The sequence below is a fragment of the Thermoflavimicrobium dichotomicum genome (assembly GCF_900114055.1).
Taxonomy (GTDB): Bacteria; Bacillota; Bacilli; order Thermoactinomycetales; family Thermoactinomycetaceae; genus Thermoflavimicrobium; species Thermoflavimicrobium dichotomicum.
Genome location: NZ_FORR01000005.1, coordinates 1 through 114,843, shown reverse-complemented (window position 1 = coordinate 114,843; position 114,843 = coordinate 1). Strand labels below are relative to the sequence as shown.

Here is a 114,843-nt window from a genome sequence, read left to right as displayed (position 1 = left end):
AATTCGCCATTCATCCTGTTTATGGGATGATTTTTCTGCCTTCAGTTTCCCTTCCTTGATCCACTGGATGATGGTATGTATGCTTTTTGAAATTCCTTCACGTTTCATTCGTTCAAATGCTTCCCAGACGGTTAGCCATGCCATGAAAACATAACCCCTTTGTTTTTTTCGAAATGTTAAATCAGGTTATCAACAAATGATTATAACATGTTTGTCATCTAGCTCTGCAAAACTTTGCATAAACAGCGGAAAATTGGCTACGTGATCCTGAAAAATACAATACAAAAACCATTAAATCAAATAACTCAAAATAAAGCTATTCTCTTTTTTATAACGAGCACAAAATCTGCCTTTTATTGTTTTTTCAAGAACATGAGCGATGCTTGATCTCAAAAAAATTTAATCATGAAATTGAAGAGAAAATAAATCCGATTGCCTATACTATTTTTGTCTCCATGTTTTAATATCGGACTTCATGACTGCTTAATAAATATAGAAAGGAAGATATCTATGTCTGCTACTTTGCCACCAAAAACATGTACCATTGATCGATTAATTACCAATCCGGAAGATATTGAACGTGTATTGAAAGGTGATAAAACAGCTACCAGAAGAAATGGCCGCTATGCAGATCCTGGAGAGATTATGGAATTGCAAGGATATCGATTTGAGGTATACCATGTTTATCAACAATCTTTAGGAGAACTCACCGATCAAGATGCACAATCAGAAGGTTTTTCATCGGTTGACGCATATAAAGACCACATTTTATCACTTCATCCCAAGATGCCCTGGCTTCCACAAATGAAAGTTTGGGTTCATGAGTTTCGCCCTGTTAAGTAAATTCATTTTCCAGAAAATCAATCATTGCACGAAATGACTCCAAGGAAATTTTTGTTAAATAGACAATACTAATATACTTATTTATAATAATACCTAGTCAAAATCATATAGTATGTAGGGGAGCTGGATAATGGCTGGCTGAGAGTGTGTACCTATACACAGACCCTTGAACCTGATCCGGGTAATGCCGGCGTAGGGACGAAGAATGTTTGTGCGAGTTTTTTGCGCGAAACGCCTTCTGACTGGATCAGAAGGCGTTTTTTGGTATGAGTAGAAGAAGGAGGATATTTATGCGCAAATGGTTTGGTCTTTTTCTTGTTTTTTGTCTGATGGTTCTAGCTGCCTGTAGCTCTCCCGGACAAGGGAAAACCACTGAAAAACATAAGAAGGTAACGGTTGTACTGGATTGGACACCAAACACGAATCATACAGGCCTATATGTAGCGAAAGAAAAAAAATACTTCCAAAATGAAGGGCTGGATGTTCAAATCATCCAACCTGGAAAAACGACAGCAGAACAGATGGTTGCTTCGAAAAATGCAGACTTTGGTATCAGCTATCAAGAGATGGTAACGCAAGCTCGTACCCAAAACATTCCTGTTATCTCGATCGCTGCCATTATTCAGCATAATACTTCCGGATTTGCTTCCCCTGTAGCCAAAAATATCAAGCGGCCAAAAGATTTCGAAGGAAAAACATATGGAGCTTTTGGCGCACCTGTTGAACAACAGGTGATTGGCTCTTTAATGGAAAAAGATCATGGAGATGTAAAAAAAGTCAAATTCTCGAATATCGGCAACATGGATTACTTTACAGCAACCAAAAAAGGAATCGATTTTGCCTGGATTTACTACGGATGGACAGGGATTGAAGCAGAACTTCGTGGCGAAAAACTGAATATGCTTTACCTCACCGATTATTCGAAAGATCTGGATTACTATACGCCTGTCATCATTACCAGCGAACATAAAGCCAAACAGGATCCCGAAACCGTTCGTGCCTTTATGCGTGCTGTAGCAAAAGGATATCGTTATGCCATTGAACATCCAAACGAGGCGGCAGATATCCTGATTCATGCTGTACCGAATCTGGATCCCCAATTGGTAAAGAAAAGCCAGGCATGGTTAAGTCCGCGCTACCAAGCCGAAGCCAAAGAATGGGGCTATCAGAAAAAAGAGGTTTGGGAAAATTATGCCCGCTGGATGAAAGAGCACAAATTATTGGAAGGAAACTTTGAAGCCGAAAAAGCATTTACGAACGAATTTTTGCCTGGAGGCGGAAAATAATGCCCAATACCCTTCTTAGCATACAAATCATTCCTCGGACCCCTAATGGAGAAAGCGTCATCCCTTACGTAGACCGTGCGATAGAGATTATCGATCAATCGGGCGTTCCTTACCGGGTAGGCCCTCTTGAAACCACGATGGAAGGAGAGCTGGAAGAACTACTGGCGATCGTCAAACAAATCAACGACGAAATGGTCAAAATGGGTTGTGATTCTGTTTTGGCACAAGTAAAGATTTATCATCACGTTCATGGCACTTCAATAAGTGAGTTGACCAAGAAGTATGATTAGAAAGCTATTCCCTCCCCTCCTGGTATCAGCATTGTTTCTGTTGATCTGGGAAGGAGCCGTACGTTTGTTGGCGATCGAAACATGGATATTGCCAGCTCCAACACAGATATGGAAAACCTTTTGGCAGCAACTTCCCCTGATGCAAGCAGATATTGCTGCAACCATCTGGATTGCTTTGCTGGGTTTATGTATTGGCATTGTATTTGGAGTCATTGTTGCGGTATTTTTGCACCTCTTTCCGATGATGGAGCATGCTTTTTATCCCATCATTGTTCTAACCCAAAATGTCCCGATTATTGCCCTTGCACCTCTGTTGGTTTTATGGTTTGGATTTGGTACGCTACCTAAGGTTCTGATTGTTGTGCTGGTATGCTTTTTCCCCATTACCATTGCGACTCTGGATGGTTTTCGCCAAGTCGATCCCACTTTGCTCCGGTATATGAAAATTGCCGGAGCATCCCGTTTAGAGATCTTTTACAAATTGGAATGGCCATCTGCCCTCCCTTCTTTTTTCTCTGGATGTAAAGTGGCTGCTACCTATAGTGTCATGGGCGCTGTTATTTCCGAATGGCTTGGGGCACAAGCAGGTTTGGGACTCATGATGCAAACGGCCGCATCCGCATTTAGAACAGATCGCGTCTTTGTGGCAATCGGGACCATCGTCATTTTAAGCCTTTCCCTTTTTCTTTTGATTCAACTTTTGGAAGAGTGGTTGATTCGATGGAAAATAAAGAAGGGAGAATAAGATGTTATATTGCGAACAACTTTCTTTTCGATATCAAACCAGACAGATCATTCAACATCTAACATTTCATGTCAATGAAGGGGAATTTGTTTCCCTGATTGGTCCTTCTGGGAGTGGAAAAAGCACCTTATTTTATTTGATCGGTGGATTATATGAACCAGAGGAAGGTACCATTTATCTAGAGGGTGAACGAGTGAATGGAAAAAGAGGATTGATTGGGTACATGCCACAAACCTCTTCTCTTTTTCCTTGGCGAACTGTTGAAGAAAACATTCGTTTAAGTCAGGAACTGGAAGGACAAATCGACCCCAAACAAATCAAACAGCTTTTAGAACGGATCGGACTCAGCTCCTATGCCAATCACTTTCCGCATCAACTCTCAGGAGGGATGCAACAAAGAGTGGCATTTGCCCGCACCTTGGCAAGTAAGAAAAAACTACTCTGTCTTGACGAGCCTTTTGGTGCTTTGGATGCTCTAACCCGTAGTGAAATGCAACGCTGGTTATTATCAATATTGGAAGAAGAAAAACGGACAGTCTTGTTCATCACTCACAGTGTGGAAGAAGCCATTCTGCTTTCAGACCGGATCTATGTCCTTACTCCTGGTCCTATGAAAGTAAAAAAGGAATTTCATGTTCCATTCCCTCGCGAGCATCGCTGGGACCAACGAGGGAATAAGGATTTTCTTGAGCTTAGGGAAGAAATTGAAGCCATGCTATTAGGATAAAAATACCGCCGGGAAGCAACTCGGCGGTTATTTTATATATAAGGTTTAATTTCTTTTATTGACTAAGGAACGACTTTTTGACCAATATAGAGCAAATGTGATGACATCCCAAGAACATATGGATCAGCTGCTGTTTTCTTCAGCAAATCCATCACTTTGGATAATTCACCACGTTTTCGCCAATAATCCAGGTGTTCCTGTTTGAAAGTGGCACCGATATTCGTTGATCCAATTAGATGGAGGCTTTTAAATCCGTGAGCTTCCATAAATGGCTTGATTTCCTCTATTTTAAAAAAATAAGCTCCAGTAAAACGCCCTTGATCGCTATGGTTAAAAATACCTGTTTCCAGAAACTCGTTGATCTCATCCATGTTATCATTGGGTTTCCAATGTTCAGGAAACAGGAGTGATAAGAGCACATGGTTGATTCTTGATCGAAAGGCAACAAAAACCACACCGCCTCTTTTGGTCACACGGTGCAATTCTTTAACGGCCGCGATCCGAACATGTTCCGATTGTAGATGATATAATGGTCCCATCATTAAACAGGCATCAAATTGTTCATCTTCTAATCCGGCTAGATTTGTTGCATTTAATACATGAAAGCCCCGAAATTGATGAACTAGATTTAATTCTTTTGCTTTTTCTCTAGCAATTTCCACCAACTTGGGTGTAAGATCAGTAAGTGTTATATAATATCCAAGTCGTGCCAACTCCATCGAATATTTTCCAGGACCAGCTCCATTATCAAGGATTTCACCTGTTTTTGGAAGTAATTTCATTATATAATGCCAATTCACTTGAAATTCAATGGGTTCACGTTCAAGACGAGACCATTCTTTTTCTCCAAAAAAAGTATAATATTCAATCACGTTATTCAATACAGTCTACCTCTTTCTAATTATAGAGGATGTTTTTAACAGGTCGAGAACAACTCGGTGCATGTAAGCTAGATCCTCCATCCATCACTCAACATCTGATTCACAATCTTTGCTATATTTCTGGCATCGTCAATCCCTCGGTGATGGGTTCCGTCTAAAGATAACCCATGATATTTTAGAGCTGCCTTCATTCCCATTTTTCTTTTCAAATGGTAAAAATCACGATGTGCATGTTTTAAACTGATATGTTGATCCGAAAAGGGATAGGGTACTTTCAATCTGGAGCAAACGGAATGAAACTGTCTTCGATCATAATAACCCCATGAACAAAATAGAGCTTGATATTTAAGAGATAAATGACTTAATTCTCGAACAGCTTCAAATAGAGAGAGTCCTTGGTCTACCTGATCTTGGGAAATCGTGGTCAGCTTTTTACAAAAATCGCTTAATTGTGGAAACAAAACGGGTTTTACAAAACACTGATACTCCTCCACGATTTTTCTCTCTTCTACATCAAAAACGACTGCTCCAACTTCAATGATTTCGGAAAAGAAATGTTTGGGTTCTTGTCCGTTTTCGTAACAGGTCGATTCTACATCCAAGATTAACAAATATCTTATATTTTCTGCCATCATTCATCCCATCCAGAATGCTTATTCGACATAGATTGCAGTTCATTGAGAGATTAAATATTGGGTAAAACCAACCACTTTTCTTCTTGTTGTACCAAACAACCAGAAATTGAGATGGTAACCAGATCTGTTCCAACTTGTTCCCGAAGTTGGGTGACATTTTCTGCATAGACTTGATGGGCTTGTTCATCTCTCCATAGGCTAAAAACCTGATATCGGTTCGGTATATCTATGGCTTGTCCCATGGCTCCTGCCAACATCCCTTCAGCTTGATGCATGGCTGGATTCCAAACGGTTAGTTGGGCTGTCATAAAGGATGTTACCCTTTCAGGCTTAACCAGACAATCAGCCATGTGTAGCCATCGCCCAGACAAGGCTTGATGAATGGACTTTTCTTCTCCCGGAATGGATAGAATCTGTTTGGATAAGGTTATCGAAATGCTTTGATAAGTTTTCGCCTGGTTGCTTCCAAGAAATAGAGTGTCATGGACGTTGGACATAAAGGATTCATAGGAGGACAAATCCCTCCATAAACCAAGGATACAGGCTTCTGTAGATTGGAGAACATTCCATCCGCCCCATTGTCCATAGAAACCATCTACATCTGCAAGCGCACTCCATATCGTTTGAGCTTCGGTAAAAGCGGCTTTTTGTTCCTCGGGAACTTGGCAAACAATCCATTTGATTAACATGATAGACCCCCGTGTTGCAGAGTAACACCATCTGAGAGATGAAAAAGGTGTTCTGTTTTCTATAGCAGAGGGATTGATTCCTTACGGAGTGACTGTGATGGTACAAAAGTCGTCACGGAGAAAGGAACCAATACCGAAGCGTGGGAGTAACGTATCCATATTTTCAGGATAGACCTCTTTTTTGGTTTTGTCATCTGTTCTTTCTTTACTGATTACCACTTGTTTGCATCATCATTATAATGATATAATCTTAAAAATCCTAAAGCTTCTTCTATTTGTTTTCATAGGCAATTTGTCAGGGAGGTACATATGGACAAACATTATCAATTGGAGTTGGCGATCCAGGATCTGAAAAGAGCAGAACATATTCTCCACCAAGTAGCTGGTCGCTTAGAGTTAATTCAGCATGAAAAATCATATACGCTAAATAATTTAATCGCTGATTTTGAGGACTTAATTGAAGAACTCGAAGCAAAAGATGAAGTTTGACTTTTGATATCCCTGGTTGCTTTTGGCTGCTGGGGTTTTTTTGTAAGTTGCCTCCCAAGTTAAAAACATACAGAACTTCATTTTTCTAGTACGCTTTCGATTTAACATAAAAGACAATGAAAATTAAAATTGTATCCGCTTTCACCACATTTCCTTCCCATTGCAAATCATCAAATCCAGAATTATGTTATGTTCAAGGCAAAATTTCCTATCGTAGAATAGAAAGGCTGGGATCAATTCCATTAGCATCATTCCCCAAATCCATTAGCGATTCTCTGTAGGTGGAAATTGGTTTTAACCAGTTTGTATCATGTTTATCACTGCAAGGGTTATACTACCTTTATGGCATTTTGTTATTTATTTTTGATAAAAAATCATTTTGGAGGAAGGTCGATTTCATTTATGAGATTTGGTCAGATCAAACGTTTATTAATCGGCTCGCCACTGCGAACCCGGCAGTTAACTCATGAAAAGTTGCCGAAATGGAAAGCGCTAGCCATTTTCTCTTCAGATGCTCTTTCATCGGTTGCATACGCTACAGAAGAAATATTACTCGTGCTGGCAATTATTGGGGCTAGTGCTTTTTCCTATTCCATTCCGATTGCTGTTAGTATCCTGATATTATTGCTTGTTGTTACCCTCTCATACCGTCAAATCGTTTATACGTTCCCATCTGGTGGGGGAGCTTATATTGTTGCAAGGGAGAACTTGAATGTACCTTTAAGTTTAATTGCTGGAGCAGCCTTGATGATCGATTATATTTTGACGGTTGCAGTTAGCATTAGTTCGGGTGTAGCGGCGCTTGTATCTGCCTTTCCAAGCCTGATTCCATGGAAAGTAGCACTGGCCGTTTTTCTTATTGTCATCCTGATGATGCTGAACTTGCGAGGAATTCGTGAATCAGCCACCATATTCGCTTATCCTACATATCTCTTCATCTTTTCGGTCTTGATTATGATTGGCTTCGGATCGATCCAACTCTGGAAAGAGGGCTGGCATGGTTATCAAGCTCAGATCGGAAACCAGGCTCATGACTTGGGTTCATGGGTGGGCATATTACTATTGCTTCGGGCGTTTGCGTCAGGTTGTTCCGCTTTGACAGGTGTAGAAGCCATTAGTAATGGTGTCCCGGCTTTCCGATCTCCGGCTCCACGCAACGCCGCGATCACCATGATTTGGATGTCTCTGTTGCTGGGGATCATGTTTTTTGGGATTACACTCCTGGCACAGGCTTTTGGTGTCGCTCCAAAAGAACATGAGACGGTTGTATCACAAATTGCAGAACATATATTTGGACGTGGGCCACTTTACTATCTGATACAAATTGCAACCATGCTTATTTTGTTTTTGGCAGCCAATACCAGTTTTGCCGGTTTTCCACAGTTAACTTCCATTATTGCTCAAGACCGTTTTCTTCCTCGAAATCTGGCCATGCGAGGAGATCGTCTTGTATATTCAAATGGAATCATTCTGTTAAGTCTGCTTTCTATCCTTTTAATTATCGGTTTTAAAGGGGATACACACTCCCTGATTCCTCTTTATGCAGTTGGAGTCTTTCTTTCCTTCACCATCGCCCAGTTGGGAATGGTAAAAGTCTTTTTGAACGAAAAAAAGAAAAACATGTTCCGCATTGCCATTACGGGAATTGGCACAATGATTACTGGTATCGTCACGGTAATTACGGTCATTTCCAAGTTTACTGAAGGAGCATGGATGGTAACGGTGGCCATACCTTTACTTGTTTGGTTGTTTTTTGCGATCCGAAAGCATTACAACGATATTGCCAAAGAGTTGCGATTGGTTCACTATACCCAGCCCAAAAAAGTGAAGACGAAAGTAATCATTCCCATATCTGGCATTACCAAAGTTGTATCGCAATCAATCTCCTATGCCAAAGGCATTTCGGATGATATTGTGGTTGTAACCGTTGATTTTGATGATGACCATGCAGGACAAATGCGAGAAAAATGGGAGGAATGGAACCCAGGTGTACCACTGATTATTTTGCGTTCTCCTTACCGAACTTTAATCTCGCCGCTTTTGAAGTATATTGATTCGCTTGAAAAAGAAAAAGAAGAAGGTGAATTCATCACCGTACTTGTCCCTCAATTCATCATCAAGAAATGGTGGCATACATTTTTACACAACCAAACAGCATTGTTACTAAAAGCTCTCCTGATTTTTCGAAAAGACGTGGTTGTTTCAACCATACCGTTTCATTTACATCATTAATTCCCTTCAAACATACATATGGCGGAATGCCGGCCTTCGGAAATCCCAAAAAATAGCCCGTATCGCCATCAGAGTGATACGGGTTCATATTTTTTATAAAAAGCGAGCGAGAAAACCCCTAGCTTCAGCTATGGGGATGAGAGCGAGCGTCGGACGAGGGAGGGCATTAGCCCTTGTGCCAAGTCCGGCATGTTTTCAGAAAAGTATTTACAAACAAATGTTCCACTGTTAAACTACATTTAGTTGCTCCTTGACAAGTGGATAGCATATAGGGTTGTGCAAGCCAATCACCTTGCACGTAAAATGCTATGTGTATGGACTGGCTAGACTGAAAAGCGAAAACCAAGCAGTAGGTCTAGCCTGTGACGTAGCAACTCAAACTGTTTAACCGTGGGGCCCACGGGGTTAGCTTGGTCAACTTCCTGTCAGTGGACGGGATTACCCAAGAATCCCCTGCGTTTACGCATGGGGAGTGGTCAAATCCAAAGTGCAAAGAATTTCTCAACCAAAGGTGCGAGCAAAGGGATAAAGAATACACCAAAAATAGCTGCCAGAATCATCGCCAGGCTGGAAAAAGTCCCTTCTATTTCCCCTATTTCGAAAGCTTTTGATGTTCCGATCCCATGTGCTCCTACTCCAAACATCATTCCTTTGGCGAGAGGCGTTTTTAGACGCAACAGTCGAATCAAAAACTGGCCAAGCATCAAACCTGTAATTCCTGTCAAAATAACAAAAGCAGCAGTCAAACTTGCATTTCCACCAATCTTTTCAGTAATCGTCACGGCAATGGGTGTCGTGATGGATCGTGGGACTAAGCTATGAGTAATGAAACTGGAAAAGCCAAAGAGCAAGGAAAAAAACATCGTAACAAAAACAGAAAATGTAACACCAAATAGGACCCCACTTAGAATCTCCACCATATTTTTCTTCAGTAAATGCCAATGTTTATACATGGGAACTGCAAAGGCTACCGTAGCAGGCTGTAATAGATAGGTAAGCCATTTCGTTCCCTGATGATATTGTTCATAAGGAAAGTCCATGATTATAAGGAGAAAAATAAAAAACAATGGACATATAAATACCGGGATTAAAACTATGACCTTCCACTTGCGATAAATATTTTTGAACAATAGGTAAATCATAATCGTCATAATTAGACTGATCCAGACTTTCATTCAGTTGTTTCCTCCCTTCTGAGCCGATACACTTTTTCCACTAACCAGGCAGTAGCAACCATAATGACGACAGTTCCGATCACAATGACTAACAATAGATGAATTCCGCTAGACAGGATCACTTCTTTAAACTGAATAATTCCTACAACAGGGGGAATAAAGAAAAGAAGCATTTCACCTAGCAAAAAGCTTGCCCCTGCTTCTACCCAACTTATAGAAATCCACTTCCTTTTTAGACAAAAAAATAAAAGAAAAAAACCTATAATACTACCTGGAATAGGTAAATGTAACCAATGGCTAATCATTTTCCCCAGCTCATTGAGAAGAATCAAGATACCAACTTGTACACCGATCCGTATCCATTTCATTTTTTCGCTAGCTCCCCTTATTCTTCTGACTCCTAGTAGGTTTTCTTTTATATTATCACGAAATTTTCATTTGTTTTTATATGAATCATTCGTAATAGAAAAAATAAGGCAAAGGAAAATGTAGCGCTTGACTTTCCTGACTTGTTGTAACTATAATGATTACAACAAAAGAGGGTGAACTTATGAAAATCAGTAGCCGTTTTACCGTAGCTGTTCACATTTTGTCTCTGTTATCCATAGAAAAAAATGCTCATTGTACTTCGGAATGGATCTCCGGAAGTGTCAACACTCATCCAGTCATTATTCGCAGAGTCATTGGAAAGCTGAAAAAAGCAGGATTGGTAAATGTTCGCCCTGGAACAGGCGGAGCATATCTTTTAAAAGACCTAGACGAAATCACCTTGCTTGATATATACAAAGCGGTGGAAGTAGTTGAGGAAGGTCAACTCTTTCAATTTCATGAACATCCCAATCCCAATTGTCCGGTTGGAGCCAGCATCCAATCTGTTCTTGAGTTGATTCTGCATCGTGCTCAAGCTGCTATGGAACAAGTGTTGGCAGAAATTACCATAAAACAATTGGTTACAGAACTGATTCAAAAAAACAAAGCAACTCACAACTAATTTTTTTCGATTAGTTGTAACCATATTTGTTACAACTAATCGAAAAAAGTTCAACAGTTAATGATCACAATCTTTCACCCTTCTTTTATAAATCAGTTGAACGACTCTTGCTAGCAGTTAAAAACTGAAAAGGAAAACCGGCATATAACAGAAATTTTGTCTACAGGCTGGTAACCCGCTCTTATCATCACCATCAAAATTTCAGGAGGAACAAATATGACACTTAAAATGAAAGTTTATTCTGATTATGTTTGTCCCTTTTGCTTTTTGGGTAAAAAGCTGCTCGAAGAAACCATTAAAGGAAAAGATATCGTAGTGGAATGGATGCCATTTGAATTGCAACCTTATCCCACCCCACCTGTAGATCCTTGGAATGACCCTGGCAAATTAGAAGGATGGAAAACCGTAATTCTCCCTTATGCAAAAAAATGGGGGATCGATATGAAACTGCCACCATTCTCCCCTCACCCCTACACTCATTTGGCTTTTGAAGGGTTCCAATACGCCAAAGAACACGGAAAGGCGAATGAGTACAATGATCGGGTATTTACTGCATTTTTTCAAGAAGGACAAAATATTGGTGAAATCGACGTACTCACCAAACTGGCCAGTGAAATTGGCCTGAATGCCGAAGAATTTAAAAACGCTTTAGAAACAAGAAAGTACAAAGATACCCATTTAGCTACCTTGCGTCATGCATATGAAGAGGCAAATATTCACGCCGTTCCTACCTTTGTCATTGGAAAGCAAGTAGTTCAAGGGATACGCAGCAAGAAAGTCTTCGAAAAAATCATCAATCAGGAATTAAAAAATGAAACGTTTAATCCCTCTGCCGGCCTCGCCTGTGATATGGAGAACCATGGGCCGTAGAATTTGATGATTGGTTAATCGATAAAATTCAAAATAGGGATTTGTCTTCCCTATTCTCCTATCAAGAGCTGGCTCCACATGCCAGTCTGGCAGTGCCCAGGCCTGAGCATTTCGTTCCATTGTTTATCGCAATGGGAAGTGGAAATCCTGATAGCAAAGCAAAGATTTTGCATCGGAGCTATGAACTGGGCACTTTGAGCTACCTGTCTTTTGCATTTTAAGCCTTCCTCCGCCAGTTTTTGCTCACCAACTTAGTAAAGTAGACCAGGAAAAATCCACGTTGCCTAAGCAAGCAACATGTCAGCTTGTTGACAAAGTTTCCGTTATATGCCGGTTTTACTTTTCCGTTTCACTCCCGTTGCTTAAAAACGAGCAAGAAGTCGTTCAACTGGAAAAGGAAAACCGGGTTTGTCAACGGCCTCATGTCTCTACTACTTCCCACCTAAGCGATCAGTTTTGGAACATTAACAAATCTAGGTGAATATCCTACTGTGCACATTATTATCCAGGGGGTATCACCTATGATTCCAATGTATCCATATTATGGATTTCAAACCATATGCAAACAAATTCCTGTTACCTTTCCTCCACAGCATCAGGAAAAACAACCTGGTTTAGAATACTTAATGAAACCCTTGCCAATATCCGATAATCCTTATTATGTAGGAAGTGGTAAATTAACGGACAAGGTTGCCATTATCACCGGCGGTGATAGTGGAATCGGTCGTGCAGTTGCAATCAGTTTTGCAAAAGAAGGCGCTGACGTGGCGATAGCTTATTTGTATGAGCACGAAGATGCAAACGAAACTAAGAGGTTGGTTGAACATTACGGTCGAAGTTGCCTGACGATCCCTGGTGACCTGCGTGAAGAATCCTTTTGCCATGAAGTCGTACAAAAGACCATCGAGCATTATGGGAAAATAAATATACTTGTGTTGAATCAAGCTGTACAGTTCCCGCAAAAGAGTATCCTAGATATTTCTAGAGAACAATTAGAAAATACTTTTCGAACTAACATTTACCCGCATTTTTTCATGACCCAGGCGGCGTTGCCCTACCTGCGGAGGGGAAGTTCCATCATTAGTACTACTTCAGTGACAGCTTATGCGGGTGCTCCTTTACTCGTTGATTATTCTTCAACAAAAGGAGCGATCGTCTCTTTTACTCGTTCGTTGTCATTGCAATTGGTTAAAAAAGGAATACGGGTGAATGCTGTGGCTCCGGGACCGGTTTGGACCCCCTTAATTGTATCGAGCTATTCGGCTGAATATGTAAAAACTTTTGGTACGGAAACACCCATGAAACGTGCAGGGCAGCCGTTCGAACTAGCCCCGACATACGTTTATTTGGCGTCTGATGATGCCTCATTTGTTACCGGGCAGGTTTTGCATGTTAATGGAGGTGTTATGACCGAAACTTAAAAGAGTTTTTCGGCATTTTATCATAAACGACAAGTACCTAAGCGGTGCTTTTTCTTTTGCTTTTTGGGGTTCCGACGTTTTTTCACAGATAAGTAAGGTTAAGAACCAATGAAACATAAGATCAGTTAAGTACTATCTAGCCAATGCAATCCGTAATCTATTATTGTTATCGTTTTCCCTTTTGCAACATCCCATTCAATATCCTGAGGGCTACCCAATTTCTTCTCAAGCCTGTCAGCCAATTTATACAGCTCGAATGCGTACCTCTTAAACTCATGTGGACCCTCATATTTTAGTCTTGTAAATGTAAAAGAATAGGCATTGGCTTCTCCGGATACAAGCTGCTCCCCCAATCCATAGACGAAATTCCCTGTCATTTTTGTGCAGCTGCCTGTAATCGAATCAGCCGTAAACAATACTTCCGAAATTTAAGACTGCACCATCAACTGAACGACTACCGCAATCTGGTGAGACTGTTCGATTCCTTGTACAGAGCTATATACTTTCACTCTCTCCGACTGAATTGATTAGGACATCTTGAGATCATTAATCATGACAAAAAAATGACGTATCACCGACGTGACAGTTACGCTAGGAAGCGGAGCAAAAAGTTGCGATTGGAAGAAACTTTTCTAAGCGTTTAGTACTCGAGGTAATATTCGGGGTAGAGGAAGCTCAAGTAAGGATTGTCATCCTAGATGAAGAAACAGTCGACAAAGGAAAATCTTATTGAACAATTTACTTTATTTCTTCAAGAAAGATAATCGAAGGAAGAATATGTGTTAAACTGGAGATGATTAAACTAATAAGCTATATGACTGAATAGCAACCAGTCGTGATCATCTTGATAATTGAAATGAATGGTATTTTTGTTAAAGCTCTGCTTACAGGTAGAAAGTGTTCTAAACAACAATTAAAACATAAATATTTTCAAGCCAAAGAATTCACTTACGAAATTAGAGACCTTCCTAATGTATTTTGCAGGCTTCATAACTTTGAACAAATTCCTTATGACAATGACATAGAAGTTGATTTTGTTATAGACACTGATATAGATAGAATTTATTCACCCTTCTTATTAAGCTAAACAGAACCAAGAGGATGAAGTATTGCATGTAGTTGAAAATGAATTCAGTCTTATCCGTCAATGTCACGTCCTCTGATTCAGCCGTGACGAATATTCCATGATCCATTGTTCGATTCATCAATGCTCGTAACTCATATTGAATTTGGTTGGCTTCCATTGTTCGTTTCCTGCTTGCTCTACTAGTTCGTCTACCTGGGTTTGTAATACTCAACCTGTTCCATAGCAAACTGCCTCGATAATTGCTTGAAATAAGTTTGTAGCAATGAAGAGGATATCTTGTCCTATAAATGGTTCAGTCCGAAAGAGATCAAAAAACTTGATAAAACCAAGCTGTTAAATCCAAATAAACATCGCAAAATATTGGAGGATCTGGAAAGCAATAAAAAATTAGCTTGGACTTTTTAAATGCGATCATTTATGATGATTGATAACATTGATTGAATGATTTACTTCATTTAAGATTCATATAAACAAACTTTTTAAGAGTAGAGCCTATTTCATTTCCTCAGAAAATATCAAATCAGGAGGATCGCCAATGACCAAACGAAAGTTAGACGGAAAACGAATAGTACTAACAGGCACACGAAAATTGGAAGAAATGAGTAAGATAGTAGAAAAACAAGGCGGCATTCCTCTGATCCGCTCTTTAAATGTAACCATTTTTTTTGAAGATGAAAAAATCAAGTCCCAAATCTCTCGTGTCGTCAACGAAAAAAATGATTGGTTTATCTTTACAACAGGCATTGGAGTAGAAAAGCTCTTGGAAACAGCCAGAAACATGGGCGTAGAAAAGCAGTTTGTAGAGAAAATAAAACAAGCAAAAGTAGCTGGACGTGGTATTAAAGTCGTTCAAGCCCTTAAAAAATTAGGCGTGGATCTAACTGTTCGCGATGAAGATGGCACGACGGATGGTCTGATCCGCCCGCTTGAACCTCAACTATCACCAGGAGACCGTATTGCAATCCAATTGTATGGAGATTCATCTTTGAATCTCATACAGATGCTAAAACAGAAGGACGCCCAAATACTAGAGATTCTTCCCTACCAGCAAATTCCTCCAGACACCAGCATACTAGAAACCATATCAAGTGAAATCGTAAACAGAAAAATTGATGCCATCACTTTTACAAGTGGTGCCCCTGTCCCATTCCTGTTTGATTATGTCAAGAAAAAAGGACTTCTATCTCAATTCCTTGATGCTTTTTCAACAGACATTGTGGTTGCAGCCGTTGGAAAATTTACTGCTCAGTGTTTGCGAAATGAAGGGGTTGAACGAATCATCGTTCCCCAAGAAGAACGAATGGGCAGCATGATTATTGAATTAGCGAATTATTTTCAATCAAATTCCAAATAAGCGTTTTCGATTTGGGAGGCAGGTCACCATCTATGTCCTGCCTTTACATTATTGATGTTCTTTTGATCATTTCTTAAACAGAAAGCAAAATACATTTACTATTTTTATATAATCCTTTTATTTAGTCATGGTAATATAAATGTATGTTTATATAGAAATGCGAAAGGAATGGATCACTATTGCCAACCTTAAATTACTCACTGCTGGTTTCGGATTTGGATGGGACATTACTGAACAATAATCAAATTTCTGGCATGAATCAAAAAAGTATTGAACAATTTCAAGCGTTAGGTGGATTATTTACCATTGCATCAGGACGGAACTATCACGAATCAAAGCGTATTATTCAACAATTAAACATCCGTATTCCCGTTATTCTTTGCAACGGTGCCATGTTATATGATCCGAAACAAAATGAAATGATTCCAATCAAATGTTTGGAATATGCATTATCTATTGAAATCGCTCAAGAACTGGATCATATGTTCTCTGACGTTGCTGATATCTTTATTTTTACCATAGATAAAATCTATGCTACGAAAATGAATCCATTTACGATCCAAGCAACTGGTTTCCAACCCCACTTCGTTTCTTCTTTCAAAGAAGTTCCAAAAAAACAGGAAATAATGAAAGTGGCTGCGATTTCCAAACCGGATCAAATCAAACAGATCGCAGAAAAATTATCAACGATGAACTGGCCTGTGGACTTCATTCAAACAGGAGAGACTTTTTTTGAAATCGTGCCTCAAGGAGTGTCCAAGGGAAAAGCAGTCGCTCGTCTCCTCAATGAGCTTCAGATTGCCAGCGAACAAGCTGCTGCCATTGGTGATCATTGTAACGACCTTTCCATGATTGAGCAAGTTGGTTTATTCGCAGCAGTAGCCAATGCTCATCCAAGTGTATTGGAACAGGCAAATGTCGTGGTCCAGGCAAATGTTGAAGATGGAGTCAGCGATTTTATTCACCAATATCTGATTCATAAACCACATGCCGAATGACATGTGGTTTTTTATAATCTTCGTATGCTTAGCCTTTATACCACTTTTCGATTAGACTTTTTATTTCTTCTTTGGATTGATTTTCTTCCAAAATCTTTTCTATTAAATGAATGAATTCTTCTTTGGAGACACCATCTTCAAAGAGGTTTTCAATCTGTTCCTCGATCTCACTATACTTCTTTTGCCGCCATTCCTCATACTTCTTTCTTCTGTTTTCATAGTATATGTTTCCGCGAATACGCCAGCGCATAAGAGATTGCGGGAATAGCTCAGGATCATAATAAGTATAGTAGAACGACGATTCATGAAATCTTCCCAGAGAATCTTGAACACGGATTTTGATTTTCAATAGATCCTCCCATGATTCCGGTTCCTCTTCAATCCATTCCGTTCTTACAACATAGTCATGGTCGGTTTTCTTTATTCCTGTAATCAGATGTTTTAAGTCAACTAGACGGATCGTTAAATAATCCCCTGTTTCCAAACGCTTGGGGAGTATTATTTCGTTGAGATTGGTGTAAGGAGAAGGTATATCATTTAACATCACATAAAGCACTTCTTTGGGTGAAATTAAAGTAAGTTGTACATCGACCTTTTCTACCGTAACAGGAAACGTTTTTGGGTTACTTAAATGAATAATGATGGGGTTGTCACGTTTGTCTTGCCCTGCTGAACCAGATGCCAAACGAATTTTAATCTCTGTAGATTGCATGTGACGCTGTTCCTCTAATTGCCTTTCAAACATTTCTTTTTGTAAATCTTTTGTTTCTTTTGCCACCTGCAATGCCACTTTGGCAGCCCAAAAAGTAAAATAAGCTCCCAAGCACTGCCCGATCGCTCCAACCCATTGTGCAACACTATCCCAATTTAATTTATAGACAAAGAGGATACTTCCCACATTCGATTATCTCCTTTTGATCACTTTTGTTTCAAGCATGAAATTCTCTGACTCTATATTAACATATAAATAATTATTAAAAAAATATAACTATTATCAATTTAGATCCCAAAAATAAAAAGATCCCAAAACCATTCGGGATCTTTTCTCACATGATCTTGATTATATCATGCTTTTTAACTGCTGATTCAAATATTGTGCATCTGACATTGCACGGTCATCCTGGAGAACATCTCCGGGCTTATTTCCTTGACCAATCATATATCCAGCAAAATGCATCGACATAAAATCGAAAATATACTGGAACTGTTGGACCAGGGGTAATCCCTTGATTCGAGCTTGTTCTCCTCCTGCAATGATCACGTATGCTTTCTTCCCTTGCATCTTTTCCTTAAAATTGTAACGATCATCTCGCAAACTATGAGACCATCGGTCAATAAAATTTTTCATGATTCCTGACATGCCGTACCAATATAATGGAGTAGCAAAAATAATGACATCATGTTCCATTACTCGGGTAATGACTTCATGATAATCATCATCGACAGGACTAAAACCTTCCGCTTCATGTCTTTTGTCCACGATCGGAAGTATATTTTTTTCCCGCAGATAGATTCGCTCTGCTGGGATCTCTTTCAGTACCTGCTCTGTTAGCAGTTCAGAATTTCCTTTTTCACGGGAACTTCCATAGATGGCAATCAACTTCATCGGTTTAACCCCTTTTTAATCAAACGTTTTGAACATCGATCATATCTGATTGCAATCGCCATATTTCCTTTTTTATCATATATACTCTTCGCTTGGCAACTTCTTATTTCATACTTCTCCTGCTAAGACCCAGCCCATCACGGCTCTTTCTCCCAACGCTCATCGACATTAAACCAATAAAACCAAGAACTGGGCTGTTCTTTGATGATCCTTTCCAGGATCCGATTCAGCTCATTGGTCGCTTCTTCTCGTTGCTTTTTGTCATATTTCTCATGTAGATAGAGTGACGGATGAAAAACCAGTTCATGCTGATAACCTTGTTTTCTATAACCATAAAAAGGAATGACAGGTACTTGTTGCTCGATGGCTAAAACAGCTGTTCCCTGTGGAGTGCGAGTAATTCGATCAAAAAAATGCGCTTTGGGGAAGTTGGGTCTCCAAAAGTCGCCGAGCAAAAACACAACCCCATTATTTTGCAAGTGATCTCTCAGTTCCCTTAAAAGAGCGAGTGGTGGTGTATGATCATAATCAAGCCCTTTACATCCCATCTCTTGAAATAGCAAATAGATCGGACGCAATTCCGGACTGCCCGCAGTTACTACTGTCAAGCATGGATATCGACGAGACAGATACCAATAGTAGTAAAAGAAATTGCCCAAGTGCAATGTATAAACAATCGCTCCTTTTCCTTCCTGTAACGCTTGACGTAAATATCCTTCACCTTTTACTTCAAATCTTTCTAACTGCTTATCCTGAAGGGTATGAAAAAATATCTCAGATAAAATCACGAATAAGTGAACATAATAGCGTCTACACTCTTGATGTATTTCTTTTTCAGACTTATCTGATAAAATATCCTTCATGTTCCTCTGAATTTGTTTTCTTAACGATGGTATACAAAAATAAAAGAGATGAGCAAGTGCAGTTAAAAAAAACAGAGAAACCGATTTGGGAAGCAGTTCAAATATACGAGCCAGTGTTTTACATATGCGTTCATGAGCCGTAAGCTTGCCAATCCAACTATACATCTATGAATCGCTCCTTAGTTTGTGGACAGAAAACGTCGCTGATATCGCTTGGTGATCTTTGCAGTTTCCAATACTACAAAGAAATCAATCGTTTGAAAGACAGGGTCAAACGCTGGTTGCCCAGCCAGTTTTGCTCCCAGCCACTGGTATCCTTTAATTAATGGCGGAAGTTTTTTCTGCCACTGTTTTTTCAACTTGTGATCGATCTGCAAATAATGAAGCTGTTCCATGCGGTGAGTATTCTGGGGCCGGACTTGAAAGTCGTCTGTAATCATGTTTTCATCTTTTAAGATACTGTAGATTTCATTGATATTTTCTTTGCATTTCCCCTCCATACTGACACACCCGATCAGATATTGATGTCCTGAGCGTTTAATATAATCTGCAATCCCTGCCCACAATAACTGAATCACTCTTCCATTCCGATGTTCTGGTGCTACACAACTTCGCCCCACTTCCAAACATAAAGTCTTATTGACAGAAAAATGGGATAAATCAAATTCTGTTTCAGAATAAAATCCTTTACCAATCACTGCCCGTTCTCCGGGTAATAAACGATAGGTTCCTATCACTTGATTCGTTTCCTGATCCAATACAATCAAATGATCACAATCGTCATCATATACATCTTGTTCGATCCCTTTTTCATTTTGCAAATGCCTGTTATTCGCTTCTTCCACAAACACTTGGTAACGAAGGCGGAATGTTTGCTCCAGTTCATGCTTTGTTTCGGCTATCTTTACTAGTAAAGACTCTTTCTTTTCAAGCGTTGCCATATACTCCCCTCTTTCTATTCACTGCTCTCATTATCCTAACAAATCAATGTTTTATTTTTATGAATTGATTATTAAAGCCAATAAAAAATTTGTTAAAGAAAAAGAGAGCAGCTATCCCATTGTGTCATATGGAACATCCGCTCTCTTTTTCTTACAAGCCTATTTTCAAGCCTCAAAACCAGGAATTACCCCAAATGGAATAGACACTTTGATACAATAGGAGGTTACCTTTCAGTTGGGTCCCAATTTTCAAATTCATCCAATTCTTGTTGCGTAAAAGTACGGGGTTCCACCAAAACAAACTTGTTTCCGTATAAATCAGTAAAAACAGCCTGTGTTCCCCAAGGTGCATAATTTGGCTCCATCAAAATCTGTACCCCTTTTTGTCGGAGTTCTTCCACGGTTTGTTTGCAGTTGTCCGTATCAAAGACCCAACCCGAAGTCATCCCCACCTGTTTCAATGCAGGATCTTTTTCATCCGGTGATGTTTGATATAAGACGATTTCGACATTTTCCTGTCCTTTTGGAGAGACGGTAACCCACCGAAAACCAGAACCATTAGATTCATTCACTTTGATCGTAAGCCCCAGTTTTTCCGTATACCATTGCAATGCTTCATCATAGTCCCTGACTACAATACAAACATGCGACAAGCTTCGAATCATGTTTCAACCTCCTTTTAACATAGGGTGAAACATGAAAAAACAAATTATACGAAGTTGAAAAACGACAAAAGAGCCATCCATCCTGCAACCAAACTTTATAAACTTGCTTCCAAAACAACACTTGAAAAAGTATACTCACTGTGGATGGGATCCCCGAAAACGCCAATAATCCGATTAAACCCGAGTCGAGTCCAAAATCGAAGGGCAGGCCAATTCTTTAAAGCTACACCTAGACGAACTTTTGTATAGTTCGCACCTCTAGCACCATGAAATAATTGTTGAATGACCTCTTGACCATACTTCTGTGCCTGATATTCCTGACTGATAAAAAAGAAAGCAATCCACAAAATATCAGGCGATGGATACCCATGATACAAAAAAATAAGACCCATCATTTCATTCGACTCTTTGTGAAAAATGGGTTGTACTTTAAATAGTTCCTTTCGCCCATTCGGCGGCAAATCTCCCTCTGTCAAACATCGAAATATATACTGATCTTCTACATTTCTCCGATGGTTATCCCATTTTCCGATATAGGCACTTTTGTCGTAAAGAGACTGTAAATATTCCAAATCTTGATCCATGATGGCATCTCTTATATATAATCGTCTTGTTTCCCAATAGTCAGGTATCAGTTGCATTCATATCATCCTTAAAGATATTTGTAAAAAGTAGGAGATCACCTATTTACTCGTATTCCAAAGATCAGGTGGATTTAATTCATAAATTCCTTTATCTCGGTACATAAAGTTGTGAACGACTAATTCACGACGGATGGTAGCATAATCCTCATGAAACTGCTTGATGTACTCGTTGATTTCCTGTTCTGTATATTTTTTTCCGACTTTTAGATCCCGGACCAAATATTCCAGCACCATCAATTTCTTCTTAAGCTTCACTGGAATTTGCTTGAGTTTTCCGTCAGCGGTGAAAAAGTTTTGAATCACAGCCAGTCTTTCACGATCTGATTCCATGGTTTCTTCACTCCGCTCTAATGGTTCTTGGTCTTTCAGGACCAAATCAATAATCGCTTGAGCATCTCTTCTCAATGCTTGATCGTTCAAATGAAAATAAATCGTATTCTTATATCGTCGTTCATACACCAATCCTGCTTCTCGCAGTTTGGTCACATGATGGGTAATGGTTGGCGGAGTTAACCCCAACTTTCCAGCCAGAGCCTGACCATGCAAAGGGCCATTGGCCAATATTCTCAAAATTCGAATACGAGTTGGATCAGCTAACACCTTATGAAACTGAACAATGCGACTCAGTTGCAAAACCATTTCTCCTTTAAATTTGATAACCATCTAATTAGATAATAATCTAATTAGATGGTCTGAGTCAATCCATTTTGGTTTATGTTGCACTCAATGCTCTTCTTACTGCATTGACAAACTTCCAAAAGTCCGGTGTCGTTGTTTTTCTGCGCTGACTTCTGGTATGGTTGGCAAAAAACGACCAACGTAACGAAGTTGTTAATTCTAACTGAACGCCTTTGGCCTGTTTATTGCGATTAATTAAATTTTTCGACGAATGCCCTCTGAGCCTTTTATCTCGGGTGATCCACGCATGAAATCCTTCTTCTGCCAAATGTCTTCTTATTTTTTCCATCAAATCGATATCCCGTCCCCCTATCAAGCACGCTTGGTAACCATCATAACCACCGGTTGGCTGTAAATCTCTGCAGCCATGATAAGCCAGTGTACGCATCGAATTTTCGATTAGCTCCAATGCAATGGGATCATCATAACGCGTACTGGTTACATGAAGTCTCTGATTTTCTCCTCTTTGATTAAGACCATTAAAAATGAAGTAGTCATACACTTCGGCTGTTTCCGTTGTGCCATTGAAATCACTTGTATAGCCTGCTGTAGCCAAAGCCAATTCTGTCGTTCCTATTTCAATCGATCCCCCATGCGGAGCAATAATCACTGTTTCAAATCCAGGATCTGAATATGTACTTTTTTTATGTCTTTTCCATTCTTTCGTATAATTGACTCCTTCTGTTTCATGCTGATAGAGCTCTGTCATGCTACGATAAACATCAGGCATGAATAAGGTCTCACCTCATTACTCTTTCGGGTTACGAAGGCATCGTAAAGCTTCTTCAAATTGACGCTGATTGGCTTTTTCATTGGTGATGTCAGCCATAAAACGTTCATGTTCGTTTCGAATGCGATCCGTTACCTTCATTTCCAAATCATGCAGCCTTAAATAATAGTAATGCCATTTTCCCAACAGGTCAAAATAAGGAATCGATTTTCGAAGTATCTGAAAAAAGCGTTGCCGTTCTTGATAGGTTTCCGTCTGTATTTTTAACTGATCCGCAATACAATACATCATGCGATTGTACACTTGGCGGACTCTATGCTCGAAATCTTCTGTCACGAGATAGTCTGTGCTCAATTCAGCCAATAGCCGCTTCCCTTTTTCAACGATTTCGTTTAACTCATTTTGGGTGCGAAACATCGTATCTGGAATTTGTTTGTATAGGGTATATAAATGTAGCAGTTCATGATTCGCCGATTTTGTTATGTATGGGTGGAGTTTATCTAGCAGTTGATTTATTTTATTCCATTTCCACATGGGTCTTTGGGTTAGTTTGTGGCACTTTGTTAAAATCACATTAATTCTTCCATCTGCATTAAAGATTAAACTCATAGGCTCTATACTTTCGTAAAAAGATGGTACCATCCCATTAGCATTAACTATTAAGATCCCTTTAATATCCTTAGAAATAACCGTTCCTGCTTTTCCATAAAAAAATGTTGCATAATGATAAATATTTCCTGAGCTCAAAGCCCTAATATTGTATATATTATATGTTTCTCTAGGTTGAGCAAACAACCGTACTGCCTCTCTAACTACTTCTGGTGTTGTTGGTGGTGAATTTACCAGTTGAAGATTCAAACTCATATCACTACCTCCATAAAAAACCTATCTAAAAAAACTAAGATGTTGATCCATTCTGTGCCTTGCCTCCGTATGCACTTTTCTTTATGGTAACTGCTCGCATGCGATATCGTCATGATCTCGATCCAGCTTGTATGGATCGCCAGGTTGATAGGATTCAAAGAATCGCTGAGCTTCTTTTTGTGTTTTGAAATCCGTACAATCTAGGTCACCAGTTATGGGTTTCTTCACTGGAGCAGGGAGTATACTTGCACACGTGCTATTCCTCCTGATGTCTTTTTAACCCATTGCACATGCAAATCAACATTAATCTCAACTAATTATTTCCATCGCATCCGCTTCTTTAACCAGGTTTAACATAACGCAATGTCATTTCAATGTTTGGGGTTCCGTCTGCTTTTATATGGCCTGCAAATCCTTGCCCTTTATTTTTTTTTAAATAATATGTTATATATACTCATAACTTAATTACTTTTTTTAGATAGGAGGTATAACCAATTGGATATGAATATAAATATGAATAACCTTAAAATATTTTTGAAAGCCGCGGAAAAAATGAATATTACAGAGGCGGCTAAAGAGCTATTTATTTCACAGCCAGCGGTCAGTAAAGCAGTGAAAAATTTAGAGGAATCCCTGAAAATTAAATTGTTTAATAGGGATAAGCAAAATGGACTAACACTCACTGAAGTGGGAAAAGAAATTCTTATATTGGCGAGACAAATGAAAGTTATCGAGAATAAAATATATCAAGTTGCTAGTCGGGAAAATAATCTTCTAAGTGGTAAGGTTAAGATTGGTTCTTTTCCTGCTGCATCAACAAATATTCTACCTAAGCCCATCGCATTATTCAGGTCGAAATATCCGCTTGTTAATATAGAATTAGCAGAAGGAACCTCAAATCAAATAAAAGAATGGGTGAAGGATCGAACTGTTGATATAGGGATCGTTATATCTCCCTTTGATCCATATGAATTTGAAATACTATACCATGATTATATGGTCGCAATACTTCCTCATAATCATCCATTAAGTCAAGAAAAAATTGTTGACCTGGAAAAATATCGTAATGAAATTATTTTTTGTAAAGGAGGACACGAAACCGTTATATCAAACATGTTTCAAAAAAATAATATTGAATTTAAAGAGAACCTAACAGTCCAAAATGTCGAAACTTTAATTACTATGGTCAAAAATAATTTAGGTATAGGTATTACTTCAAACTTTACACTTTCTTCTGTGTCTCATAATTTACTCGTAAAAGATATTAATCCAAAGATAACTCGTGAGATCGGTATAATTGCACACTCATTTAATGAAGTAACACCTGCTACAAAAGAATTTATTAACATCATGAATCAATTTCATAAATCTGAGCCTTTTTCTGCTTAAGATATTTATTATATTAACAAAAAAGTAATAATACCCCAAATGAGGAGGGATTTTAACGAAGGAAATCAAGTTAAGAAGAAACGCGCGGAAAACCGTGCGTTTCTTCTTTGAAGGCCTCCCCCCACCCCCCGGATTCCCATTTCGACTTTCCTTGTGATCCCGGGGATTAAGCCCGCAAGACCCCGGGAACGGCTCCGGTATTCCACGGTTCGATTGACAGCGAGCCTCCGCCCCCTCACTCTATTCACGCTCGCTTTTCACTTCGAGAAAGTAGTCAAAATCCGTATCACAACTTGATCGGATCGAGGGAATTAGTTTACCGAAGGGCGCACTTATACATTGGCCAATGTTCCATGCGATGACCTCCGGTCGTGGTTTTCGTTTCGCGAAAATTTGTGTTTCCTCCGGCCGCAAAAAACCCGGAGGGTACTTCTGTACCTCCCCGGGTCAATTTTTCTTTCAGCGGGCCTCAGATTCGGTAATGGCTTGTTTGTATGATTCTTTTTGCACCAGAACCTTGGAAAGTTACTCCTGAACTCGAAGTATAATTTTTCCAACATTCCGGTTCTCTTCCATATACGTATGAGCTTTTCCTACCATTTCGATAGGAAACGTCGTGTCAATAATGGGCCTTATTTCTCCCCGTTCTAAATAAGGTGTTACGATTTCAGCAAAGTCTTGGGTTAAAAGAGCTTTGTATTCATCACTTCTTGGGGTTAGTAATGTCCCTGTTAATTGGATGCACTTTGACATCAAGGTAAATAGGTTAATCTTTTCCAATTCACTTCCGCCCAGTATACCAATAAGGACCCATCGACCTTCGACTTTAATACTTGCGAGGTTTTTCTCCCAATAATCAGCACCGATAAAGTCTAAAATCAAGTCTACACCCCTACGATTAGTGGCTTTTAGTACCTCTTCGTCGAATGACTGCTCCTTGTAATTTATAAGAACATCAGCCCCAAGCTCTTGGCAGAAGTCGAGCTTTCTTTTAGAACCAGCAGTAACGATAATCTCCGCGTCGCAAAGTTTTTTTGCCAGTTGAATAGCTGCTGTCCCAACTCCGCTTGCACCTGCATGAATTAAGACGGTTTCTTGTTTTTGAAGCTTACCGATCCAAAATAACGTTTGGTAAGCGGTTAGGAATACTTCAGGAATGGCGGCCGCTTCTTCAAACGATAAAGACTCAGGAATTTTCATAGCCCGATCGGCTGGCATGACTGCATACTCGGCATAACCACCGCCGTTGACGAGACCCATTACCCTATCACCTACAGAAAAGGAACTCTCACCGTTGATTTTGACCACTGTACCAGCAATTTCAACACCTAAGATAGGATTTGTTGCATATCCCATTTTCCCTTCACGCGTTAATATATCTGTGCGATTTACCCCTGCTGCATGAACTCTTATAAGCAATTCTCCCTCTCCAGGTTGGGGAATTGGTAGATCAACAAGTTCAAGTTGATTTGGACCACCTGCTTTTTTTACAATAACACCTTTCATATTAACATCCCCCTATTATTCTTGAATTAAGCGATTTTTAGTTCTTATTTTTACTATATCCACCCATTTCTCTTTCCCATCTTCAATTCCGATAGAAATTTTAAATAAGGAATTTATTTTATATATCGGTAATATCTAATAGTAACTAACATTTTCAAGAAACATCGCGTAGTTTTTTTATTGAAGTGCTTTTAGAAGCGCTTTTAAACCTATAGGCAATCATAAAAATGCTAGCACATATAAAAAATGATCCGATAATAATATTAAATGTTATCTTCTCCCCAAGTTGTAGCCATCCGAATATAAGACCTAAAATAGGAACAAACATTAATGCCATAGATGCTTTCGAAGCATCTATTTTATTTAGTACCCAAAACCAAACTACAAATGTAAAGGCAGTTGAAAATAAACCATTAAATAATGTTGATAAAATTGCTTCATTAGACCACTGGATTGAAGGGTTGGTTTCTAATATTAAAGAGATAATCAATAAAAATATTGCTCCCATAAAACATTGCCAAGCATTCATTTGAATGATGTCTTTATTTTTGAAGTTTAGTTTGCTATAAACATTTGCTGATGCCCAACAAAGAGCCGAAATTAATAATAATAACTCTCCAAATACTACTTTTTTATCAAAATTAATTAATTCTATCCCTAAAATAAATAGAAGGCCGATTAGACCAAATATCAATCCAATCATTTTATACATATTAATTTTTTCGTTTAATTTAAAATGACTAATAATGGTGACAAATATAGGCATTGTGTACACCAAAACAGAAGATTTCCCTGAATCCACAAATTGCATACCATAAGTCGTTACTCCCAAATAGCCTAAAGGCATTAATAAGCTCATTATCAGATAGGGTTTTAAATTCTCTTTACCTATAGAGAGCCTTTTTCTTTGTACTTTGAGAATGATAAATAAAGCAATCGCCCCTATTAATAAACGCAAAGAGGCAAATAAAAATGGGGGGATGTCACGAATGGCTATTTTCATTGTAACCCATGTATACCCCCAAATTAGAATAATAGAAATAATCCCTAACAGAACTCTAATCATAATATAAGCCACCTCTTTATTATTTTTGCTCCTATATATCTTATATCTTATATCCATTCATAACTGAAATACATATTTTACATAATGTATATAACTAATTGGTTATGATTATGAACAACCTTAAATAGGGGTAGAAGGACATCGCCATCAAGATAAGAGAAAGCATTTATAATCTGACTATCTCTATGATCACATATGTGCTTCTTCTGAAGGGGTTTCAGCGTATATAAATAAGGGAGCCACTCTACAAAAGAGTGGTTTTTTCTTGTTTCAAAAACGATCGTTTTTGAGACTTTCCGACGGAGCCCCTTGTGTACCGTCAAACAGGCTTTATTCGAATCCACCTTTGTTACAAAACCGCAACCAGTCGTACAGGTAGTATTTTATCTTTCGTTCTGGTTCCTGTGTCTATTATCCATCCCCATGTCTTACTCAATCCTCTCCGAATACCATTCCGATTCAGATAAATGGCACTTCCTATCCATAAACATGCCCCTATATCTTTCATTTGCACAGGCTCCACTTTGGTTTTTGTTTCGACTTGGGCAGGCTCAATTTTTGGGGTTTCCACATGAAAGTCAGGCATAGCCATGATCCATACCGGAAAAAGAAGAAAATAGAGGATCAATACCAGAAATATGATGGCAAAAGACCGTTGAAACCAACTTTGAATGAGAATCACCTTCTAACCTTATTTGTTCCATTTTTGTATAAATTTGACAAAATACAAAAAATCCCTTTGCTATTCACGACATAATACAGGAAAGAAGGAAATCATCTCGAACCGCCCACAATTTCAATGGCTGATCTTTTCTACGGAGACTGTCGACAAACCTGGTTTTCCTCTTCCAGTTGATCGCCTTCTTGCTCGTTTTTATTGAGCGGGAGCGAAATGGAAAAGGAAAACCAGCATATAACGGATACTTTGTCGACAGGCTGAAGTTTAGCGATAGGGAATTCAATTTCTCCGGGCGGTTATAAGGTAACCTATTTGATTCTTGACTTCTGACAAAATAGGGTCAGTCATGGATTTCACCTGTTTGAACCCGATTTAGACCACAGTTCTTTCAGTTTTGTTTTTATGACTTTTCCACCAGGGTTCCGGGGTAATTCAGAAATGAATTCTACGTAGGCAGGAACTTTATAGTCGGCCAATCGTTCTGCCACGAATCCCCTAATCTCTTCCTCGTTCACCACGGCACCAGCTTTCGGCACGATAAAGGCCGCCACCACTTCTCCATAAATGTCATGAGGAGCTCCTACAACCGCTGCCTCTAGAACTTTAGGGTGATTATATAAAACATTTTCTACTTCTACAGAAAATATTTTTTCTCCCCCGCGGTTGATCATATCTTTCATCCGATCCATGATATAGACAAATCCATCTTCATCCATTTTTGCCATATCTCCGGAACGCCAATAGCCATCGATAAACGATTTTCGATTTGCCTCTTCATTATCCCAGTAACCTTCCACCACCATCGGCCCCTTAATGAGAAGTTCTCCCACTTCTCCGATCCGACAAGGGTTTCCTTCACTATCCACCACTTTGACATCGGCTACGGGAACGGGTAGCCCGACGGAGTGCATTTTGCTTTTGGCATAGACTTGAGGCATCAGCGTAGCCGGAGAAGACGTTTCAGTAGCCCCATAAGCATTATGAAGATAAACGCCAGGAAAAGCCTTTTGTAACGCTGAAATCGTATCCTCAGACATCGGTGCCCCACCGTAGGCAATACAGTTGACGGAATGATAGTTATACTTAGGAAAATCGGGATGCGCTAACATCATGACGTAAATAGCAGGAACATTAAACAAGAAGGTAATGTTCTCTTCGGATATTAAGCGGATAAACAGTTCACTTTTAAATCTTTTCATGATCACCGATGTTCCGCCGACTCTTATCATATGAAGCAGCTGACCGATCAACCCGGTCACGTGAAAGAGCGGAACAGCAATAAGCGTCTTGGTTTGATGAGTTGTCTTCAGCACCATCTCATAGTTCATGGCACTGTGGATGGCGCCTAGATGACTGCCTATCGCCCCTTTGGGAAGGCCTGTCGTACCCGATGTATACATAATGAACAAGGCATCGTCTTCGGATACCTCCGTATCGGGAGCCAGAGCCTTCTGTTCCAAAATTTCAAATGGTAAATAATCTTGGTTTAATGTGGTCTCCCCTGCTGTCAGGAAGAAATGGCTGATGCCAGGAAGAGCCAATTCCTTCCTCAGGTGATCGATTTTTGCAACATTCTCTTCATCTGTAATCAACACTTTTGCACCTGAGTGGTTTAGCATATAGGAAAGTTCATCCTCTTTCAGCCGGGTATTGAGCGTTACGGCAATCGCCCCGAGCCTGGCGCAGGCAAAGATCGCATAAACAAATTCCAGGCTATTGCTCAAGAGGAGAGCAATCCGGTCTCCTTTTCGAACCCCATAGAAAACATATAGATTTCCCGCCATCCTTTCCGCCTTTTCCCACAACTGGAGATAGGTGATACGCCGGCCGTTCATGACCAGTGCTTCCCGCTGAGGATAGGATTCAACAGACTGCCGCAGCATGTCCGTAAGATTTTTCGGCCTATTTTTATATACTTTCACTTGCCGGTTAAAATGGGTTTCATAAACTATTTTCATGTTGATTACCTCTTTTCAAAGCTACTTGGCTGTCCATCCGCCATCGACATGAAGGATTTGTCCCGTTACATAGGCTGATGCATCTGAGGCGAGGAAAACCACGGGTCCATCCAAATCAGACAGTTCTCCCACCCTTTTCTGCATCGTAGCATTGACAATATTTTGATATCTCTCCGCATCATCTAACCACCCCGCTGTCATGGGCGTACGGATGTATCCCGGTGCAATGGCGTTTACCGTGATGTTATACGGCGCCAATTCGTCTGCCCAAACTCGTGTCAGTTGATTGATTCCGCCCTTGCTTGCCGCATAGGAAGTCTGAAAAGCCATCCCGACCGATCCGAAAATGGATGATATATTGATGATCTTCCCATACTTTTGCTTCATCATTTGTTTAGCCGCCGCTTGTCCAACGAGGAAAATTCCTTTTAAATTGACGGACAATACCTGATCCCAATCGCTTTCTTCGACTTCGACCAACGGCTTCCGTATGTTCATTCCGGCATTATTGACCAAGATGTCAAGAGAACCGCACCGATTGACGATGGTTTCAACCAAATCGTCGACTTCTTCCTTATTTGTCACATCGGCGGCAACATAGAAAGCCTTAATGCCCTCTCCATTCAGTTTTTCGACAGCCGCTTTCCCTGCATCCGCACCCCGACTGGCAATTACCACTTGTGCTCCATGCCTCCCCAGGGAACGGGCCATTCCGAATCCGATTCCCTTGCTCCCGCCGGTCACGAGAGCGACTTTGCCTGATAAATCGAAAATTGAAATTTTCATATCAGTCTTCCTTTCCAGATATTTCAAGCGATTCATTGATTATAGATATTTGCTGATTTCTTCGTAATCTTTTCTTTGAGATTTACTCATCCCCATATTCAAGCAAAAAACATGCCAACAACTCTATAACAGTATTAATATTTATAAGTTTTTGATGTTTGGCACAATATTTGCAAATATTTTTATTGGAAAACAATCGAATTTAAAAATTTTAGGAGGGATCATTGCATGGGTAATGCAGCTAAAAAAGTTTGGGGGTATAGGCATATCGTTTTATTGGTTCTCTGGTTGCTCTACATTGTCAATTATTTTGACAGAATTTCCGTATTGACGTTTCTTCCGTATATACAGAGAGATCTGAATTTAACGCCGGTGGAAATCGGACAACTCGCCTCAGTTTTCTTCTTTGCTTACGCCTTGGCCCAGGTCACAGCGGGTTTTCTGGCTGATAAGTTTGGATCGAAAAAAATCATGGGCATAGCCATTATTGTATTTACAGCGGTTACAGCCCTGACCGGTGCGATTCGAAGTTTCGGGCAATTTATCGCCCTTCGTATCGGTTTAGGATTGGGAGAAGGCCATCATTTTGCGCCTGCCTGCCGGACCATTAACCATTGGTTTCCTATACAAGAAAGAGGCAGAGCAACTTCCTTCTTCACCACTTCGTGGGCGATTGCGCCGGCCATTGTCCCCGTCTTGATTACTTCTTTATCGGCTTACGTCTTCAGTGGCGAATGGAGGCCGGTATTTTACTTCTTAGCGATACCAGGAATTATCGCTATCTGGGCGTTGTGGTATTTTGTGTTCGATTCGCCGAAAGAGGCATTAAATAAGGGAAGAATCAGCGAGGAAGAATATCATTTGATTAACCAAGCAAGCACGGCAAAAGAAGAGGAACCTAAAAAGAAGAAAAACTACGGTATTTTCCTGAAAGACGGTTACTTCTACGTTTATGTTATAGCTTTGTTCAGCCAGCTGATGGTCTATTGGGGAATTACAACCTGGCTAACTACTTTTCTTGTCAAGCAGCACGGAATGGATATTAAACAGATGGGCTTTTTTGCATCCGCACCCTATATTGTCGCTTTCTTCGCTATGATGTTGGGCGGATGGCTGATGGACAAAGTATTCGGAAGAATGAAACCGGTTGCATTAATCGCTTACTTGGGAGGAATACCGGTGCTATGGTTCCTCGGAGTCGTTGAAAAAGGTAACAATGGCCTTCTTCTCATGCTGTTACTGCTTGCCGGATTTTTTATCAACCTTAACTTCGGCTCGATCTATGCATTTGTGCAAAAACGGTATCCAAAGGAAATCGTTGGAAGTGCCACAGGTTTAGCCAACGGACTGGGGCAGATGGGGTCTTTCGTTTCTCCGTTGGTAGCTGGTTATTTAGTTCAAACAGGGCCTAATGGAGCACAGGATTTTAGCATGGTATTTTTATTCTTTGCTCTAGGTTCAGCGGTTGCTGCTCTCTGTTCCTTCATCCTGAAAGAAAAACAAATCGAAACCTCTGAATAGTCTATATAAAGAAAAAAGGCGAAAACGCCAACAGTCTTATCACCGGTAATTAAAAAGGGGCTAACCTTAGAGTATATGATACTTTGAGACTTAGTCCCTTTCTTCTTTATAGCCAATTAAGTTTTTCTTTTCAAACTCGCATATTCAGCATGATCTCATCAATTTTTCGGTTATCTTTTACCAGGCTGATTCCAAAAAGAATCAGTTTAAAAACATACCATCGTTGTTTCCCCTTAAATTGTAAGGTTCCACTACTTTCTCATATTGATTCAAAAAGGAATCGTTGATGAAATTTGTAATCGCTTTCATTTCAAACCTATGCGATGCATTTTCTTGACCAAGGCAGATTGGCTGATCCCTAAGATTTTGGCCGTTTTACGTGTGGTTTTATACTTAGCCAGATAATCTCTGATTATTTTTCTTTCAAATTCTTCTACCATGCTCTTGAGAGAGATTGGCTTCCGAACATCCTGGTTCAATAAGGAGAAAGGGAGATCGCTGACTTGGATTTCTTCATGATCCACAGTCACAACAAGCCTTTCGATGAGATTTTCCATCTCTCTGATATTCCCCGGCCAATCATAATGCTCCATCATATAAATAACTTCGGGATGGAACCGCCGATTGAAGCCATAGCGCTTATTCATTTTATTTAAAAAATAATAAGCCAGGGGGGCGATATCCGCTTTTCGCTCGCGAAGCGGCGGAATTTTAATCGGAACAATATTCAATCGGTAGAATAAATCCTGACGGAATTGTCCGTTTTGCACCATCATTTCCAAATTCTTATGTGTAGCGGAAATGACTCGAACGTCAATTTTGATGTTCTTCCTCCCCCCCACTCTTCTGATTTCAAATTCCTGCAACACTCTTAACAGCTTTGCCTGCAGATCCAACGGCATATCCCCGATTTCATCCAAGAAGATGGTTCCTCCGTCGGCCTGCTCAAACAAACCGGGTTTGCCGCGGCTATCTGCTCCCGTAAAGGCTCCTTTTTCATATCCGAACAGTTCAGATTCGAGCAAATGCTGAGGGATGGCTGCACAGTTGACTTTAATGAGAGGGGCTTGGGCACGGTCACTATACTTGTGGATCAAATTGACGATTACTTCTTTTCCTACGCCCGATTCGCCGTGAATCAAGACTGTCGAATCAACCCTCGCAACTTTCTGGGCCAGATGAATGACATCCATGATTTCTTTACTGTGAGCAACCACTCCATCCATCATCATCTGAACGCTTTCCTTTTTCTTAAATTCCTCAATTTCATATAAATACTGATTCGACAGCGCTTTCGTTTTCTGCAGTTCGAGCTTCAATTGATTAAGCTCGGATATGTCCCGCACATTGGTTACAACGTACAAAATTTCTCCGTTTTCATCAAAAACCGGATTTCCTGTAACGAGAACCTCTTTTTCTTTGACTCTTTGAATGATCGTATGAGTCCGTTTTTTATCCAAAACCATCAATGTCACGGATTCTGAGATGATTCCTTCATTGACTAGATCTCTTATATTTTTGTTTAAAAGCTCCTCAGGCTTCACACCCGTAATCCGGGTATAGGCTTCATTGACCATCAACCCATTTCCATCCTTATCAGCTACGTAAATACCGTCATAACTTGATTGAAAGATAAACTCAAACAACTGATTCATGTTTATTCCCCTCCTGTTCGTTCGGAGAATTATTATTCTATTATAACTTAAAATTATTCATAAATCGATGAATTTCCTAATTATTTCGATTACACCTTTGTTCGCTTATCTTTTTTGGCATGAAAATTGCTTTATAAATTTATTAAATAATTTAATAGGAGTGATGAAGGTGTTTGATTTTAGTCCAACTCCCGAGCAACAAGAGATGATAGAAAAGGCAACTGCCTTTATGGAAGAATACGTATACCCGAATGAAAAGCATATGATTCCTCATCGCGGTTTGCCGGATGAGATTTTAAAGACGCTGCAACAAAAAGTAAAAGACTTGGGTCTATGGGCAGGGCATATGCCCAAGGAAGTCGGCGGCATGGGCATTGGATTCGTTTCTCTCGGCCTGCTTTCGGAAATTATAGGAAGGAGTCCGATTGCTCCTTACATTTTTGGTTCGATGGCTCCACATGCAGGAAATGCGGAGATTCTATGGCATGCCGGAACACCTGAGCAAAAAAGAAAATATCTGATTCCTTTGGTGAATGGGGATATCTATTCTTGCTTTGCCATGACCGAGCCCGAGGTATCCGGTTCCGACCCGACCATGCTGCAGTCCCGCGCCGAAAAGGACGGGGATGAGTGGGTCATCAATGCCCATAAATGGTTTACGACCAGCGCAATCGGCGCGTCCTTTTCCATTGTCATGGCCATGACAGATCCGGATGCTCCACCACATGAACGGTACAGCTTGTTCATTGTTGATGCGGATAATCCCGGTTTCGAAATTATCAGGGAGCTGCCTGTCATGGGTGATCATTTTGCCGGCGGTCATTGTGAGGTTCGCTACACCAATTGCCGCGTTCCAGCGGAGAATATGCTTGGAAATCGCGGAGAAGGCTTTAAGTTAGCCCAGCTACGCCTGAGGTCCGGCCGCATCACGCATGCCATGAGATGGATTGGCGTAGCCAAGCGGAGCTTTGATCTGATGGTGGAATACTCTCTCAAAAGGGTTACTCGCGGAAAAACATTGTCCGAGTTTCAAACCATTCAGAACTTCATAGCCGATTCAGCCACGGAAATTGAAGCAGCCCGTTTGATGACCCTGTATACCGCATGGAAGATGGATCAGGGTGATGAAGCCCGCAAAGAGATTTCCATGATCAAATTCTTTGGTGCAAAAATACTGCATGATGTCATTGACCGTGCGATCCAAGTTCATGGTGCGCTAGGGATAACCGCGGATACACCGTTAGAAGGCTTTTACCGGGAAGCCCGTTCGGCACGGATCTACGATGGCGCCGATGAGGTTCACCGCATGGTCGTGGCGAAACAAGTCTTGAAGGCATTTCAAAAGAGGTGATGAGAATGGGTCAAGGAGATCTTCAAACGATGGGTTCCACCCCAGAGATCAAATGGGATCAGATCGAACGCTTTGTTCGATTTCATGTGGAAGGACTTAGTGAGAAACCCATGCAAGTGAAACAATGTTCCGCCGGTTATTCCAACTTAACTTACCTGATCCGCATCGGCGATTGGGAGGGTGTACTCCGCCGCCCGCCTTTTGGGACGATCCCTCCCAAAGCCCATGATATGGAACGGGAATACCGGATCCTGAAAAAGCTCCATCTGGTGTTTCCTTTGGCCCCTAAACCTTATCTCTATTGTGAAGATCCGGAGATCATGGATAAACACTTCTATATTATGGAAAGGAAACAAGGAGTGGTATTGGATGAAGTTATGCCGCCTGAATGGGCGAAACAGGAGGAAATCTGCCGCATCATCTCTGAGACTGTTGTGAATACCCTGGTACAGCTGCACGACATTGATTATCGGGAGGCTGGCTTATCCGATATCGGACGACCGGAGGGATTTTTGGAGAGGCAGGTTCACGGTTGGATTAAACGATATCAAAATGCGAAAACCGATGAAATCAGGGTAACCGGAGAAATCGAAAAATGGCTGCTAGAGCATATACCTGCCTCTCCTTCTCCGACCATCATACACAACGATTTCAAATTAAATAATATGATGCTGTCGCCCAACGATCCCAGCCAAGCGGTGGCTGTCTTGGACTGGGAAATGTGCACGATCGGCGACCCTCTGATGGATCTGGGAGTTACCCTTGCCTATTGGACGGAAGAAGGAGAAGCAGAAACAGGCCTTACCTCGATTACCAAGACCGCCGGTTTCATTAAACGCCGGGAATTCATCGATCTTTACGCACAAAAAAGTGGAAGGGATCTATCTCATATCCATTATTATGTCACGTTTGCTTTCTATAAGATTGCGGCTGTCCTTCAACAGATTTACTTTCGTTGGAAAAAAGGTGAAACGAAAGACCAACGTTTTTCAAAATTAAATGTTGGTATAGGTAATTTAATGGAACAAGCATATCGAACTCTAAGAAAAGAACTGTTCTAAGTGGATCATGCGAAGGATTCACGTCAGAAGATAACCTTGCCATTATTTACGAAACAAGAGGAACTTGCTATAACTAAATTAGCTATAGCGATTCCTTTAGAAAAATAGACTAGGAGCCGATTGCCAAATGAATTTAAGATTGCAAAAAGAATTGCCTGATTGCCAACAATTTTTTGATCTATACCAAACAACCGGATGGAAACATCCTTTTAATGACCAGCAACTATTTCAAGCCATTTCCAATAGCTGGTTCACTCTTAGCGCCTACAAGAATCAGGAACTCATCGGCTTTGGAAGAATTATTTCCGATGGAATATACCAGGCTCTCATCTGTGACTTGATCGTGAAACCAGAATTCCGAAATCATGGAGTTGGAACGACTATATTACGAGCATTATTGGAAGAATGCAGGCAACATAACATCCTGCTTGTTTCACTTTTCAGTGCCCGCGGAAAATCAGACTTTTACAAGAAATTTGGTTTTGTTGAACGGGATGCCAGTGCGCCGGGAATGATATGGGATCAAACCAAATCCCCCTTTTAAACTGTTGCATATTGATCAATGAACAAAAAGCACTCGCCAGAAAACAAACAGCGTGTCTGGTGAGTGCTCCTGTTCATTCATATTTTAAACGCATCATAGACCGCTTCTTTCTCCCAGATCTCTTCCATCTTGGTTAAATGCTCTGAAATCGCATGGTAGTTCTTTTTGGCGATGGCAGTCAACAATGCATTGATCAGGCTAAGAGGTGCTACAAATGAATCGTGAAAAGAAGGCAAATGGCTGGCAGCCAGCAGATGGAGGCTTGAATAATTGACGGCAGGCGAGGTCAGCTGATCGGTGATCGCCAAGGTTTTTACGCCTTTTTCATGAGCAAATTTCAAAGCCTGGATCGTACGGGCCGTATATCGGGAAAAAGTAATTCCCAGCACAAGATCCTCTTCCCCCAACCGAGCCAGATGTTCAAACATGGTATCGGAGTGGGAAAGAAGATGAACTTCTTTCAATAACAATCTCAAATAAAATGCCAGAAAATAACCGAGAGCATGTGAGCTACGGAAAGCCACAATGGTAACCGAGCGTGCGTTGGTGATCAATTCGACTGCTTCATGAAATACTCGACGATCAAGCGTTTGCATCGTTCGCTGGATATTGCGGATATCATCGGATAATATATCAAAAGCCAATTGGTTTTGGACAGCATATGTATCGTCTGCTATTTTCAATCGCTCCACTGTATTCAAACGTTCCCGCAAATAAGACTGGAGGGCCTCCTGCATATCCGCATAACCCTGAAAACCGAGATAGTTGGCAAACCGAACCACTGTCGCTTCACCTACACCCGCCCGCTTCGCCAATTGGGCAACCGTAAGAAACGGGACTTCATCGATATGTTGTTCGATGAAATGGACAATCTTTAGTTGGGATTTGCTCATTTGCCCTTTTTTCTCTTTAATTCGCTCAAAAAAGCTATTCTTCATCTGACTTCACCTGATCCATTTTTTCACACCTTGCTCAAAAAGGTTGAGTGTTTCGTGGATAACAGATAAATCATGTGCGGTCGAAACCGAAAACCGATTGAGCGGCTTCACATAAATTCCTTCACTCAGCAAGAGATAGTCCAGTTGTTTCCGCAGTGATAAATCAGACCTCAATACATCCTGGATATTACGAACTTCATTCTTTGTCAACACAATATTAAATATACTTCCATCTCCTACTGTTGTTCCCTCTATTCCATAATGTTGAAAGATCTCCTCCACTCCCTTTCTCAGTTGGATGGTATGCGATTCAAGCTTTTGGAAAGTGGAGGGATTTTTCAACTCCTGAATCGTCGCTAATCCCGCCGCTAGAACTGTCGGATGGCCATTATATGTTCCGCTATGAAACAGGGTATTCGGTTGTGATGGGGACGAATCATGATCTGCCACTAAAATATTCTTGTCATCCTTACTGGCACAAAGGGATAAAATCTCTTTCTTCCCTCCAACCGCCCCAACCGGGAATCCGCCACCCAACACTTTTCCCAGAGCAGTCAAGTCGGGTTTGACTCCATATTTCCCTTGCGCACCAGCCAAACTGATCCGAAACCCTGTTTTCACTTCATCAAATATCAAAACAATTCCGTAATGCTCAGTAAGTTCACGTAATCCTTTTAGAAAAGCAGGTTCTGGCGGAATATATCCAGCTTGTACAGGTTCTAGAATCACGGCAGCCAACTCTTGGTGGTGTTTTCTTAAAATCGCCTCCGTTTGTTCCAAGTCATTGAAAGGCAAAACAATGGTATTTTCTACATAATAGTCGGGAAGTCCCAGCGAATCGGACTGAACTCGCGGGAGTTCCCCTTGATCACGTAATGTAGGTTGTACACTGATTAAAACCTGGTCATATCCTCCATGATAATGTCCTTCAAACTTGGCGATCTTCTTTCTGCCTGTCCAGGCAAAGGCTAGCCGAATCGCCAATAAGGTGGCTTCAAGCCCTGAATTGGTAAAACGAACGGATTCGATCCCAGGATAAAGGTCAACCAATTCCCTGGCAATCGTTAATTCCAGTTGGTGCGGTGTCCCCAGTACCATCGTCCCCATTTCACTTAGCTGTTTTTCCACTGCCTGAATCACCTTTTGATGCCCATGACCCAAAACCAATGCTCCATAACAAAGGTTATAGTCAATATACCGATTTTCATCAATATCGTATAGATAAGCACCCGCCGCTGATTTCATTGTAATTGGATAAGGCGCAAAAAACTTGATATTCGCATTGACTCCTCCTGGAATCACCTTTTTGGCTTCCTCATGATATTGAAATGAATTGACCGTTTTTTCCTCATAAGCCGTTCGCATATAAAATCCTCCTTATGAAATATATACTCCATTTAATCCTTTATTTTGGAGTATATATTTCATAATAAAAGAAATCAAACACGTATTTGCTGAAAAAAGAAGAAATCAGGCTGTATTTGCCTGATATAACGAATTATCTCTAAGATTTAAGCTTATTCACCTTTTTTCAGATAAAAACTGGGCATATACCTAAAATCATTCTGGGCATTTGCGGAATACAATAACACAAGGATAAAAAAGGCGAGGAGGATTCCATTGTGCAAATTCATGTGGTTCAAAGCGGCGAAACCGTATGGACGATTTCCCGACGCTATGGCGTAAGCGCAAACCAGATCGCCAGAGCCAACCAACTACCCAATCCAAATGTTTTGGTTATTGGCCAATCCCTTGTCATCCCTACACCCGATCGGATTCATGTGGTTCAACCAGGTGAAAGCCTATGGGTAATTGCTCAGCGCTATGGTACCAACGTCCAAACAATCATGCAGGAAAATCGCATTACAAATCCTTCCATGATCGATAGCGGACAGGTTTTGCGCATCCCACAACGCCCCAAAACCAACATTGAAGTCAACGCCTATGTCACAACCATGGGTGAGCAAGGAAGAGCATTGGTTCGTGATACTGGCCAACATCTCACTTATGTGAGTCCATTCAGTTATCAAATGCGGCCCGATGGCAGCTTGACTCCTCTAAATGATTCAGCTGTTTTGGAAGCGGCACGTGCTGAAGATGTGGCCCCTCTCATGGTGGTCACCAATATCGACGGCAAAGGGGCATTCAGCTCCGAGCTCGTTCATGCTGTACTATCCAGTCCAGAAGCACGAGAACGTTTAATAACCAATATACTCGAAACGTTGCGAAACAAGGGATATCGAGGGATCAATTATGATCTCGAGTATGTCCCGGAGATAGATCGTGAATTATATAATCAACTTCTGCGACGAACGGTTGAACGACTGCGTCCTGAAGGGTATCTTACTTCGAGTGCAGTGGCCCCCAAAACCAGAGCTGATCAGGAAGGTTTACTTTATGAAGCGCATGATTATGCCGCTCATGGCCAAATACTTGACTTTGTCATTTTGATGACTTATGAATGGGGATGGGCTGGTGGACCACCGCTGGCCGTCTCTCCGATCTATGAGGTACGTAAGGTGTTGGATTACGCAGTTACAGCCATCCCTCGGAACAAAATCCTGATGAGTATTCCATTATATGGTCGCGATTGGACCCTTCCCTTTGTTAGGGGCGGACGACCGGCTGCCACACTCAGCCCACAAGAAATGATCAGCCGTGCCATTCGCTATCGCGCTTCGATTCAGTATGATTACAGGGCTCAAGCTCCTTTCTTTCATTATTTCGATGAGCAAAGGCGTGAACATGAAGTCTGGTTTGAAGATGCACGTAGTATACAAGCCAAGTTTAATCTCGTAAAAGAATACGGCATTCGTGGGATCAGCTATTGGACTCTTGGTTTCCCATTCCCACAAAATTGGCTATTGCTAGAAGATAATTTTCGAGTACGAAAGCTGTAGTAATGAAAAAGCGGGGTTGAAATAATCTTCCCCGACTCTTCTCATTCCCATTTTTGATCTTCTGTAAGTTCTCCCGTTTCAAAAAAATGTTTGAAAGCTTTAATCATATCACTATATTCAACAAGATATTGCTTGGGTATGTCAGTCCCAACTCTCTCAACTGTAATTGTAATGTATTCTTCATTTTCCCTCGGTACTGAGGGATTGACTAAATTTACTAGAGATCCATCATAGAAATAGGAAACGTGATATAATCGGATCCCATTTTCTTCGTTCCCCCCAGCAACCAGCAAATCCCCAGCTTCTTCGCATTCCAAAAAAACATTGTCAAGATGATCATATCCATCCACTTGATCCAGGACTGATTTAATCTGGTCCCAACTTGGATTAGATATGACTTCTTTTTTTCTAGGCTTTAAAATATGTAGTTTCCACTTGCGCATACTTTTTTTCCTTTACCATGATTTTCTTTTGAAATTTGGATTAGGTTTTATGATTTGCATTTCACTTGGCTTATCACTGTTAGCTCATTAATGGAGCATTTCTGTTTTGCTGAGCTAATGGCCACGCTACCTTCGCCATTCGGACTTGAAATCAGACTACGCCCATGCCAATCGAACAAATAGAACCTTGAAGAAATAATCCTCAAGATTCACTTAAACATCTTAATCATTCAAATCTTTTTTTTCAATAAGTTCTGCTTCATAAAAACCTCAAAATCTCCTTTGAGGCTCCATATTACCATATCACCAACTTTTATCTTATCCCAACCAAAACTTCTCCTTCATGATATATTTCAATTACATATCCTGAAGATGGTGAAAAAATCCAAGTATCAAAACTGACAGCAGTAACATCATCAATACATTCTAGAACCTTTTTTAAATCAGTCTTTATAATAGGTAAAGTCCCCTCATCCCAAATTACATAAACAACTGTATTAAAATTTTCGTAACACTTTTCCAGATAAGCAGTTATGTCATTTACAGTATTTACATCTTCTTTTTTACTAACCTTGTCCCAATCAATACGTCCCCACTCAGTAAATGAAAAAAAGCTTTTAAAGGTATCAAGAATTTTCTCTTTTTCACTATCAGTAAAAATTTCAGTATCTGCACCTAAAACTTCAATACATTCATCTAATAAAGTCATTCAAATTTATCCTTTCCTATAAAAGAAACCTTGAAAAAGTGTTTCACATTTATCCAAGGTGTTTATCATTACTTATATTGTACAGTTCCTAAAAATCTAAACTGATTTGTTTCATTTATATTTCCATTATATAGAAAATTATAAAGTAAGATGACTGAGTTCGCTTCTTGATTTAAACATTCGCCGCAAATCTCGATAAATTTTGGGATTATTTCTTCGTCATAAGAAAAACCTTCAAGTAGAACGCGTAAATCATTTGATGATTTATTATAGCATTTTACTTCTCTAAAATCTTCATCATAGTAATCAATGTTAAAGTCTTTTTCAAATTCGGAAGGTAATGCATCCCCATCTTCTGTATAATTATTCGAAATATAGTCTTGAAGTTCCTTATATGAATGAGAATTGCCAATGAACAATGATACAAATCCTTCTTTCTCCATATACTCCCCCCCTTTTTTGGGTCAACAAACTTTATATCTTCTACAGCAGTCTCCCTACCGTTTAAAAGATAGAAGTTTGAGATACTAAATGCCACTCATGTGTACTACACCCGGACATCCAAGTTTACTTTCAATAGCATTTCTTTAGAGCCAGACCATACTTTGGCAAACTCATGTTGATTTAAGCAAGTCTCTAGCTGGTCATGATTTCTATTTTTTTCCACCAATATATGATATAATAAGTCCACGATCTCGAACGGAAAGGTTGGGCAAAATGGAAGAATTGAAGTCCCTGTTAATGGCTGTATTAGAAGCACAGCAACTAACAAACGCCAAATTGGATGCGCTGACAAAAGAAATGGAAGTAATCAAAACTTCCATTCAGGAAATTCCGGTTCTCAAACAATCCGTTCTTGAAATCATCGAACAAAGAGCGGATTCTTCTACAGAGTTTCTGAATGTTTCAAATGGAAAATTTCTTGTTAATGAGACGATCAGATAATGTCAGATGGATAAAAAAAAGAGAGCAAAAACGGCTCTCTTTCATTCATTCGTCTTGGTTGGTTGTTTCAATATCTCGATCTCTTCTTTAGTAAGCTCCCGATATTCTCCCGGCTCTAATGATGGGTCCAAGCGTAAAGACCCCATGGCCAATCTTTTCAGATAAACCACTTTTTTCCCGATCGCCGCAAACATTCGTTTGACCTGATGGAATTTGCCTTCGTAAATGGTTAACTCTACTTCGGATCGCAAACCCGAGTGAAGAACGTTTAACTCGCTTGGCATCGTCATATATCCATCATCCAATATAATTCCTTGACGAAAAGCGAGCTGATCTGCTTCTGTAACCTCTCCATCTATCACAGCATAATAGAGTTTGGGCACATGTTTTTTGGGAGAAAGAAGCTGATGAGCCAATTTTCCATCATTGGTAAGCAGCAGCAGCCCTTCTGTATCTTTATCCAACCTTCCAACTGGAAAAGGCTCAAAATGTTGATGTTCAGGTTCTAACAAATCAATGACTACTTCAGTAAAGCGGTCTTCGGTAGCAGACAAAACTCCTTGTGGCTTGTTCATCATGAGATATATGTATTCACGATACTCGACAGATTCACCATCCACTTCAATCACATCTTTATTGGGATATACGTGCATACCCGGATCATGGATACTTTCTCCATTTACAGTAACCAACCCGGCTTTTACCAACTTTTTTATCTCTTTCCTCGTTCCAAACCCCATATGCGCAAGGATCTTGTCGAGGCGTTGTCGTTTTTCATTGGACATATTCGTTCCCCCAGCCTTGATTTCATTTCAGATGGTCTATTCTAACATATTCGATCTTTTTCGGGCAAATAGACTGTTCGGTTTGTACCATATTTTTCAGGGAAGCTATATTTTATTGGCTGGAATCGGAATTATGTATTATCTACTCCAGAAGTAGCTTCAGCCAGAATACGATCTCCCTTGCTGGTCGGTTGGGAAATGACCAAAAATTCAACGGGTTCGTCTGAAACATTCATCATTTGATGCGGAACCCGTGGTGGTACCTCTACTCCCTCCTGCTCTTCGAGTTGAATCACTTTTCCATCGATTTCAATCGTTGCTTCTCCTTTCAAAACAAAGAAAAACTGCCTGGCCCATTCATGATAATGCCGGACTTCAGATGTATGCGGAGGCATATGTTCATGAATAATGCTCAAGTCCTGTCGTTTCATCAGATACCAACCATCACAATCATTCCCCCATTTATAATGTTCTGCGATCTTCTTGCTGATCTTCATCTGTATCATCCTCTCCCTTTTCTTTATTCGACAATAATTGTTCGGTTCCAAACACAAAACCTCATCTTTCAAGATGAGACCAGCTTGTTGACAAAGTATCCGTTATATGCCGGTTTTCCTTTTCCGTTTCACTCCCGTTGCTTAAATACAAGCAATAAGTCGTTCAACTGGAAAAGGAAAACCGGGTTTGTCAACAGCCTCACCTCATCTTTCGAGATGAGGCTTTTTTATTCCTTTATCACAAACTCGTTACCTTCTGGATCTTTAAAAATAGCAAATGTCCCCCATCTCATCTTTTTGGGCTCTTCCTTAAACTCTACACCATTTGCCTTTAACTTTTCATAGGTTTGTTGAATATCTTGACAAATAAATACAATGGATGGCTTGAACTCCTGCCAGTTGGGCATCACGGACTTAGGGTAAAGCACCAGACAGGTTTCAGCCCCTGATGGCGCAACTTCCAACCAATTTCCTGCAGGTCCCATGCTTTCATTTCTTCGTACCTCAAAGCCCACCTTGTCTCTCCAAAATGATAACGCTTCTTCCTGATTATCAACATAAACCGCAACAGTCGCAATCTGTTTGATCATTCTTTTCACCCGCATTATAAAAATTTACAGCCATGGTTACTTTTCATAACAATTATTATCTCCTATACTTAAGAAAATATTAAGATTTGAGCTTCGTTGATTTTAAGAATTAAATCGTATTGTATTTGGCAGGATACAAAAAAAGGAGTGATATTGATGCAATCGTTTATTCATAGACTTCAATTTTTTTCACGCTTTATACTATCTCCTCGTACCATCGGGAGTATCACGCCGAGCTCAAAATATTTAGTCAATGCTTTAATCAAACCGGTACCCTGGCACGAAATTGATACCATTGTGGAGCTGGGAGCGGGCACAGGAGTGGTAACCGAACACATCGTGAAAAAGGCAAAACCTGCATGTAAAACCATTATTTTTGAATTGGATGCTCAACTCCGTCAGTCACTTCAGGAAAGATTTCCCCATCATATCCATTGCATGAATGCGGAAAAGATGTCAGATGAATTGAGACAGTTAGGAGTGGACCAAGTCGATTGTATTATCTCGTGCTTGCCTTTTGCCTGTTTTTCACCAGAAGTAAGAAATCAGATTCTGGATGAGGTACAAAAAGTGCTAACACCCGATGGACTATTTATTGCATACCAATACTCTTTACAGATGAAATCTACACTTCAAAACCGTTTTCAACAAGTAGATATCCATTTTGTCCCTTTCAATCTACCACCTGCTTTTGTATACACCTGCCGTTATCTTAAAAATAGATAAGGAGTTTTCATCATGGGAGTGGAGCAACTTTTATCTTGGGTTTCAGCATATGGATATTGGGCCTTATTCTTTTGCTTATGGCTCGGAATTGTCGGCTTGCCGATTCCTGACGAAGTGATTGTGATGACAAGTGGATTGACTTCTTCATTAAATCTATTGAAACCTATTCCTGCTTTTCTTCTTATCTATGTAGGAGTCATTTCTGGCCTAACACTTGGATACATCATCGGAAGAGCGCTGGGTGTCACTGTCCTGGATCGGCTATTCCACAAAGAAAAATGGCAAAAGTACCGTAAACGTTCTGAACAGTTGATCCAACGTTATGGAAGTTATGCTCTTTGTCTCGGTTACTTTCTACCAATCATCCGTCATTTACTACCCTATTTAGTAGGCATCCATCGCATGCCTTATTACCAATATGCCCTTTTCTCCTATACAGCAGGGCTTGTGTGGACTGGCCTTTTTTATTGGCTCGGCTATCAATTCGGTCATTCCATTGACTTTATTGCCCAAATCATTCAAAAATGGGGTATGATCGCACTGGGAATCATTATGCTTCTGGCCATTCTATTTTCGTTCGTACCAAAAACACAAATAAAGAAAGAGGCAAAAAAGGGGTAGGTTTCACATGAATTACCAACCAATTGTTTTAATTGTCGATGATGATGAAGAGATCCGACAGTTGCTTCAACTCTATTTGCGCAATGAAGGTTACAAGATTCTCCAAGGCTCTACTGGAAAAGAGGCTCTCGCTCTTGCCCGGATACATCGTGTTGATCTAATTGTACTCGATCTCATGATGCCGGATATGGATGGCATCGCGGCTTGCATCAAAATTCGTGAAAAATATCAGATGCCGATCATTATGTTAACGGCAAAAGCCAGTGATATGGATAAAATTCATGGATTAAGCATCGGAGCAGATGACTATGTCACCAAACCATTCAATCCATTGGAACTTATTGCCAGAATCAAGGCCCATCTTCGACGGTATCACCACTTCCAACCTGCTGAAGCGAAAAAAGATGTGATCCAAATTCAACATGTTTCGATCCATACTACCACAAGGCAAGTCATGGTGAATCAAAGGGAAGTTCAACTCACCCCAAGGGAATTCGATATCCTGGTTCTGCTTGCACAGCATCCCGGCGTGGTATTCAGTTCGGAACAAATTTACCAGCAAGTTTGGAAGGAACCGATGTTGACCTCCAATAATACCATTATGGTACATATTCGAAAAATTCGAGAAAAAATCGAGTTGGATCCGAGACGGCCAACTATTATCCAAACGGTATGGGGAGTCGGGTATAAGGTACAACCAACACGAGCCCAAGATCCTCATGCTTAAACCATTATTTTCAAAAATCGGAAGTATCGTTCACTATCTCTATGAAAAATTCTCAAGCAGTCTACGATGGCAGTTTATTGGAATCATCCTGATCTGTACACTAATCGCTGCCTTGGCTGGCATGATCGCCAGCAATATTGCACCGACTACTTATCAACGCTATTACTATCCAACCAAAGCAGAATTGGAAATGGAGTTAAAATCACTTGCTTCGATCATTCAAGTCTCATCATCACAAATGATCCATCACCATTTAAACCATTTTGCCCAGCAAGAGAAAAAAGTGCGAATTATCACTCCGAATGGGCTGGTTATCGATCGATCCAACAACACAACCGAATCCCATATGGATTTGAGCCAGATCCTTGTAAAAATCGCACATCAAGACAATTTTCCAACTGATCTGCCAGAATGGAAGGAAATCTACGCTCTATATCCAGTGGAAATTCATAAAAAAACCCATTTTCTGGTGGCTAGTGTCCAATCCAGCGGAGCATTACAGACCTATCAAACAGGCAATCCTTTCTATCCTTTTGTTGTATCTCCATTATCATTTATTTTGACCTATATCTTTCTTACCAGCAAAAAATTAAAACAACTGAAAAACGTGTCTGAAGGGATGCAAGAAATCGCCAATGGCCATTTTCATTTCCGCCTCCCAGCCAAAGGACAGGATGAAATCAGTGTTTTAGCCATGCATATCAATCAAATGGCAGAAAAGCTGGAGCAAAACAGAGCAAAAGAAAAGCGAATCGAACGAGAGCGTACAGAATTGATCACAAGCCTTTCCCATGACCTGCGTACGCCCCTTACATCTATCATCGGCTATTTAAAATACTTGCTGGATCAACCTCATCTATCGAAAGAGGAAATGAGAACCTATGCGGATATTGCTTTGGCAAAATCGGAAAAACTCAAGCAGATGATTGACAATTTGTTTGAGTATACAAAACTGACTCATCATGAAATCAAATTGAATAAAGAGCTCATTTCTGTTAACGAACTGGTCAATCAGTTGATTGAAGAAACATTTTTGCTAAGCGAACTCGATGAATTAAAAGTGGAAAGAAATTTGACGGATGAGCAACTGCTGATCAATGCCGATCCTCTTTTATTGGTAAGAATGCTGGAAAATCTCTTTCAAAATGCGGTCCGTTATGCGAAGAGACCTGGAAAAATCATTATTGTAACTGCAAAAAATGAGAATACAGCACTGATTCAAATCAGTAATTCGGCTGAACCGATTGACCTGGAGGTTTTCAGACATTTATTTGACATGTTCGTCACCGGTGACAAAGTTCGCTCCAAACATGGATCTGGCATTGGTTTGTCCATCGTCAAACGAATTATAGAACTACATCAAGGAACAATCCAGGCCGACCAACAAGAAGGATTCATTACTTTTTCCATTCATTTTCCACTGGCCAAATGAAGCACAACTTGCCTATCTTCGTTGTGCTTCATTTTCTTTTACCACGATTGATTATGGATCGTATTGTATTCTTTATTCAGGCTGTGCATGACTCATCCGAATCATGGAAAAAGATACCGTTGATGAAGCCAAAGCGTAATACAATTTCCACAAAGATGGAGTCAGACGTAATTCTATTTTGGCTTCCACTAGCCGCTGCAATAAGTCTCCTACCGGCTCAACGGTTAAAGGTCGCACTTCTTGATGTGAAACATAATAGCCAGCTGTTTCATCAATGCATTCAAATGTTTCACCAGGTAACTGATACACATACAGTTTGGTTTCACGAATTCGGCTTAACCAGTTACTTTCTACGGCAATAATTTTTGCTGCAGAAGTATGGGAGAAAAAACGTTCCTTGTCATTCGATGATGTTGATGCAGTAGCCCAATAAGCAATTCGCGGACAGTCTCGGGGAAAGAAATAGTGTGGTGCGTGTTCTTCATCGATGGCCCAGACCAGTGGCGGATGACTTGGATTGGAGCGTGGAACACGGGGACGAAAAGTAGAAATAGTGGGATCTTCACTAAAATGATATAAATTCATTCCTCGCACCCCTTTAATCCTTAATAGTGGGAATTATAATATAACTTTTATGTTCAGAAAACGTAAATACCCATCTACCAAGGTGTTAAATATCACCTTTATCCTGTCTGAAAAATAATTTCTCCTTCATCTCCCGGAAATACCAGATTCTCTTTCCTCTTTCATCGTTTTCGATCTCATCACACAGACATGAGCCTACATGCATAAAATGTAGCTGATCCAATCTGCTGTAAGCTTAAATGAAGGAGAAACCTTATGAATGAATATCCACATCAATCATTAACAACTTCACAAATGATTACGATCATCCGATATGGTTTACCCAAAACATCCCATCCGCAAAAGGTAATTGTTGCTGGAGCGGGAATGGCTGGTCTTGTTGCAGCTTCCCTGCTAAAAGACGCAGGGCATGATGTTACCATTCTTGAAGCGAGCAACCGGGTTGGCGGACGAGTTTATACCTTACGCGCCCCCTTTACCAAAGGACATTATCTCAATGCTGGTGCGATGCGCATTCCACACATCCACCCATTAACATGGGAATACATCCTTGACCACTCCCCATGCGTAAACGCTTGGGATTCTTGGGTAATCCCGTCCACTGACAGGAAGTTGACCAAGCTAACCCCGTGGGCCCCACGGTTAAACAGTTTGAGTTGCTACGTCACAGGCTAGACCTACTGCTTGGTTTTCGCTTTTCAGTCTAGCCAGTCCATACACATAGCATTTTACGTGCAAGGTGATTGGCTTGCACAACCCTATATGCTATCCACTTGTCAAGGAGCAACTAACTGTAGTTTAACAGTGGAACATTTAGTTGTAAATACTTTTCTGAAAACATGTCAGACTTGCGAGAGGGCTAATGCCCTCCCTCGTCCGACGCTCGCTCTCATCCCCATAGCTGAAGCTAAGGGGTTTTCTCGCTCGCTTTTTATAAATTCCGCTTGCCTACCAACGTGTTTCAAAATATCACGCCACATGATCAGTTATGCTGGTGCCTTTTCGATGTTTAAACCGGAACAAGAAATAGATCTTTTCCCTTATATTCAGTCCATCGAAGGAAGAGTACACTTTGCTGGAGAACATACTTCAACCGCACGTTCTTGGATTCAGGGAGCCATTGAATCAGGAGTTAGAGCAGCTTATGAAGTCAATCTGACAAAATCTCCATAGATGTATTGAAAAGAAAAAGCCACAGGGGTAACCTGTGGCCAACAGACAATGATTCATTTGATATCCAATCACAATTTAAGAATTTCATCTTTTAGGCGTTCGGATTCCGTACCGAAAACAATTTGAACACTGCCCTGTCCTGGTTTAATAATACCAGCGGCTCCCAGCGATTTTAACCCTTTTTCATCAACCTTATTTGGATCATGTAAGACCAAACGCAGACGGGTAATACAAGCATCAATATCTTTAATATTCTCTTTTCCACCAATATATTCGACTATTTTTGTTGCTTTCTCACTCAAAGGAGAAGTTGCACCATCCACTTTTTCTTCCCTCTCTTCGGCAACATCATCGTCTTCACGTCCAGGCGTTTTGAGGTCGAATTTGATAATAAGAAAACGGAACAAGAAGTAGTATACGATTGCAAACGCCAGACCAATTGGAATCAACCAGAGTGAGTTTTTCCCAATGGGGATACTGAGCACGAAGTCAATCAATCCTGCAGAGAACGTAAACCCACTATGAATATCCAATGCTGTAGTGATAATTCCAGCTACTCCCGTTAAAATCGCATGAATCACATATAATACAGGTGCAACAAACATGAATGCGAATTCAATCGGCTCCGTGACACCCGTTACAAAAGCAGTGATCGCTGCACTAATCAAGATCGATGAAACCAGTTTGCGTTTTTCTGGTTTGGCTGTATGAATCATCGCCAAACATGCAGCAGGTAAAGCAAACATCATAATCGGGAAGAATCCGGTCATAAACATGCCAGCATTTGGATCTCCAGCAAAGAACCGGTTTAAATCTCCTTGAACCAGTTTACCTGTTTCAGGATTGACAAAATCACCAATTTGGAACCAGGCAATGGTATTTAAAACATGATGAAGCCCCAGAGGAATGAGCAAACGGTTAAAGAATCCAAATAATCCGGCTCCAATGGCTCCTTGACTTACGATCCAGTTACCAAACGCACTTAAGGCATCTTGGATCGGGCTCCAAATCATTCCGACCAATAACCCGATAATGACCATATAAATCGACGTAACAATGGGTACAAATCGTTTGCCGCCAAAAAATCCTAACCAATCTGGCAGCTTGATATCGTGATATTTTTTATAGAGATAAGAAGCAACGCCTCCGGCCAAAATCCCACCGAGTACACCCATTTTTAATTCTGCTTTATCGGGAATAAAAGGAAACATGAGTGGAACTTTAGCCAGCATATTGATGAGTACAAAGTGCGCAATCACTGCTGCCAAGGTAGCAACAGCGTCGCGCGCAAATCCAATCGCAATCCCTATCGCAAATAGTAGCGGTAAATTATCAAAAATGGCTCCTCCACCAGCGGCAAGGATCGGTGCAACGTAATGATTAAGGAATCCACCAACGGTTTCTCCCATTTTAAACTGCTCTACATAGTCAATGGCACCAAAACGGATCAAAAGGCCCGCCGCTGGCAGTGCGGCAATGGGTAACATTAAGGACTTACCCACTCTTTGTAAAAAGGCTAACATGAACACAGCCTCCTTGTTTTCTCCCTTTTTAAGGTAAGCGTTGAGACAAATATTGTTGAACCTCTTCTACTGTATTTAGGTTCAACACATGATCCGCCACTTTTTTGGCTTCTGTAAAAGAAGTGGAACGAATGCGCTCTTTAATCTGCAGGATATTTGCAGAAACACTAAACTCATCCAACCCCAGGCCAAGAAGTAGTTCTGTTGCCAATGGATCTCCAGCCATTTCTCCACACATGCCTGTCCAAATCTGATGGCGGTGTGAGGCATCAATCACCATTTTAATGAGTCGCAGGACAGCCGGATGGAAGTAGTTATAAAGGTGTTGGATCCGTTCATTCATCCGATCTACAGCCAAGGTATATTGAACCAGGTCATTGGTTCCGATGCTGAAAAACTGTACTTCTTTGGCAAGAGCATCTGCAATCAGACAAGCACTTGGCACTTCAATCATAATGCCAACTTCAACATTGGGGTCAAAAGCAATCCCGTTCTGTTTCAGTTCTGTTTTTACTTCTTCCAGTATGCTTTTGGCCTGACGAACCTGTTCTACATGCGAGATCATCGGAAACATAATCATTGCTTTACCAAATGCACTGGCCCGTAGAATGGCACGCAGCTGTGTTTTAAATAAATCTTTTCGATCGAGGGAGATACGGATCGCTCTCCATCCCAGGAAGGGATTCATCTCTTCCGGAAGACCCAAATAAGGAAGATGTTTATCTCCACCAATATCCAGCGTACGGATAATGACAGGCTTTCCATCCATTTTTTTCACGACTTCAGCGTAAGCCTCAAATTGTTCCTCCTCAGAAGGCAGATCTTCACGATCCATGAAGAGAAACTCACTGCGAAATAACCCAATTCCATCTGCACCACTGGATACAACTGCATCCACTTCTTGTGGTCTACCCAAGTTGGCCTTTAGTTTTACTTGCCGTCCATCGGTTGTTTCAGCTTTCAGGTCACGCAACTGTTCCAACTGTTTTTTCCGTTTTTTCTCTTGTTCCAATTGTTTTTTATAATTTTCCAATGTTTCTTGGTCAGGAGAAATCCAGATTTCTCCGGTTGTACCATTCATAATCAGTTGGTCTCCCGTTTGGATCCGACCGTCCAGACTTGCTTCAATGCCCATCACAGCCGGGATTCCCAAAGAGCGTGACAAAATGGCAGCGTGGGATGTTTTACCACCTTTTGCCGTAATAATACCTTGAACGAATTCACGTGGTAACTGCACCGTTTCTGATGGAGCCAAATCATCTGCCACGATAATGACAGGTTCATCAAACTGGAAGCGCCCATCATCGGCACGACCGGTTAATAGATGGATGAGCCTTTTTCCGACATCCTGGATGTCAGTCGCTCTCTCCCGCATATATTCGTTATCCATCGCTTCAAAGATTTGAACATAATGCTTGACTACTTGCTGCACAGCCGTTGCCGCATCCACCAGTTCCGTTTCAATTTTTCTTTTCATTTCTCCCACAAAATCAGGATCTTGCAAAAAAGCGAGGTGAGCCATCATGATAGCTGCTTTATCTTCTCCGACGCTTTCTAACATTTGCTGATACAATTCATTAATTTGCTCCGATGCTTTTTCAATGCTTTGATCCAAACGTTGAACTTCTCTTTCTACTTCATCTGCAACGATTTTTACTTCCTCAGAAGATTCGACATTTCCACTCCATACTACTGCTTTGGCAATAGCGATTCCTTGAGAAGCTGGGATTCCTTGTAATTTCAATTCGATTCACCTCTCCATTTCAAATTCCCAATCGATGTTCTTGTAAAACGCTTTCACCCTATATTTCTGGTGAAGGGCAAATCTTTTAACAAATAAGCTACTTCTGAAGTAACCAAAACTGAAACATTTGGATGAAGCTGCAAGATCGACGCAGGAACTCTTGGGTCAACCACGCCGGAAAAAAGTGATTGTACTGCTTCTGCCTTACTCTCGTCATTGGCCAGAAGAAGAATGTGTCTTGCTTTCATAATGTTTCCGATTCCCATCGTAATGGCTTGGCGCGGGACTTCCGATTTATCCTGAAAGAAACGAGCATTTGCTTCAATGGTTCGTTCTGTCAATTGAACAATATGTGTACCCATGACAAAGACATCCGATGGCTCGTTGAAACCAATGTGACCATTTGCTCCAATACCAAGAATCTGTAAATCTATAGCCCCAATTCGTTGTAATTGGATTTCATATTCTTCACAAGCCTGCTTTGCATCCTGAAAAATACCGGAAGGAAAATGGATTTGACTCTCTTGAATGCCCACTTGTCCAAAAAGATGATCCCACATGAACCGATAATAACTTTGTGGATGATCTTTCGCTAACCCCACATATTCATCCAAATTAAATGTTTGAATCCGCTCGAAGCTCACCTCCTTATTATGGTACATGCGTACAAGCTCTTGATATAAGCCTAAAGGCGTACTTCCTGTGGCAAAGCCAATAACCGAATCAGGCTTTTGCTGTATCTGCCTGGCCACAATCTGGGCTGCCTGTCGGCTCATCTCTTCATAATGATCGCATACCATCCATTGAAACAAGGCTCCTATTCCTCCCGATAGACTACTTTTCCATTAATCATGGTTAACTGTGCGTCAAATACATGCGAGAAAACCACTACATCTGCATCTTTACCTACTTCCAAACTTCCTTTTTTCTCTGCCAGTCCAAGTTTTTCTGCTGGAGCTGTAGCGGCCATATAGACTGCATCGGTAATCGGGATCTGCAATTGTTCGACCAAATTTCGAATCGCACGATTTAAGGTTAAGGTACTTCCTGCCAATGTTCCATCTTCAAGGCGAGCGATACACTTGTTCACATAAACTGTCTGCCCACCTAATTCATAAACTCCATCCTCCATCCCAACGGCTTCAATGCCATCACTAATGAGCAGGAGTTTCTCCCGTCCTTTTACTTGATAAGCCAGTTCCACAGCGTTTGGATGGGAATGAATGAAATCAGCGATAATGTCACAGGTCATATCCTTTTTGGTCAGTGCTGCACCAACCACACCGATTTCCCGATGATGCAATCCTCTCATGGCATTATATAAATGGGTAAAATGAGAGGCACCACATTCACAGGCTTGATTGACTTGCTCCAATGTAGCATCAGTATGCCCGATCGAACAAATAACTCCCCGCTGGCTCAAATTGGAAATCACGGGTAAAGCTCCGAAAATCTCTGGGGCAATCGTTACCACCCGCAATTGATCGCCAGCTATTTCCAACAATTTTTCTGCCTGTTCCAGGGAAGGTTCCATGATATCTTCTTCTTTTTGTGCACCTTTATATTTTTTGTTAATCCAAGGGCCTTCGAGATGAATGCCCAAAATTTGCGCATACTCATTCGCTGTCTCTGTAAAATGGACAATATTTTGCACAACCCGATAAATCTTGTGAAGTGGTGCTGTCATCGTCGTCGGCAGAAATCCAGTGACTCCATATCGACACAGGCTTTTACTGATCGCTTCTAATGCCTCAAATGTGGCATCCATTACATCATGGCCTGCATTTCCATGAATATGAAAATCGATCAATCCGGGACAGATCCAGGAATCGGGATAGTGAAAAACAGCTTCATCCCCTGTTCTGGAATACCTGTGTTCTTCACCAACGAATACAATTCGTGCTCCCTCAACAACTACAATCCCTTGAGGAATCACCTTATCCTTTTGTACCACATTTCCTTTGAATAAGGTTTTCATTTTTTCTCACCACTATTTCAGTAGAATGTGTAAAACCTTATCTTCACCCGCCTGTACATTTCCCTCTGCCAAGACCTTCTGTTCGGCGACAACCTCACCATTGGTGATGACAACCGGTGTCGAAGTGGAATAATTCGCATTCCTGATTACTTCCATGTCAAATCCAAGCAATTTCTGCCCTTGTTTGACTTGGTCTCCCAATTGTACAAAAGCTTCAAATCCTTCTCCTTTCAAATTCACCGTATCCAATCCAATGTGAATTAAAATTTCCAGTCCCCCTTTTGTTTGAAGACCAATCGCATGTTTGGTTTCGAACAGATGAGCGACCGTTGCATCGACAGGAGCCACCACAACGCCTTGCTCTGGAACAATCGCCAATCCGTCCCCAGCCATTTTATTCGCAAATACAGGATCCTCTACCTGTTCGAGCGGAATCACTTTTCCTGTGATCGGTGCAACCAATGTAACTTCTTTTTTATTCTTCAACCATTTTTTCAACATCTTGTTCACTCCGTTCCACATGTCCACCTTTTAATTCGTTCAAACGGTATAAATGCATTGCAATGTATCCCAACTCATCTTCTATAACGCTTACATTTAACCGCTCGGAAATCAGCTCACCAATCCCTTTGGCGATGCGAAATTCATGATGCAGATCGGTTTTTATGTGATCCAAAAAGGGGTGTTGGATCGTCTTTTGTTGGCGGATTCTTTCCAATACAAATCGCAAGTGCATAATCAAGCGAATATATTCCATGCTTCCTTTTTGGATTTCAACGGCCATTTCTTTCTCGATCTTGTCCACAATCTCATATATGACAGATGTCAACTGAACCGTTTTGGATACAGGATAATTGCTGATGGCTGAATGAATATGCAATGCTAAAAAGCCCATCTCACTTTCTGGAATCACAATATCAAAAGCACGACTGATCAGTTCAGCCGCTTTTTTAGCTAACGAAAATTCTTTAGAATACAATACTTTGATCAAGAAAAGAAATGGATTCGTGATTTCCAAACCATTGCGCAATCGATCCATGGCAAATTGGATATGTTCAGGCAGGGCGACATGAATATGTTCGTTTATTTCCGCCTTCAATTCCTGACTGATCAAGGCGATAATTTCTTCTGATATACCAATGACAGCTTGGTCAATATGATTCATCAGATTACGATACTTTTTGGCATGCGTTTCATCTTCCAAACGAAATTTTTTTTCAATGCGCGGGTCCGAGAGTGAAATCGTATTTCCGGCTTTTTGTCGAAAGCCTATTCCTTTCCCTAGCAAAACAATTTCGCTGCCTGCAGGTTCTTTCACCCACACGACATTATGGTTTAACACACGAACGATCACATAATCATTCCCGTCCGTCATAAAACATCACCAGATTTCTATATAAATTCCTCTTTCATTATAGTATTTGCCATCCAAAATGAAAAAAAGCCAAAAAAGACCTGTTATACAGATCCTTTTTCGGCTCATGCCTGCATTACCAGTAACACGCCCTACTCATTCTATTGTCGTTTATTAATATAATGTTAAGATCTGTTTCTTGTCAACATGCGCATTTTGTAAAGTAACAAGCGGATATGATAGAATAATTTGTTTAATAGAAAAGTTTATTTACTTGTTATTTTTCACCGAAACAGGCAATTGGGATGATATTTAACTGATGGTTTTATTCATTTGTCTTGCTTCTTCGGCCGCACGAAGAACCTTTTCCAGCGAACTGCCGCAACCAGATTGAACAACAGCTGTATAGGCCCCCTCTACCAGTGGAGCATTGGCTATTTTCACATTTTCGCTATTCTCCATCCACTCCAATGCGATTTCCGTCTGCATGAGAGAACTGCCCAAATCAAATAAAACCACAACACCCTTATCCGAATATACGGATTCAATCGCTTCCTTGATCTTCTGGGCACTTGTCCCCAACCCATCTTCCTCATCGCCACCAGCCACTGCGATGGGAACAGAAGGCTGAATTTGCACCAAGAGTTTTTTTAATCCAGTGACTAGTTCCAAACTATGTGATACTAGTACAATTCCTACAAAACTCATGACATTACTCCTTCATTTCCATTGTTTGGCACAAGGCAGCAAATAGATAATAAGAAGAAACAGCTCCTGGATCCCTATGTCCAATCGAACGAGCACCTAGAAAAGCGGCTCGGCCTTTTTTAGCTTCCATTGATTCCGTCGATTTCATTTGCTGGTAAACAAAACGTTCTACCTCTTTCCACGATACTGTTTCTGTCTCCCTGGCCAAGTAATCAGCCAAAGGCAACCAAACATCCAACATCGTCTTATCCCCAAGTCCTGCTTTTCCTCTTGCCTGAATGCCATTGGCTCCGGCTTCAATCCCTTGGACAAACTCTGGATAAGTAACCGATTGCTTTCCTTTCCAGGCTGTGGCCATCCGAACAAACGCAGTTCCATAAAGGGGTCCAGATGCTCCACCGACTTTCGCGATCAAAGTCATGCCAATCTCTTGGCATAATGCCCCCAGATCTTTTCCTTCATGTGCATCCAGTTTTTGAACGACAGCTTCAAAGCCTCTAGCCAAATTCACGCCATGGTCCCCATCGCCAATCGCCTGATCCAGTTCCGTCAATTCATTTTTATGTTGCTGGATTTTTTCATGAGCGAATCGAATCCACTTGAGGAATTGTTCAACCGATATCACTGATATGCCTCCCCTTTACAAAAATGCCGTCTGAAAGCCCACGGTTTGAATCGGAGGATGAAAGACGGCGTTGCTCGGTAATCCCTTCAGGGGATTGCTTAGAGCAACAATTTTCTATATAATCAAACATACGAGCGGTGCTCATCCTACTGGTAGTAGGTCGAATGTTCCTGTGGACGTCATGGTACGAGGTTCTGGTAGCGAAAGGTCTCCTACCAGGTAAAACCATGAGAGTGAATGAAAGGAACTAGCATACTGGTAACAGGTATGCCGCCCATGTGGGTACATGCGGTCCAGTGCCGTAGAACTGCATGGGACGGGGTGATGACACACCCCTGAACTTGGGCGTTGTCCGAAACAGAAATGGACTGAGGGCGCTAACGACCCAAGAATCCCACGGCTTCAGTCGTGTGGAGTGCAATTATGACCAAGCAATGGTTTGTGCAGGAGCATCAAGCAGCTCCGTCAATTGATCATCCAACTTAAGCAGGGTAACCGAGCAACCAGCCATTTCCAACGAAGTCATGTATTCTCCCACAAATGTTTTATGAACCTGGATCTGTTTCTCCTGAAGAAGCTTGGCTACCTTCCGATTCACAATATACAATTCCATGAGCGGAGTTGCACCCAGTCCATTGATCATGACCGCAACTCTTTCCCCTTCTCGACAAGGCATATCTTCCAATATATAGGAAACCAAGGTACTGGCCACCTCATCCGCACTGGCTATTTTGGTCCGATCAATACCTGGTTCCCCATGAATACCCATGCCCATTTCCATTTCGTCTTCGCCAATCTCAAATCCTGGTTTACCTACAGCCGGGATCGTGCAAGGGCTGAGAGCCATCCCCATACTTCTTACACGACTGATCACTTTTTCCGCCACTTTCTGAACTTCATCGAGAGAAGCTCCCTGTTCAGCGAGTGCTCCTGCAATTTTATGAACAAAAACCGTTCCGGCAATACCCCGCCTTCCTACCGTGTAGGTACTATTTTTTACCGCAACATCATCATCCACTATCACTTTCTTGACCTGGATTCCTTCCGCTTCAGCCAATTCCATAGCCATTTCAAAATTCATGACATCCCCTGAATAATTTTTAATGACAAGAAGCACACCTTTGCCACGGTCCACCGCTTTAATCGCTGCCAGCAACTGATCTGGTGTGGGCGACGTGAATACTTCACCAGCAACGGCCGCATCTAACATGCCTGTACCGACAAAGCCGCCATGAGACGGCTCATGTCCGCTTCCACCCCCACTAACCAGCGCCACTTTTTCTTTTGATAAATCGGCCCGTACCAACACATGAGTATCTGGCAATTTTTTCACTATTTGCGGGTGAGCGAGAGCCATTCCTTCAATCATTTCCTGAACCACATATTCAGGATGATTAATCAGTTTTTTCATCCAAAGCACTCCTTTTCCCATCAAGTATAAACAGCTCTATCATTCGCTATATGATTATTAATTTTTATAATTCAACATATTTAGTATATCATAATCCCAATTGATATTTGACAAACCTTCTTCTCCTATAAAAAGTTTTTGGCGATGATGACTGTAAGTATCGCACTAAATAGAATCTTTCAAGCATAAAATATCCCTTTAACCTATATGTTTTATATTGTTGAGTGACTTGTATGTTTTTAGAACAAAGGGGAGAATCCTCATGAAAAATAAAAATCATTCACAACCAGATCTGTCTGCGATTCAAGGTCACATAGATGAAGTATTGGGAGAGAATTTTTGGAACAATTTATATCGAATGATTCCAAAAAGAGGGCCTAATGTTGATCTGTATCAAACGGATTTGGAAGGTGTCATTATCGCTGAAATACCAGGTCTGCAATCTCCACAAGATATAAAGATTTCCATCGATGCAAATCAATTGGTGCTAGAGGGGCAAATCCCCTACCCCTATCCCATCCCCACAGATCAACTTCTGATCAATGAACGTTTTCTCGGTTCATTTAAGCGAGTCATACAGATCCCTTTTAGCTTCACAACCGAAACGATTACAGCTGATTACAGGTCTGGTTTGTTAGAAATACGTTTACCCAAACTGAACCATCACGTAGATGTCTCGATCCAATTTGATGAAGAATAATAAACTTTGTCAACCACTAAAAACAGGGATGGCAAGATCACTGTTCCTTTTTTATTGCCATATTTTTGATCCACTGCTCCCAAAACCCTCAACTGAAAGGCAACGGATCCGCCATAGAAGAATGGACTTCTGACGGGATGTACAACCGACATACGTGCGAATTTGTGAATACATCGACTGTTATTTATAGATGAAAGGAGAAAGTTTTCATGGAAAGACGACCTAAGAATTGCCCTTCCGATTATGTACCTGTACCACAGCCTATAAGGGATGATGGTGCCGGTGGGATCGATCTCGGTCCGCGGGACGTGATGCGCGATCTTGAGAACCCTGACATGCTAGTTCCACCGGCCACCGACGCCGGATCGATCCCTAACTTGAAGTTCTCTTTCTCCGACACCCATATGCAGTTAAATCACGGCGGCTGGTCGCGGGAAGTGACAGTTAGACAGCTGCCGATCGCAACAACGCTAGCAGCGGTGAACATGTATCTGACGCCGGGCGGTGTGCGTGAGTTACATTGGCATCAGCAAGCGGAATGGGCCTACATGCTTTGGGGCCGCGCACGGATCACTGCAGTCGACCAGGACGGGCGGAACTTCATTGCCGATGTTGGCAGGGGCGATGTGTGGTACTTTCCCCCTGGAATTCCACACTCGATTCAAGGGCTGGATGAAGGCTGCGAGTTTTTGCTCGTCTTCGATGACGGCAGCTTTTCCGATCTCAACACCCTCTCCATCTCCGATTGGTTCGCGCACACACCGAAGGATGTGCTGGCGGCAAATTTTTGCGTACCGGAAAGAGCCTTTGCCCACATCCCGACGAAACAGCGATACATTTTCCAAGCAGAGGTGCCAGGCCCGCTGGAAAGCCAGGAGGTATCGAGTCCTTACGGTACTGTGCCAAAGAGCTTCACACACCGGCTGCTTGCACAGGAGCCGATCATAACACCGGGCGGGACAGTGCGCATCGTCGATTCCACCAACTTCCCCATTTCGACCACAATTGCGGCGGCGCTGGTAGAAGTCAAGCCGGGCGGCATGAGGGAAATGCATTGGCATCCGAATAACGACGAGTGGCAGTATTACCTTGCGGGTACGGCGCGCATGACGGTGTTCGCGGCGAATGGCGTGGCCCGAACTTTCAATTACCGGGCTGGTGATGTAGGATACGTACCGTTCGCCTTCGGGCACTACATCCAGAACACCGGCGATCAAAGCCTGTGGTTTCTGGAAATGTTCAAGAGTGACCGGTTTGCCGACGTCTCACTGAACCAGTGGATGGCGCTGACTCCTCGGGAGCTGGTAGAGGACAACTTGCATGTAGGACCAGAGCTGATAAACGTACTGCGAAAGGAGAAATGGCCAGTCGTCAAATGCAAGCAAAGATGAAAGCGATAGTGGAAAATGAGTCCATACGATCAAGGAGCGACCGTATTATAGGGTAGCTTTCCATCACTTCTCATAAAAGGTATTTCTTCCAATTTGCTTGCAAAGGGTAGTGATTGTTGCATGACTTGTTGAATATATTTTTGTAAATCCATTTCATTCATCTGGAAAAAACTTTGATTCTTCAATTTATCTAATATGTGAGTTGTCTCAATTGATTTAAATGATCCCAAAGGTTATTCATCTTGCTCACTCCTTTTATGAACCTAAGACAGATATTTCGATTGGAAGTGATTGATATGGTTCAAATTCGGTATAAAGAGTTAATTATCAACACCATTACCAGTTCATCCGGCGTATTTTCAGGTGATAATGTCCTGTATCGATTCGTTTCCAAACAGAAAACAAATGAATGGTGACCAAGTTCAGTTTATACATAATAGCGGCATCGTGATCGATACAGATGTATTGGATATGATCGAAGGAATCAAAACAGAATTCATTGGATATTGAAGAGCTCAGTGGTGCACTGAATTTGGGAAATAATTTTGGTGCTTCACCTAGAGATAGCAAAAAAATAATGAAGAAAAATCTGACAACACAAGAAAAAAACAAGGAACTCATAAAATTCAGAAGCAAAATGAGTTAAAAAATCAACAGACTGAAGGATTTACCATGAAAAAAAGTCGTTCTGGCTTTTCCGTTTCAATGAACAATTAACAGAGGGAGGGATAAGATGTCATCTGTTTTCTCCCCCAATTTTGTTATTGGCACCATTCGAATTAGAACGATCGAAGGTGCTTCTTGTTTAAACATGGGAAACAACTGGCCCACTCATTTTGAAAGCTATAAAAAACATAACCAAGGTTTTGGAACCATTACCGGAGACAATTTACGCACATTATTAGATGATAAAGATGCCATTGATATGATAAACTTAGATGATGAAGATGAAGTGCCTGACTGGTTAAAAGAGATGATCCTTTCTCGCTTGAAAGACCATCACGATCTAGATGATAAAGAGATGAGTTCCTCCAGTACGGTATGATCGCTTGTGTGGAGTTCAAAACATAAGCGTCACCTTCTCTGGAGGAATTTTCTCATCTGTTGCCGGCGATTCATTCCCTTTGTTATTGTTTTCATTTTTTATATTAAGCATATCGTAGAGATCATGATCATAAACAACATGGATATTGTGAAGTACAGAAATTTCGTCCCCGCAAATAACCCCACTACCTGAATTTGTTTTTTCGCGCGAACTCCAATTCATCTGTGTATTGGAACCGACAAAAATCCCTGAACAATTCGAAATCAAATGTACATGGATCTGATTAAACTGGATATGAACCATTTTTGTATTACCCATTAGGCACCTCTATATCTGAACATTCGGTTGAGGATTGTTCAACTCTGGTTGAGAGATTTTTGTGTCAATCACATCTTGATCATTAATGATATTCAAGTTGCTGGCAGTGAAAACAACCCCAACATTAATCCCTTGTCCAAATAGGCTTTTCCCTGTCGTTGACCAATCTGACTGATTATTCTGACCCGTTGTAACAGCAGAGTTAAATTCGACGGAGTTGACATTGATTTGGTTAAAAATAATTGTAGCTGGCATACCGTTTCCCACCATCCTTAGGTACAACCTATGCCCAACATTTTATAATAGGATATTCGTCTAGACTGATTTGGTGATTATCGATAAAAATATTGGAAAAGATGATTTCCATCACCAAGTGTTATTGACAAAGCGCCTATGCGCCTACTCGTCGGTTTATGAATTTTGTTTTGCGAATAGTCTCTATAATCCCTTAAAATCGCCGATATTCTACAAGTAAACACCGGGGATTTTAATGGTCAGCTTTAATATCACAAGTTTACGAAGTGACATTGACGCTTGACCATAAAATAATCCCCGACGCCAGCATTAATCATACGCGAACATTCTTGCAAAATAGTCTGCGAATTGGAGCCATAGTTAAGAGTTGCCCAGCTATTATGCTACTTGTAGACGTGGCTTTATCGTACTTCCAGACTTTTCCCATCAAGCATAATCAGGTCTATCATTCGCTATATGATTATTAATCTTTATCATTCAACGTATTTAGTATATGATAATCCCAGTTGATTCTCTATAAAAAGTTTTTGGCGATGAACACTGTAAGTATCGCACCAAATATGACATACATGATGTGTAAACGAAAAAAGGCAAGACAGCCAGCTATCAAGCCTCCAAGCAAGCCAATTAAAGGTTTCCCTTGTTCAATCGACAAAATCCCTGGAAAAATCAAAGCACCTAACGCCGCATACGGAATGTGATTCAACCATTGATTTGCCCAACGTGGCAAACTGACTCGTCCCACAATCCAGATGGGTAACCAGCGGGGAATCAACGTTACAAGGGACATCCCGATAATGACCCAAATGAGATCATTCATCATTTTTCCTCCTCCTGACCAAAGAAAATACCGATGGAGCTGCCAATGATGGTTGCCAGAATAATGGACCAGCCACTACTTAAAAACAGGCTGAACAGGCTGTTCAATCCCATACTGATGACGGCAATCATCCCCAATTTCCATTTGCCACGGATCGCCGGTACCAACAGACCAATAAACATGGCATACAAAGCAATCGACATACTGGTACTAATGCTTGGAGGAATCATATTTGCCAAAAGACCTCCGCACAATGTACCCAATACCCATGTGAAATAAGCAGTAGAAACAAGTCCAGCAATATAAAACGGATGCATTTGACCCTTGGTTAACGAAGCGACTGCAAAAGTTTCGTCCGTAATGCCAGATGAAATAACGATTTTCCATTTCGTTGAAAAGTCTTTCAAACGATTCATCAGTGACAGTCCCATTACAAAATGTCTAAAATTCAGTACAAAAGTAGCGAAGACAATCTCAATCATGCCTGTTCCAGCTGCAATCATGCCAATGGCCATAAATTGACTGGCTCCAGCATATACCAAAGCAGACATACATACGGCTTGCCATACTGAAAGTCCCATTTGTTGTGCCATCACACCAAAAGCAACCGCAATGGGCAGGTAACCAATGACTAATGGCATCGCAGCCATCATCCCTTTTGAAAATTCGTGTTTTTTGGACTGAATGGCTTCCTGCGCATGACTACTCATGTTTCTTCAGCTCCATTCATCAAATGTTCAAATGTATATTAAAATTTACTTTTGGATAATTATAATGTACAATCCAAACAAAATACAACCATGGATTGAATCGAAAGAGGGGAGATCAGGTGAATTCGTATCATCCGTTTGAAGATAAAGCATTGGGAAAAAAGATTGGGGAAAAGTTACGTCAGATCCGAATCAACCGGGGATTGAGTATGGAAGCGCTCGCAAAACAGATTCAGATTAGCAAGCCAACATTGGGACAAATCGAGCGAGGAGAAGCCAATCCTACTTTATCTGTCCTATGGAAAATTGCTCATGGTTTGTCTATTCCGATTACTTCATTATTAGCAGTCGAAAATGATGTAGCCATCGCCAGGAAGAATGAAGGTTTGAAGTTGACCAGCCAGGATCAGGCATTTGTGGTTGAGCCTTTATTTACCCATCCACCCAATTCCTTTGAATTGTATCGTGGTTATCTAAAACCTTATGGCGAATATCAATCCGAAGCACATCCTGCAGGTGTGATTGAAATGGTTACCGTAATGACAGGAAAACTCGTTATTGAACTGGAAGGAAAAAGATATGAGCTAGACGAACATGATTCCATTCGTTTTTATGCTGATTGCCATCATAAGTATATCAATCCTACTTCTCATCCTGCGATTTTACACTTTGTCATTGCCTATCATGGATCCATGGCAAATCAGACATTACTCTTCTCCAAAAATAAATAAAAGACCCAGCTCGTCGCCGGGTAATCATTTATGGTTTTCTTGCGATAAGGACATTTGCGGCATGCTGATGTGGAATTCCACTTGAATGACAATCAAAAATCCATTCATCACAGTCAAGGACTTTCCAGTCTCGGTAATACTCCTGGAGTTCGTCCCTTTGATAAAGATATTCATTCCTCCCCCAATCTGGAGCAATCTCTATATCAGGGTGTTCAATAAAAGCAAATAATACATGCAACCCTCCAGAAACGGTTCGTTCCTTGAAGTGCTGAAACTGTTTGAACCGGTTATGGGGGACTAAATATTGTAACGCCCCAATCGAGTACAAAATATCGATCGAATTTTCCAAACACAGAGAGTTGAGATCTGCTTCCTGTACAGACACCGACACGTTTTTTTGCTCTGCCAATCGTAGCGTTTTCATCAACCCCGCCGACGAGATGTCGACTGCCAATACATCCAGTCCCTGCTCAGCAAAATAAACACTGTCTCTTCCCTCTCCAGCACCCAAATCTACCAGCTTTAACCCCTTTGCTTTATCCTTTGAAATAAACTCAAACACTCTTTTAGCCAAACGATTCGGCTGCTTTCCCCAATAATATTCCTCCTGTTCATAGAGTGCTTGCAACTGTTCACGATCCATCTTTCTTCCTCCCGACCTTTTATCTTGACGTAAACAGAATAATCGTTATCGTAACGGAAAGGTCAAGAAAAGAAAAACAAAAATGCTAACCTTTTCATTCGGCTAGCAAAGACTGGTTTAAAAGCTTGTATCTTTTTGTTCATTTGAGTCCCAAAGTGAAACATCGCGCGCTGTTTCATTCTTCTTTTCCCAATATCTTTTCCAATTTCTTCTTCATCGCCAGGCGTTCATGATCAAATAACCCATTTCTCATTTGATCCATCAATTGCTTTTTGGTAATCTCTCCCATCCGATAGAGGCGATTTAACTCATGTCTTACTTTTTTCGGAACCAAACCCATCCTGAATAACTCCTTTCCTATTGATATCCATTAAAATCAGTGGATACAACAATTTAGAAAACAGGACAACACGTTCAATCTCAATTTTTTCATATGCATCTACCGGTTTTCCGGTTAGAGACAAAACCCCTATACACGTTGATTTATCTTGCCCAATACTTAGTGGTACAGACAATATGCTACGATATTGTTTACTTGAGTTCATTTTTCGATCATACTCAGCCTGTGAATCTTCCACATCTGGAATATAGTAAACTTCATTGTTTCGCCAGGCTCTTCCCGCCGCGCTTCCATATATAGGTGGCTCATATTCCTTAATACGGTGGGAATGACCACCGGAATGAGCATAATGAACAAGTACATCCTCTTTTTCCGGATGTGGAATGTGAATGACAATTCGCGGATTTTTCTCCCGGTAATCTCTTAAGGTGTTGATCAGATAATCCAGTACATTATCATAAATATCGTCTTTATTTACCAAAAAATTTTCTTCATCCACAAGAGCAGCCGCCACCTCTTCAGCTGTATACATAATCTGTGACATTGTATAGGTTTCATCTGCATACTTTTCATCCAACTCTATATATAGCTTTTTAATTTCATTGATTTCCTTATTTAACTTTTGGATCATTCGGTCTTTTTTATTCACTTGTTTCAGAAGCAATTCATTTTCTTGAATCAGTTTGGAAATCTGGCTTTCCAACTCTTCTCTTTCCTTTAGGGACAGCTCGGGAATATTTGGATCTTCGATCTTTTGCCCAAGCCAGTTAATTTCTCCACGCCATAAACGAAGTAAATAAATAATAAAAAGAAACACAAGTCCCACAGCCACAAAATAGCTTAAAAAATCATAAAACCAACCACCACTCGCCTCCAACTGTTCAAAAAACTCCAGGATTCCGGAAAAATCCATCCGATAACCCCTTTCATTATAATACGAGGCAGAATGTTCGCAATAATATCATAATATCTTTTATCTATGATATAATCAACTCTTTTTCTGAAAAAATGTGTAAAGAATATAATAGAGAGAATCCTGAAAATATGGATACGTTTCTCCCGGGCTTCGGGATGGGTTTCTTCCTCCGTGACGACTTCTGTACCATCACAGTCACTCCGAAAGGAACCCATCCCTCTGATGGTGTTGCTCAGTCTTTTTCTACAAGCGGTGTGTAAAGCCATTTACATATATAACTATTTTTTATATGAATACTTTACTCAGCAATTAGCAAAAATAAGCGTTGTAAAAAATATGAAGGAGTGACTTTCTCACATGACAGTCGGTACAAAGATTCAACAAACCATTGCAAACGCAGAAGGCATAGTTGCTAACCTGAAATCCTTTGCTTTGGACACAAATAATCAGCAAGCCAAACAGATGTATAATCAATTGGCACAACAAATGGATGGCATCGTTCAGCAATTGAAATCACGTGAACAACAAGTGATGAGCGAAGAACCTCAATACAATGAATAAACAGCGGGAGCACTCTGCCTCAAAATGGGCAGAGTGTTTTTCAACTTCGGTATTATATGATCAATAGACCAATGAGGAAACCCTGATCTTCATCCCGCTATTAAATGTTAGAATTTTCAATCTCATATCCTCTTTTTATCAAGAGTCACTATAGTAGAAACGGGGTCACCAACTGTTTATCCGCCTATCTATTTGAATGAATAATACTAACTTGTTAAAATAGAATAAAAAGGAGGAACGCCTATGAATTTTTCCAAACTATTAGAAAAATACCGTGAGGATCACCAGCATCCCGTCAATCAAGCGTTGCATTTCATTGGTATCCCGATGATTATTTTCTCCCTCATCTATGTTTTCTTTAACTGGAAAATAGCCCTCATTTTATTTATCGTTGGATGGATTTTCCAATTCGTCGGGCATTGGTTCGAAGGTAAAAAGCCAACCTTTTTCTCTGATCCCAAATTTTTGATTATTGGACCGATTTATTTTGCAAAAAAACTTTTTAAAAAAATCTTTTCCCGGTCTTAAATCAATCTATTTCCAAAGTTAAAATAAAGATAGACATTTGAAAAAGAAGGTGACTGATGATGAAAGCAGCAGTATTAAGAGAAATTGGTGGACCACAGCAAGTAAGGATCGAAGAAGCATCCACTCCCGTCTTAAAACCGGATGAATTGCTCATTCGTATTAAATTTGCCGCTCTCAATCGGAGAGATGTATGGATTACACATGGGTTGTATCCTGGCATGCAGCTGCCTGCCATATTGGGTTCTGATGGTGCTGGAGAAATTGTTGCCATCGGAGAGCAGGTAACAGATCTTCAAATCGGCGATGCTGTTATTATCAACCCTGCTTTAAATTGGGGAGACAATCCTCATTTCAATGGCCCCGACTTCTCCATCTTAGGAATGCCTCAAAATGGAACTTTTGCGCAGTATGTTGCTGTCTCCCATAAACAAGTATATCCTAAACCCAATCATCTTACTTGGGAAGAAGCAGCTGCCCTCCCTCTTGCCGGCCTGACAGCTTATCGTGCCTTAGTGACCCGTGGTCAAATTCAAAAGAATGAAACCGTTTTCATCCCTGGCATCGGAAGCGGTGTTGCATTATTTGCCTTACAGATGGCTGTCACCCTTGGTGCAAAAGTATTTGTAAGCTCCAGTAGTGATGAAAAACTGGAGAAGGCCATCAAACTGGGAGCAACAGGGGGAGTAAACTATCGTTCGGAGAACTGGGCAAAAGAGCTGAAAAAACAAATGGGCGGTGCTGATTTAATCATCGATTGCGTCGGTGGCGATACATTTAACCAACTGCTCAATCTGGCCAAACCAGGCGGACGGATTGTAAATTTCGGGGCAACCACAGGACCTGTTCCAAAACTTTTACTCCCCAAATTGTTCTTCAAGCATTTGGACATTCGAGGAACGACCATGGGAAGTCCGCAAGACTTCGCCGGTATGCTTGAACTTATTACGAATCATCAAATCCACCCTGTTTTAGATCGATCCTTTCTATTAGAAGAGATTCAAGAAGCATTATTCCACATGGAAAAAGGAAACCATTTTGGGAAAATTACAGTGAAAATTCCAGAAGAAAAGTAAATCATTTGAGTTAAAAGGAAGAGAGTGTACTCCTGTTGACAAACCCGGTTTTCCTTTTCCAGTTGAACGACTTCTTGCTCGTATTTATAGAGCGGGAGTGAAACGGAAAAGGAAAACCGGCATATAACGGATACTTCAACAAGCTGAAAAGGAGGAGAATACACTCCTTTTACTTTTTTTCTGACTTGAACAATTTTCACTGGTCAGTGGCATTGACTGTCCAGAACAAGGAAAACTGATTTGCATCTGTATCCAAATTTCAGCCAATCAACACCACTGATCACCCGTAATTACGAGCGTCTAAACAGATTCATCCAAAAATACAGAAATCGTACTTTTTACCTTAACCTGTTCCCCTGGGGACAAAACCTGTACCCCAGTCAGTGATGGAGGCAGATTCAGATTAGGGGCATTGGTAATCCACGTATACGGTTCCGGACACAAAAAGCCCTGTGTGCCATCCCCATTATAAACGACCCAATGCTTGAAATGGGAATCGCATTGGTAAATCACTTGAATGCCTGCCTTTCGGTCACAAATGGTTGCCTGATTTTCTCCGCCTGTATATGCCAAGGATAAAAAAGCATCGTCCAGGCTTTTGTTCTTCAATGAAATCCCTCTTTGGAACTGTTCTTTTTCCTTGATTTCCTCCAGTTCTCCTGTTGGCAACAAGCGTTCATTTAATTTCCATCGCTTATCAACCGTTAAAGCCAGAGTGCAATCATCCAAGGTACTTGTTTGGCCAATCGGAAAGCGAAAAGTGGTATGAAAACCCAATCCCCACGGAAAAGGCTCTTCATCTCGATTTAAAATCGTTGCCTGTTTCGATAATGTAGCCCCCTCCAACCGATAAGCCATCTTCATCGTGAATCGATGCGGAAACTGCTTATACAGCGTCAGATGCTGTTCTGAATGAATTTCGGTTACGATCTCTACCCGTTCTTCGACAATCTCTGCCTGAACCACATCCCATTTCAGTTGATAAAGACAGCCATGGATATGGTTATGGCTTGTCGGTTCATTGATCTCCCATTGATATGTCCGTCCACCAAAGCAAAACACGCCATCCTCTATACGATTGGGAGGAAATAAGACGGGAATGCCATATAGGCAAGGATTGGCTTGATACGCTTCGACTGTCTCTGGCACACGTAACAGCTCACAATGGATATCTTTGCTGATCAGGGAAATAAGATTGCTCCCCCACCCTGGCACTAAAATAAACTCCAGTTTTTCATTCCCGGCTTGCAGGGCCGGTTCTCCCAAAAAAGTGTTTTTTTTGATGTACTTCATGGATGATCTCACCTACTATCGATAAAATCTTCTTTTCACTCTGAAACTCTTCTTTTGCCTGTATCCACTGTCGTAACCGTTTTCCAACCGGTTTACTTAAATAACAGAAAAAAACAAGTATTATATTTTAATATGACAAGTTTCCATTGTGATGTTAGAATGAATATATCATTAATGAGTTTGTTTGTCCATTGTCCTAACTATGTCTCCATAAAGAGAACGATCTTGAGGTGGACATCCTTATGGAAAGTTTTTTTCAGGACTTAAAACAAATTTTTGGATCTGATTTCAACTGTGAACCAAAACATTTTACAGAGCAATACCCCCTCTTTTCCATAGAAAATCAGTCATTCCAAATCTGTCGTAAACTGACTGAATCGGAAATACAACTGATCCATAAAATGATGGACCTGTATCAACAGCTGCAAAAATCCCAAAACAATGAATCCCTTGCCACCTGGCTGAAAAAAGCTTGGCAAAACGAAGAAAGATGTTTCCTCCCTCCACATCTTCAACATGTTCAATGGAATCACTTCCTTTTTTTCTACCTAAAAATCGATGAGCCATTGACAAAAGAAAAATGGAAAGAATGCAACTATTTTCTGGAGTCCTATTTTCCTTCTTCCGAATCAAAGAAAATCCAGCTTTCTTCACAAGAATGGCTCATTCTCCTTGATCGCAAAAAATTATGGGACCTGGAGTGTTCCGAGCCGATGGAACGAAGTCTTTATCTCCAAATTGCTGAAGGGTTTATGGAGACCTTCACTTATGAAACGGGTCTTCGTGGAAAAATGATTGTTCATCCCCCTATTTTACAGGCCGAAGAATTGCAAAACTTGCGACATGCCATTTTAGAAACAGAGCAATTGACAAAAATCTTTCAACCCAATAAATCTGTACAGGCTATATGGAATATTGCATTGGAACAGTTGCTTTCTTCTCTAGATACAACTGCCATCCAACAATATCTGAAAAAAAGCGGTCTAGAACCCTTTTTGCAAAATGAGGACTTTCGAAAAAGCCTGGAAACCTTCTTTCAATTCAATTGCAATATAAGCGAAACTGCTCGGCAACTATATATCCATCGTAACACCTTACTTTATCGGATCGAGCGATTGAAGGAAGAAACCGGATTAGATATACGAAACTTTTTTGATGGCATGATGGTTCAAATCGCTTTAATGCTTTATTATCAATTATCTTCACAAAAATGTATAACAAAGAACGTATCAAAGTAAGCCACTGCTTTGCTAGTCAAAATAGACAAAAATCAATTGCACTTTTCGTATAATGTGTCTAATATCCCTTTTATCATTCAGTTATTAAAATAAAATATAGATAAGGAGGTATAAAAAATGGCAGGAGTAAAATTAAATCATGTTTATAAGCGATATGGCGAGATCACTGCTGTAAAAGACTTTCATTTAGAGATTGCAGATCAAGAGTTTATCGTACTAGTAGGCCCTTCTGGTTGCGGAAAGTCGACAACACTGCGTATGATAGCCGGTTTAGAGGAAATTTCAGAGGGTGAATTATACATAGGTGACCGTCTGGTGAATGATGTACCCCCGAAAGATCGAGACATCGCCATGGTATTCCAAAACTACGCCCTTTATCCACATATGACCTGTTACGAGAATATGGCATTCGGTTTAAAACTTCGAAAATTGGATAAGTCTGAAATTGACCGGCGAGTAAAAGAAGCGGCACAAATCCTCGGTATTGAACATCTATTGGATCGTAAGCCGAAAGCGCTCTCAGGAGGCCAAAGACAACGAGTCGCCTTGGGACGGGCTATTGTTCGTGAGCCCCAAGTATTCCTGATGGACGAGCCTCTTTCCAATCTAGATGCAAAATTACGCGTGCAAATGCGTACAGAAATCAGTAAGTTGCATCAACGTTTGCAAACCACCTTTATCTACGTAACCCATGATCAGGTCGAAGCCATGACGATGGGAAACCGTATCGTTGTCATGAAAGACGGAATCATTCAACAAGCTGATACCCCAACGGAAATCTATCAACGCCCTGCCAATATGTTTGTAGCTGAATTTATTGGTTCACCTGCCATTAATTTTGTAAGCGGTTCCCTTGTTGAAGAAGAGCAAAAAGCCTACTTTGTCACTACAGGTGTAAGGCTCCCTCTGCCTGATGAGCATGCTGCTGTTCTACGCGAGAAAGATTACATCGGGAAAGAAGTCGTATTCGGTATTCGCCCAGAATCCATCCACGATGACTCGCTCTTTCTCGAATCTTCGCCAGACAGTACCTTCCTGGGTAAAGTAGAAGTGGTGGAGAATATGGGATCAGAAATGATTTTATACGTAAGCGGTTTTAGTGATCAATGGCTAACAGCCAAAATTCATGCCAGAACGTTACTTTCACCAGGAGATACGATCAAGCTTGCTCTTGACATGAAAAAAGCGCATATCTTTGATAAGGAATCAGAAATGAGAGTGATTTGATTCTTTTTTGACCGTTGACAAATCCGGTTTTCCTCATTCAGTTAACGACTTTTGCTCGTTTTTATCGAGCGGGAGTAAAACGGAAAAGGAAAACCGGCATATAATGGAAACTTTATCAACAAAGTTAAACCACTCTCCCAAAAACCTGGGAAAGTGGTTTTTGTGCCTTGGACTGGATCAGCAGTCTGTTTACTTTACTCCACCTGAGGTAAGGCCGGAAATGAGATATTTCTGTGCCACAATGAAAAATACAAGCACAGGCAATGTAATGAGCATTGCCGCTGCCGACATATAGTGAAAGTCGGTATTGAATTGATTGACGAATTGTTGCAACCCGATTGGTAAAGTGTACATTTGCTCTTGATTTAATAAGGTAATGGCCACAAGGAATTCATTCCAAGCTGTGATGAAAGAATAAAACGCTGTAACGGCAAGTCCCGGCAAAGCCAGAGGAAGAACAATCCGATAAAACGTACCAAAATGAGACAAGCCATCCACTCGGGCTGCTTCTTCTAATTCATAGGGTATGGTATCAAAATAGTTTTTTAGCATCATCACACAAAAAGGAACAGCTGTGGTCGAATAAGCCAAAATAACCCCGGCATAAGTATTTAGCAAACCGAGCTTATTCACAATCAAATAAAGCGGAATAATCAAGAGAGCTCCTGGAAACATCTGTGTAATCAAAAGCCCCAGTTCAATCCATTTTTTCCCGAAGAACCTGAATCTGGAGATGGCATAGGCCGCAGTTGTCGATAAAACAAGACCGACCACTGTGGTAAACAAGGCAATTAGAGCACTATTCTTAAACCATGTCAAAAAAATGCCATTTGATTTTGTTAACACGGCCTTATAATTATCCAACGTAAATGATTGCGGGATCCATTCAATGGTATTCGAAAAGACCTCGGATTCAGGCTTAAAGCTGGTAGATAAAATCCAAAGAACTGGAAAAACTGCAATAAAGGAAGCGATCGTCAGTAACACATGAACCCACCAATTGGATTTTTGCATCAATAGTTAACCTCCTGGTTTGATTTGAGTACACGTCGGTAGATAAGGGTGAATACGAGCAAGAAACTCAATATAACCACACCATATGTGGAAGCCAAGCCCAAATTCCAATTGCGGAAAGCCTCTCTATAGGCATAGGTGACCAAAATTTCTGTCGAATGGATAGGCCCTCCTGCAGTCACGAGATAAATAATGTTAAACATATTAAAGGTCCAAATGATCCCAAGCGTTGTTGCCGTAACTGCAACCGGTCGCAATAGGGGTAAGGTAATATGTCGAAATTGTTGCCAGCTGGATGCCCCATCAATCCGTGCCGCTTCATATAAAGAATCGGGAATACTTTGCAATCCTCCTAACAGAGTCACAATCATAAAGGGAACGCCAATCCACACATTCACCATGATCACTGAAACCATGGCCCAAAAGCTATCTCCTAACCAAGGAATGGTTGCAAGCCCCATCTGTTTCAGCATCAGGTTAAAAAACCCGTATTTGTCATTGTACATCCACAGCCAGGCAAATGCGCCCACAAACGATGGCACCGCCCACGGTACCATCAACAAAGTCCGATAAATGCCCCGTCCTTTGATTTTTCGGTGAAGAAGAAGGGCCAGGCCCAATCCAATCGTAAAATGAAAAAATACGTTCACAAAAGTCCATATCAATGTCTGGATCAAGACATCACGAAAGACCGATTTGGGTGCAATAAAAGAACGAAACAACTCCTTGTAGTTTTTCAAACCGACCCATTCATAGCTTGGGTCAATAAATTTACTTCCCATATTGTATTGATTCATATTTGTAAAACTGTAAGAGATACCTTTAATCAAGGGATAAAAGACCAATACAGCCATCACTACCAGAACGGGTGTCAGAAATACATAAGCAATCCATGTGTTCTTTGGATAACGCATTGTTGATTAGCCACCTTTCAAACCTTAAATCCCTACTTGAAAAGGGATCGGTTCCTCGCAAAGTCACTTCAAGTTGGTACAAAGGCTGTGACAGAGAAAGGAACCGATTTCAGAACGTAAAGAAAACGAGATCAACGGTATCTGATCAATCTTTATCTCTTCTCATCTTCACTGCTTATGCAACAACTGCTTCCAAGCTTGAGCAACGGCATCCAAGGCTTGTTTCGCATTTTTTTGCTTTTTAAAAGCGGCTTGGATTTCTGGACTGAAAGCAATATAAATTTGTCCGCCTTCAGGTATAACAGGACGGTTGGTAGCTTGATTCAGCACTTTTTTCCAATCTCGAACCAAGCGATTATTCTTGACATCCGGATGATCATATGCTGACTTGCGAGCGGGCAGGAGTCCATTTTTCTTGGCGAATTTTGCCTGGTTTTCAGCACTTGTCAAGTAAGAGATAAATTTAAAACTGGCTTCTTTATGTTTGGATCCTGCATAAATAACCAAACCATGCCCACCGACAGGTGAACCTGTTTTTCCTTCCGGACCAGTCGGAATCGGGGCAATTCCCAGATTATTCGGATCCTTGAATTGCTCTCCTTTCAAAATATCTGAAACAGCCCAAGGTCCCTGTAAAACCATCGCGGCACGTCCTGTTTTAAATGCTTGTTGCAAATTGTTGTAGTCATTTTGGGCATCAAACTCGTCCGGCATTACTTTGTCATCACGCAGCTTCAGCAAAAATTCCAGCCCTTTCACCGAGCCTGGGCTATTGATTTGAATTTCTTTATTGTCAGTAATCAATCCACCACCAAACGACCAGATAAATGGTTGAGCCCAGTATGCATCCGACTGACGATGATAATACCCCCACTGATCTTTGGCCGGGTCAGAAAGTGCCTTGGCCATTTTATAAAATTCATCCCATGTTTTTGGCGGTTCCTTGAACCCTTTCTCTGCTAAAAGTTTCTTGTTATATAAAAGCCCCAAGGTATCCGTTACTTGCGGGACACTCCAAGTCTTGCCATTCCATTTGCTATACTTTAATGCAACTTCCAGGAAATCCGATTGATCTTTTAGATATGAATCCAGTGGCTCAAGAAAGCCTAAAGCAGCAAATTCAGGTGTCCAGGCAATTTCTGAACGTAAAACGTCTGGGGCATTACCGGATTGAGCGGCTTGCTTAAATTTGTTTTGAGCTTCAGCGAAAGGAACATTTTCTACTTTTACCTTGATATTTTTATTTTCTTTTTCAAAGTTTGCAATCATTTCTTTTAGCGTTTCTGTTTCCTCATCATTCATCGTATTCCAGAAAGTAATGGTAACCTGACCGTTACTTGCAGAATCATCAGCAGAGCTACAACCGACAAGCATTGAAACCATTAATGCGAGACTCGCTGCAATCGAGAAAAACTTTTTCATTTCTTTTTACTCCTTTCAAATTATTTGGATCAGCGGTTCGGCTCTTTTAATGAAAACGTTTGCATTAACTCGTGAAAAAAATGAGCATCATTTCGCGTAAATAGTGAATAAAGCAATCGCTTTCATCAACAAAAGAGCGAACAACTGATGGATGCTTATTCATTATCCTACAATAAAAAATAAAACAAAGAAACCGTTTGCACCAATCAAATGAGGTTGAAATCAATTGTTTTATCAGTATTATTCATTCATTTCTCATTATTTCTCTTTAAATTGGTAAATATCTTGCTATTTAATGATTCCCATCTAAAACTGAGTTTACAAGCTGATTCTTTTTCGATAAGATACAAATTGATTAATAAAAAATGCAAACGATTGCATTACGATATGGGAGGTCACTATGTCTTCAGTCACAATAAAAGACGTTGCACGTTTGGCAGGTGTTTCCCCTTCTACTGTATCCCGTGTCATCTCCAATCACCCCAAAATCAGTCCAGCAACCAAGAAAAAAGTGCGTGAAGCGATGGAAGCACTTGGTTATCATCCCAATATCATGGCGCAAAGCCTCGTGTCCAAAAACACGCAAACATTGGGATTGGTATTGCCTCATTCGGCAGAAAAGATCTTTGTCAATCCATTCTTCTCTGAAGTTTTGCGTGGCATGTTGGCTTATGCCAATATCAAGCAATACGATATCCTCATGTCTTCGGCCAACAATCCCAAAGAAGAAATTGAAGCTGTTACACGAATGGTCCTGGGCCGAAGAATTGATGGGATTATTCTGATGGCTCCAAGACAAAAAGATCCCATTGTAGAGAAATTGCTGGAATACCAGTTTCCTTTTGTACTTTTAGGAAGATCGATGGAGCATGATCATGTTCTATCCGTCAATAACGATAACATAAAGGCTGCTTATGATATTACCAACCATTTGATCAAACAAGGGCATAAGCGTATTGGTTTTGTAAGTGGACCGCCAGATTTGGTCGTATCGATCGACCGTCTGGAAGGATACAAAAAAGCATTGCTGGAAGCAGGTTTACCTGTCCATCCCGACTGGATCATTGGCGAAGACGTTTTACAAGGAAACGCTTTTCATGCCCTTACGATGATTATGAATTCACCTGAACCTCCTACAGCATTTGTAGTTACAGATGATGTGGTTGCCTTTGGTTTGATTCGTGAATTATATGCTGCAGGTTTTCACGTTCCCCAAGATGTATCCATTGTCAGTTTTAACAATATTGTTCTCTCAGAATTAAGCAATCCCCCCATCACGACCGTTGATATCGGAATCTATCATTTAGGTTACTTAACCGTTCAGCATTTGATTCGCAAGTTATCAGGGGAAGAGATTGAGAAGCCACAAATGATTGTGCCCCATCGTCTCATTATTCGTGAATCATCCATGAAACTGCAATAGTCTCACGCTCTTTAACTTCTTTTTTATGATTAGAAAGGAGTAGTTGGCAGTGAAGATTTCACCCGTCACACAAAAACCTTATATCAATGATGCCATTGTCGGAAATTCCTCGATGCTTGTTGCTTTAGGAAAAAATGGAGAAATCTATCGCCTCTGGTGGCCCCATATCGATATGCCTCAACACATTGAAGCCATGAAAACAGGGATATACATCGAAGGGTTTACTTCCGAAACGGTATGGCTACATGAGGATCAAAAGTGGAGCTATGAACAACACTATATCCCCAAAACAAATATCCTGAAAACGAAAGCCACTGCTCTACATTTACCGATTGAAATCACATCAACGGATTTTATTGTTCCAGATCAAGACATCTTCATTCGCTATTACCAACTTACCAATACCTCCAAACAGGCGATTTCAATCCGCTTTTTTGTTTATGCTTCTTTTACGATAACAGAAAATCGTTTTTATAACACTGTTATGTATGATTCAAAAATAGATGGTCTTATTTATTTCCGGCATCAATATTGCTTTGCGCTTGCAGGAGAAAACGCTTGCACCGGTTATGATATTGGCAATGCCTTCTCACAAGCTTCGAAAGGAACGTTGTTGGGGAATCAGATCGGGATGGTACCTGATGGAACTCTTGGCTATAATTTCAAGATTGATGCAGGCAAGACGGTTTCATTACCCATTTACCTGACAGCAGGAAGCACTCTGCATGAAGCCAGGCATCAAATGACCCAGGCTAAACGAAATGCTGTGGAGGATTATCTACAAATAACCCAATCTTATTGGCACCAGTATCTAAAAGAAACCAAACCGCTTGTTACCAACCATTCGAAAGTAAAACAAATCTATGAACGTTCCTTACTCGTTTTCAAACTGATGACAGATAAAAAAACAGGAGCTGTTATTGCCGCTCCCGAATTTGATGAAGCATATACCCGTTGTGGTGGTTATGCCTATTGCTGGGGACGCGATGCCGCTTATATCACAACCGCTTTTGATTGCGCAGGACTGCATCAACTGTCACGTGATTTTTACCGCTGGACCATCAAGGCTCAAGATCCTGACGGTTCCTGGCAACAACGCCATTACCACGACGGGCGTCTGGCACCATCCTGGGGATTGCAGATCGATGAAGGTGCTTCGATTCTCTGGGGCATGTATCAGCATTACCTGGCTACACAAGATCTCGCTTTTCTCAAAGAAGTCTGGCCTACTGTCCAAAAAGGGGTTACTTTTTTATTGCACTATCTGGATTCAGAAACCGGGTTACCCCTTCCGAGTAATGATTTATGGGAAGAAAGAAAAGGGGAACACACCTATTCTGCGGCTGCTGTTTATGGTGGAATCAAAGGTGCTGCCGCTATCGCCAAAACATTGGGAGAACTCAAGATTGCCGAAGAATGGGAAAAAGTGGCCGCTCAAATCAAACAAGCCATCGAAACAAAGACTTACAATAAAGAGAAGAATCACTTTTACAGAGGCGTCAAATTATATGTTGATCAAGAAAAGGTTCGACAGGCCGAGAATGAGGGAAAAATAGCCTTCACGGAAACCGATGAAAAAGGATACACCCGGTATTTCCTCCTCTATGATGAAACAATCGATATCAGTTTGCTAGGCTTAACCATTCCTTTTGAGGTGTTGGAGGCAATTGATCCGCGTATGATGGCCACTGCGGATGCCATTGAAAAAAAGTGCACTTCTCCCATCATTGGTGGCATTCTTCGGTATGAAAATGATTCATATATCGGAGGAAATCCATGGATTATTGCTACCCTTTGGCTTGCCCAATTTCGTATCAAACAGGGGCGGTATGAAGAAGCAAAAAAACACTTTTTCTGGGCTGTTAACCATGCCACCCACCTCGATTTATTGCCTGAACAGATCGACAAACAAACAGGAGAAACGGCTTGGGTGGTTCCTCTCACCTGGTCTCATGCCATGTTTGTATTGACAGCCCACATGCTGGCTGAAGTTGGGGAAATTTAAAAATCAACTAAAAGCCCTCTGTCCTCTACATAGAGACAGAGGGACTTATTTTTAAAAAGACCATATAGTACTTCCTATAAACAAATCAGAATTCCTTATTCCATCCAGGACGATAGTGTGGATTTTAAAGCTGTAGATGCGCCATGAGATTGCGGATAGTCGTCAATATAACCGAGGAATCCAGTATTGCTATGGCTCAAGAAGCAATTGCTGAAGATTGCGTATACAACTTTGATCAATACCACAAGCTTCAATAAGATATCCTTCAATTGATCCATACTTTTTCAAAATTTCATCAATAACTTCATCCAGAAATTCACGACGAGCTTGAAGAATGTGCTTCATACGATCAGGCGAAACCTGAAAAAGAGTCATCCATCTCATGTATCTTATGAACTTATTTAAACGTTGCTCGTAAAAACGATTCGTAAGAAGGTAATCATCCAAAACCGTTTCATATGGTACTCCAACGAGCAACTGAATCAAAGCAGAAATATAACCGGTTCGGTCTCTCCCAGCATTACAGTGAATGAGTGCTGGCAGATTCTTTTCTTCTGAAATCAAGGTTATGATTTCATTGATTGGAGCTGTACATTCAAAAGCCATTCTACGATAATATTCTCTATTAAAATGATCAAAATCATCTCCACCAGACTTACCAAACAGAAAACCAAACAGCTTCAGCCGGCTAACCTCTTGGGTTTCATGATGATGGATAGGTACATTTACAATACGTATACCTTCATTATGCGGGATTCGTGCCGGTTTTGATTTACATTCTTTTGGAGTTCGCAGATCACAAATGACTTTAATATTGAATTGCTTCAGTTTTTCCAAATCATTACTGGTTAATCGTGATAACTCATCAGAGCGAAAAAGAACCCCTGATTTCATGGTACGCCCATCGTGTGTCATTAAACCACCTATGTCCCGAAAGTTGGACAATCCATCAAATTGTTTTGCTACATCTCTTTCAACCGTATTCACATTTCTCTCCCTTTCAAATGTTTAGGCGTTTTATCACTTTTCACGGAGCGCAATTCCTTTTTGACAGTACTTGGTCATGATTTCTTTTGGAACCAAACTTCCACCTGTTGCCCAGACAATATGAGTAGCATTCCTTATATATTCGTACAGTTTTTTTTCTCCAGATACAGTTGACGTGGATCTGTTCTTGATTTATTAATGCACTTAACAAAATGAATAATTCATCATCTTCCACCGTATAAATCCCGCTTAACAAACCTTCCATGATTTTGCAACAAATTTGAAGGCCTTCCCACAGCAAGACCATCTGCTTCTGTCCGATTGTCAATCCCAAAATCTTGTATCATTTAAATAAATTTCTATAAAACTTGCGATCTACATTCTTCTTTAAACTATGTATCTCCATCGGAATTTGTATTAAACCAATCTATACAAAGAGTCGCCTAGTTCTGTTGAACTTTAGGGGCAACAGTACATTCCGGCTTTATTGATGGCTTGGCCTAGAACAAACGGAGACATCCCTTACTATAATAACATCGTAAAAAGGAAAGGAGGACAGCATCTTGGATAAAAACAAGAACCCTGAAGGCAAAAAAGAGAAAAAAAGAATGAAAAGAGAACAGAAAAGAGAAAAGAAAAGACTGCGTGAAAATCATAAAGGAAAGGAGGGCAGTATCTTGGATAAAAACAAGAACCCTAAAAGAAAAAAAGAGAAAAAAAGAGTGGAAAAAGAAAAGAAAAGACTGCGTGATTGTGATGATAATATAAAAGATAGCGAAAATAGAGAATTGGATCAGGATATATCATCCGACAGCGACAGTGAAGCCATTAACAAGGGCGACTTAAAAAACAAATCTGGTCTAGATAGCAAAAATAAAGCCAAAGCCGATGCTGATGCTGACTCCGATTCCGATGCGGATTTGGATGCAGACGTAAAAGCAAAAGCTGACGCGGATGCTGATGCGCATGCCGATGCGAAAGCTGACGCGGATGCCGACGCTGACTCCGACGCCGACTCCGACGCCGACGCGAAAGCTGACGCGGATGCCGACGCTGACTCCGATTCCGATTCCGATGCGAAAGCTGACGCGGATGCCGACGCTGACTCCGACGCCGACGCGAAAGCGGACTCGGATGCGGACGCTGACTCCGATTCCGATTCCGATGCGAAAGCTGACGCGGATTCGGATGCGCATGCCGATGCGAAAGCGGATGCCGACGCTGATGCCGATGCTGACGCCGACGCTGACGCTGATGCCGATGCCGACGCCGACGCTGATGCTGACGCTGATGCCGACGCTGACGCCGATGCTGATGCCGATGCGAAAGCTGATGCAAACGCTGACTCTGATGCTGACGCCGACGCTGACGCTGATGCCGATGCCGACGCCGACGCTGATGCCGATGCCGACGCCGACGCTGATGCTGACGCTGACGCCGATGCTGATGCCGATTCAGACGCGAAAGCTGATGCAAACGCTGACTCTGATGCTGACGCCGACGCTGACGCTGATGCCGATGCCGACGCCGACGCTGATGCTGACGCTGATGCCGACGCTGACGCCGATGCTGATGCCGATGCGAAAGCTGATGCAAACGCTGACTCTGATGCTGACGCCGACGCTGACGCTGATGCCGATGCCGACGCCGACGCTGATGCCGATGCCGACGCCGACGCTGATGCTGACGCTGACGCCGATGCTGATGCCGATTCAGACGCGAAAGCTGATGCAAACGCTGACTCTGATGCTGACGCCGACGCTGACGCTGATGCCGATGCCGACGCCGACGCTGATGCTGACGCTGATGCCGATGCTGACGCTGACGCGGATGCTGATGCCGATTCAGACGCGAAAGCTGATGCAAACGCTGACTCTGATGCTGACGCTGATGCCGACGCGGATGCCGATGCTGACGCTGACGCTGATGCTGACGCTGATGCCGACGCGGATGCCGATGCTGACGCTGACTCTGATGCTGACGCTGATGCCGATGCTGACGCTGACGCGGATGCTGATGCCGATTCAGACGCGAAAGCTGATGCAAACGCTGACTCTGATGCTGACGCTGATGCCGACGCGGATGCCGATGCTGACGCTGACGCTGATGCTGACGCTGATGCCGACGCTGACGCCGATGCTGATGCTGACGCCGATGCTGATGCGCATGCTGATGCTGACGCCGATGCTGACGCTGATGCCGACGCGGATGCCGATGCTGATGCTGACGCCGACGCTGATGCCGATGCTGATGCTGATGCCGATGCCGACGCTGATGCCGATGCCGATGCTGATGCTGACGCCGATGCTGATGCTGACGCCGATGCTGATGCTGACGCCGACGCTGATGCTGACGCTGACGCCGATGCCGACGCTGACGCTGATGCTGACGCTGATGCCGATGCTGACGCTGATGCTGACGCTGACGCCGATGCCGACGCTGATGCTGATGCCGACGCTGATGCTGATGCCGACGCTGATGCCGACGCTGACGCCGATGCTGATGCTGACGCCGATGCTGATGCGCATGCTGATGCTGACGCCGATGCTGACGCTGATGCCGATGCTGACGCTGACGCCGATGCCGATGCTGACGCAGATGCCGATGCCGACGCGGATGCTGACGCCGACGCCGACGCTGACGCTGATGCCGACGCTGATGCCGATGCCGACGCGGATGCTGATGCCGACGCTGATGCTGATGCCGACGCTGATGCTGACGCTGATGCCGATGCTGATGCTGACGCCGATGCCGATGCTGATGCCGATGCTGACGCTGATGCTGACGCTGACGCCGATGCCGACGCTGATGCTGATGCCGACGCCGATGCCGACGCTGATGCCGATGCCGATGCTGATGCTGACGCCGATGCCGATGCTGATGCTGACGCTGATGCCGATGCTGATGCTGACGCCGACGCTGATGCCGATGCTGATGCTGATGCCGATGCCGACGCTGATGCCGATGCCGATGCTGATGCTGACGCCGATGCTGATGCTGACGCCGATGCTGATGCTGACGCCGATGCTGACGCTGACGCTGATGCCGATGCTGATGCACATGCCGATGCGAAAGCGGATGCGGATTCGGATGCGGATGCTGACGCCGATGCCGATTCTGATGCTGATGCCGACGCTGATGCAGAAGCGGAGGCCGATTCCGATTCAGACGCGAAAGCTGATGCAAACGCTGGGCACAATACCTTTAAAAACACAAACGGGCACAATACGATCATCAACGTAAACGATAATACTGGTGCATATATTGCTATGGCTTTATCTTCACTTGCTATGTTGCAAGCCTTAAAGGGAAACCAGAATTCAGACCATATAGAAGCCCTAATCTCCAAACTCACTAATGCACTGGATGGATTGTTACAAGGTGAAAGTGTTAATCGTAAAGCCATCCTTGATGCGATTAATTCTCTCAAAAAAGAGTAAAGAATAAAAGAGGAGGATATTGTATGTCAAAAACAAACGTCTCACGCTGTTCGATTCCTACGAAGGAAGCCAACGATAGCCTATTTGTGAAAGTTAAAAACAAGAACGAAACGCATAGTCGTCAATTCAACATCAATGTATATGATAAAGATTCGCCAACAAAAGAATTATTACCCGTTTATGTAGATGACAAACTTACGCATTCAGATACCCTGGAGCCTGGAGCAGAGAAAGTCTATAAAGTAGACGTGTCGAGTGTAGAGAGAAAGGTTGTTTTTGAGATTATTCAAAAATCGGGCGGCTCAGGTATTAAAGTTTCCAGAAACAGCAAAGATCCATCTTCCGTAGAATTAACCATTAAATAAAAAACCTTAAGACTTCAGGAGCTGACCCCCAAAGGTTACTTTAAGTATCCTTTTGGGTCAGCTTCTTTTGCTTTAAACGCTGCTTGAATCAATGAAATTGACTAATGGAACATTTGTATATTTGTGTGCAACCCAAGATCTGTTTAACAACGAAATCATTTCCTGCCATGTTTCCGCTTTTTCTCTGAAATACCACTTAATTTGCGAAGTGCAACCCCTTTCATATAATAAGTATCCATAACATCCTTGGGTACCATACTCCCTCCAGTAGCCCAAGCAATATGGGTTGCATTCACCATCTTGTCTTCAAGTCGCTGCTCTCGAAGATAGCTCAACCCCATTTCTGAGCTCATTAAGCGAGCTGCACCTGAAACACCTGCCAAAGCCGAAGGTTCAAGATAAATCCCTTCTAAATCCGCCAGAGCGCTCAATAACAGATATAGCTCCTCATCGCTTACAGTAAAAGAACCGCTTAAAAGAGGTTCTACCAGCTTTCCTACAAATCTTGATGGACGTCCGACAGCCAATCCGTCTGCATCCGTGATATTATCGATACCAAAATCTTGAACAGATACCCGATCATGCATTCCTGTCACCAATCCAAGCAACATGCAAGGTGAATGCGTTGGTTCTACAAAAAAGCAATGCACATGCGGGCCAAAAATCGACTTGAGCCCAAACGTAACACCACCGGGGGCACCTCCAACGCCACACGGCAGATATACAAACAGCGGATGCTTTTCATCCACAACAATGTTTTGTTGCTCTAGCTGCTGTTGCAATCGGTAAGCAGCAACAGCATAGCCGAGAAATAGGTGTGGTGAATTCTCATCATCTATAAAATAGCAATTTGAATCAGTTTCTGCTTGCTTTCTTCCTTCTTCCACTGCCTTGCTGTAATCAGACTTATACTCAATAACTTCAACACCGTGATTTCTAAGTAATCTTTTTTTCCACTCTTTTGCATCAGCTGACATATGAACTGTTACTTTAAATCCGAGTTTTGAACCTATAATTCCTATACTCATTCCTAAATTACCAGTAGAACCGACAGCTATTGAATAACCAGAAAAAAACTGTCGAAACTCTTCATTTGCCAGAACAGAATAATCATCACCTAACGAAAGTCTGCCATTCGAAAGTGCTAAATCTTCCGCATGCTTTAACACTTCATAAATGCCACCCCGAGCCTTAATGGATCCGGAAATCGGCAGATGGCTATCGCATTTCAGCCAAAGTTGACCAGGTATCTCTACCCTATACAGTGTTTTTAAATAATTTTGCATCTTTGAAATGGGGATGAACGGTGATTCGATAATACCAGATGTACGTTTTGTTTCCGGGAATACAGTAGCGATGTAAGGAGCAAATCTTTGTAATCGTTGTTCCGCATCCTGGATGTTTTCTTCACTGAGCCTTATTTCACTCCAGTTCGGATATGGACAATATTTTGGATTAACCCAAAATACTTCTTTTGTCGCAATGAGTTGTTCCAGTATCGGATATTCTTTTACCCATTGTTCTAGTTTTTTCCCTATGATTCGTTTCACTTTTTCTTCCATCAGACACACCTCGATTTATATTTACAGGAAAATGATTCACTTTCTATAAAGAAACATATTTAAGAATACAGGTATCTCCGCTATTAAAGGAGTGGTTTCGACGTGCCATACTGAGGATTTATCCAAAAAATTTCTTTTGTCGCTATAAGAGAAGATAATAAAGGAAATTCTGTAATCCATTCTCGCTTGTTTTTTCCCTGAATCATCAGTCCTCATGGTCCTTTCATATAAAGTTTAATCCCTTTCATTATATGAGATACAAAAGCATACAGGCAAAAAGAAATGGCAGAGAATAAAAGGATATATCTCTGCCATTAACCTTTGGATTTAAAGATGAGTGAAGCTAAAAATCCGAAAACAATCGCAGCGGAAATACCTGCGCTTGTCACCTCAAATATACCTGTAATCACACCAATAATCCCCATTTTGTTCGCTTCTGCCATCGCTCCGTGAACCAAGGCATTGCCAAAGCTGGTAATGGGAACCGTTGCACCTGCTCCAGCAAATTTGATCAATGGTTCATATAAACCAAATCCATCTAAAATCGCCCCTATCACCACTAGGGTGGATGTTGTATGAGCAGGCGTTAATTTAAACACATCCATCATAATCTGACCAATGACGCAAATCATTCCTCCTACTACAAAAGCCCAAAAAAAGATCATCGTTATGCTCCCTCCTCCGACTCAATGGCGACTGCATGAGCAATACAGGGAATACTTTCTTTTTGCTGGTAACTAATCGGGGACAATAACGCACCTGTAGCAACCACTAAAATCTTGCGGAGTTCTCCCTTTCTCATCCGATTAAAAATATGGCCAAACGTAACACAAGCTGAGCAACCTGCTCCACTTCCCCCAGACAAAACAGGTTGTTCATCGAGGTTGTAAATCATTAATCCACAATCATAAAATCGGCCTTTTGGGAATCGAAGCCCCTGTTTTTCCAGTAGATCATTGGCTGTTTGAAATCCAACACGCCCCAAGTCTCCGGTTACTACCAAGTCATAGTCAGACGCAGATAAATGTAAATCCCGAAAATGTGTTTGGATTGTATCCACGGCTGCTGGAGCCATCGCTGCTCCCATATTGAACGGATCCGAAATCCCCATATCAATAACCCTGCCAATGGTAGCTGCTGTTACTTTTAACCCGGTTCCTTCATCAGCAATCACAACAGCTCCTGCGCCTGTAACCGTCCACTGTGCTGTCGGAGGTTTTTGTGATCCATACTCAGTCGGATAGCGGTACTGCTTTTCGGCTGCTGCGTTGTGGCTGGATGTGGCGGCGAGTACTCGCTTCGCATATCCGCCATCAATGAGTAAAGAGCCTAAAGCGAGACCTTCCATCGAAGTAGAACAAGCACCAAAAATTCCTAAAAATGGAATGCCGAGGGTTCGTGCGGTAAAGCTACTGGAAATAACCTGGTTCATCAAATCGCCAGATAAAAAAAACTGAATATCTTCTTTTTGTAAATCAGCTTTATGAATGGCCTGTTCACATGCATCTTCCTGCAACTTTTTTTCTGCTTTTTCAAAGCTATCTTGCCCGATCCATAAATCCCCATGCAGTAAATCAAAATCGTGAGCCAATGGCCCCTGTGCCTCAAAAGGGCCACCGACTGCTGATGAGGAAATGATCGTGGGTTTATTTTTAAAAATCCAAGTCCTTCCTTGAATCACTTAAAATCCCCCTAAATATTTAGTGACAATCACTTTGACCAGTGCAATGACAAAAGCAGAAAAAACACCAAATACAATGACCGAACCTGCAAGTTTGAACATATTTCCGCCCACCCCAAGGACATATCCTTCACAGCGGTGCTCAATCGCTGCAGAAGCCATGGCATTGGCAAATCCTGTAACGGGAATGATCGTGCCAGCTCCTGCTTTTTGAGCGATGTGATCATAAACACCCAGTCCAGTCATCAAGACTGAAATAAAAACCAGTGTCGCCACAGTAGGATCTCCTGCCGATTTCTCGTCAAAATGAAAAAAGTGGATATAGAAAGCAGAAATCGCCTGTCCGATTAAACAAATCGTTCCGCCAACCAAAAAAGCATATATGCAATTTTTAATCACAGGGCGTTTGGGTTCCCGTTTCTGGACAAAATCCTGATATTGCTGTTGAATAGGGGTAAGCTTTTTCTTCTTTTTGTCTGACATACACATTCACCTTACTTGCTATTTTAGTAAGTGACGAACATCATAAATCACTGAAGACAGCTCTTTAGCACTTTGCCGGTACATCTTTTTGGCACTTTGGTTATCCGTTTCCAAGGAATAGGTTTCCAAGTCCGCCTTGGCTTGCTCCAAGGAATTGAGAAGTAATTGCCTGGTTGAAGGTTGAGGGATTTGAATGGTATCATCAAACAAATCTATGTACAACTCCCCCATCCCATCTACTTGAGCAATAAATACATTTTCAGGTGAAACACCTATTTTTTCGAGTTCCGTTCTGAGCCATCCACGATTCAATCCCATTGTCGTAAGTGGTTCATCCAAAATGTTTCCATCCAAAATCACCGTCTGTACACCTGTCTCTGGAGCTGTTTGAACACCCAGATGTTTGGGGGTAATCGGTTGTCGATTGGATTTTAACAAGGCATTTATTTCTCCGTCTGATTCCATTACAGCAAATTCCACATCAGCCAAATTAAAAATTTGTTTGCTTCTCAACTGTTGCAACAGATCTTCGGGGGTATAGCGCATTTTCTTTAACTGATCTTCCATCACTTTTCCATGCTTAATCACAACAGCTTCACGTCCGTGAACCAAATCACGTACCATCTTGCTTTTAAGAGAAAGATAACTGATCCCCATTCCGATCAAACCCCATGTCAATAGGGCAATCACCCCACTTAAGACATCGATCAGACGAATCGATACAGCCGCAGCAATCATGCCTAAAGCAATCGCAAAAACAATATCAAAATAGGTCATGCGAGAAGCAATCTTACGTCCTAACAATCGAGTTAAGACCATTAGAAATACAATCAAGCTGAAGGAACGAATGATGATTTCTAGCCAGGCTGGCAACATACTTCCTCCCTTCTTTCATTTAGAATCCTTTATACTGTGGCTCTTCCCATTCCATCGTCTGCACGCGTTGGCTCAGTCGATCGATCGTAGATTGTAACTTGTCAACATTGCGTTGAAATGTTTTTCTTGCCTTTTCATCTTGGGCAATTAAGGCATATCGCTCCAAGGTGGCTTGGGCGCTTTTTAGACTCACTAATGTTTGCTGCACTTTTGAATATGTCGTCATTGTTTACCTCCTCACTTGTAAATTGTGAAACGAGAGGATTGTTTATACATAAAACAGGGAATTGGAAGGATATGATTAATGGACATAGTAAATACAGGTGATTGGTATGAAACTTCGTATTTCGATCGCTCAACCAACCGATTCAAGGATCATTCATCAAATTATGAGAAGCCTTTCAGGAATATCGACATGTTCAGCCTCCCTCCCAGTGCATTGGAAGAAACAGTGGATTCCATATTCAACGCACTGCATTCGCAAAAAGAACAAGCAGCACTGGGTTACATCAAAGATCGTGCTGTAGCAATGGTACGTTTTCGATGGCAGGATCACGGACTCTACTTTTATCGGTTATCTGTCTTGCCTGCGTGGCAAGGAAAAGGAATCGCCAAATCACTACTTTTATGGTTAGAAAACCTGGCCCAACAAAATGGGAAAGCTTATTGTTACTGTCGTGTCAGGAAAATGGTTGAACGCAATATCCGCTTATATACATCACTGGGATATCAGGTTTTACATGAGGAGATTATAAAAGGGATTCAAGTGGTGACGATGAAAAAGCAGGTATTGTAAATAGAGGGGAGTAGGAAAATGAAGGAAACTGCCCTGTGAAGACCTCGCTCCATCAGGCTGATCGATTCGGTCAGGAAGTATTTCTGGACAATCGATTCAAACAGCAAAAAAAGATCCGCCTCTTCCAAAGTTGCAGCGGATTCTACAGTAATATAGAACCGTTTCTCATGGGGTATACTAGTAAAGGTGGATGTTAAAACAAAAAAAGCCCGTCTGGCTATTCGGCGGGCCATTTATGTATAAAGATGATTATTTGAATCGATTCATGAACTGATTAAACTTCTCTTTCATCGCAAGACGTTCATGGTCAAATAATCCTTTTTTCATGCGACTCATCAGTTGTTTGCGTGTTATGGTTCCTTCCCGATATAACTTGTTCAGTTCTCTCCGCTCTTGTTGCGGTACCTTTTCAGGCTCACCCATGCATGGAAACCTCCCTTTTTTTGATGTCCAAATAAACCAATGGGTACAGGAGACTGGCAAAAAGGGTGATTCTCTCAATTTCTATTTTTTCATATGCACCAACTGTCTTGCCTGTAACTGATAACACCCCGATCCGGGTCGATATGTCATTACCCGCTTTTAACGGAACACAAAGAATGCTCCGATAATATTTCTTGGAAGCCACTTTTCGATCATATTCATACTGTTCATCCTCGATATCAGGGACATAGTAAATTTCACCTGTCCTCCAGGCACGCCCTGCAGCACTTCCATCGATTAACGGTTCATACTCTCTGACCCGATGAGAATGTCCACTGGAATGAGCAAAGTGAATTAAACGGTCTTTTTTCTCTGGATGTTCAATATGAATGGCCACTCGGGGATTTTTTTCCCGATATCCTCTGATGGTATTGACGAGATAATCCAATAGATTGGTGAAAATATCATCGCGATTGAGGTAAAAATTTTCTTCACTGGCCAGAGCAGAAGCCACTTCTTCTGCTGTATACATCACCTGTACCATCGTGTGTGTTTCATCTTCATAGTTTTCATCCAATTCTTCATAAAGTTGTGTTAATTCCTCAATCATTCCGTCTTTCTCGGTGACCAATCGTTGCATTTCTTGCAGTTTTTCTTCCAATTGTGCCTTCTCTTGCTGTAATTGTTCCACTTGCCGCTCCAGACTCTCCATCGCAGGCTGTAAGCCTGTTAACTGCAAAGGATCTTCAGTGCTTCTTCCCAACCAATCCACTTGCCCTTTCCACAGGCGAACCAAATAAATGATGCAACTAGCCAGAAGAACTCCTGCAATCAAAAAACGCAAAAACTCGGAAAACCAACCTCCACTTATTAGTAATTTTTCAACTAATTTCATTATATCCTCAAACATCCAAAAAATCCCCCTTTCCAAATATAAAAAATCAAATGAAAATAATGACATTTCGGATGCTATTCAGTCATGCGGATGAATTTGCTGACATTTCCTTTGTTCATTGAGTAATTCCTCTACTATAAAATATTCTTTGTACTCTATTTATATGATCCGTTTTTGATAAATAATTAACAAAAAGGTAGTATTTTTTGCTTAAAGCTCGTTATTTATTTGCATGCTTTTCAATGATTGTTTTCTTTTCATTTTTATTTTCATAGATGTTCACATATATTTAACAAAAAACAACAGTAGCATCTTTCTGCCACTGTTGTTTGATTTTTGCATTGGTTTATGGTTCAATGTTAGAATTATAAAGACGATTATATTTTCTGGATAGCCTCGACCAATTCTTTCTCTTTCCTGTCTATCAGTTGGAATAGGAGAAGACAAAATGGATCAAGGAGTTTTTTGATGACTGATGTAACCAAGATCAGAGAAGGTCGAACAGCAGAGATTTACACATGGGAAGATGAAATAATGATCAAAGTATTTCGGGAAAATATCCCGATTGCTGCTATTTATCATGAATTCACCATCCATCAGAAAATAAAAGAACTTTCTCTTCCCATTCCAAAAGTCTACGGAATAAGTGACTTTAAAGGCAAAAAAGGGATTATTTATGAACGAATAGAGGGGTCAACAATAACTCAAGCAATTACCAAAAATCCATTTACAATGAAAAAACATGCCATTCTAATGGCCCGTTTGCACCTTGACATGCATAAAATCGACGGTCAAGAGCTTCCTCTGCAAAAGGAAACACTGAAAGAAAACATAACGCTTGCTCCTCTTCTCGACAAACATACCAAAAACAAAATCATTCGATATGTCGACAGTTTACCTGAGGGATCCCAAGTTTGCCATGGTGATTTCCATCCGGATAATATCCTTCTCTCACCACAAGGCCCTGTGATCATTGATTGGATCACAGCGATCAGTGGCAACCCTTTCGCTGATGTAGCAAGAACATCTCTCATGCTTCAATATGCTTCATTGCCCCTCGAAATCCCGGGATGGGCACAAATAATCATCAAAACATTGCGACAAAAGTTTTGTCAGGATTACATTATGTACTATCTATATCAAGCCAAAGGATCTCTAATGAATGTACGCGAATGGGAACTCCCCATCGCAGCCGCAAGATTATCTGAAAAAATTCCTGATACAGAAAAAGAAAAACTGCTCCTTCATATCCATCAACTGCTTTCAATCCTTTAAATAAAACCACCTCCATCGTAAATCCTTCCTAATGGGGGTGGTTTATCCTTTGCTAATGGTGAATGATTCATTCTCTCCATTTATTTGCATCTTTTGGATGCTCATATTCCCTAAACCGATTGAGTAGCTGAACAGGATCGCTTTCACAAATAAACAGTTCTGCATGGGTTTTTGGAATAAATCCCTCTTCTGCTGCATTTCGTACCATCGTCATCAATGGTTCATAAAAACCATCGATATTCATCAAACCAATCGGCTTCTTATGTATCCCCAAATGTCCCCAGCTTACTACTTCAAAGATCTCCTCAAATGTGCCATATCCTCCTGGAAGCGCTATAAATCCATCAGAAAGCTCATTCATTTTGGCTTTTCGTTCATGCATCCCTTTTACTTGATAAAAATGTGTCAAGCTTTGATGAACAATCTCTCCTCGCAGCAAACCAGAAGGCATCACACCGATTACCTTTCCGTGATTTCGCAATACCGCATCCGCCACAATCCCCATCAATCCAACGCTCGAACCTCCGTATACCAGCTCGATATCCTGATTGGCCAAAATCTCTCCCAATTGTGCTGCTATCTCTTTATATTTGGGATTATTTCCCGTGTTCGAACCTGCAAAGATACAAATACGTTTCATATTCCCACCTAACTTTTTCTTTTTTATTCAATCTTTGATCCAATGAAGACACCAATAATTGGATACTTGCAATCATACATCATATTTATATTATTTTCAACTTTCCTATATTTCAATATTCATCATCTGCCACTGCCACTTTCCCTCTTTCTCTGAAAACCCATAACCAGACACCAAAAGCTGAGCAAAAAAATGGAGCTGATGCATACCACTAGTATACATCAGCCATTAATGAATCAATCCGAATTCAAGGCATGGGGTTGAAAAATCGATCACAATGTCTCCGCTGCCATGTGCTGCATAAGAACCCGTACATGCCAGACCAAATGCCGCTCGTTAAAGCCAGAGGTTATTCAATATAAAATACTTTTCTGCTCGGCAACACTAGACAATTTAAGCGGCCACCATAGACACAGCCTCCATCGATCCCAATAATCCGATTCTCACCAAAATAAACATCATAACAACCGTGTAGCTTCATGGTTGGTGTATGACCAAAAACAACGGTTTTTTCCCCTTTATATCCTTGATGAAATTCATCACGAATCCACATCAATACATTCGGATCTGTAGATTCGAGGGGGGTATTGGGATCTACTCCTCCATGTACAAAGATGTAATCATCCTTCTCATAGTAGCATGGCAAGTTTTTTAAAAAGTCGATATGCTCTTTGATTTTACCCGTTTGCAGTAAGGCTACCACTTCCTCTGAACTTTTTTCATCCACTGCATATCCATAACTCTGCAGTGTTTGCTTACCACCATTTCTTAACCATTTTTCCACGACACTTCCATCTTTTTCAGCCACTTTGATCATATAATCTTCATGATTGCCTTTAAGAGCAATGGCACCTTCTTCGGTCAATTGGATTACTTTTTCAATCACTGCTTTTGAATCTGGTCCCCGATCAATATAATCTCCCAGCAGTATTAATTGATCTTGTGCCGGATCATATTGCGCTTTTTTTAACAGCTCTGTGAATTTACTGGCTTCACCATGGATATCACTAATAACAAGCATTCTGCACATGACTGTCTCATCTCCTGGTACTTTTTGACGTTTGTGGCTTTACACGGAATGAGGGTAATATCTATATTTTATGTAAATTAGTAAACAAAGAGTAGTTCCATTTTGTAAAATGTAATTCTTTTTTTATTTGTGTTGCAAACTAGTTTAATTTATATGAACATTATCGACAAAATGGACCTATTCTTCTTCATAATTCTGCTATTATAGAAGTAAATGAATCATAAACACAGGGAGATGAACATGTTCACACCTCAGAATGAAGAGTATGAGCTGTTAGATGAAGCATTCCAAAGAAGACTCCATCTGTTTTGCAATAGCTTAATGAAAAGGAAAATACTGAAAACATGGAATGAACACAAAACAATCTTATTCTATCAAATGAACATTGATAGTTATGAAGAATTTCAAACTCAATCGATTCGTATATTCAGTAAAATGAAGCCTCTATTCGTTCGTGCTTTTCAGGAAGAATATCCCCATACAAGCCCCAATGTAAAAACTTTTGAAAAATGGCTGAGAAATTGTGTGATATCTGCTAGCATCCTTCAACAAATCGATCAGCGTAATGATTGGATTGAAATATGGGATTGTTATACTTATTTGGTAGAACAAAAAAGAATGGACCAAAAAAAGTAAAAGAATCCAGCCTGTGTTGGTGGCTGGATTCTTTTATGAATTGGATTATATGTTGACAGAAGCTTCCTTGTTCATTTTGCTGGTGAGCCAATCTGAAAACTGTGCCAGCTTTACTTTTTTCTTCGTCAACGTCTTTTGCACTTGCTCTTTGGCTGTTCCGCCTTCACTTTTACGTGCTTCAACAACTGAGATTGGATCTAAATGATCGTAAATATCCTGTTCGATCTCCGGTGCAAAGGATTGGAACTCTTCCAGGCTGCAATCCAACAGAAATTTTTCTTGCTTTAAGCAATATAAGACCAGTTTTCCCACAATTTCATGAGCTTTCCTGAAAGGTATCCCTTTATTCACCAAATAATCGGCTAAATCCGTTGCATTGGCAAAACCCTGTTCTACATTTTGTTTCATCCGCTTTTGGTTCACTTTCATCGTTTTTAAAATCTCAGCCATGAGTTCAAGAGAACCTGTCAACGTTTTGACGGTATCAAAAACCCCTTCCTTATCTTCCTGCATATCCTTGTTGTACGTAAGTGGAAGAGCTTTTAACGTCATCAACAAAGAAACCAAATGCCCACAAACCCTTCCCGTTTTTCCGCGAATCAGTTCGGGAATATCCGGGTTTTTCTTTTGTGGCATCATACTGCTACCTGTGCAAAAAGCATCATCCAGCTCGATGTACTGAAATTCTTCACTGGACCAAAGAATCAATTCTTCGGATAAACGGGATAAGTGCGTCATGATCAAGGAGGATATGGATAAAAACTCCACTAAATAATCCCGATCACTCACTGCATCCATGCTATTATCATAGATCCGGTCAAAACCAAGTTTCTCCGCTACATAACGGCGATCAATCGGAAAGGTGGTTCCAGCTATCGCTCCTGCTCCCAAAGGACATGTATTGACACGTTTATAACTATCCACCAAGCGCTCGATATCTCGCTCAAACATCGAGGCATAAGCCAGCAAATGATGGGAGAATCGAACCGGTTGCGCCCGCTGAAGGTGCGTATAGCCTGGCAAGATGGTATCGATTTGTTGTTCAGCTTGCATGAGTAACACTTCTTGTAATTGAAGCAATAACCGAACGAGCTCCATGGTCTGTCTGCGAATGTACAGATGCATATCCAGAGCCACTTGATCATTCCGGCTCCGGCCGGTATGCAGTTTCCCACCAACAGATCCAATTTCATCCATCAGCAGCTTTTCGATATTCATATGAATATCTTCATGTTCGATCGAAAACTGTACTTCCCCACGACGTACACGCGCCAAGATCTTCTTCAACCCTGCTGAAATCTGTTCGACATCTTCTTTGGGAAGGATTCCACACTTCCCTAACATCGCTACATGAGCCAGACTTCCCTGGATGTCTTCTTCGACCAGTTCCTTGTCAAAGAGAATCGAGGCATTAAATTCCTCTACCAGTTGATTAGTTGGTTTGGTAAACCGGCCCCCCCACAGCTTCATGTTTTTCCCCCTTTTCTGCATGAACAGATGCATATACGGAAGTAGGCAGTCCCCACAGTTTGATAAATCCAACTGCAGCTTGATGGTCAAAGGTATCTTCAGGTGTATAGGTAGCCAGACTCTCATCATAGAGCGAATAAGCCGATTGTCTGCCCGTCACGGTTGCATGTCCTTTAAAGAGTGAAATACGTACTTTTCCTGTCACCATTTTTTGCGTTTCATTAATAAATGCATCCAACGCTTTTTTCAATGGTGAAAACCATAGCCCTTCATAAACAAGTTTTGCCCACTGTTGCTCCACAATTGGTTTAAAATGAGCAATATCACGTGTTTGAGTGAGATATTCCAATTCTCTATGAGCGGTAATCAAAGTCGTCGCGGCTGGGCACTCGTACACTTCCCTCGATTTGATGCCAACCAGACGATTTTCCACATGATCAATTCTTCCAATTCCATGTTCACCTGCGATTTTGTTCAGTTTGCTAATCAGTTCATGTAATGGTAACTTTTCACCATTCAGATGTGTAGGAATCCCCTCTTCAAACGTAATCTCTACTTCTGTGGGGGTATCAGGTGTTTGATCTAAAGGTTTGGTCCATTCATAAGCTCCTTCTGGTGGTGCGACCCATGGATTTTCCAACTCGCCGCATTCACAGCTTCTACCCCATAAATTTTGGTCAATACTGTAAGGATTATCCAAATCAACAGGGATCGGAATATTGTGCTGCTTTGCATAGGCAATTTCTTCATCACGAGACATTGCCCATTCGCGGACAGGTGCTACCACTTTCAGATCAGGAGCCAGCGCAGTTACGGATACTTCAAAACGAACCTGATCATTTCCTTTTCCTGTACAACCATGCGCTACTGCAACAGCGCCCTCTTCTTGTGCCACTTTGACCAATGCTTGTGAAATCAATGGACGTGATAACGCTGAGACGAGCGGATATTTTCCTTCATACATCGCATTTGCTTTTAATGCAGGGGCAAGAAACTCCTGAGCAAACCATTCTTTGGCATCCATGACGACAGATTTTACTGCCCCCACTTGCAGAGCTTTTTGCTTTACAAATTCCAAATCTTTTCCTTCTCCTACATCCAAAGCCAGTGCAATCACATCATAGCCATACTTCTCACTTAACCATTTAATTGCGACTGATGTATCTAAACCGCCCGAATAGGCCAATACCAATTTCTGTTTCGCCATCCTATTCATCCTCCTAACGAATTAAATAAATATACAACAACATGAATAAATATACCAAAAGAAACAAAAAAAATCTACACCTATCCTAACAAAGATAACAGCAAAGCTTTCTGGGCATGTAGACGATTCTCAGCTTGCTGAAAAACAACCGACTGCGGCCCATCAATCACTTCAGCCGTTACCTCCAGACCCCGATACGCTGGTAAACAATGCATGAAAATGGCATCCGCCTTGGCTTGTTTCATCAGTGTTTCATTGACCTGGTACTCAGCAAAATCTTTTTTCCGTTTCTCCTTTTCCTCTTCCTGTCCCATGCTCGCCCACACATCTGTATAAATCGCATCTGCTTCTTTTACAGCTTCCATCGGATCATAGTAAAACTGAATTTGTGCTCCTGTCTGTTTTGCTACCTTCTCTATTTCATCCCATACTTTCGGTAATGGTTCATATCCTTTGGGTGTGGCAATCGTCAATGTCATTCCGACAGCAGCTGCTCCATGCATCAGGGAGTGAAGAACATTATTTCCATCGCCAACATAAGCCAACTTCACCCGGGACAGATCCCCTTTTTCTTCCATTAATGTTAACAGATCAGCCAATGCCTGACAGGGATGATACAGATCGGTTAAACCGTTGATCACCGGAACAGTTGCATGTTTGGCCAGTTCTTCCACCATCTGCTGGCTAAAAGTCCGAATCATAATTGCATCTACATATCCTGACAAGGTTCGAGCGGTATCCTCTAACGATTCTCCTCTTCCATATTGCATCTCTTTGGATGATAACTCCAAAAACTGTCCGCCAAGTTGAGCCATTCCTACCGCAAAGGAAACACGGGTCCGAGTCGATGGCTTGTCAAACATCATCGCCAACACTTTTCCTTGTAACGCTGTGTTTTTTACTCCTGCCTTTTGCTCTTGTTTGAGCTTGACTGCCAATTTGATCAGCGCCTGGATTTCCTCTGGTGTATAATCGGTTAATGTTAAACAATCCTTTCCTTTCAGCCCTTGCAATACTGAATCCAAGGAATATACAGCCATATCAGTTCACCATCCTCTTATGAAATCAGTACATGCTGTTTCTTTTTGCCCAGTACTTGCTGAATGATTTCTACCGCTTCATCGATTTGTTCCATCGTAACAACCAGTGGAGGCAAAAAGCGAATGACTTTTTCCCCTGCCGAAATTGCAATTAACCCTTGCTCCAGTAATTCTTTGATAACAGGAGCCACTGGATGATCCATTTCGATGCCCACCATTAAACCCAAACCTCGAATCTCTTTCACGCCATCCTTCTGACCACATGCTTCATGTAATGCCTGGAGAAAATATTGTCCTTTTTCTTTTACTTTTTGTAAAAAGAGTGGCTGGCTCATCTCTTCCAAAACCGCTTGGGCAGCCGCCATTGCCAATGGATTTCCCCCAAAAGTACTGCCATGACTTCCCGGACCAAAGATCGGTTTCAGTTTTTCTTTGGCCAACATCGCTCCAACCGGCATTCCGTTTCCCAATCCTTTGGCCAGTGTAAAAATATCCGGTTCGATCTCATAAGCCTGAAAAGCAAACAATTCGCCTGTCCGCCCCATTCCGGTTTGTACTTCATCGATCATCAGGAGAATATTTCTCTCTTTACACCATGCCGCCAGCTCCTGGACGAAACTTCGATCACAGGGACGAACGCCACCTTCTCCCTGTACCAGCTCCAAACATACAGCTACTACCTGACTTCCAGTAATTCTTTTGAGTCGTTCGAAATCCTGAAATGGAATGGTGATAAACCCTTCAGGGTAAGGAGCAAATCCTGTTTTTACCTTATTCTGCCCTGTTGCAGTCAATGTCGCCAAAGTCCGTCCATGAAAAGAGCTCTCGAAAGTGATAATTTTGGGTTCTTTGATTAATCGCGCTTCACTTCCCCATTTCCGGGCAAGTTTAAACGCCGCTTCATTCGCTTCTGCTCCGCTGTTGCAAAAGAACACCGCTCCCATCTGGCTCAGCTCACATAATTGCTTTGCAACTTCCTCCTGGATTTGGATCGGAAACAGATTTGACACATGCCACAAGTTTTGGAGCTGTTTTTCTACCTTTTGAGTCACTCGAGGATGACAGTGTCCGAGATTGGTCACACCAATGCCACTGGCAAAATCGAGATATCTTTTTCCATTCACATCATAAAGATACGCGCCTTCCCCTTTGACGGGCGTAATCTCATAACGACTATAGGTGGGAAATAAAGACATGACTCTTCACTTCTCCTTTGATCAAACGTGTTCCATGCGAGTCATCGGTTAAACAACCGGGCTGTTGTCCATTAACAATCACAACTTCCTGCACACTGCCTGTTAAAGAACGAAGTCCAGAACGCACTTTGGGAATCATTCCTCCTGTAATTTCACCGGTACGGATATATGCTTCGATCTCATCAGCTGTCGCCTGTTTCAGCGGCTGATCATTTATCTGGATCCCATCTACATTGCTGACTGAAATCAATTTCTTTGCTTTCAGGGCATCAGCAATGGCCGAGGCCACATCATCGGCATTCACGTTATAATGCTGTCCTTCATGATCCACACCCAGTGAAGCAATGACAGGAATCCATCCTTGATCCAGGATCAACTGAATCACTTCTTTATTCACATGAGTCACTCTTCCAACAAAACCGAGTGAATGGTTTAATGGTTCTACTTGAATCAATCCCAAATCAATCCCGGTCATCCCGATTGCTTTTGCCCCGGCTTGCCGAAACTTCGTAACCAAATGTTTATTAACCGATCCAGCCAATACCATTTCCACAATGGTTAGAGTCTGTTCATCTGTTACACGCAAGCCATCGACAAATTGCGGTTGAAAACCAAGCTGATCCATCCACTGACTGATCACCGGTCCTCCGCCATGCACGATTACCGGAGTCAAGCCTTTTTCCTTTAATTGCAAACATTCCTGAAAGAAAGCAGAGTGCAAATGTTCCAATACACTTCCACCTATTTTGATTACAATTTGCAATGGAATCACCTACTCATTAACTGCGATAACTTCCATTAATTTTCACATAATCGTATGTCAAATCACATCCCCAAGCTGTCGCACGACAGTCCCCCTGGTGGAAATTCACCTGGATGACCACTGTCTCATTGCGTAAGAGTTCGGTCACTTTTTCCTCATCAAAGGGGACAGGCATTCCCTGTTTGGCTACCAAAACGGAGCTGATCGAAATATCGGTATGTTCCGGATCCAGCTCAGGAGCACTGTAACCAGCGGCGCAAAGAATACGTCCCCAGTTGGGATCTGCACCAAAAATAGCTGCCTTGACCAAATTGGACGAAACAATCGCACGCGCTATTTGTTGGGCAAGCTCTTTCCTTGGCGCCCCTTCTACTTGAACCTCAATCAGCCGAGTAGCTCCTTCGCCGTCTTTGGCAATTTGTTTGGCCAATTCCTGACAAACATAATGGAAAGCGGCCTGAAAATGGCTCCAGTCAGGGTGAATTGGGGTTAATGCCTGATTTCCAGCTAATCCGCTGGCCATGACAATGACCATATCATTGGTACTGCAATCGCCATCCACTGAAATCATATTAAAAGTTTCATTTACCGTTGTTTTTAACAAACTCTCAAGCTCCTTGGAATCAATCACCGCATCTGTCGTAATAAATCCGAGCATGGTCGCCATATTGGGATGAATCATTCCTGAACCTTTGGCCACTCCTGCAATTTTGACCGTTTGGCCATTCACCTGTACATGCACTTCTACCTTTTTGGGAAAAGTATCGGTCGTTAAAATGGCTTCAGCAAAGGTATCTTCTGGATCATGGCTCGCTTTTTCCACGATTTGCTCCAAGCCAGCCAATAACTTATCCATCTGCAGATACTCTCCAATCACGCCGGTAGATGCAACCGCTACAAAGTGATCCGGGATCCCCAACAGCTCCGCCATTCGTTGTCTGGTTGCCAATGCATCCTGGTAACCGCGCTTCCCTGTTCCTGCATTTGCTTGCCCGCTATTTACAACAACCGCTTGAAGCTTCCTGTCCGTTTGAATGCTTTCTTTCGTTACTTTCACGGGCGCTGCTTGAAATGCATTTTTTGTATAAACCGCTGCTGCGTTTGCAGGTACATCACAAATAATAGCCCCTAAATCCAATTTTCTCCTTTTCAGTCCTGCATGAATTCCGATCGAACGAAAACCTTGCGGTGAAGTAATGCTCGGTTGACTTGCAATCTCAAATGCCTGCATCTCTCTCTCCCCTTTTTACGGAAATAAAGGTGAAAAAGTTAAGCCGCTCTCTTCTGGCCATCCCAGACGTAAATTGGCATTCTGGATGGCTTGCCCAGCAGCCCCTTTCATTAAATTGTCGATGGCAGATAAAACAATCACTTGATGGGTACGCTCATCAATGTGCCAGGCAATATCACAGTAATTACTTCCTTGCACCTGTTTGGTTTCTGGCCACTCTTGCTGACGTAGCCGAATGAACGAAGCTTTCTGGTAGTGATTTTGGTAGATTTCACTCAAGTCATCGATCGAATAATTATTCATCCGTTTTGCATAAATCGTCACCAAAATCCCACGATTCATGGGAACCAGATGGGGAACAAAATTGACACGAATCTCCTGTCCTGCCACGAAGCTGGCAAAACGCTCAATTTCCGGTATATGTTGATGCCCATCCACTTTATATGGGCGTAAGTTTTCATTTACTTCACCAAAAAGCATGGCCTGTTTCAACCCACGTCCTGCTCCGCTGACTCCCGATTTTGCATCGATAATGATGGTAGAGGGATCAATCGCTTTTGCCTGGAGCAGAGGCAAAAGAGCCAGTAACGTCGCTGTAGGATAACATCCTGGATTGGAGATAATCTGTGCCTCCTTGACTTCTTCTCCAAACCATTCACTCAATCCATAGACGGCTCGCCGCAACCAGTTTGCCGGCGCAGGTTGTTTTCCGTACCATGCTTGATAGACTTCTGGTCGATCCAGACGAAAGTCTCCAGAAAGGTCGATCACGATTTTTCCCCGTTCAGCGAGTAAAGGCGTCCATTCACTACTGACACCAGGTGGCGTTGCAAGAAAGATCAAGTCATTGTTTGCACATAATTCATCGACATGTAACCCTTCGAACGAGCGATCGATATGGGACAAATGAGGATACACTCTGGCTACCGGCCCGGTTTGCGAAGTGGAAACCAATGTCCCAAGCTCCAAATAGGGATGGTGTTGAATCAAACGAATCAGTTCTGCTCCACCATAACCGGTAGCACCTATAATGGCCGCCTTCACAACAAACACTCCTTTCAGTGGTACGAGGAAGAAGTTGTGTATTATTATACATATATATTAATATTTATGCAATGCATTTTAAAAAAAAACAACAACAATATGCACTTTTCTTTCTTCAATCATCTCTCTTGATCCATCAGATGTTGAATTTGCTGCATAATCGATTCATAACATTGGATAAAAGGAATAACCTTTTTCTGTGTCCACTCATCCATGATTAGATCCTTTTGTGATATTAAAAACTGAAACCAGCGATTTGGCTCAGAACCCATCTGTTCTGCCAGATATTGCAACCTCCTTTCCTCCAGTTTTCTATGTTGTTCTCGCTTCTGTGTACACCACTTATCATTGAGGGATGATTTCGATTGGACATTCAACTCCCTTAACAGTTCCTCCTTGCTTCTTTCTTTTATCTTTTCTAGCATCATTCCTTTTATTTCTTGGTCGAATTGATAGAATGAATGAGCCAATTCTTTCATTTGCACCAGATTTTTTTCCAGGAAAATCAACTCTTCCGGGTTTAAAAGCAAGCTCATAACAACCAACTGTCTATAACAACGGAAGAAGTAATCAGCATTTCTCTTTGGTCGCTTCATACTGTATAAAAAATCGTTCTTTATAGCCATAAACCATTCATGAACCAAATGGGATAATTTCATTAGCTCTTTCAAGCGATCAGCCTTCGATGTTTTCATCAGACATCCTTTATCAAACATAGTTGAAGACAAACTGAAGAATCCAAAGATCCCCAATACTATTTCAATTATTTTCCCGAGCAATTCAAGCCCTCCACCCAATAATATTGCAGTTAAATTCATTCTATACAAATCACCGATTGTAGTCTATTTCAATTTAAAAAAATACTATAAATATTCCATATTATTTTCCGAAAAAAATACCTAACCATCATAACCAATGATGTCAGGTCAGGTTAATAAAGAAAAGAAATGGACTTGACGTCCATCCCATGCTTCGGTGCTGTGTTCCTTCCAGCGTGACGACTTATGTACCATCACAGTCACTGGGTAAGGAACCCATCCCTACGCTTTTAACACCATTTTTATCTCTCTGATAGTGTTGAGGGTCTGTTGACAAACATATAACGAAAACCTGGTCAACAAACCAGATCTTTATTGAAAAGGCCATTCGATCTTTCCTTCTTCAATCAGCTCTTTCATCATATGCTTCGCATAACCCGCCATTTGTCCCCATGTAATATGTGCCGGCATGGGTGCTACATTCGCATCTACTACAACATCAATAATACACGGCTTTGTTTGCCGTATGGCTTGTTCAAATGCCGGCATCAATTCCTCAGGCTTTTCAACACGATATCCAATCCCTCCGCTTGCTTCTGCAAACTTTGCAAAGTTGGGATTGGTCAAATCCGTTCCATACTCCAGGTTTCCCATCACTTCCTGTTCAAACTTGATCATTGCAATCTTCTGGTTGTTTAGCACTATGACAATGATGGGTAAATCATATTTCACAGCTGTGACAAAATCAGCCATCGTCATGGCGAAACCGCCATCTCCGCAAATGGCAAATACCTGCCGCTTTGGATAAGCGATTTTTCCAGCTATCGCCCCTGGAAGACCACAACCTAAAGTGGCTAACCAACTTGAGATAATGAACGGTTGATGGGTCATGCGAAAATGACGAGCCATCCAAACTGTCACATTACCGACATCCACGGACAGAACGGCATCATCCTGGGCGACTTTTTGCAATGCCTGAATCACATGGGGTGGTTTTATGGGCAAAGACTCATCTTGTTCTTCTTTTTCCATTTTCGTCCACCAGGCTTCTCGTTCCTGTTGAAGTTCCTCTAAAAATGAAACATCCGTTTGTTTTTGAACATGCTGTACCAGCCAATCCAATGTCGTTTTCGCATCGCCAGCAATCCCTACATCAATCGGATACCTTTTTCCAATCTGGGCAGGATCGGTGTCAATCTGGATCGTTTTGGCCGATTCCGGCAAGAAACCTGTAAAAGGAAATGACGTCCCGACCATAATCAAGGTATCTGCCTTCTTCATCGCATCATAGGAAGGTTTTGTTCCAATCAACCCCAAACCGCCCAAACAATAGGGATGTTCATCGGGCACTACGCCCTTGCCTGGTAATGTCAGAACGATCGGCGCTGCCATATGCTCAGCAAAAGCAAGTAATGACTCTCGTGCATGCTTGGCCCCTTTTCCCGCTAAAATGACTGGGCTTCTGGCTTTGTCCAGGATCGCTTTGGCCTGATTTAAATAGGTAGATGAAGGGGAAATTTCCGGTTCTACAAAGATGGAACTGGTTTTTCTCGCTTCTGCTTTCACTTCAAATTTGGGAATGTCGTCAGGAATGGTTAGAACCGAGACCCCCTTTTTCGCATAAGCGACTCGGATCGCCTGGTTAACTACAGCAGGAAGTTGTTCTGCTGACATGATCCGTTGATTATATACGGCTACATCATCAAACAGCCGCTCCAGCTGCACTTCCTGAAAGTAATCCAGTCCCAATAAATCAGATTCGACTTGCCCAGTAATCGCCAGTACAGGAGCATGGTCCAGTTTGGCATCATATAAACCGTTGAGCAAATGAATAGCACCCGGTCCGGCAATCGCCAAACATACTCCTAACTTTCCTGTTAATTTGGCATAGGAGGCCGCGGCCAAAGCTCCTGTTTCTTCATGCCGTACTTGGATAAACTTGATTTTATCTTGAGCTTTCCGTAATGCTTCTATGATGGAGTTAATCGAATCTCCCGGCATACCATAAACATGATCCACTCCCCATTCAACAAGCAGATCTACCAGCGTTTCACCAGCCGTTTTTCCAAACATAAACATGTCTCTCCTTTAGTCATTCATTCCTCCTTATTTTGTACGGTATTTCCAAAATCAAACGGAGAAACATATTTTTCAGGAATATCAAAGGCGGATCGTTAATGAACGACTGGGAGAACTTTCATGATGCAAACGCTCAACTGCCGTCACTGCATACGTATAAGCATGGTTGGCTGAAATGGCAGTATCCACATACACATGCTCCGGGTCATTTGATTTTCGAATGGTCGCCCATATATTTTGAGGTTTGTCTATGGAAACTGGTTCATCGTCCACAAAACGGTACAGGACAAAATAGGCGGTATTTCCTGGATCTGTGTCTTGCCATCGAATCTCAACCCGATCGCCTTTTGGAGTCAGGGATTGAAGTACAGGGGCTTTAGGCGCTGCCCGATTGAGCCATGGCATAATCGGAACGAGAGCGATAAATTTAAAATATTCATTTTTTATTTGGTCCGATACGCCTAATGGATTATTTACAACATCCCTTACACTAAAAAAACTGCTCCCCTTGATTTCCGAACACGAACGGTTGAGTTCCAGCTGGTTTGGAATTTCATCCGGCTGGTTCCAGGCCTGATTATCCTTTCCCACTTTATATAATGCATGACCCATATAAAGATGATGTCCATTATTTTTGACTTGTTGGGACCACCAATCGGCCAGTTTTTCATACGCAGCCGATTGGTGACCGATATTCCAATAGATTTGTGGAATGATATAGTCCAACCACTTCTGTTGAATCCATTTCCGCGAATCCACATACAGATCATCATAACTCTCCAAACCGGATGTGTCTGAACCATTGGGATCAGAAGAACGGTTTCGCCAGATGCCAAACGGACTGATGCCAAACTTCACATGTGGTTTCTTTTGCTTAATCGCCTTCGCTAACCGTTCAACCAACTGATTGACATTATGCCGCCGCCACTCCGCTTTGGAAGGAAACTGGCCAGCGCCATACTTTTGGTAGGTATCCTGATCTGGAAAATCTTGCCCATTGATGGGATAGGGATAAAAATAATCATCCAAATGAACGGCATCAATATCATAATGTGAAACCACTTCCATGACACTTTCCACAATGTGATCCATGACTTGTGGAATGCCAGGATCATAATACAGCTTTTGTCCGTACTGTTTGACCCAATTTGGATATTTTCGCCCAGGGTGATCGGAAGCCAACTGGTTTCGATCTGTATTCATACTCACTCGGTAAGGATTGAACCAGGCATGAAACTCAAGATTCCGCTGATGGGCTTCTTGCAGCATAAAAGCAAGAGGATCATATCCCGGATCTTTTCCCTGATCTCCCATCAAATACTTGGACCACGGATTGATTTGTGAAGGATAGAAGGCATCCGCTGTTGGGCGAATTTGTACCATGACTGCATTCATCCGTATGGATACCAGCTCATCGAACAGTCGGATCATCTCAGACTGTTGCCTGTCTTTGCTTAATCCTGTATTGGAAGGCCAATCCAAGTTCTCGACCGTCGCAATCCATGCAGCCCGCCACTCTCTTTTCGTCCCTGCATGATTTCCACCCAAAGCATTCAACCTCATTTCCATTTTTTATTATAAAGAATATTCAACATTTATGAATGTATTTCCTTTTTATATGTATAAAATGGAATGGTTGATAAAGTTTCCGTTATATGCTGGTTTCTTTTTCTAAGGAAAACCGGGTTTGTCAACATACTGAAACACTCCCTCTACTGATTTCGAGGGAGTGTCTGGTTTTTATCGATTGATCTCTTTTAATGCTGCCGCAATTCGGGCTGCCACTTCTGCATTATGTTTCACCAATGCGATATTGGTTGCCAGGCTTTTTCCCTGGGTCAGCTGTTTCACTTTATCCAGCACAAATGGTGTTACCTTCTTCCCAGTAATTCCATTTTCTTTGGCCTCTTGAAGCGCTTGAATAATCACCGCTTCAATCTCATCATGATTCATGGCATAAGCCTCTGGCACTGGGTTAGCAACCACGACTCCTCCCTGTAAACCGAGCTTCCACTTCATATCCAGCATTTTCGCTACCTCTTGTGGTGTATCTAACCGAAAATCGACCTGATAACCACTTGTCCGAGAGTAGAAAGAAGGAAAATCGTCACACCGATAACCGACAACAGGGACTCCCTGGGTTTCCAAATATTCCAGGGTACGGCCAATATCCAAAATCGACTTCACTCCAGCACAAACGACTGCCACATTGGTTTTTGCCAGTTCGGTCAAATCAGCCGATACGTCCCAGGTCACCTCTCCTTCACGGTGAACTCCACCAATTCCGCCGGTCGCAAACACTTCAATTCCAGCTAATTGTGCAGCAATCATGGTTCCTGCCACTGTAGTAGCTCCGATTTTTCCCGTAGCCAAAACATAAGGAAAGTCACGGCGGCTCACTTTTTCTACCGCAGGATTTTGGGCAAACTCTTCCAGTTCTTCTTCATTTAAGCCGATCTTTATTTTTCCATCCATAATTCCAATCGTTGCCGGGACAGCTCCATGTTCACGAATAATTTGTTCCACTTCTTTCGCTGTTTGGATATTCTGCGGATAAGGCATCCCGTGTGAAACAATCGTCGTTTCCAATGCAACAACAGGCCTTTGGTTCTGTAAAGCATGTTTCACTTCTTCGGTAAAAGACAAATAGTTTTTCATCTTGATTCCTCCTCTAGCATGGCATATATTCGATCGGGTTGTAGCAATGGTGATACGGATTTTTCCGTCTGCAAGGTCAGAGCTGCTGCAGCCAATCCCAACTGACATGCTCTTTCAATGCCTTCATCGTTCGTCATTCCGTATATAAATCCAGCAGCAAACGCATCCCCAGACCCTGTTACATCCACTACTTCCATTTTCTTCAGGGGAGGAAGATGCCCCATCTCATTTTCAGAAGCATAAAATACGCCTTTTTCCCCTAATGTGATCACAATGTTTTTAACGCCTCTGTCCCGAATTCTTTTACATAATTCTCGACAGTCTTTCAACTCTCTTACTTCCATCTGCGCCAACCATTGAGCTTCTTCCAAATTAGGTAAAATCGCTTCTACCCCCATCAGATTTTCAGGCAATTTACATGCCTTTGCAGATGAAACCGGATCCACATACAAAGGAATTTCAGACTCTCGGCAATGCTCTACGAGATAGTGAATGGATTCTTCCGGAATATTGGTATCCAAAAAAACAGCTTGTGAAGTAGCAATATATGACCATTTATCTTGCAAACGCTCAGGCGTGATCTGCTCGTATATTTCCATATCGGCTAACGAAATGACCATTTCTCCATCCAAGTCAAGCAAGGCTGTATAGGTTCCTGTTCGTTCACTCGGAAAGGTCCAAACCTGGCTTACATCAACACCATGTTTTTTGGTCTCCTGTAACACCCAATGCCCTTCTTTATCATCCCCCACACAACTGATCAGGGAAACATTGCACCGCAGCCGCCCCAGATTTTCAGCCACGTTTCTTGCCACACCACCACAGGACTCTGTCATCGTTACAGGATTGGAGGAATGAAACACAACCTTTTGCTTACTTCGAGCTTTACGGTCCAGATTTGCCCCTCCAATACAAGTGATCAATGAAGATTCTCTTAACACATATGCGCGTCCAACAATTTCCCCTCGTTTCATCAAGTTCGCAATATAACCGGCTACTGCAGAACGGGAAATGCCAATTTTATTAGCCAATTCCTGCTGCGAAATAAAGGGATTCATGCGAATATATTCTAAAATCCTTTTCTCTTTATCCACCCATCTCCCTCCTTTCCTTCCCATCACAAACAAAAGTTTATAATATAGACAAATGTTTGTATATATAAATGAATAATATTGTTCTATTCCGAAAATAAATCGGTATATCAATGAGTCTTAGTGTTAGCATAGGCAGTGGCTGGAGGTTCATACTGGACATTACCCATTCAAAAGAAATAGAATATTTATTAGAAAACCGAAATAAGCAGAATGGAGGACAGGACGTGGATCTAGGTCTCAACAGTCAAGTAGCACTGGTAACGGCTTCGAGCAAAGGATTGGGAAAGGCTACGGCATTTGAATTGGCCAAAGAAGGGGCCAAAGTAATGATTTCCAGCCGTAATCAAGAAGATCTTGAAAAAACAGCCAATGAGATAAAAGAGCAAACAGGTGCAGAAGTAGCCTTCTGTGTGGCAGACTTGACCAAAAGTGAAGATATTGACAACCTCATTCAAGAAACAGCAAACCGATTTGGCACGATTCATATTCTGGTCAATAATGCAGGTGGTCCACCACCAGGAAATTTTGATCAATTTCAAGACCAGGATTGGCAATATGCCTTTGAATTAAATTTGCTCAGTGTCATCCGCTTAATTCGTGGAGTTTTGCCTTTTATGCGCCAACAGCAATATGGACGCATTGTGAACTTTACCTCTTCCTCCATCAAAGAGCCCATCCAAGGATTGATTCTTTCCAACACTTTCCGAACAGCAGTCGTTGGTTTAACCAAAAGCTTATCGGTCGAACTGGCCGGCGACCAAATTTTAATCAATACGGTTGCTCCCGGGCGCATCGCAACTGATCGCCTGGCATCCTTGGACCAGACAAAAGCAAAACAACTCGGTATCTCGGTTGAAGAAGTACAACAGCAATTTTTCGCCCAAATTCCGCTTGGACGTTATGGAGAGCCCAGTGAGTTTGCCAAAGTAGCCACCTTCTTAGCTTCCAAGGCCAACTCTTATATAACAGGACAGGCATTACTGGTAGATGGCGGAATGGTTAAGGCCATTTAACCGATGTTTAGGGAATCGCACTGACATAAAATACCATGCGATTCCCTTTTTCATCCATAAAAATAGACACCCAACGATTGAGTGTCTAATCGAACTAAATATGATTCGGCTCACCAACTTTTAAAACGTATTCAACATACTCTTTGGCACTCGCTTCAATTTCTTCGTCTGTCGCCATAGCCGCATTAAAAAATTTAAAAACAGGTAAGAAATTCATTCCCACCAGATTTGCCACCGCTTCCATCGGCCGAACCAGTTCTTCCACTGTATAATAGTTAAATCCATCAGGTTTGTAAGATTCAGCAGGTGCTCCCATCGAAATGGCCAGCATTAAATCCTTACCCAATAATTTTGCACCGTCATCTCCCGACCATAGATAAGCAAATACCTCATCTATCCATTTTTTTAATATGTATGGAACATTATAGAATAACATAGGAAACTGGAGTACAATGCGATCATGTCGAAGGACCAATTCCCGTTCGTAATAAATATTAATTTGATCATCAGGATAAGCAAGAGATAAATTATGTATCGTAATGCCTGAATGTTTCTGTAACTCTTGGACCCAACGCTTATTTACCTTGGAATGTTGGAAGTTCGGATGTGCCACGATGACTAAGGTTTCCATCTGTACTTCACCTTCTATGTTTATTATTGTTAACGATCACTCTATCCAACAATTAATTATACTTTAACAATATTGGATAACTACATGAAAAAGTGAAAACTATTTAAATAAATGAATATACGACGTTCATGGATATAGAAAAGACTCATAATCAGTGTCCCATCTTGTCGAAAAAGTTTCATTAGATGCTGGTTTTCCTTTTCCGTTTTCCATCAAATAATGAAGAAATCGTTTCCATTTTAACTAAAATGAAAGAGAGGAAATTGAGCGATGCCAGATATCATTTGGAAAACTTCTCGTCTTCAAGCTCGAAAACTGACGCTCCTTGATGTGGATCATTTATTGAAAATCTTCACTGATCCCATTGCTATGGCCTATTACCCCTCTACAAAAACGCGAGAAGAAACGATTGAATGGATCAAGCGGAATCTCCAGATGTATCAAAATGAGGGAATGGGTTTGTGGGCCATTGAGTTAAAACAGAGTCAAACCTTTATTGGTCAGTGTGGACTCGTTATCCAAGAAGTAGAGGGGCAAAAAGAAATCGAAATCGGTTATCTCTTCATCCGGGATTTTTGGGGCAATGGTTACGCAACAGAAGCCGCTCATGCATGTAAAGAATACGGTTTTCATGTTCTTCAGCAACAACGTTTCATTTCTCTCATTGACCCAAGAAATGAAGCTTCGAAGGGAGTAGCCAAACGAATTGGCATGAATAAAGAAAAAGAAATAGTCAAATGGGGGAAAAATATCGAAGTATATGCGGTTCACCTTACCAGGCAGTAATGCCGCCATCTACTACAATCATTTGTTCAGTCATATAACTTGCTGCAGATGACGCTATTTCGCAGCATGTTCTCCTACTCTATATATCCAAGTTTTTATTTTCTATTTTTCTTGAGAAATAGAATTGACAAATTTTATCCCTCTGAATTTCCCTTCTAGTTTGACGCTTGTATTCAAGAAATACTTTGAAATATTTACTTGTTCGAGATCCATTTTGAACTATAATAGTAGAGTCAAAGTATCATCTATTTTCTCCAATGTGCCTACTTTTTTTATTCCATATTCATTCATTATTTTCATATCTAGAAAGGAGCTCTGGTGTGGAAGGAAAACAGTTAGCTGGAAGATATCATATTGTCCGATACATAGGTGGCGGAGGTATGGCTGCTGTCTACCTGGCACAAGATATGGTCTTGGATCGGTATGTAGCGATCAAAGTCCTTTATGAAGAGTACAGTAAAGATTGGGAGTTTGTACAACGATTTGTTCGTGAGGCCAAGACAGCAGGAAAGCTATCCCATCCCAATATTGTCAATGTTTTTGATGCAGGTGTCGACAATCACATTTATTATATAGTAATGGAATTTGTCGATGGTGCCTCACTCAATCACATCATTCAACAAAAAGGACAACTTTCAGCTCTTGAAACCATCTCGATTGCCATACAGATCTGCCAAGGCTTGGGGCATGCGCATGATCATGGAATCATACACCGCGATATAAAACCGCACAATATCTTATTCACGCAAAATGGACAAGCAAAGGTATCTGATTTTGGTATTTCTCGCTTTGTCCAATCAAACACAGCTCTCACCCAGACGGGTATCGTTGTAGGTACTGTACCTTACTTTTCACCAGAACAGGCAAAAGGAGCCAAATTGTCCTTTACATCGGATCTTTACTCATTGGGGATTGTCTTATATGAAATGGTCACAGGACAACTACCTTTTACCGGAAATGATTCCGTCAGTATTGCGCTTAAACATATTCAGGAACCTTTACCTGATCCAAGACAACTGAATCCACATATCACAGATAAACTGTATTTTATTATTCGAAAAGCAACCGAAAAGGATCCAGCCCATCGATACCAATCAGCCTATGAAATGGCTTACGATCTGCAACAGGCACTTATGGAGCTGCAACATTATCAACCGACCCCAGTCAACTCTGTTGGGAGCAGTTCATCTTCCCTGCTTCAACAAGCTGGGCAACATGCTCCCAAACTAATCCAAGACTTTATTCAACATAAAAGTAAAGACTTGATCTATAAGATTTTGGGAATGTTAATCAAATATATTCGAAAATGATCATGGATTCACAAACCACTTCAATATAAACATAACAAAAAACGCCTGTACTCCACAGGCGTTCCATTATTTTTAACTGGAAAATGGCATCGTTGCTTTAAAAGAACATGAAAGAATCATTTCCACCTAAATCATGTTATTTTTTACTAATCATTCGGAAGGGAATTCCCATTTTATGTAAAAAATAATAAATAATACTTACAGGAGGTGGAAATGATGTCCAAAACAGTTATTCATCTGGAAGGTATACCACTGAACATAATGGATTTAGAAAGAGCATGGTTTCATCGTATACAGACCCACTTTTTTGATTACCTCCATCAAGTCGCTGAGTGGTTTGCCTATACGTTGCAAACAAAACCAAAATATATGATAACACATGAATACGACCCGCCCTGGGATTCTTCGGGCAAACTCATTCATGCCAAACAACCCTTCCAGCTAAGCGATTATCCTCTGTTGCAGGAATTTATTGAAGAATATAATGGATGTACATACGCTACGTTTATGAGTGGATGTGGTTTCCGCCATGAAACATTTAGAGAAGATTTGGAACATCTTACAATTAGTTGGCTGAATGGCCATCTGGAGGATCTGATCATCGAGCATTACTCATTTCTCCCACCAGAAAAATTAAATGAACTGCTCACGGCCATTTTTGATGAACAATTATTTGATGATTCATTATTTGTCTATTCGATAGAATTGATTGAAAAAATCGGCATCATGGATAGTAAGCTGCTCTTTGAACTGGGAAAAGAAAAAGCGCTCCAGCAAATCGAGCAGGAAAAGTTGGAATCTGAAAGAAAGCACAAACAAGAAGAGGCTGACAACCAAACGGCCAAAATGATCCTTAAAAAGCTGCGAGCACAATACAAGCTCATTTACAGAGAAAATATGCCTGAGCGTATTGAAAAACCATTCTTCAACGCAAAAATCAAACCCTTGCTCATCCAGCTGATTCAGCAAGGTTTTTCTCTTACACAAATCCGTTTGCTGAGTCGATGTGCGATCTGGTCTAATTCCGTTACCTGGGAACTGGAACATTTCTCTCTTTAATTCAAAAACCTCTCTGAAACCTAAAAACAGGTTCCAAAGAGGTTTTCATCTTTTTCAAAACCCAGGAGCGTATTCCCTGAAAACCAAAGAGTGAGAAGGCATAACCCAAGAAGTAAAGTTATTCGGAAATAAACTCCGTAGAAAGGAGGTGATCCATCCCCACCTTCCGGTAGGGATACCTTGTTACGACTTCACCCCAATCATCTGCCCCACC

118 protein-coding genes, 1 rRNA gene, 3 pseudogenes and 1 riboswitch (1 of these 123 only partly in view) are annotated in these 114,843 nt (G+C 41.5%); of the genes and pseudogenes, 45 read left to right on the top strand and 77 right to left on the bottom strand.

The genetic code is table 11. The annotated features are described in order from the left end of the window. Nucleotides 1-144, bottom strand: the start of a protein-coding gene (locus tag BMZ78_RS07335; RefSeq protein ID WP_093229190.1) for a helix-turn-helix domain-containing protein. The gene continues 708 nt to the left of window position 1, outside the view; 144 of the gene's 852 nt are visible here — the first part of the coding sequence; its start codon is at nucleotides 142-144; its stop codon lies beyond the left edge, outside the window. A 366-nt stretch (nucleotides 145-510) separates the two neighbouring features. Between BMZ78_RS07335 and BMZ78_RS07330 the strand changes: the two genes are divergently transcribed. From BMZ78_RS07330 to BMZ78_RS07310, 5 genes are all read left to right on the top strand, one after another. Beyond that, a complete protein-coding gene (locus BMZ78_RS07330; RefSeq protein ID WP_093229189.1) occupies nucleotides 511-843 on the top strand; it encodes an ASCH domain-containing protein in 333 nt (110 codons plus the stop codon). A gap of 106 nt (nucleotides 844-949) precedes the next feature. Continuing rightward, nucleotides 950-1,060, top strand: a riboswitch (TPP riboswitch). Nucleotides 1,061-1,133: 73 nt separating this feature from the next. After that, complete coding sequence (locus tag BMZ78_RS07325; RefSeq protein ID WP_093229187.1) at nucleotides 1,134-2,129, top strand: ABC transporter substrate-binding protein; 996 nt, start codon at nucleotides 1,134-1,136, stop codon at nucleotides 2,127-2,129. Next, nucleotides 2,129-2,419: a thiamine-binding protein gene (locus BMZ78_RS07320; protein ID WP_093229186.1), complete on the top strand. Its 291-nt coding sequence runs from the start codon at nucleotides 2,129-2,131 to the stop codon at nucleotides 2,417-2,419. Before BMZ78_RS07325 ends, BMZ78_RS07320 begins: the two co-directional genes overlap by 1 nt. Nucleotides 2,420-2,483: 64 nt before the next feature. Next, nucleotides 2,484-3,164, top strand: a complete 681-nt coding sequence (locus BMZ78_RS07315) for an ABC transporter permease (RefSeq protein ID WP_341849630.1) — start codon at nucleotides 2,484-2,486, stop codon at nucleotides 3,162-3,164. Nucleotide 3,165: 1 nt separating this feature from the next. Continuing rightward, a complete protein-coding gene (locus BMZ78_RS07310) occupies nucleotides 3,166-3,891 on the top strand; it encodes an ABC transporter ATP-binding protein (RefSeq protein WP_093229183.1) in 726 nt (241 codons plus the stop codon). A 62-nt stretch (nucleotides 3,892-3,953) separates the two neighbouring features. Here the strand turns inward: BMZ78_RS07310 and BMZ78_RS07305 are convergent, their stop codons facing one another. The 3 genes from BMZ78_RS07305 to BMZ78_RS07295 all read right to left on the bottom strand — a co-directional run bounded on the left by BMZ78_RS07305 (nucleotide 3,954) and on the right by BMZ78_RS07295 (nucleotide 6,096). Further along, entirely contained in the window at nucleotides 3,954-4,772 is an 819-nt protein-coding gene (locus BMZ78_RS07305) for a class I SAM-dependent methyltransferase (protein ID WP_093229181.1), read from the bottom strand. A 68-nt stretch (nucleotides 4,773-4,840) separates the two neighbouring features. After that, nucleotides 4,841-5,407: a 3'-5' exonuclease gene (locus BMZ78_RS07300; protein ID WP_245739772.1), complete on the bottom strand. Its 567-nt coding sequence runs from the start codon at nucleotides 5,405-5,407 to the stop codon at nucleotides 4,841-4,843. Between the two features lie 50 nt (nucleotides 5,408-5,457). Further along, nucleotides 5,458-6,096 carry a DUF4937 domain-containing protein gene (locus BMZ78_RS07295; RefSeq protein ID WP_093229180.1) on the bottom strand — a complete coding sequence of 213 codons (639 nt, stop codon included), beginning with the start codon at nucleotides 6,094-6,096 and terminating at the stop codon, nucleotides 5,458-5,460. A gap of 309 nt (nucleotides 6,097-6,405) precedes the next feature. Between BMZ78_RS07295 and BMZ78_RS07290 the strand changes: the two genes are divergently transcribed. Beyond that, nucleotides 6,406-6,585 (top strand): hypothetical protein, encoded by a 180-nt coding sequence (locus BMZ78_RS07290; protein WP_093229178.1) that lies wholly within the window; start codon nucleotides 6,406-6,408, stop codon nucleotides 6,583-6,585. Nucleotides 6,586-6,987: 402 nt separating this feature from the next. After that, entirely contained in the window at nucleotides 6,988-8,817 is a 1,830-nt protein-coding gene (locus BMZ78_RS07285; RefSeq protein WP_093229304.1) for an APC family permease, read from the top strand. A gap of 476 nt (nucleotides 8,818-9,293) precedes the next feature. Here BMZ78_RS07285 and BMZ78_RS07280 read toward each other — a convergent pair whose 3' ends face one another. Together BMZ78_RS07280 and BMZ78_RS07275 are read right to left on the bottom strand one after the other, a co-directional pair. Continuing rightward, nucleotides 9,294-9,992, bottom strand: a complete 699-nt coding sequence (locus BMZ78_RS07280) for an LrgB family protein (RefSeq protein ID WP_245739771.1) — start codon at nucleotides 9,990-9,992, stop codon at nucleotides 9,294-9,296. Next, on the bottom strand, nucleotides 9,989-10,360 hold the full coding sequence (locus tag BMZ78_RS07275) for a CidA/LrgA family protein (RefSeq protein WP_093229177.1): 372 nt from the start codon (nucleotides 10,358-10,360) through the stop codon (nucleotides 9,989-9,991). Before BMZ78_RS07275 ends, BMZ78_RS07280 begins: the two co-directional genes overlap by 4 nt. 182 nt (nucleotides 10,361-10,542) lie before the next feature. On the opposite strand from BMZ78_RS07275, the gene BMZ78_RS07270 reads away from it, so the two are divergent. From BMZ78_RS07270 to BMZ78_RS07235, 6 genes and pseudogenes are all read left to right on the top strand, one after another. Further along, nucleotides 10,543-10,983, top strand: coding sequence for an Rrf2 family transcriptional regulator (locus BMZ78_RS07270; protein WP_093229175.1), 441 nt, complete (start codon nucleotides 10,543-10,545; stop codon nucleotides 10,981-10,983). Between the two features lie 216 nt (nucleotides 10,984-11,199). Continuing rightward, nucleotides 11,200-11,853, top strand: a complete 654-nt coding sequence (locus tag BMZ78_RS07265) for a DsbA family oxidoreductase (protein ID WP_093229174.1) — start codon at nucleotides 11,200-11,202, stop codon at nucleotides 11,851-11,853. Then, nucleotides 11,838-12,074: pseudogene (locus tag BMZ78_RS07260) on the top strand (dioxygenase); the annotation flags it as partial. The gene BMZ78_RS07265 and the pseudogene BMZ78_RS07260, both read left to right, overlap by 16 nt. 300 nt (nucleotides 12,075-12,374) lie before the next feature. Beyond that, entirely contained in the window at nucleotides 12,375-13,274 is a 900-nt protein-coding gene (locus BMZ78_RS07255; protein WP_093229172.1) for an SDR family oxidoreductase, read from the top strand. Between the two features lie 1,622 nt (nucleotides 13,275-14,896). Continuing rightward, nucleotides 14,897-15,715: a uroporphyrinogen-III synthase gene (locus BMZ78_RS07240; protein ID WP_093229171.1), complete on the top strand. Its 819-nt coding sequence runs from the start codon at nucleotides 14,897-14,899 to the stop codon at nucleotides 15,713-15,715. A 179-nt stretch (nucleotides 15,716-15,894) separates the two neighbouring features. Further along, nucleotides 15,895-16,713, top strand: coding sequence for a Cof-type HAD-IIB family hydrolase (locus BMZ78_RS07235; protein ID WP_093229169.1), 819 nt, complete (start codon nucleotides 15,895-15,897; stop codon nucleotides 16,711-16,713). A gap of 28 nt (nucleotides 16,714-16,741) precedes the next feature. Here the strand turns inward: BMZ78_RS07235 and BMZ78_RS07230 are convergent, their stop codons facing one another. The 10 genes from BMZ78_RS07230 to BMZ78_RS19560 form a co-directional block, all read right to left on the bottom strand. Next, the gene (locus tag BMZ78_RS07230; protein WP_093229168.1) at nucleotides 16,742-17,611 is read right to left on the bottom strand and encodes a hypothetical protein; all 870 of its coding nucleotides are present in this window, start codon (nucleotides 17,609-17,611) and stop codon (nucleotides 16,742-16,744) included. A 162-nt stretch (nucleotides 17,612-17,773) separates the two neighbouring features. Further along, on the bottom strand, nucleotides 17,774-18,319 hold the full coding sequence (locus BMZ78_RS07225; RefSeq protein ID WP_093229166.1) for a flavodoxin family protein: 546 nt from the start codon (nucleotides 18,317-18,319) through the stop codon (nucleotides 17,774-17,776). Nucleotides 18,320-18,456: 137 nt separating this feature from the next. Continuing rightward, nucleotides 18,457-19,347: a lysophospholipid acyltransferase family protein gene (locus BMZ78_RS07220; protein WP_093229165.1), complete on the bottom strand. Its 891-nt coding sequence runs from the start codon at nucleotides 19,345-19,347 to the stop codon at nucleotides 18,457-18,459. 14 nt (nucleotides 19,348-19,361) lie between these two features. Next, nucleotides 19,362-20,123 (bottom strand): GNAT family N-acetyltransferase, encoded by a 762-nt coding sequence (locus BMZ78_RS07215; RefSeq protein ID WP_093229163.1) that lies wholly within the window; start codon nucleotides 20,121-20,123, stop codon nucleotides 19,362-19,364. A 224-nt stretch (nucleotides 20,124-20,347) separates the two neighbouring features. After that, a complete protein-coding gene (locus BMZ78_RS07210; RefSeq protein ID WP_093229162.1) occupies nucleotides 20,348-20,788 on the bottom strand; it encodes a VOC family protein in 441 nt (146 codons plus the stop codon). A 95-nt stretch (nucleotides 20,789-20,883) separates the two neighbouring features. Then, nucleotides 20,884-21,429 (bottom strand): GNAT family N-acetyltransferase, encoded by a 546-nt coding sequence (locus tag BMZ78_RS07205; protein ID WP_093229160.1) that lies wholly within the window; start codon nucleotides 21,427-21,429, stop codon nucleotides 20,884-20,886. A 42-nt stretch (nucleotides 21,430-21,471) separates the two neighbouring features. Beyond that, complete coding sequence (locus BMZ78_RS07200) at nucleotides 21,472-22,065, bottom strand: DUF2087 domain-containing protein (protein WP_093229159.1); 594 nt, start codon at nucleotides 22,063-22,065, stop codon at nucleotides 21,472-21,474. A 79-nt stretch (nucleotides 22,066-22,144) separates the two neighbouring features. Further along, complete coding sequence (locus BMZ78_RS07195) at nucleotides 22,145-22,840, bottom strand: poly-gamma-glutamate hydrolase family protein (RefSeq protein ID WP_093229157.1); 696 nt, start codon at nucleotides 22,838-22,840, stop codon at nucleotides 22,145-22,147. Between the two features lie 18 nt (nucleotides 22,841-22,858). After that, on the bottom strand, nucleotides 22,859-23,704 hold the full coding sequence (locus BMZ78_RS07190) for a hypothetical protein (protein WP_093229156.1): 846 nt from the start codon (nucleotides 23,702-23,704) through the stop codon (nucleotides 22,859-22,861). 81 nt (nucleotides 23,705-23,785) lie between these two features. Continuing rightward, nucleotides 23,786-23,932, bottom strand: coding sequence for an excalibur calcium-binding domain-containing protein (locus tag BMZ78_RS19560; protein ID WP_217644998.1), 147 nt, complete (start codon nucleotides 23,930-23,932; stop codon nucleotides 23,786-23,788). A gap of 273 nt (nucleotides 23,933-24,205) precedes the next feature. Here BMZ78_RS19560 and BMZ78_RS07180 point away from each other — a divergent pair, with 273 nt between their 5' ends. Further along, nucleotides 24,206-25,093: a LysR family transcriptional regulator gene (locus tag BMZ78_RS07180; RefSeq protein WP_093229299.1), complete on the top strand. Its 888-nt coding sequence runs from the start codon at nucleotides 24,206-24,208 to the stop codon at nucleotides 25,091-25,093. Nucleotides 25,094-25,618: 525 nt separating this feature from the next. Here the strand turns inward: BMZ78_RS07180 and BMZ78_RS07175 are convergent. The 5 genes from BMZ78_RS07175 to BMZ78_RS07155 all read right to left on the bottom strand — a co-directional run bounded on the left by BMZ78_RS07175 (nucleotide 25,619) and on the right by BMZ78_RS07155 (nucleotide 31,088). Further along, nucleotides 25,619-26,599 (bottom strand): NAD(P)H-quinone oxidoreductase, encoded by a 981-nt coding sequence (locus BMZ78_RS07175; RefSeq protein WP_093229153.1) that lies wholly within the window; start codon nucleotides 26,597-26,599, stop codon nucleotides 25,619-25,621. A gap of 154 nt (nucleotides 26,600-26,753) precedes the next feature. Further along, complete coding sequence (locus tag BMZ78_RS07170) at nucleotides 26,754-27,665, bottom strand: DMT family transporter (protein ID WP_093229151.1); 912 nt, start codon at nucleotides 27,663-27,665, stop codon at nucleotides 26,754-26,756. Between the two features lie 349 nt (nucleotides 27,666-28,014). Next, nucleotides 28,015-28,347: a hypothetical protein gene (locus tag BMZ78_RS07165; RefSeq protein WP_093229150.1), complete on the bottom strand. Its 333-nt coding sequence runs from the start codon at nucleotides 28,345-28,347 to the stop codon at nucleotides 28,015-28,017. Nucleotides 28,348-28,697: 350 nt separating this feature from the next. Beyond that, nucleotides 28,698-30,302, bottom strand: a complete 1,605-nt coding sequence (locus BMZ78_RS07160; RefSeq protein WP_093229148.1) for a class I adenylate-forming enzyme family protein — start codon at nucleotides 30,300-30,302, stop codon at nucleotides 28,698-28,700. A gap of 21 nt (nucleotides 30,303-30,323) precedes the next feature. Continuing rightward, entirely contained in the window at nucleotides 30,324-31,088 is a 765-nt protein-coding gene (locus BMZ78_RS07155; RefSeq protein ID WP_093229147.1) for an SDR family NAD(P)-dependent oxidoreductase, read from the bottom strand. Between the two features lie 228 nt (nucleotides 31,089-31,316). Here BMZ78_RS07155 and BMZ78_RS07150 point away from each other — a divergent pair, with 228 nt between their 5' ends. After that, complete coding sequence (locus tag BMZ78_RS07150) at nucleotides 31,317-32,609, top strand: MFS transporter (protein WP_093229145.1); 1,293 nt, start codon at nucleotides 31,317-31,319, stop codon at nucleotides 32,607-32,609. Between the two features lie 305 nt (nucleotides 32,610-32,914). Here the strand turns inward: BMZ78_RS07150 and BMZ78_RS07145 are convergent, their stop codons facing one another. Next, entirely contained in the window at nucleotides 32,915-34,264 is a 1,350-nt protein-coding gene (locus BMZ78_RS07145; RefSeq protein ID WP_093229144.1) for a sigma-54 interaction domain-containing protein, read from the bottom strand. 163 nt (nucleotides 34,265-34,427) lie between these two features. Here BMZ78_RS07145 and BMZ78_RS07140 point away from each other — a divergent pair, with 163 nt between their 5' ends. The 3 genes from BMZ78_RS07140 (at nucleotide 34,428) to BMZ78_RS07130 (ending at nucleotide 37,220) form a co-directional block, all read left to right on the top strand. Next, nucleotides 34,428-35,615: an acyl-CoA dehydrogenase family protein gene (locus tag BMZ78_RS07140; RefSeq protein ID WP_245739770.1), complete on the top strand. Its 1,188-nt coding sequence runs from the start codon at nucleotides 34,428-34,430 to the stop codon at nucleotides 35,613-35,615. Between the two features lie 5 nt (nucleotides 35,616-35,620). Next, a complete protein-coding gene (locus tag BMZ78_RS07135; protein WP_093229140.1) occupies nucleotides 35,621-36,676 on the top strand; it encodes a phosphotransferase family protein in 1,056 nt (351 codons plus the stop codon). Nucleotides 36,677-36,803: 127 nt separating this feature from the next. Continuing rightward, nucleotides 36,804-37,220: a GNAT family N-acetyltransferase gene (locus BMZ78_RS07130; protein ID WP_093229139.1), complete on the top strand. Its 417-nt coding sequence runs from the start codon at nucleotides 36,804-36,806 to the stop codon at nucleotides 37,218-37,220. Nucleotides 37,221-37,297: 77 nt separating this feature from the next. Here the strand turns inward: BMZ78_RS07130 and BMZ78_RS07125 are convergent, their stop codons facing one another. Further along, the gene (locus tag BMZ78_RS07125; protein ID WP_093229137.1) at nucleotides 37,298-38,158 is read right to left on the bottom strand and encodes a MurR/RpiR family transcriptional regulator; all 861 of its coding nucleotides are present in this window, start codon (nucleotides 38,156-38,158) and stop codon (nucleotides 37,298-37,300) included. A 6-nt stretch (nucleotides 38,159-38,164) separates the two neighbouring features. Further along, entirely contained in the window at nucleotides 38,165-39,523 is a 1,359-nt protein-coding gene (locus BMZ78_RS07120) for an aspartate aminotransferase family protein (RefSeq protein ID WP_093229136.1), read from the bottom strand. 257 nt (nucleotides 39,524-39,780) lie between these two features. Between BMZ78_RS07120 and BMZ78_RS07115 the strand changes: the two genes are divergently transcribed. Beyond that, nucleotides 39,781-41,058 (top strand): glycoside hydrolase family 18 protein, encoded by a 1,278-nt coding sequence (locus tag BMZ78_RS07115; protein WP_093229134.1) that lies wholly within the window; start codon nucleotides 39,781-39,783, stop codon nucleotides 41,056-41,058. Between the two features lie 41 nt (nucleotides 41,059-41,099). Here BMZ78_RS07115 and BMZ78_RS07110 read toward each other — a convergent pair whose 3' ends face one another. The 3 genes from BMZ78_RS07110 to BMZ78_RS07100 form a co-directional block, all read right to left on the bottom strand. Next, complete coding sequence (locus BMZ78_RS07110) at nucleotides 41,100-41,501, bottom strand: Imm1 family immunity protein (protein WP_093229133.1); 402 nt, start codon at nucleotides 41,499-41,501, stop codon at nucleotides 41,100-41,102. A 313-nt stretch (nucleotides 41,502-41,814) separates the two neighbouring features. Further along, the gene (locus BMZ78_RS07105; protein WP_093229131.1) at nucleotides 41,815-42,210 is read right to left on the bottom strand and encodes a CDI toxin immunity protein; all 396 of its coding nucleotides are present in this window, start codon (nucleotides 42,208-42,210) and stop codon (nucleotides 41,815-41,817) included. 68 nt (nucleotides 42,211-42,278) lie between these two features. After that, nucleotides 42,279-42,653 carry an immunity 22 family protein gene (locus BMZ78_RS07100; protein WP_093229130.1) on the bottom strand — a complete coding sequence of 125 codons (375 nt, stop codon included), beginning with the start codon at nucleotides 42,651-42,653 and terminating at the stop codon, nucleotides 42,279-42,281. 274 nt (nucleotides 42,654-42,927) lie between these two features. Between BMZ78_RS07100 and BMZ78_RS07095 the strand changes: the two genes are divergently transcribed. Further along, nucleotides 42,928-43,155, top strand: coding sequence for a hypothetical protein (locus BMZ78_RS07095; protein WP_093229128.1), 228 nt, complete (start codon nucleotides 42,928-42,930; stop codon nucleotides 43,153-43,155). Between the two features lie 41 nt (nucleotides 43,156-43,196). On the opposite strand, the gene BMZ78_RS07090 is transcribed toward BMZ78_RS07095, so the two are convergent. The 3 genes from BMZ78_RS07090 to BMZ78_RS07080 form a co-directional block, all read right to left on the bottom strand. After that, nucleotides 43,197-43,940 carry a pseudouridine synthase gene (locus BMZ78_RS07090; protein WP_093229127.1) on the bottom strand — a complete coding sequence of 248 codons (744 nt, stop codon included), beginning with the start codon at nucleotides 43,938-43,940 and terminating at the stop codon, nucleotides 43,197-43,199. A gap of 131 nt (nucleotides 43,941-44,071) precedes the next feature. Beyond that, a complete protein-coding gene (locus BMZ78_RS07085; RefSeq protein ID WP_093229125.1) occupies nucleotides 44,072-44,437 on the bottom strand; it encodes a cupin domain-containing protein in 366 nt (121 codons plus the stop codon). A 227-nt stretch (nucleotides 44,438-44,664) separates the two neighbouring features. Further along, on the bottom strand, nucleotides 44,665-45,027 hold the full coding sequence (locus tag BMZ78_RS07080) for a VOC family protein (RefSeq protein WP_093229124.1): 363 nt from the start codon (nucleotides 45,025-45,027) through the stop codon (nucleotides 44,665-44,667). A 156-nt stretch (nucleotides 45,028-45,183) separates the two neighbouring features. On the opposite strand from BMZ78_RS07080, the gene BMZ78_RS07075 reads away from it, so the two are divergent. Genes BMZ78_RS07075 through BMZ78_RS07060 form a run of 4 tightly spaced genes read left to right on the top strand, consistent with a single transcriptional unit; the run spans nucleotide 45,184 to nucleotide 48,533 of the window. Further along, the gene (locus tag BMZ78_RS07075; RefSeq protein ID WP_093229122.1) at nucleotides 45,184-45,753 is read left to right on the top strand and encodes a class I SAM-dependent methyltransferase; all 570 of its coding nucleotides are present in this window, start codon (nucleotides 45,184-45,186) and stop codon (nucleotides 45,751-45,753) included. Nucleotides 45,754-45,765: 12 nt separating this feature from the next. Beyond that, nucleotides 45,766-46,374, top strand: coding sequence for a DedA family protein (locus BMZ78_RS07070; RefSeq protein WP_093229121.1), 609 nt, complete (start codon nucleotides 45,766-45,768; stop codon nucleotides 46,372-46,374). A gap of 7 nt (nucleotides 46,375-46,381) precedes the next feature. Further along, entirely contained in the window at nucleotides 46,382-47,101 is a 720-nt protein-coding gene (locus BMZ78_RS07065; RefSeq protein ID WP_093229119.1) for a response regulator transcription factor, read from the top strand. Continuing rightward, on the top strand, nucleotides 47,094-48,533 hold the full coding sequence (locus tag BMZ78_RS07060; RefSeq protein WP_093229118.1) for a HAMP domain-containing sensor histidine kinase: 1,440 nt from the start codon (nucleotides 47,094-47,096) through the stop codon (nucleotides 48,531-48,533). Before BMZ78_RS07065 ends, BMZ78_RS07060 begins: the two co-directional genes overlap by 8 nt. 72 nt (nucleotides 48,534-48,605) lie before the next feature. Here BMZ78_RS07060 and BMZ78_RS07055 read toward each other — a convergent pair whose 3' ends face one another. Further along, entirely contained in the window at nucleotides 48,606-49,118 is a 513-nt protein-coding gene (locus BMZ78_RS07055) for a DUF6886 family protein (protein ID WP_093229116.1), read from the bottom strand. Nucleotides 49,119-49,373: 255 nt separating this feature from the next. Between BMZ78_RS07055 and BMZ78_RS07050 the strand changes: the two are divergent. Together BMZ78_RS07050 and BMZ78_RS19100 are read left to right on the top strand one after the other, a co-directional pair. Continuing rightward, nucleotides 49,374-49,667 (top strand): annotated as a pseudogene (locus BMZ78_RS07050) (flavin monoamine oxidase family protein); the annotation flags it as partial. A gap of 405 nt (nucleotides 49,668-50,072) precedes the next feature. Further along, nucleotides 50,073-50,291 (top strand): annotated as a pseudogene (locus BMZ78_RS19100) (FAD-dependent oxidoreductase); the annotation flags it as partial. 68 nt (nucleotides 50,292-50,359) lie between these two features. Here the strand turns inward: BMZ78_RS19100 and nagE are convergent. From nagE to dhaK, 9 genes are all read right to left on the bottom strand, one after another. Further along, nucleotides 50,360-51,814, bottom strand: a complete 1,455-nt coding sequence (gene nagE / locus BMZ78_RS07040; RefSeq protein WP_093229114.1) for an N-acetylglucosamine-specific PTS transporter subunit IIBC — start codon at nucleotides 51,812-51,814, stop codon at nucleotides 50,360-50,362. Nucleotides 51,815-51,842: 28 nt separating this feature from the next. Continuing rightward, nucleotides 51,843-53,558, bottom strand: coding sequence for a phosphoenolpyruvate--protein phosphotransferase (ptsP, locus tag BMZ78_RS07035; protein WP_217644997.1), 1,716 nt, complete (start codon nucleotides 53,556-53,558; stop codon nucleotides 51,843-51,845). A gap of 53 nt (nucleotides 53,559-53,611) precedes the next feature. Further along, nucleotides 53,612-54,370, bottom strand: a complete 759-nt coding sequence (gene nagB, locus BMZ78_RS07030) for a glucosamine-6-phosphate deaminase (RefSeq protein WP_341849629.1) — start codon at nucleotides 54,368-54,370, stop codon at nucleotides 53,612-53,614. Between the two features lie 5 nt (nucleotides 54,371-54,375). Then, nucleotides 54,376-55,536 carry an N-acetylglucosamine-6-phosphate deacetylase gene (gene nagA, locus BMZ78_RS07025; protein ID WP_093229112.1) on the bottom strand — a complete coding sequence of 387 codons (1,161 nt, stop codon included), beginning with the start codon at nucleotides 55,534-55,536 and terminating at the stop codon, nucleotides 54,376-54,378. A gap of 12 nt (nucleotides 55,537-55,548) precedes the next feature. Then, nucleotides 55,549-56,037 (bottom strand): PTS sugar transporter subunit IIA, encoded by a 489-nt coding sequence (locus tag BMZ78_RS07020; protein ID WP_093229111.1) that lies wholly within the window; start codon nucleotides 56,035-56,037, stop codon nucleotides 55,549-55,551. Then, a complete protein-coding gene (locus BMZ78_RS07015) occupies nucleotides 56,012-56,911 on the bottom strand; it encodes a PRD domain-containing protein (protein ID WP_093229109.1) in 900 nt (299 codons plus the stop codon). The genes BMZ78_RS07020 and BMZ78_RS07015 overlap by 26 nt, the downstream gene beginning before the upstream one ends. A gap of 291 nt (nucleotides 56,912-57,202) precedes the next feature. Next, nucleotides 57,203-57,598 (bottom strand): dihydroxyacetone kinase phosphoryl donor subunit DhaM, encoded by a 396-nt coding sequence (gene dhaM, locus BMZ78_RS07010; RefSeq protein WP_093229108.1) that lies wholly within the window; start codon nucleotides 57,596-57,598, stop codon nucleotides 57,203-57,205. 4 nt (nucleotides 57,599-57,602) lie between these two features. After that, nucleotides 57,603-58,223 (bottom strand): dihydroxyacetone kinase subunit DhaL, encoded by a 621-nt coding sequence (gene dhaL, locus BMZ78_RS07005; RefSeq protein ID WP_093229106.1) that lies wholly within the window; start codon nucleotides 58,221-58,223, stop codon nucleotides 57,603-57,605. Between the two features lie 421 nt (nucleotides 58,224-58,644). Beyond that, complete coding sequence (gene dhaK / locus BMZ78_RS07000; protein WP_093229105.1) at nucleotides 58,645-59,634, bottom strand: dihydroxyacetone kinase subunit DhaK; 990 nt, start codon at nucleotides 59,632-59,634, stop codon at nucleotides 58,645-58,647. Nucleotides 59,635-59,896: 262 nt separating this feature from the next. Here dhaK and BMZ78_RS06995 point away from each other — a divergent pair, with 262 nt between their 5' ends. The 3 genes from BMZ78_RS06995 (at nucleotide 59,897) to BMZ78_RS06980 (ending at nucleotide 62,770) form a co-directional block, all read left to right on the top strand. Next, complete coding sequence (locus tag BMZ78_RS06995) at nucleotides 59,897-60,334, top strand: Hsp20/alpha crystallin family protein (RefSeq protein ID WP_093229103.1); 438 nt, start codon at nucleotides 59,897-59,899, stop codon at nucleotides 60,332-60,334. A 209-nt stretch (nucleotides 60,335-60,543) separates the two neighbouring features. Then, nucleotides 60,544-61,725, top strand: coding sequence for an oxalate decarboxylase family bicupin (locus BMZ78_RS06990; RefSeq protein WP_093229102.1), 1,182 nt, complete (start codon nucleotides 60,544-60,546; stop codon nucleotides 61,723-61,725). 733 nt (nucleotides 61,726-62,458) lie between these two features. After that, a complete protein-coding gene (locus BMZ78_RS06980) occupies nucleotides 62,459-62,770 on the top strand; it encodes a hypothetical protein (RefSeq protein WP_093229098.1) in 312 nt (103 codons plus the stop codon). Nucleotides 62,771-62,785: 15 nt separating this feature from the next. Here the strand turns inward: BMZ78_RS06980 and BMZ78_RS06975 are convergent, their stop codons facing one another. The 4 genes from BMZ78_RS06975 to BMZ78_RS06960 form a co-directional block, all read right to left on the bottom strand. Next, nucleotides 62,786-63,088 (bottom strand): hypothetical protein, encoded by a 303-nt coding sequence (locus BMZ78_RS06975; RefSeq protein ID WP_093229097.1) that lies wholly within the window; start codon nucleotides 63,086-63,088, stop codon nucleotides 62,786-62,788. 9 nt (nucleotides 63,089-63,097) lie between these two features. After that, nucleotides 63,098-63,343 carry a hypothetical protein gene (locus tag BMZ78_RS06970; RefSeq protein WP_093229095.1) on the bottom strand — a complete coding sequence of 82 codons (246 nt, stop codon included), beginning with the start codon at nucleotides 63,341-63,343 and terminating at the stop codon, nucleotides 63,098-63,100. A gap of 514 nt (nucleotides 63,344-63,857) precedes the next feature. Then, the gene (locus BMZ78_RS06965; RefSeq protein WP_341849628.1) at nucleotides 63,858-64,166 is read right to left on the bottom strand and encodes an AzlD domain-containing protein; all 309 of its coding nucleotides are present in this window, start codon (nucleotides 64,164-64,166) and stop codon (nucleotides 63,858-63,860) included. Continuing rightward, nucleotides 64,163-64,873, bottom strand: a complete 711-nt coding sequence (locus BMZ78_RS06960; RefSeq protein ID WP_093229093.1) for an AzlC family ABC transporter permease — start codon at nucleotides 64,871-64,873, stop codon at nucleotides 64,163-64,165. Before BMZ78_RS06960 ends, BMZ78_RS06965 begins: the two co-directional genes overlap by 4 nt. 119 nt (nucleotides 64,874-64,992) lie before the next feature. On the opposite strand from BMZ78_RS06960, the gene BMZ78_RS06955 reads away from it, so the two are divergent. Next, nucleotides 64,993-65,604 (top strand): helix-turn-helix domain-containing protein, encoded by a 612-nt coding sequence (locus tag BMZ78_RS06955; RefSeq protein WP_093229092.1) that lies wholly within the window; start codon nucleotides 64,993-64,995, stop codon nucleotides 65,602-65,604. Between the two features lie 28 nt (nucleotides 65,605-65,632). Here BMZ78_RS06955 and BMZ78_RS06950 read toward each other — a convergent pair whose 3' ends face one another. The 3 genes from BMZ78_RS06950 to BMZ78_RS06945 form a co-directional block, all read right to left on the bottom strand. Next, the gene (locus BMZ78_RS06950; RefSeq protein WP_093229091.1) at nucleotides 65,633-66,247 is read right to left on the bottom strand and encodes a methyltransferase domain-containing protein; all 615 of its coding nucleotides are present in this window, start codon (nucleotides 66,245-66,247) and stop codon (nucleotides 65,633-65,635) included. 175 nt (nucleotides 66,248-66,422) lie between these two features. Then, nucleotides 66,423-66,587 (bottom strand): hypothetical protein, encoded by a 165-nt coding sequence (locus tag BMZ78_RS18740; protein ID WP_175482347.1) that lies wholly within the window; start codon nucleotides 66,585-66,587, stop codon nucleotides 66,423-66,425. After that, entirely contained in the window at nucleotides 66,556-67,500 is a 945-nt protein-coding gene (locus BMZ78_RS06945; protein ID WP_093229089.1) for a GAF domain-containing protein, read from the bottom strand. The genes BMZ78_RS18740 and BMZ78_RS06945 overlap by 32 nt, the downstream gene beginning before the upstream one ends. Before the next feature lie 360 nt (nucleotides 67,501-67,860). On the opposite strand from BMZ78_RS06945, the gene BMZ78_RS06940 reads away from it, so the two are divergent. The 3 genes from BMZ78_RS06940 to BMZ78_RS06930 all read left to right on the top strand — a co-directional run bounded on the left by BMZ78_RS06940 (nucleotide 67,861) and on the right by BMZ78_RS06930 (nucleotide 69,665). Further along, nucleotides 67,861-68,064 (top strand): DUF1657 domain-containing protein, encoded by a 204-nt coding sequence (locus BMZ78_RS06940; protein ID WP_093229088.1) that lies wholly within the window; start codon nucleotides 67,861-67,863, stop codon nucleotides 68,062-68,064. A 243-nt stretch (nucleotides 68,065-68,307) separates the two neighbouring features. Next, nucleotides 68,308-68,592 carry an Mpo1-like protein gene (locus BMZ78_RS06935; protein WP_093229086.1) on the top strand — a complete coding sequence of 95 codons (285 nt, stop codon included), beginning with the start codon at nucleotides 68,308-68,310 and terminating at the stop codon, nucleotides 68,590-68,592. Nucleotides 68,593-68,648: 56 nt separating this feature from the next. Further along, a complete protein-coding gene (locus BMZ78_RS06930) occupies nucleotides 68,649-69,665 on the top strand; it encodes a quinone oxidoreductase family protein (protein WP_245739769.1) in 1,017 nt (338 codons plus the stop codon). A gap of 300 nt (nucleotides 69,666-69,965) precedes the next feature. Here the strand turns inward: BMZ78_RS06930 and BMZ78_RS06925 are convergent, their stop codons facing one another. Next, the gene (locus BMZ78_RS06925) at nucleotides 69,966-70,958 is read right to left on the bottom strand and encodes an aldose 1-epimerase (RefSeq protein WP_093229083.1); all 993 of its coding nucleotides are present in this window, start codon (nucleotides 70,956-70,958) and stop codon (nucleotides 69,966-69,968) included. A 242-nt stretch (nucleotides 70,959-71,200) separates the two neighbouring features. Here BMZ78_RS06925 and BMZ78_RS06920 point away from each other — a divergent pair, with 242 nt between their 5' ends. Continuing rightward, the gene (locus BMZ78_RS06920) at nucleotides 71,201-72,196 is read left to right on the top strand and encodes a PucR family transcriptional regulator (protein WP_093229082.1); all 996 of its coding nucleotides are present in this window, start codon (nucleotides 71,201-71,203) and stop codon (nucleotides 72,194-72,196) included. Nucleotides 72,197-72,313: 117 nt separating this feature from the next. After that, nucleotides 72,314-73,423, top strand: a complete 1,110-nt coding sequence (locus BMZ78_RS06915; RefSeq protein ID WP_093229080.1) for an ABC transporter ATP-binding protein — start codon at nucleotides 72,314-72,316, stop codon at nucleotides 73,421-73,423. Between the two features lie 189 nt (nucleotides 73,424-73,612). Here BMZ78_RS06915 and BMZ78_RS06910 read toward each other — a convergent pair whose 3' ends face one another. From BMZ78_RS06910 to BMZ78_RS06900, 3 genes are all read right to left on the bottom strand, one after another. Continuing rightward, complete coding sequence (locus tag BMZ78_RS06910) at nucleotides 73,613-74,437, bottom strand: sugar ABC transporter permease (RefSeq protein ID WP_093229079.1); 825 nt, start codon at nucleotides 74,435-74,437, stop codon at nucleotides 73,613-73,615. After that, on the bottom strand, nucleotides 74,437-75,351 hold the full coding sequence (locus BMZ78_RS06905; protein WP_093229077.1) for a carbohydrate ABC transporter permease: 915 nt from the start codon (nucleotides 75,349-75,351) through the stop codon (nucleotides 74,437-74,439). The genes BMZ78_RS06910 and BMZ78_RS06905 overlap by 1 nt, the downstream gene beginning before the upstream one ends. Nucleotides 75,352-75,519: 168 nt before the next feature. Then, a complete protein-coding gene (locus tag BMZ78_RS06900; RefSeq protein ID WP_093229076.1) occupies nucleotides 75,520-76,773 on the bottom strand; it encodes an extracellular solute-binding protein in 1,254 nt (417 codons plus the stop codon). Nucleotides 76,774-77,173: 400 nt separating this feature from the next. On the opposite strand from BMZ78_RS06900, the gene BMZ78_RS06895 reads away from it, so the two are divergent. Together BMZ78_RS06895 and BMZ78_RS06890 are read left to right on the top strand one after the other, a co-directional pair. Continuing rightward, nucleotides 77,174-78,196, top strand: coding sequence for a LacI family DNA-binding transcriptional regulator (locus BMZ78_RS06895; protein WP_093229074.1), 1,023 nt, complete (start codon nucleotides 77,174-77,176; stop codon nucleotides 78,194-78,196). Between the two features lie 49 nt (nucleotides 78,197-78,245). Further along, nucleotides 78,246-80,201, top strand: coding sequence for a glycoside hydrolase family 15 protein (locus tag BMZ78_RS06890; RefSeq protein ID WP_245739768.1), 1,956 nt, complete (start codon nucleotides 78,246-78,248; stop codon nucleotides 80,199-80,201). Nucleotides 80,202-80,390: 189 nt separating this feature from the next. Here BMZ78_RS06890 and BMZ78_RS06885 read toward each other — a convergent pair whose 3' ends face one another. After that, nucleotides 80,391-81,188, bottom strand: a complete 798-nt coding sequence (locus BMZ78_RS06885; protein WP_093229073.1) for a tyrosine-protein phosphatase — start codon at nucleotides 81,186-81,188, stop codon at nucleotides 80,391-80,393. 860 nt (nucleotides 81,189-82,048) lie between these two features. Continuing rightward, entirely contained in the window at nucleotides 82,049-82,384 is a 336-nt protein-coding gene (locus BMZ78_RS18735; RefSeq protein WP_175482346.1) for a hypothetical protein, read from the bottom strand. A gap of 4 nt (nucleotides 82,385-82,388) precedes the next feature. On the opposite strand from BMZ78_RS18735, the gene BMZ78_RS18730 reads away from it, so the two are divergent. Beyond that, nucleotides 82,389-84,431, top strand: coding sequence for a hypothetical protein (locus BMZ78_RS18730; RefSeq protein WP_175482345.1), 2,043 nt, complete (start codon nucleotides 82,389-82,391; stop codon nucleotides 84,429-84,431). A 220-nt stretch (nucleotides 84,432-84,651) separates the two neighbouring features. Then, nucleotides 84,652-84,993, top strand: a complete 342-nt coding sequence (locus BMZ78_RS06870; protein ID WP_093229070.1) for a hypothetical protein — start codon at nucleotides 84,652-84,654, stop codon at nucleotides 84,991-84,993. Nucleotides 84,994-85,148: 155 nt separating this feature from the next. Here BMZ78_RS06870 and BMZ78_RS06865 read toward each other — a convergent pair whose 3' ends face one another. The 6 genes from BMZ78_RS06865 to BMZ78_RS06840 form a co-directional block, all read right to left on the bottom strand. Beyond that, the gene (locus BMZ78_RS06865) at nucleotides 85,149-86,555 is read right to left on the bottom strand and encodes a D-serine ammonia-lyase (RefSeq protein WP_093229068.1); all 1,407 of its coding nucleotides are present in this window, start codon (nucleotides 86,553-86,555) and stop codon (nucleotides 85,149-85,151) included. Between the two features lie 314 nt (nucleotides 86,556-86,869). Further along, nucleotides 86,870-87,226: a stage V sporulation protein AE gene (gene spoVAE, locus BMZ78_RS06860; protein ID WP_245739780.1), complete on the bottom strand. Its 357-nt coding sequence runs from the start codon at nucleotides 87,224-87,226 to the stop codon at nucleotides 86,870-86,872. Then, nucleotides 87,223-88,236 (bottom strand): stage V sporulation protein AD, encoded by a 1,014-nt coding sequence (gene spoVAD, locus BMZ78_RS06855; protein ID WP_093229065.1) that lies wholly within the window; start codon nucleotides 88,234-88,236, stop codon nucleotides 87,223-87,225. The genes spoVAE and spoVAD overlap by 4 nt, the downstream gene beginning before the upstream one ends. Further along, nucleotides 88,237-88,719, bottom strand: a complete 483-nt coding sequence (spoVAC, locus tag BMZ78_RS06850; RefSeq protein ID WP_093229064.1) for a stage V sporulation protein AC — start codon at nucleotides 88,717-88,719, stop codon at nucleotides 88,237-88,239. An 18-nt stretch (nucleotides 88,720-88,737) separates the two neighbouring features. Beyond that, nucleotides 88,738-89,595, bottom strand: a complete 858-nt coding sequence (locus BMZ78_RS06845) for a DUF421 domain-containing protein (protein ID WP_245739767.1) — start codon at nucleotides 89,593-89,595, stop codon at nucleotides 88,738-88,740. Between the two features lie 19 nt (nucleotides 89,596-89,614). Beyond that, nucleotides 89,615-89,821, bottom strand: coding sequence for a DUF1657 domain-containing protein (locus BMZ78_RS06840; protein ID WP_093229062.1), 207 nt, complete (start codon nucleotides 89,819-89,821; stop codon nucleotides 89,615-89,617). Between the two features lie 78 nt (nucleotides 89,822-89,899). On the opposite strand from BMZ78_RS06840, the gene BMZ78_RS06835 reads away from it, so the two are divergent. After that, a complete protein-coding gene (locus tag BMZ78_RS06835) occupies nucleotides 89,900-90,391 on the top strand; it encodes a GNAT family N-acetyltransferase (protein ID WP_245739766.1) in 492 nt (163 codons plus the stop codon). A 249-nt stretch (nucleotides 90,392-90,640) separates the two neighbouring features. Here the strand turns inward: BMZ78_RS06835 and BMZ78_RS18725 are convergent, their stop codons facing one another. Then, nucleotides 90,641-90,814 carry a hypothetical protein gene (locus BMZ78_RS18725; protein ID WP_175482344.1) on the bottom strand — a complete coding sequence of 58 codons (174 nt, stop codon included), beginning with the start codon at nucleotides 90,812-90,814 and terminating at the stop codon, nucleotides 90,641-90,643. After that, on the bottom strand, nucleotides 90,807-91,724 hold the full coding sequence (locus BMZ78_RS06830; protein ID WP_175482343.1) for a GAF domain-containing protein: 918 nt from the start codon (nucleotides 91,722-91,724) through the stop codon (nucleotides 90,807-90,809). Before BMZ78_RS06830 ends, BMZ78_RS18725 begins: the two co-directional genes overlap by 8 nt. A gap of 453 nt (nucleotides 91,725-92,177) precedes the next feature. On the opposite strand from BMZ78_RS06830, the gene BMZ78_RS06825 reads away from it, so the two are divergent. Next, complete coding sequence (locus tag BMZ78_RS06825; protein ID WP_093229059.1) at nucleotides 92,178-92,984, top strand: phosphotransferase family protein; 807 nt, start codon at nucleotides 92,178-92,180, stop codon at nucleotides 92,982-92,984. A 67-nt stretch (nucleotides 92,985-93,051) separates the two neighbouring features. Here the strand turns inward: BMZ78_RS06825 and BMZ78_RS06820 are convergent, their stop codons facing one another. From BMZ78_RS06820 to BMZ78_RS06750, 14 genes are all read right to left on the bottom strand, one after another. Continuing rightward, nucleotides 93,052-93,624, bottom strand: coding sequence for an LOG family protein (locus BMZ78_RS06820; RefSeq protein ID WP_093229058.1), 573 nt, complete (start codon nucleotides 93,622-93,624; stop codon nucleotides 93,052-93,054). Nucleotides 93,625-93,973: 349 nt separating this feature from the next. Further along, the gene (locus BMZ78_RS06815) at nucleotides 93,974-94,654 is read right to left on the bottom strand and encodes a metallophosphoesterase family protein (RefSeq protein ID WP_093229056.1); all 681 of its coding nucleotides are present in this window, start codon (nucleotides 94,652-94,654) and stop codon (nucleotides 93,974-93,976) included. A gap of 681 nt (nucleotides 94,655-95,335) precedes the next feature. Further along, nucleotides 95,336-96,760: an argininosuccinate lyase gene (gene argH, locus BMZ78_RS06805; protein WP_093229053.1), complete on the bottom strand. Its 1,425-nt coding sequence runs from the start codon at nucleotides 96,758-96,760 to the stop codon at nucleotides 95,336-95,338. After that, entirely contained in the window at nucleotides 96,723-97,967 is a 1,245-nt protein-coding gene (locus BMZ78_RS06800; RefSeq protein ID WP_093229052.1) for an argininosuccinate synthase, read from the bottom strand. Before BMZ78_RS06800 ends, argH begins: the two co-directional genes overlap by 38 nt. An 80-nt stretch (nucleotides 97,968-98,047) precedes the next feature. Next, nucleotides 98,048-99,007 (bottom strand): ornithine carbamoyltransferase, encoded by a 960-nt coding sequence (argF, locus tag BMZ78_RS06795; RefSeq protein WP_175482342.1) that lies wholly within the window; start codon nucleotides 99,005-99,007, stop codon nucleotides 98,048-98,050. 17 nt (nucleotides 99,008-99,024) lie between these two features. Beyond that, entirely contained in the window at nucleotides 99,025-100,203 is a 1,179-nt protein-coding gene (locus tag BMZ78_RS06790) for an acetylornithine transaminase (RefSeq protein WP_093229050.1), read from the bottom strand. Beyond that, complete coding sequence (gene argB, locus BMZ78_RS06785; RefSeq protein ID WP_175482341.1) at nucleotides 100,181-100,966, bottom strand: acetylglutamate kinase; 786 nt, start codon at nucleotides 100,964-100,966, stop codon at nucleotides 100,181-100,183. The genes BMZ78_RS06790 and argB overlap by 23 nt, the downstream gene beginning before the upstream one ends. A 16-nt stretch (nucleotides 100,967-100,982) precedes the next feature. Continuing rightward, nucleotides 100,983-102,197, bottom strand: coding sequence for a bifunctional glutamate N-acetyltransferase/amino-acid acetyltransferase ArgJ (gene argJ, locus BMZ78_RS06780; RefSeq protein WP_093229047.1), 1,215 nt, complete (start codon nucleotides 102,195-102,197; stop codon nucleotides 100,983-100,985). Nucleotides 102,198-102,212: 15 nt separating this feature from the next. Continuing rightward, nucleotides 102,213-103,241 (bottom strand): N-acetyl-gamma-glutamyl-phosphate reductase, encoded by a 1,029-nt coding sequence (argC, locus tag BMZ78_RS06775; protein WP_093229046.1) that lies wholly within the window; start codon nucleotides 103,239-103,241, stop codon nucleotides 102,213-102,215. A 119-nt stretch (nucleotides 103,242-103,360) separates the two neighbouring features. Further along, nucleotides 103,361-103,936 carry a hypothetical protein gene (locus tag BMZ78_RS06770; RefSeq protein WP_139203284.1) on the bottom strand — a complete coding sequence of 192 codons (576 nt, stop codon included), beginning with the start codon at nucleotides 103,934-103,936 and terminating at the stop codon, nucleotides 103,361-103,363. 435 nt (nucleotides 103,937-104,371) lie between these two features. Continuing rightward, nucleotides 104,372-106,072: a pyruvate oxidase gene (locus BMZ78_RS06765; RefSeq protein WP_093229042.1), complete on the bottom strand. Its 1,701-nt coding sequence runs from the start codon at nucleotides 106,070-106,072 to the stop codon at nucleotides 104,372-104,374. A gap of 87 nt (nucleotides 106,073-106,159) precedes the next feature. Beyond that, on the bottom strand, nucleotides 106,160-107,626 hold the full coding sequence (locus tag BMZ78_RS06760) for a glycoside hydrolase family 10-like protein (RefSeq protein ID WP_175482340.1): 1,467 nt from the start codon (nucleotides 107,624-107,626) through the stop codon (nucleotides 106,160-106,162). A 192-nt stretch (nucleotides 107,627-107,818) separates the two neighbouring features. After that, nucleotides 107,819-108,736 (bottom strand): pseudouridine-5'-phosphate glycosidase, encoded by a 918-nt coding sequence (locus tag BMZ78_RS06755; RefSeq protein ID WP_093229039.1) that lies wholly within the window; start codon nucleotides 108,734-108,736, stop codon nucleotides 107,819-107,821. Then, complete coding sequence (locus tag BMZ78_RS06750) at nucleotides 108,733-109,830, bottom strand: carbohydrate kinase (protein ID WP_093229037.1); 1,098 nt, start codon at nucleotides 109,828-109,830, stop codon at nucleotides 108,733-108,735. Before BMZ78_RS06750 ends, BMZ78_RS06755 begins: the two co-directional genes overlap by 4 nt. 224 nt (nucleotides 109,831-110,054) lie before the next feature. Here BMZ78_RS06750 and BMZ78_RS06745 point away from each other — a divergent pair, with 224 nt between their 5' ends. After that, nucleotides 110,055-110,843 (top strand): SDR family oxidoreductase, encoded by a 789-nt coding sequence (locus BMZ78_RS06745; protein ID WP_093229036.1) that lies wholly within the window; start codon nucleotides 110,055-110,057, stop codon nucleotides 110,841-110,843. A gap of 94 nt (nucleotides 110,844-110,937) precedes the next feature. Here BMZ78_RS06745 and BMZ78_RS06740 read toward each other — a convergent pair whose 3' ends face one another. Continuing rightward, complete coding sequence (locus tag BMZ78_RS06740; RefSeq protein ID WP_093229035.1) at nucleotides 110,938-111,474, bottom strand: NAD(P)H-dependent oxidoreductase; 537 nt, start codon at nucleotides 111,472-111,474, stop codon at nucleotides 110,938-110,940. Nucleotides 111,475-111,744: 270 nt separating this feature from the next. On the opposite strand from BMZ78_RS06740, the gene BMZ78_RS06735 reads away from it, so the two are divergent. The 3 genes from BMZ78_RS06735 to BMZ78_RS06725 all read left to right on the top strand — a co-directional run bounded on the left by BMZ78_RS06735 (nucleotide 111,745) and on the right by BMZ78_RS06725 (nucleotide 114,629). Then, nucleotides 111,745-112,260: a GNAT family N-acetyltransferase gene (locus BMZ78_RS06735; RefSeq protein ID WP_093229033.1), complete on the top strand. Its 516-nt coding sequence runs from the start codon at nucleotides 111,745-111,747 to the stop codon at nucleotides 112,258-112,260. Nucleotides 112,261-112,580: 320 nt separating this feature from the next. Beyond that, on the top strand, nucleotides 112,581-113,570 hold the full coding sequence (locus BMZ78_RS06730) for a protein kinase domain-containing protein (protein ID WP_175482339.1): 990 nt from the start codon (nucleotides 112,581-112,583) through the stop codon (nucleotides 113,568-113,570). Nucleotides 113,571-113,786: 216 nt separating this feature from the next. Beyond that, nucleotides 113,787-114,629, top strand: a complete 843-nt coding sequence (locus BMZ78_RS06725) for a hypothetical protein (protein ID WP_093229030.1) — start codon at nucleotides 113,787-113,789, stop codon at nucleotides 114,627-114,629. Nucleotides 114,630-114,770: 141 nt separating this feature from the next. Here BMZ78_RS06725 and BMZ78_RS06720 read toward each other — a convergent pair. Continuing rightward, nucleotides 114,771-114,843, bottom strand: a 16S ribosomal RNA gene (locus tag BMZ78_RS06720); the annotation flags it as partial.

What these genes read in the sequence shown, in the direction of transcription:
- dhaM (WP_093229108.1), bottom strand. Translation starts at nt 57,598, where the DNA reads ATGAGTTTTGTAGGAATTGTACTAGTATCACATAGTTTGGAACTAGTC.
- BMZ78_RS06900 (WP_093229076.1), bottom strand. Translation starts at nt 76,773, where the DNA reads ATGAAAAAGTTTTTCTCGATTGCAGCGAGTCTCGCATTAATGGTTTCA.
- nagA (WP_093229112.1), bottom strand. Translation starts at nt 55,536, where the DNA reads ATGAAAACCTTATTCAAAGGAAATGTGGTACAAAAGGATAAGGTGATT.
- BMZ78_RS06940 (WP_093229088.1), top strand. Translation starts at nt 67,861, where the DNA reads ATGACAGTCGGTACAAAGATTCAACAAACCATTGCAAACGCAGAAGGC.
- BMZ78_RS07325 (WP_093229187.1), top strand. Translation starts at nt 1,134, where the DNA reads ATGCGCAAATGGTTTGGTCTTTTTCTTGTTTTTTGTCTGATGGTTCTA.
- BMZ78_RS06755 (WP_093229039.1), bottom strand. Translation starts at nt 108,736, where the DNA reads ATGAAAAACTATTTGTCTTTTACCGAAGAAGTGAAACATGCTTTACAG.
- BMZ78_RS06945 (WP_093229089.1), bottom strand. Translation starts at nt 67,500, where the DNA reads ATGGATTTTTCCGGAATCCTGGAGTTTTTTGAACAGTTGGAGGCGAGT.
- BMZ78_RS07015 (WP_093229109.1), bottom strand. Translation starts at nt 56,911, where the DNA reads ATGACGGACGGGAATGATTATGTGATCGTTCGTGTGTTAAACCATAAT.
- BMZ78_RS06935 (WP_093229086.1), top strand. Translation starts at nt 68,308, where the DNA reads ATGAATTTTTCCAAACTATTAGAAAAATACCGTGAGGATCACCAGCAT.
- BMZ78_RS07065 (WP_093229119.1), top strand. Translation starts at nt 46,382, where the DNA reads ATGAATTACCAACCAATTGTTTTAATTGTCGATGATGATGAAGAGATC.
- BMZ78_RS07255 (WP_093229172.1), top strand. Translation starts at nt 12,375, where the DNA reads ATGATTCCAATGTATCCATATTATGGATTTCAAACCATATGCAAACAA.
- BMZ78_RS06930 (WP_245739769.1), top strand. Translation starts at nt 68,649, where the DNA reads ATGATGAAAGCAGCAGTATTAAGAGAAATTGGTGGACCACAGCAAGTA.
- BMZ78_RS07220 (WP_093229165.1), bottom strand. Translation starts at nt 19,347, where the DNA reads ATGTATAGTTGGATTGGCAAGCTTACGGCTCATGAACGCATATGTAAA.
- BMZ78_RS06950 (WP_093229091.1), bottom strand. Translation starts at nt 66,247, where the DNA reads ATGGATCGTGAACAGTTGCAAGCACTCTATGAACAGGAGGAATATTAT.
- argJ (WP_093229047.1), bottom strand. Translation starts at nt 102,197, where the DNA reads ATGCAGGCATTTGAGATTGCAAGTCAACCGAGCATTACTTCACCGCAA.
- BMZ78_RS07225 (WP_093229166.1), bottom strand. Translation starts at nt 18,319, where the DNA reads ATGAAGTTGATTGCCATCTATGGAAGTTCCCGTGAAAAAGGAAATTCT.
- BMZ78_RS07085 (WP_093229125.1), bottom strand. Translation starts at nt 44,437, where the DNA reads ATGAAGATCAGCAAGAAGATCGCAGAACATTATAAATGGGGGAATGAT.
- BMZ78_RS07280 (WP_245739771.1), bottom strand. Translation starts at nt 9,992, where the DNA reads ATGAAAGTCTGGATCAGTCTAATTATGACGATTATGATTTACCTATTG.
- BMZ78_RS07205 (WP_093229160.1), bottom strand. Translation starts at nt 21,429, where the DNA reads ATGCAACTGATACCTGACTATTGGGAAACAAGACGATTATATATAAGA.
- BMZ78_RS07295 (WP_093229180.1), bottom strand. Translation starts at nt 6,096, where the DNA reads ATGTTAATCAAATGGATTGTTTGCCAAGTTCCCGAGGAACAAAAAGCC.
- BMZ78_RS07055 (WP_093229116.1), bottom strand. Translation starts at nt 49,118, where the DNA reads ATGAATTTATATCATTTTAGTGAAGATCCCACTATTTCTACTTTTCGT.
- BMZ78_RS07175 (WP_093229153.1), bottom strand. Translation starts at nt 26,599, where the DNA reads ATGAAAGGTGTTATTGTAAAAAAAGCAGGTGGTCCAAATCAACTTGAA.
- BMZ78_RS06965 (WP_341849628.1), bottom strand. Translation starts at nt 64,166, where the DNA reads ATGATGAATGATCTCATTTGGGTCATTATCGGGATGTCCCTTGTAACG.
- BMZ78_RS07300 (WP_245739772.1), bottom strand. Translation starts at nt 5,407, where the DNA reads ATGATGGCAGAAAATATAAGATATTTGTTAATCTTGGATGTAGAATCG.
- BMZ78_RS07125 (WP_093229137.1), bottom strand. Translation starts at nt 38,158, where the DNA reads ATGAAGAATAGCTTTTTTGAGCGAATTAAAGAGAAAAAAGGGCAAATG.
- BMZ78_RS06815 (WP_093229056.1), bottom strand. Translation starts at nt 94,654, where the DNA reads ATGTGCAGAATGCTTGTTATTAGTGATATCCATGGTGAAGCCAGTAAA.
- BMZ78_RS07170 (WP_093229151.1), bottom strand. Translation starts at nt 27,665, where the DNA reads ATGATTAGAGTTCTGTTAGGGATTATTTCTATTATTCTAATTTGGGGG.
- BMZ78_RS06800 (WP_093229052.1), bottom strand. Translation starts at nt 97,967, where the DNA reads ATGGCGAAACAGAAATTGGTATTGGCCTATTCGGGCGGTTTAGATACA.
- BMZ78_RS07120 (WP_093229136.1), bottom strand. Translation starts at nt 39,523, where the DNA reads ATGCGAACGGCTTATGAGGAAAAAACGGTCAATTCATTTCAATATCAT.
- BMZ78_RS07090 (WP_093229127.1), bottom strand. Translation starts at nt 43,940, where the DNA reads ATGTCCAATGAAAAACGACAACGCCTCGACAAGATCCTTGCGCATATG.
- BMZ78_RS06895 (WP_093229074.1), top strand. Translation starts at nt 77,174, where the DNA reads ATGTCTTCAGTCACAATAAAAGACGTTGCACGTTTGGCAGGTGTTTCC.
- BMZ78_RS06990 (WP_093229102.1), top strand. Translation starts at nt 60,544, where the DNA reads ATGGAAAGACGACCTAAGAATTGCCCTTCCGATTATGTACCTGTACCA.
- BMZ78_RS06725 (WP_093229030.1), top strand. Translation starts at nt 113,787, where the DNA reads ATGTCCAAAACAGTTATTCATCTGGAAGGTATACCACTGAACATAATG.
- BMZ78_RS06910 (WP_093229079.1), bottom strand. Translation starts at nt 74,437, where the DNA reads ATGCAAAAATCCAATTGGTGGGTTCATGTGTTACTGACGATCGCTTCC.
- BMZ78_RS07060 (WP_093229118.1), top strand. Translation starts at nt 47,094, where the DNA reads ATGCTTAAACCATTATTTTCAAAAATCGGAAGTATCGTTCACTATCTC.
- BMZ78_RS06770 (WP_139203284.1), bottom strand. Translation starts at nt 103,936, where the DNA reads ATGAAAACATCGAAGGCTGATCGCTTGAAAGAGCTAATGAAATTATCC.
- BMZ78_RS07240 (WP_093229171.1), top strand. Translation starts at nt 14,897, where the DNA reads ATGACCAAACGAAAGTTAGACGGAAAACGAATAGTACTAACAGGCACA.
- BMZ78_RS06915 (WP_093229080.1), top strand. Translation starts at nt 72,314, where the DNA reads ATGGCAGGAGTAAAATTAAATCATGTTTATAAGCGATATGGCGAGATC.
- BMZ78_RS07270 (WP_093229175.1), top strand. Translation starts at nt 10,543, where the DNA reads ATGAAAATCAGTAGCCGTTTTACCGTAGCTGTTCACATTTTGTCTCTG.
- BMZ78_RS06765 (WP_093229042.1), bottom strand. Translation starts at nt 106,072, where the DNA reads ATGTTTGGAAAAACGGCTGGTGAAACGCTGGTAGATCTGCTTGTTGAA.
- BMZ78_RS07110 (WP_093229133.1), bottom strand. Translation starts at nt 41,501, where the DNA reads ATGCGCAAGTGGAAACTACATATTTTAAAGCCTAGAAAAAAAGAAGTC.
- BMZ78_RS06845 (WP_245739767.1), bottom strand. Translation starts at nt 89,595, where the DNA reads ATGTTGCCAGCCTGGCTAGAAATCATCATTCGTTCCTTCAGCTTGATT.
- BMZ78_RS07180 (WP_093229299.1), top strand. Translation starts at nt 24,206, where the DNA reads ATGAATATAAATATGAATAACCTTAAAATATTTTTGAAAGCCGCGGAA.
- BMZ78_RS06865 (WP_093229068.1), bottom strand. Translation starts at nt 86,555, where the DNA reads ATGGAAGAAAAAGTGAAACGAATCATAGGGAAAAAACTAGAACAATGG.
- BMZ78_RS07330 (WP_093229189.1), top strand. Translation starts at nt 511, where the DNA reads ATGTCTGCTACTTTGCCACCAAAAACATGTACCATTGATCGATTAATT.
- BMZ78_RS07310 (WP_093229183.1), top strand. Translation starts at nt 3,166, where the DNA reads ATGTTATATTGCGAACAACTTTCTTTTCGATATCAAACCAGACAGATC.
- BMZ78_RS06830 (WP_175482343.1), bottom strand. Translation starts at nt 91,724, where the DNA reads ATGTTTGAGGATATAATGAAATTAGTTGAAAAATTACTAATAAGTGGA.
- BMZ78_RS06870 (WP_093229070.1), top strand. Translation starts at nt 84,652, where the DNA reads ATGTCAAAAACAAACGTCTCACGCTGTTCGATTCCTACGAAGGAAGCC.
- BMZ78_RS07070 (WP_093229121.1), top strand. Translation starts at nt 45,766, where the DNA reads ATGGGAGTGGAGCAACTTTTATCTTGGGTTTCAGCATATGGATATTGG.
- BMZ78_RS07080 (WP_093229124.1), bottom strand. Translation starts at nt 45,027, where the DNA reads ATGATCAAACAGATTGCGACTGTTGCGGTTTATGTTGATAATCAGGAA.
- BMZ78_RS06790 (WP_093229050.1), bottom strand. Translation starts at nt 100,203, where the DNA reads ATGTCTTTATTTCCCACCTATAGTCGTTATGAGATTACGCCCGTCAAA.
- BMZ78_RS06735 (WP_093229033.1), top strand. Translation starts at nt 111,745, where the DNA reads ATGCCAGATATCATTTGGAAAACTTCTCGTCTTCAAGCTCGAAAACTG.
- BMZ78_RS06970 (WP_093229095.1), bottom strand. Translation starts at nt 63,343, where the DNA reads ATGCCAGCTACAATTATTTTTAACCAAATCAATGTCAACTCCGTCGAA.
- BMZ78_RS18730 (WP_175482345.1), top strand. Translation starts at nt 82,389, where the DNA reads ATGCGAAAGCGGATGCCGACGCTGATGCCGATGCTGACGCCGACGCTG.
- BMZ78_RS06975 (WP_093229097.1), bottom strand. Translation starts at nt 63,088, where the DNA reads ATGGGTAATACAAAAATGGTTCATATCCAGTTTAATCAGATCCATGTA.
- BMZ78_RS18740 (WP_175482347.1), bottom strand. Translation starts at nt 66,587, where the DNA reads ATGGGTTTGGTTCCGAAAAAAGTAAGACATGAGTTAAATCGCCTCTAT.
- BMZ78_RS18735 (WP_175482346.1), bottom strand. Translation starts at nt 82,384, where the DNA reads ATGCGCATCCGAATCCGCGTCAGCTTTCGCATCGGAATCGGAATCGGA.
- BMZ78_RS07020 (WP_093229111.1), bottom strand. Translation starts at nt 56,037, where the DNA reads ATGTTGAAAAAATGGTTGAAGAATAAAAAAGAAGTTACATTGGTTGCA.
- BMZ78_RS07130 (WP_093229139.1), top strand. Translation starts at nt 36,804, where the DNA reads ATGAATTTAAGATTGCAAAAAGAATTGCCTGATTGCCAACAATTTTTT.
- BMZ78_RS06920 (WP_093229082.1), top strand. Translation starts at nt 71,201, where the DNA reads ATGGAAAGTTTTTTTCAGGACTTAAAACAAATTTTTGGATCTGATTTC.
- BMZ78_RS06925 (WP_093229083.1), bottom strand. Translation starts at nt 70,958, where the DNA reads ATGAAGTACATCAAAAAAAACACTTTTTTGGGAGAACCGGCCCTGCAA.
- BMZ78_RS07095 (WP_093229128.1), top strand. Translation starts at nt 42,928, where the DNA reads ATGGAAGAATTGAAGTCCCTGTTAATGGCTGTATTAGAAGCACAGCAA.
- BMZ78_RS06835 (WP_245739766.1), top strand. Translation starts at nt 89,900, where the DNA reads ATGGACATAGTAAATACAGGTGATTGGTATGAAACTTCGTATTTCGAT.
- BMZ78_RS07155 (WP_093229147.1), bottom strand. Translation starts at nt 31,088, where the DNA reads ATGAAAATTTCAATTTTCGATTTATCAGGCAAAGTCGCTCTCGTGACC.
- dhaK (WP_093229105.1), bottom strand. Translation starts at nt 59,634, where the DNA reads ATGAAAAAACTGATTAATCATCCTGAATATGTGGTTCAGGAAATGATT.
- BMZ78_RS07195 (WP_093229157.1), bottom strand. Translation starts at nt 22,840, where the DNA reads ATGCCTGATGTTTATCGTAGCATGACAGAGCTCTATCAGCATGAAACA.
- BMZ78_RS07265 (WP_093229174.1), top strand. Translation starts at nt 11,200, where the DNA reads ATGACACTTAAAATGAAAGTTTATTCTGATTATGTTTGTCCCTTTTGC.
- BMZ78_RS18725 (WP_175482344.1), bottom strand. Translation starts at nt 90,814, where the DNA reads ATGGGTGAGCCTGAAAAGGTACCGCAACAAGAGCGGAGAGAACTGAAC.
- BMZ78_RS07190 (WP_093229156.1), bottom strand. Translation starts at nt 23,704, where the DNA reads ATGAGTTTGAATCTTCAACTGGTAAATTCACCACCAACAACACCAGAA.
- BMZ78_RS07105 (WP_093229131.1), bottom strand. Translation starts at nt 42,210, where the DNA reads ATGACTTTATTAGATGAATGTATTGAAGTTTTAGGTGCAGATACTGAA.
- BMZ78_RS06960 (WP_093229093.1), bottom strand. Translation starts at nt 64,873, where the DNA reads ATGAGTAGTCATGCGCAGGAAGCCATTCAGTCCAAAAAACACGAATTT.
- spoVAC (WP_093229064.1), bottom strand. Translation starts at nt 88,719, where the DNA reads ATGTCAGACAAAAAGAAGAAAAAGCTTACCCCTATTCAACAGCAATAT.
- BMZ78_RS07075 (WP_093229122.1), top strand. Translation starts at nt 45,184, where the DNA reads ATGCAATCGTTTATTCATAGACTTCAATTTTTTTCACGCTTTATACTA.
- BMZ78_RS06905 (WP_093229077.1), bottom strand. Translation starts at nt 75,351, where the DNA reads ATGCGTTATCCAAAGAACACATGGATTGCTTATGTATTTCTGACACCC.
- BMZ78_RS07215 (WP_093229163.1), bottom strand. Translation starts at nt 20,123, where the DNA reads ATGGCAACGCTTGAAAAGAAAGAGTCTTTACTAGTAAAGATAGCCGAA.
- BMZ78_RS07320 (WP_093229186.1), top strand. Translation starts at nt 2,129, where the DNA reads ATGCCCAATACCCTTCTTAGCATACAAATCATTCCTCGGACCCCTAAT.
- BMZ78_RS06995 (WP_093229103.1), top strand. Translation starts at nt 59,897, where the DNA reads ATGAAAAATAAAAATCATTCACAACCAGATCTGTCTGCGATTCAAGGT.
- BMZ78_RS07135 (WP_093229140.1), top strand. Translation starts at nt 35,621, where the DNA reads ATGGGTCAAGGAGATCTTCAAACGATGGGTTCCACCCCAGAGATCAAA.
- argF (WP_175482342.1), bottom strand. Translation starts at nt 99,007, where the DNA reads ATGGCTGTATATTCCTTGGATTCAGTATTGCAAGGGCTGAAAGGAAAG.
- nagE (WP_093229114.1), bottom strand. Translation starts at nt 51,814, where the DNA reads ATGTTAGCCTTTTTACAAAGAGTGGGTAAGTCCTTAATGTTACCCATT.
- BMZ78_RS06820 (WP_093229058.1), bottom strand. Translation starts at nt 93,624, where the DNA reads ATGAAACGTATTTGTATCTTTGCAGGTTCGAACACGGGAAATAATCCC.
- BMZ78_RS07285 (WP_093229304.1), top strand. Translation starts at nt 6,988, where the DNA reads ATGAGATTTGGTCAGATCAAACGTTTATTAATCGGCTCGCCACTGCGA.
- argH (WP_093229053.1), bottom strand. Translation starts at nt 96,760, where the DNA reads ATGAAGCTGTGGGGGGGCCGGTTTACCAAACCAACTAATCAACTGGTA.
- BMZ78_RS07160 (WP_093229148.1), bottom strand. Translation starts at nt 30,302, where the DNA reads ATGAAAATAGTTTATGAAACCCATTTTAACCGGCAAGTGAAAGTATAT.
- BMZ78_RS06740 (WP_093229035.1), bottom strand. Translation starts at nt 111,474, where the DNA reads ATGGAAACCTTAGTCATCGTGGCACATCCGAACTTCCAACATTCCAAG.
- BMZ78_RS07290 (WP_093229178.1), top strand. Translation starts at nt 6,406, where the DNA reads ATGGACAAACATTATCAATTGGAGTTGGCGATCCAGGATCTGAAAAGA.
- BMZ78_RS07100 (WP_093229130.1), bottom strand. Translation starts at nt 42,653, where the DNA reads ATGGAGAAAGAAGGATTTGTATCATTGTTCATTGGCAATTCTCATTCA.
- BMZ78_RS06980 (WP_093229098.1), top strand. Translation starts at nt 62,459, where the DNA reads ATGTCATCTGTTTTCTCCCCCAATTTTGTTATTGGCACCATTCGAATT.
- BMZ78_RS07210 (WP_093229162.1), bottom strand. Translation starts at nt 20,788, where the DNA reads ATGATTCGAAGCTTGTCGCATGTTTGTATTGTAGTCAGGGACTATGAT.
- BMZ78_RS07150 (WP_093229145.1), top strand. Translation starts at nt 31,317, where the DNA reads ATGGGTAATGCAGCTAAAAAAGTTTGGGGGTATAGGCATATCGTTTTA.
- BMZ78_RS07275 (WP_093229177.1), bottom strand. Translation starts at nt 10,360, where the DNA reads ATGAAATGGATACGGATCGGTGTACAAGTTGGTATCTTGATTCTTCTC.
- BMZ78_RS06840 (WP_093229062.1), bottom strand. Translation starts at nt 89,821, where the DNA reads ATGACGACATATTCAAAAGTGCAGCAAACATTAGTGAGTCTAAAAAGC.
- BMZ78_RS07145 (WP_093229144.1), bottom strand. Translation starts at nt 34,264, where the DNA reads ATGAATCAGTTGTTTGAGTTTATCTTTCAATCAAGTTATGACGGTATT.
- BMZ78_RS07140 (WP_245739770.1), top strand. Translation starts at nt 34,428, where the DNA reads ATGAAGGTGTTTGATTTTAGTCCAACTCCCGAGCAACAAGAGATGATA.
- BMZ78_RS06825 (WP_093229059.1), top strand. Translation starts at nt 92,178, where the DNA reads ATGACTGATGTAACCAAGATCAGAGAAGGTCGAACAGCAGAGATTTAC.